The 112122-nt window shown below is 69.8% G+C and carries 111 protein-coding genes, 1 tRNA gene and 8 pseudogenes (1 of these 120 only partly in view); 73 read left to right on the top strand and 47 right to left on the bottom strand.

Going from position 1 to position 112122, the window contains the following annotated elements; genetic code table 11:
• Both M2271_RS28665 and M2271_RS28660 read right to left on the bottom strand, forming a co-directional pair.
• On the bottom strand, positions 1-740 hold the 5' portion of the coding sequence (locus tag M2271_RS28665) for a YafY family protein (RefSeq protein WP_280890240.1). It extends 343 nt beyond the left edge of the window; the window shows 740 of its 1083 coding nt (coding positions 1-740); it begins with the start codon at positions 738-740; its stop codon lies off the left edge, out of view.
• A gap of 248 nt (positions 741-988) precedes the next feature.
• Positions 989-1270, bottom strand: a complete 282-nt coding sequence (locus M2271_RS28660; RefSeq protein WP_280890239.1) for a hypothetical protein — start codon at positions 1268-1270, stop codon at positions 989-991.
• Between M2271_RS28660 and M2271_RS28655 the strand changes: the two genes are divergently transcribed.
• From M2271_RS28655 to M2271_RS28625, 7 genes are all read left to right on the top strand, one after another.
• Positions 1256-1768, top strand: coding sequence for a TetR-like C-terminal domain-containing protein (locus M2271_RS28655; protein WP_280890238.1), 513 nt, complete (start codon positions 1256-1258; stop codon positions 1766-1768). The genes M2271_RS28660 and M2271_RS28655 overlap by 15 nt on opposite strands.
• Positions 1769-1980: 212 nt before the next feature.
• The gene (locus M2271_RS28650) at positions 1981-3450 is read left to right on the top strand and encodes an MFS transporter (RefSeq protein WP_280890277.1); all 1470 of its coding nucleotides are present in this window, start codon (positions 1981-1983) and stop codon (positions 3448-3450) included.
• Positions 3451-3852: 402 nt separating this feature from the next.
• A complete protein-coding gene (locus M2271_RS28645; protein ID WP_280890237.1) occupies positions 3853-4614 on the top strand; it encodes a DeoR/GlpR family DNA-binding transcription regulator in 762 nt (253 codons plus the stop codon).
• Complete coding sequence (gene pfkB / locus M2271_RS28640; protein ID WP_280890236.1) at positions 4611-5558, top strand: 1-phosphofructokinase; 948 nt, start codon at positions 4611-4613, stop codon at positions 5556-5558. The genes M2271_RS28645 and pfkB overlap by 4 nt, the downstream gene beginning before the upstream one ends.
• Positions 5555-6025, top strand: coding sequence for a hypothetical protein (locus M2271_RS28635; protein WP_280890235.1), 471 nt, complete (start codon positions 5555-5557; stop codon positions 6023-6025). The genes pfkB and M2271_RS28635 overlap by 4 nt, the downstream gene beginning before the upstream one ends.
• Entirely contained in the window at positions 6022-8133 is a 2112-nt protein-coding gene (locus tag M2271_RS28630; RefSeq protein WP_280890234.1) for a fructose-specific PTS transporter subunit EIIC, read from the top strand. Before M2271_RS28635 ends, M2271_RS28630 begins: the two co-directional genes overlap by 4 nt.
• A 132-nt stretch (positions 8134-8265) precedes the next feature.
• Positions 8266-8517: a hypothetical protein gene (locus tag M2271_RS28625; protein ID WP_280890233.1), complete on the top strand. Its 252-nt coding sequence runs from the start codon at positions 8266-8268 to the stop codon at positions 8515-8517.
• A 182-nt stretch (positions 8518-8699) separates the two neighbouring features.
• On the opposite strand, the gene M2271_RS28620 is transcribed toward M2271_RS28625, so the two are convergent.
• The 4 genes and pseudogenes from M2271_RS28620 to M2271_RS28605 all read right to left on the bottom strand — a co-directional run.
• Positions 8700-9446 (bottom strand): DUF6227 family protein, encoded by a 747-nt coding sequence (locus tag M2271_RS28620; RefSeq protein WP_280890232.1) that lies wholly within the window; start codon positions 9444-9446, stop codon positions 8700-8702.
• Between the two features lie 186 nt (positions 9447-9632).
• The gene (locus tag M2271_RS28615; RefSeq protein ID WP_280890231.1) at positions 9633-10868 is read right to left on the bottom strand and encodes an Ig-like domain-containing protein; all 1236 of its coding nucleotides are present in this window, start codon (positions 10866-10868) and stop codon (positions 9633-9635) included.
• 276 nt (positions 10869-11144) lie between these two features.
• Positions 11145-12251: a P1 family peptidase gene (locus M2271_RS28610; RefSeq protein ID WP_280890230.1), complete on the bottom strand. Its 1107-nt coding sequence runs from the start codon at positions 12249-12251 to the stop codon at positions 11145-11147.
• A 59-nt stretch (positions 12252-12310) separates the two neighbouring features.
• Positions 12311-12844: pseudogene (locus tag M2271_RS28605) on the bottom strand (low temperature requirement protein A); the annotation flags it as partial.
• 80 nt (positions 12845-12924) lie between these two features.
• Between M2271_RS28605 and M2271_RS28600 the strand changes: the two are divergent.
• On the top strand, positions 12925-13101 hold the full coding sequence (locus tag M2271_RS28600) for a hypothetical protein (RefSeq protein ID WP_280890229.1): 177 nt from the start codon (positions 12925-12927) through the stop codon (positions 13099-13101).
• Positions 13102-13129: 28 nt separating this feature from the next.
• Here the strand turns inward: M2271_RS28600 and mscL are convergent, their stop codons facing one another.
• The 6 genes from mscL to M2271_RS28570 all read right to left on the bottom strand — a co-directional run bounded on the left by mscL (position 13130) and on the right by M2271_RS28570 (position 19137).
• Positions 13130-13606 (bottom strand): large conductance mechanosensitive channel protein MscL, encoded by a 477-nt coding sequence (mscL, locus tag M2271_RS28595; RefSeq protein ID WP_280890228.1) that lies wholly within the window; start codon positions 13604-13606, stop codon positions 13130-13132.
• Between the two features lie 138 nt (positions 13607-13744).
• Complete coding sequence (locus M2271_RS28590; RefSeq protein ID WP_280890227.1) at positions 13745-14395, bottom strand: hypothetical protein; 651 nt, start codon at positions 14393-14395, stop codon at positions 13745-13747.
• Positions 14396-14599: 204 nt separating this feature from the next.
• Positions 14600-15442 carry an S-methyl-5'-thioadenosine phosphorylase gene (locus M2271_RS28585; RefSeq protein ID WP_280890226.1) on the bottom strand — a complete coding sequence of 281 codons (843 nt, stop codon included), beginning with the start codon at positions 15440-15442 and terminating at the stop codon, positions 14600-14602.
• 171 nt (positions 15443-15613) lie between these two features.
• On the bottom strand, positions 15614-15970 hold the full coding sequence (locus tag M2271_RS28580) for an FmdB family zinc ribbon protein (RefSeq protein WP_280890225.1): 357 nt from the start codon (positions 15968-15970) through the stop codon (positions 15614-15616).
• Positions 15971-16038: 68 nt separating this feature from the next.
• Positions 16039-17262 (bottom strand): MFS transporter, encoded by a 1224-nt coding sequence (locus M2271_RS28575; protein ID WP_280890276.1) that lies wholly within the window; start codon positions 17260-17262, stop codon positions 16039-16041.
• A 369-nt stretch (positions 17263-17631) separates the two neighbouring features.
• A complete protein-coding gene (locus tag M2271_RS28570) occupies positions 17632-19137 on the bottom strand; it encodes a potassium/proton antiporter (protein WP_280890275.1) in 1506 nt (501 codons plus the stop codon).
• Between the two features lie 269 nt (positions 19138-19406).
• Between M2271_RS28570 and M2271_RS28565 the strand changes: the two genes are divergently transcribed.
• Positions 19407-22253, top strand: coding sequence for a penicillin acylase family protein (locus M2271_RS28565; protein WP_280890224.1), 2847 nt, complete (start codon positions 19407-19409; stop codon positions 22251-22253).
• A gap of 133 nt (positions 22254-22386) precedes the next feature.
• Here the strand turns inward: M2271_RS28565 and M2271_RS28560 are convergent, their stop codons facing one another.
• Entirely contained in the window at positions 22387-22971 is a 585-nt protein-coding gene (locus tag M2271_RS28560; RefSeq protein WP_280890223.1) for a 5-formyltetrahydrofolate cyclo-ligase, read from the bottom strand.
• A gap of 131 nt (positions 22972-23102) precedes the next feature.
• Here M2271_RS28560 and galU point away from each other — a divergent pair, with 131 nt between their 5' ends.
• The 7 genes from galU (at position 23103) to M2271_RS28525 (ending at position 28819) form a co-directional block, all read left to right on the top strand.
• Positions 23103-24005 carry a UTP--glucose-1-phosphate uridylyltransferase GalU gene (gene galU, locus M2271_RS28555; protein ID WP_280890222.1) on the top strand — a complete coding sequence of 301 codons (903 nt, stop codon included), beginning with the start codon at positions 23103-23105 and terminating at the stop codon, positions 24003-24005.
• A gap of 5 nt (positions 24006-24010) precedes the next feature.
• Positions 24011-25327, top strand: a complete 1317-nt coding sequence (gene glp, locus M2271_RS28550; RefSeq protein WP_280890221.1) for a gephyrin-like molybdotransferase Glp — start codon at positions 24011-24013, stop codon at positions 25325-25327.
• Positions 25328-25414: 87 nt separating this feature from the next.
• Positions 25415-25927, top strand: a complete 513-nt coding sequence (gene moaC / locus M2271_RS28545) for a cyclic pyranopterin monophosphate synthase MoaC (RefSeq protein WP_280890220.1) — start codon at positions 25415-25417, stop codon at positions 25925-25927.
• Entirely contained in the window at positions 25924-26430 is a 507-nt protein-coding gene (locus M2271_RS28540; protein WP_280890219.1) for a MogA/MoaB family molybdenum cofactor biosynthesis protein, read from the top strand. The genes moaC and M2271_RS28540 overlap by 4 nt, the downstream gene beginning before the upstream one ends.
• Positions 26427-27065, top strand: coding sequence for a GNAT family protein (locus M2271_RS28535; protein ID WP_280890274.1), 639 nt, complete (start codon positions 26427-26429; stop codon positions 27063-27065). Before M2271_RS28540 ends, M2271_RS28535 begins: the two co-directional genes overlap by 4 nt.
• Positions 27066-27357: 292 nt before the next feature.
• On the top strand, positions 27358-28647 hold the full coding sequence (gene glpR / locus M2271_RS28530; RefSeq protein ID WP_280890218.1) for a gephyrin-like molybdotransferase receptor GlpR: 1290 nt from the start codon (positions 27358-27360) through the stop codon (positions 28645-28647).
• Between the two features lie 98 nt (positions 28648-28745).
• A tRNA-Ala gene (locus M2271_RS28525) sits at positions 28746-28819 on the top strand.
• A gap of 51 nt (positions 28820-28870) precedes the next feature.
• Here the strand turns inward: M2271_RS28525 and M2271_RS28520 are convergent.
• The gene (locus tag M2271_RS28520; protein WP_280890217.1) at positions 28871-30850 is read right to left on the bottom strand and encodes a hypothetical protein; all 1980 of its coding nucleotides are present in this window, start codon (positions 30848-30850) and stop codon (positions 28871-28873) included.
• Positions 30851-30937: 87 nt separating this feature from the next.
• On the opposite strand from M2271_RS28520, the gene M2271_RS28515 reads away from it, so the two are divergent.
• The gene (locus M2271_RS28515) at positions 30938-31237 is read left to right on the top strand and encodes an XRE family transcriptional regulator (RefSeq protein WP_280890216.1); all 300 of its coding nucleotides are present in this window, start codon (positions 30938-30940) and stop codon (positions 31235-31237) included.
• A 219-nt stretch (positions 31238-31456) separates the two neighbouring features.
• Here M2271_RS28515 and M2271_RS28510 read toward each other — a convergent pair whose 3' ends face one another.
• Positions 31457-32104 (bottom strand): hypothetical protein, encoded by a 648-nt coding sequence (locus M2271_RS28510; protein ID WP_280890215.1) that lies wholly within the window; start codon positions 32102-32104, stop codon positions 31457-31459.
• A gap of 407 nt (positions 32105-32511) precedes the next feature.
• Between M2271_RS28510 and M2271_RS28505 the strand changes: the two genes are divergently transcribed.
• The 3 genes from M2271_RS28505 (at position 32512) to M2271_RS28495 (ending at position 35034) form a co-directional block, all read left to right on the top strand.
• Positions 32512-33801, top strand: coding sequence for an MFS transporter (locus tag M2271_RS28505; RefSeq protein ID WP_280890214.1), 1290 nt, complete (start codon positions 32512-32514; stop codon positions 33799-33801).
• Complete coding sequence (locus M2271_RS28500) at positions 33737-34171, top strand: HEXXH motif-containing putative peptide modification protein (RefSeq protein ID WP_280890213.1); 435 nt, start codon at positions 33737-33739, stop codon at positions 34169-34171. The genes M2271_RS28505 and M2271_RS28500 overlap by 65 nt, the downstream gene beginning before the upstream one ends.
• Positions 34172-34464: 293 nt before the next feature.
• Positions 34465-35034 carry an HEXXH motif-containing putative peptide modification protein gene (locus M2271_RS28495; RefSeq protein WP_280890212.1) on the top strand — a complete coding sequence of 190 codons (570 nt, stop codon included), beginning with the start codon at positions 34465-34467 and terminating at the stop codon, positions 35032-35034.
• Between the two features lie 358 nt (positions 35035-35392).
• Here the strand turns inward: M2271_RS28495 and M2271_RS28490 are convergent, their stop codons facing one another.
• Positions 35393-35800 (bottom strand): hypothetical protein, encoded by a 408-nt coding sequence (locus M2271_RS28490; RefSeq protein ID WP_280890211.1) that lies wholly within the window; start codon positions 35798-35800, stop codon positions 35393-35395.
• A gap of 382 nt (positions 35801-36182) precedes the next feature.
• Between M2271_RS28490 and M2271_RS28485 the strand changes: the two genes are divergently transcribed.
• Both M2271_RS28485 and M2271_RS28480 read left to right on the top strand, forming a co-directional pair.
• Positions 36183-36656, top strand: a complete 474-nt coding sequence (locus M2271_RS28485; RefSeq protein ID WP_280890210.1) for a hypothetical protein — start codon at positions 36183-36185, stop codon at positions 36654-36656.
• Positions 36653-37113, top strand: a pseudogene (locus tag M2271_RS28480) (GNAT family protein). Before M2271_RS28485 ends, M2271_RS28480 begins: the two are co-directional and overlap by 4 nt.
• 436 nt (positions 37114-37549) lie before the next feature.
• On the opposite strand, the gene M2271_RS28475 reads toward M2271_RS28480, so the two are convergent.
• Positions 37550-38185, bottom strand: a complete 636-nt coding sequence (locus tag M2271_RS28475) for a TetR/AcrR family transcriptional regulator (RefSeq protein WP_280890209.1) — start codon at positions 38183-38185, stop codon at positions 37550-37552.
• Positions 38186-38270: 85 nt separating this feature from the next.
• On the opposite strand from M2271_RS28475, the gene M2271_RS28470 reads away from it, so the two are divergent.
• The 4 genes and pseudogenes from M2271_RS28470 to M2271_RS28455 all read left to right on the top strand — a co-directional run.
• A complete protein-coding gene (locus tag M2271_RS28470) occupies positions 38271-38687 on the top strand; it encodes a nuclear transport factor 2 family protein (protein ID WP_280890208.1) in 417 nt (138 codons plus the stop codon).
• A 172-nt stretch (positions 38688-38859) separates the two neighbouring features.
• Positions 38860-39846 carry a histidine kinase gene (locus tag M2271_RS28465; RefSeq protein ID WP_280890207.1) on the top strand — a complete coding sequence of 329 codons (987 nt, stop codon included), beginning with the start codon at positions 38860-38862 and terminating at the stop codon, positions 39844-39846.
• Positions 39843-39983 (top strand): hypothetical protein, encoded by a 141-nt coding sequence (locus M2271_RS28460; protein WP_280890279.1) that lies wholly within the window; start codon positions 39843-39845, stop codon positions 39981-39983. The genes M2271_RS28465 and M2271_RS28460 overlap by 4 nt, the downstream gene beginning before the upstream one ends.
• Positions 39926-40081 (top strand): annotated as a pseudogene (locus M2271_RS28455) (helix-turn-helix transcriptional regulator); the annotation flags it as partial. The gene M2271_RS28460 and the pseudogene M2271_RS28455, both read left to right, overlap by 58 nt.
• On the opposite strand, the gene M2271_RS28450 reads toward M2271_RS28455, so the two are convergent.
• Entirely contained in the window at positions 40065-40316 is a 252-nt protein-coding gene (locus tag M2271_RS28450) for a hypothetical protein (RefSeq protein WP_280890206.1), read from the bottom strand. The pseudogene M2271_RS28455 and the gene M2271_RS28450 sit on opposite strands and share 17 nt — an antisense overlap.
• A gap of 371 nt (positions 40317-40687) precedes the next feature.
• On the opposite strand from M2271_RS28450, the pseudogene M2271_RS28445 reads away from it, so the two are divergent.
• Together M2271_RS28445 and M2271_RS28440 are read left to right on the top strand one after the other, a co-directional pair.
• Positions 40688-40855: pseudogene (locus M2271_RS28445) on the top strand (response regulator); the annotation flags it as partial.
• A gap of 65 nt (positions 40856-40920) precedes the next feature.
• A pseudogene (locus M2271_RS28440) lies at positions 40921-41043 on the top strand (DNA-binding response regulator); the annotation flags it as partial.
• A gap of 8 nt (positions 41044-41051) precedes the next feature.
• On the opposite strand, the gene M2271_RS28435 reads toward M2271_RS28440, so the two are convergent.
• A complete protein-coding gene (locus tag M2271_RS28435; RefSeq protein WP_280890205.1) occupies positions 41052-41543 on the bottom strand; it encodes a GNAT family N-acetyltransferase in 492 nt (163 codons plus the stop codon).
• 77 nt (positions 41544-41620) lie between these two features.
• On the opposite strand from M2271_RS28435, the gene M2271_RS28430 reads away from it, so the two are divergent.
• On the top strand, positions 41621-42424 hold the full coding sequence (locus M2271_RS28430) for an exodeoxyribonuclease III (protein WP_280890204.1): 804 nt from the start codon (positions 41621-41623) through the stop codon (positions 42422-42424).
• A gap of 114 nt (positions 42425-42538) precedes the next feature.
• On the opposite strand, the gene M2271_RS28425 is transcribed toward M2271_RS28430, so the two are convergent.
• Complete coding sequence (locus M2271_RS28425) at positions 42539-43159, bottom strand: MerR family transcriptional regulator (RefSeq protein ID WP_280890273.1); 621 nt, start codon at positions 43157-43159, stop codon at positions 42539-42541.
• A 166-nt stretch (positions 43160-43325) separates the two neighbouring features.
• On the opposite strand from M2271_RS28425, the gene M2271_RS28420 reads away from it, so the two are divergent.
• The 6 genes from M2271_RS28420 (at position 43326) to M2271_RS28395 (ending at position 49738) form a co-directional block, all read left to right on the top strand.
• Entirely contained in the window at positions 43326-44888 is a 1563-nt protein-coding gene (locus M2271_RS28420; protein ID WP_280890203.1) for an NAD(P)/FAD-dependent oxidoreductase, read from the top strand.
• Entirely contained in the window at positions 44885-45040 is a 156-nt protein-coding gene (locus tag M2271_RS28415; RefSeq protein ID WP_280890202.1) for a hypothetical protein, read from the top strand. Before M2271_RS28420 ends, M2271_RS28415 begins: the two co-directional genes overlap by 4 nt.
• Positions 45037-45921 carry an SDR family oxidoreductase gene (locus M2271_RS28410; RefSeq protein WP_280890201.1) on the top strand — a complete coding sequence of 295 codons (885 nt, stop codon included), beginning with the start codon at positions 45037-45039 and terminating at the stop codon, positions 45919-45921. The genes M2271_RS28415 and M2271_RS28410 overlap by 4 nt, the downstream gene beginning before the upstream one ends.
• 89 nt (positions 45922-46010) lie before the next feature.
• Positions 46011-46313 (top strand): hypothetical protein, encoded by a 303-nt coding sequence (locus M2271_RS28405; RefSeq protein ID WP_280890200.1) that lies wholly within the window; start codon positions 46011-46013, stop codon positions 46311-46313.
• Between the two features lie 361 nt (positions 46314-46674).
• Positions 46675-47277: a TetR/AcrR family transcriptional regulator gene (locus M2271_RS28400; protein ID WP_280890199.1), complete on the top strand. Its 603-nt coding sequence runs from the start codon at positions 46675-46677 to the stop codon at positions 47275-47277.
• A 175-nt stretch (positions 47278-47452) separates the two neighbouring features.
• A complete protein-coding gene (locus tag M2271_RS28395) occupies positions 47453-49738 on the top strand; it encodes an MMPL family transporter (RefSeq protein ID WP_280890198.1) in 2286 nt (761 codons plus the stop codon).
• A gap of 156 nt (positions 49739-49894) precedes the next feature.
• Here M2271_RS28395 and M2271_RS28390 read toward each other — a convergent pair whose 3' ends face one another.
• Complete coding sequence (locus M2271_RS28390) at positions 49895-50353, bottom strand: MarR family transcriptional regulator (protein ID WP_280890197.1); 459 nt, start codon at positions 50351-50353, stop codon at positions 49895-49897.
• Positions 50354-50944: 591 nt separating this feature from the next.
• Between M2271_RS28390 and M2271_RS28385 the strand changes: the two genes are divergently transcribed.
• Together M2271_RS28385 and M2271_RS28380 are read left to right on the top strand one after the other, a co-directional pair.
• Positions 50945-51769 (top strand): alpha/beta hydrolase, encoded by an 825-nt coding sequence (locus M2271_RS28385; RefSeq protein ID WP_280890196.1) that lies wholly within the window; start codon positions 50945-50947, stop codon positions 51767-51769.
• 203 nt (positions 51770-51972) lie between these two features.
• Positions 51973-52248: a DUF1876 domain-containing protein gene (locus M2271_RS28380; protein WP_280890195.1), complete on the top strand. Its 276-nt coding sequence runs from the start codon at positions 51973-51975 to the stop codon at positions 52246-52248.
• On the opposite strand, the gene M2271_RS28375 is transcribed toward M2271_RS28380, so the two are convergent.
• The 4 genes from M2271_RS28375 to M2271_RS28360 all read right to left on the bottom strand — a co-directional run bounded on the left by M2271_RS28375 (position 52238) and on the right by M2271_RS28360 (position 56280).
• On the bottom strand, positions 52238-53494 hold the full coding sequence (locus M2271_RS28375) for a serine hydrolase domain-containing protein (protein WP_280890272.1): 1257 nt from the start codon (positions 53492-53494) through the stop codon (positions 52238-52240). The two genes, M2271_RS28380 and M2271_RS28375, sit on opposite strands and share 11 nt — an antisense overlap.
• Positions 53495-53688: 194 nt before the next feature.
• A complete protein-coding gene (locus M2271_RS28370; RefSeq protein ID WP_280890271.1) occupies positions 53689-54438 on the bottom strand; it encodes an ABC transporter ATP-binding protein in 750 nt (249 codons plus the stop codon).
• A 26-nt stretch (positions 54439-54464) separates the two neighbouring features.
• Positions 54465-55226, bottom strand: a complete 762-nt coding sequence (gene cbiQ, locus M2271_RS28365; protein WP_280890194.1) for a cobalt ECF transporter T component CbiQ — start codon at positions 55224-55226, stop codon at positions 54465-54467.
• 1 nt (position 55227) lies between these two features.
• Positions 55228-56280 carry an energy-coupling factor ABC transporter permease gene (locus M2271_RS28360; protein ID WP_280890193.1) on the bottom strand — a complete coding sequence of 351 codons (1053 nt, stop codon included), beginning with the start codon at positions 56278-56280 and terminating at the stop codon, positions 55228-55230.
• Between the two features lie 261 nt (positions 56281-56541).
• Between M2271_RS28360 and M2271_RS28355 the strand changes: the two genes are divergently transcribed.
• Positions 56542-56952: an SsgA family sporulation/cell division regulator gene (locus tag M2271_RS28355; RefSeq protein ID WP_280890192.1), complete on the top strand. Its 411-nt coding sequence runs from the start codon at positions 56542-56544 to the stop codon at positions 56950-56952.
• A 135-nt stretch (positions 56953-57087) separates the two neighbouring features.
• On the opposite strand, the gene M2271_RS28350 is transcribed toward M2271_RS28355, so the two are convergent.
• The 4 genes from M2271_RS28350 to M2271_RS28335 all read right to left on the bottom strand — a co-directional run bounded on the left by M2271_RS28350 (position 57088) and on the right by M2271_RS28335 (position 62008).
• Positions 57088-58860, bottom strand: coding sequence for a penicillin-binding transpeptidase domain-containing protein (locus M2271_RS28350; protein ID WP_280890191.1), 1773 nt, complete (start codon positions 58858-58860; stop codon positions 57088-57090).
• A 111-nt stretch (positions 58861-58971) separates the two neighbouring features.
• Complete coding sequence (locus M2271_RS28345) at positions 58972-60600, bottom strand: penicillin-binding transpeptidase domain-containing protein (protein ID WP_280890190.1); 1629 nt, start codon at positions 60598-60600, stop codon at positions 58972-58974.
• Positions 60601-60965: 365 nt separating this feature from the next.
• Positions 60966-61154 carry a DUF397 domain-containing protein gene (locus tag M2271_RS28340; RefSeq protein ID WP_280890189.1) on the bottom strand — a complete coding sequence of 63 codons (189 nt, stop codon included), beginning with the start codon at positions 61152-61154 and terminating at the stop codon, positions 60966-60968.
• Complete coding sequence (locus M2271_RS28335; RefSeq protein WP_280890188.1) at positions 61151-62008, bottom strand: helix-turn-helix transcriptional regulator; 858 nt, start codon at positions 62006-62008, stop codon at positions 61151-61153. Before M2271_RS28335 ends, M2271_RS28340 begins: the two co-directional genes overlap by 4 nt.
• A gap of 126 nt (positions 62009-62134) precedes the next feature.
• On the opposite strand from M2271_RS28335, the gene M2271_RS28330 reads away from it, so the two are divergent.
• Positions 62135-62578, top strand: a complete 444-nt coding sequence (locus M2271_RS28330) for an ATP-binding protein (RefSeq protein ID WP_280890187.1) — start codon at positions 62135-62137, stop codon at positions 62576-62578.
• A 158-nt stretch (positions 62579-62736) separates the two neighbouring features.
• On the opposite strand, the gene M2271_RS28325 is transcribed toward M2271_RS28330, so the two are convergent.
• The gene (locus M2271_RS28325) at positions 62737-63147 is read right to left on the bottom strand and encodes a hypothetical protein (RefSeq protein WP_280890186.1); all 411 of its coding nucleotides are present in this window, start codon (positions 63145-63147) and stop codon (positions 62737-62739) included.
• Between the two features lie 95 nt (positions 63148-63242).
• On the opposite strand from M2271_RS28325, the gene M2271_RS28320 reads away from it, so the two are divergent.
• Positions 63243-64106, top strand: coding sequence for a class I SAM-dependent methyltransferase (locus M2271_RS28320; protein WP_280890185.1), 864 nt, complete (start codon positions 63243-63245; stop codon positions 64104-64106).
• Here M2271_RS28320 and M2271_RS28315 read toward each other — a convergent pair whose 3' ends face one another.
• Positions 64107-65849: a phospholipid carrier-dependent glycosyltransferase gene (locus M2271_RS28315; RefSeq protein WP_280890184.1), complete on the bottom strand. Its 1743-nt coding sequence runs from the start codon at positions 65847-65849 to the stop codon at positions 64107-64109. It lies immediately after the preceding gene.
• Between the two features lie 63 nt (positions 65850-65912).
• On the opposite strand from M2271_RS28315, the gene rsmI reads away from it, so the two are divergent.
• The 11 genes and pseudogenes from rsmI to M2271_RS28260 all read left to right on the top strand — a co-directional run.
• Entirely contained in the window at positions 65913-66830 is a 918-nt protein-coding gene (gene rsmI, locus M2271_RS28310) for a 16S rRNA (cytidine(1402)-2'-O)-methyltransferase (protein ID WP_280890183.1), read from the top strand.
• Positions 66831-67074: 244 nt separating this feature from the next.
• Complete coding sequence (locus tag M2271_RS28305) at positions 67075-67485, top strand: hypothetical protein (RefSeq protein WP_280890182.1); 411 nt, start codon at positions 67075-67077, stop codon at positions 67483-67485.
• A gap of 95 nt (positions 67486-67580) precedes the next feature.
• On the top strand, positions 67581-68489 hold the full coding sequence (locus M2271_RS28300; RefSeq protein ID WP_280890270.1) for a TatD family hydrolase: 909 nt from the start codon (positions 67581-67583) through the stop codon (positions 68487-68489).
• A gap of 165 nt (positions 68490-68654) precedes the next feature.
• Positions 68655-70103, top strand: a complete 1449-nt coding sequence (locus M2271_RS28295; RefSeq protein WP_280890181.1) for a resuscitation-promoting factor — start codon at positions 68655-68657, stop codon at positions 70101-70103.
• Between the two features lie 147 nt (positions 70104-70250).
• Positions 70251-71288, top strand: a complete 1038-nt coding sequence (rsmA, locus tag M2271_RS28290) for a 16S rRNA (adenine(1518)-N(6)/adenine(1519)-N(6))-dimethyltransferase RsmA (protein WP_280890180.1) — start codon at positions 70251-70253, stop codon at positions 71286-71288.
• Complete coding sequence (locus M2271_RS28285) at positions 71285-72205, top strand: 4-(cytidine 5'-diphospho)-2-C-methyl-D-erythritol kinase (RefSeq protein WP_280890179.1); 921 nt, start codon at positions 71285-71287, stop codon at positions 72203-72205. The genes rsmA and M2271_RS28285 overlap by 4 nt, the downstream gene beginning before the upstream one ends.
• Positions 72206-72448: 243 nt before the next feature.
• On the top strand, positions 72449-74257 hold the full coding sequence (locus tag M2271_RS28280; protein ID WP_280890178.1) for an ABC-F family ATP-binding cassette domain-containing protein: 1809 nt from the start codon (positions 72449-72451) through the stop codon (positions 74255-74257).
• 186 nt (positions 74258-74443) lie between these two features.
• Complete coding sequence (locus tag M2271_RS28275; protein ID WP_280890177.1) at positions 74444-76336, top strand: PQQ-binding-like beta-propeller repeat protein; 1893 nt, start codon at positions 74444-74446, stop codon at positions 76334-76336.
• A 76-nt stretch (positions 76337-76412) separates the two neighbouring features.
• The gene (locus M2271_RS28270) at positions 76413-78134 is read left to right on the top strand and encodes a PQQ-binding-like beta-propeller repeat protein (protein WP_280890176.1); all 1722 of its coding nucleotides are present in this window, start codon (positions 76413-76415) and stop codon (positions 78132-78134) included.
• 293 nt (positions 78135-78427) lie between these two features.
• Complete coding sequence (locus M2271_RS28265; RefSeq protein WP_280890175.1) at positions 78428-79141, top strand: response regulator transcription factor; 714 nt, start codon at positions 78428-78430, stop codon at positions 79139-79141.
• Between the two features lie 12 nt (positions 79142-79153).
• A pseudogene (locus M2271_RS28260) lies at positions 79154-79408 on the top strand (DUF4440 domain-containing protein); the annotation flags it as partial.
• A 652-nt stretch (positions 79409-80060) separates the two neighbouring features.
• On the opposite strand, the pseudogene M2271_RS28255 reads toward M2271_RS28260, so the two are convergent.
• Positions 80061-80288 (bottom strand): annotated as a pseudogene (locus M2271_RS28255) (helix-turn-helix domain-containing protein); the annotation flags it as partial.
• A gap of 170 nt (positions 80289-80458) precedes the next feature.
• Here M2271_RS28255 and M2271_RS28250 point away from each other — a divergent pair.
• Positions 80459-81418, top strand: a complete 960-nt coding sequence (locus tag M2271_RS28250; RefSeq protein WP_280890174.1) for a chlorophyllase — start codon at positions 80459-80461, stop codon at positions 81416-81418.
• Positions 81419-81616: 198 nt separating this feature from the next.
• On the opposite strand, the gene M2271_RS28245 is transcribed toward M2271_RS28250, so the two are convergent.
• Positions 81617-81991 (bottom strand): MerR family transcriptional regulator, encoded by a 375-nt coding sequence (locus tag M2271_RS28245; RefSeq protein WP_280890173.1) that lies wholly within the window; start codon positions 81989-81991, stop codon positions 81617-81619.
• Between the two features lie 67 nt (positions 81992-82058).
• Here M2271_RS28245 and M2271_RS28240 point away from each other — a divergent pair, with 67 nt between their 5' ends.
• On the top strand, positions 82059-82394 hold the full coding sequence (locus M2271_RS28240; protein ID WP_280890172.1) for an EthD domain-containing protein: 336 nt from the start codon (positions 82059-82061) through the stop codon (positions 82392-82394).
• A gap of 304 nt (positions 82395-82698) precedes the next feature.
• Here M2271_RS28240 and M2271_RS28235 read toward each other — a convergent pair whose 3' ends face one another.
• Positions 82699-82908, bottom strand: coding sequence for a DUF397 domain-containing protein (locus M2271_RS28235; protein WP_280890269.1), 210 nt, complete (start codon positions 82906-82908; stop codon positions 82699-82701).
• A 155-nt stretch (positions 82909-83063) separates the two neighbouring features.
• Between M2271_RS28235 and M2271_RS28230 the strand changes: the two genes are divergently transcribed.
• The 3 genes from M2271_RS28230 to M2271_RS28220 are packed head-to-tail and all read left to right on the top strand — an operon-like array spanning position 83064 to position 84281.
• Complete coding sequence (locus M2271_RS28230) at positions 83064-83228, top strand: hypothetical protein (RefSeq protein WP_280890171.1); 165 nt, start codon at positions 83064-83066, stop codon at positions 83226-83228.
• On the top strand, positions 83185-83556 hold the full coding sequence (locus M2271_RS28225) for a hypothetical protein (RefSeq protein ID WP_280890170.1): 372 nt from the start codon (positions 83185-83187) through the stop codon (positions 83554-83556). The genes M2271_RS28230 and M2271_RS28225 overlap by 44 nt, the downstream gene beginning before the upstream one ends.
• Positions 83451-84281 carry an ISAs1 family transposase gene (locus M2271_RS28220; RefSeq protein WP_280890268.1) on the top strand — a complete coding sequence of 277 codons (831 nt, stop codon included), beginning with the start codon at positions 83451-83453 and terminating at the stop codon, positions 84279-84281. The genes M2271_RS28225 and M2271_RS28220 overlap by 106 nt, the downstream gene beginning before the upstream one ends.
• Here M2271_RS28220 and M2271_RS28215 read toward each other — a convergent pair whose 3' ends face one another.
• Positions 84282-85286, bottom strand: a complete 1005-nt coding sequence (locus tag M2271_RS28215) for a helix-turn-helix domain-containing protein (RefSeq protein ID WP_280890169.1) — start codon at positions 85284-85286, stop codon at positions 84282-84284.
• 127 nt (positions 85287-85413) lie between these two features.
• Between M2271_RS28215 and M2271_RS28210 the strand changes: the two genes are divergently transcribed.
• The 3 genes from M2271_RS28210 to M2271_RS28200 all read left to right on the top strand — a co-directional run bounded on the left by M2271_RS28210 (position 85414) and on the right by M2271_RS28200 (position 87256).
• Positions 85414-86379 carry an NADP-dependent oxidoreductase gene (locus M2271_RS28210; RefSeq protein WP_280890267.1) on the top strand — a complete coding sequence of 322 codons (966 nt, stop codon included), beginning with the start codon at positions 85414-85416 and terminating at the stop codon, positions 86377-86379.
• A 30-nt stretch (positions 86380-86409) separates the two neighbouring features.
• The gene (locus M2271_RS28205) at positions 86410-86730 is read left to right on the top strand and encodes an NIPSNAP family protein (RefSeq protein WP_280890168.1); all 321 of its coding nucleotides are present in this window, start codon (positions 86410-86412) and stop codon (positions 86728-86730) included.
• Positions 86731-86809: 79 nt separating this feature from the next.
• Positions 86810-87256, top strand: coding sequence for a heme-binding protein (locus M2271_RS28200; protein ID WP_280890167.1), 447 nt, complete (start codon positions 86810-86812; stop codon positions 87254-87256).
• Positions 87257-87874: 618 nt separating this feature from the next.
• On the opposite strand, the gene M2271_RS28195 is transcribed toward M2271_RS28200, so the two are convergent.
• Positions 87875-88408 (bottom strand): DUF5753 domain-containing protein, encoded by a 534-nt coding sequence (locus M2271_RS28195; protein ID WP_280890166.1) that lies wholly within the window; start codon positions 88406-88408, stop codon positions 87875-87877.
• On the opposite strand from M2271_RS28195, the gene M2271_RS28190 reads away from it, so the two are divergent.
• Positions 88409-88639, top strand: coding sequence for a hypothetical protein (locus M2271_RS28190; protein WP_280890165.1), 231 nt, complete (start codon positions 88409-88411; stop codon positions 88637-88639). It abuts the gene before it with no gap.
• A gap of 213 nt (positions 88640-88852) precedes the next feature.
• On the opposite strand, the gene M2271_RS28185 is transcribed toward M2271_RS28190, so the two are convergent.
• The gene (locus M2271_RS28185; protein WP_280890163.1) at positions 88853-89275 is read right to left on the bottom strand and encodes a hypothetical protein; all 423 of its coding nucleotides are present in this window, start codon (positions 89273-89275) and stop codon (positions 88853-88855) included.
• A 305-nt stretch (positions 89276-89580) separates the two neighbouring features.
• Here M2271_RS28185 and galT point away from each other — a divergent pair, with 305 nt between their 5' ends.
• The 9 genes and pseudogenes from galT to M2271_RS28140 all read left to right on the top strand — a co-directional run.
• Positions 89581-90666, top strand: a complete 1086-nt coding sequence (gene galT, locus M2271_RS28180) for a galactose-1-phosphate uridylyltransferase (RefSeq protein ID WP_280890162.1) — start codon at positions 89581-89583, stop codon at positions 90664-90666.
• A complete protein-coding gene (gene galE / locus M2271_RS28175; RefSeq protein WP_280890161.1) occupies positions 90663-91628 on the top strand; it encodes a UDP-glucose 4-epimerase GalE in 966 nt (321 codons plus the stop codon). Before galT ends, galE begins: the two co-directional genes overlap by 4 nt.
• A gap of 105 nt (positions 91629-91733) precedes the next feature.
• Positions 91734-92897 (top strand): galactokinase, encoded by a 1164-nt coding sequence (gene galK / locus M2271_RS28170; protein WP_280890160.1) that lies wholly within the window; start codon positions 91734-91736, stop codon positions 92895-92897.
• Between the two features lie 279 nt (positions 92898-93176).
• The gene (locus M2271_RS28165) at positions 93177-94391 is read left to right on the top strand and encodes an ATP-binding protein (RefSeq protein WP_280890159.1); all 1215 of its coding nucleotides are present in this window, start codon (positions 93177-93179) and stop codon (positions 94389-94391) included.
• On the top strand, positions 94388-94792 hold the full coding sequence (locus M2271_RS28160; RefSeq protein WP_280890158.1) for a roadblock/LC7 domain-containing protein: 405 nt from the start codon (positions 94388-94390) through the stop codon (positions 94790-94792). Before M2271_RS28165 ends, M2271_RS28160 begins: the two co-directional genes overlap by 4 nt.
• Complete coding sequence (locus tag M2271_RS28155; RefSeq protein ID WP_280890157.1) at positions 94789-95163, top strand: DUF742 domain-containing protein; 375 nt, start codon at positions 94789-94791, stop codon at positions 95161-95163. Before M2271_RS28160 ends, M2271_RS28155 begins: the two co-directional genes overlap by 4 nt.
• Positions 95138-95749: an ATP/GTP-binding protein gene (locus M2271_RS28150; RefSeq protein WP_280890155.1), complete on the top strand. Its 612-nt coding sequence runs from the start codon at positions 95138-95140 to the stop codon at positions 95747-95749. Before M2271_RS28155 ends, M2271_RS28150 begins: the two co-directional genes overlap by 26 nt.
• Positions 95750-95851: 102 nt before the next feature.
• On the top strand, positions 95852-97159 hold the full coding sequence (locus tag M2271_RS28145) for a cytochrome P450 (protein ID WP_280890266.1): 1308 nt from the start codon (positions 95852-95854) through the stop codon (positions 97157-97159).
• 313 nt (positions 97160-97472) lie between these two features.
• A pseudogene (locus tag M2271_RS28140) lies at positions 97473-97874 on the top strand (enoyl-CoA hydratase-related protein); the annotation flags it as partial.
• A 186-nt stretch (positions 97875-98060) separates the two neighbouring features.
• Here M2271_RS28140 and M2271_RS28135 read toward each other — a convergent pair.
• Positions 98061-98516 carry an N-acetyltransferase gene (locus tag M2271_RS28135; RefSeq protein ID WP_280890153.1) on the bottom strand — a complete coding sequence of 152 codons (456 nt, stop codon included), beginning with the start codon at positions 98514-98516 and terminating at the stop codon, positions 98061-98063.
• 261 nt (positions 98517-98777) lie between these two features.
• Here M2271_RS28135 and M2271_RS28130 point away from each other — a divergent pair, with 261 nt between their 5' ends.
• Positions 98778-99545, top strand: coding sequence for a response regulator transcription factor (locus M2271_RS28130; RefSeq protein ID WP_280890152.1), 768 nt, complete (start codon positions 98778-98780; stop codon positions 99543-99545).
• Here M2271_RS28130 and M2271_RS28125 read toward each other — a convergent pair.
• Positions 99504-100001: a MarR family transcriptional regulator gene (locus tag M2271_RS28125; protein ID WP_280890150.1), complete on the bottom strand. Its 498-nt coding sequence runs from the start codon at positions 99999-100001 to the stop codon at positions 99504-99506. The two genes, M2271_RS28130 and M2271_RS28125, sit on opposite strands and share 42 nt — an antisense overlap.
• 147 nt (positions 100002-100148) lie before the next feature.
• On the opposite strand from M2271_RS28125, the gene M2271_RS28120 reads away from it, so the two are divergent.
• On the top strand, positions 100149-100961 hold the full coding sequence (locus tag M2271_RS28120) for a trans-aconitate 2-methyltransferase (protein ID WP_280890148.1): 813 nt from the start codon (positions 100149-100151) through the stop codon (positions 100959-100961).
• 96 nt (positions 100962-101057) lie between these two features.
• On the opposite strand, the gene M2271_RS28115 is transcribed toward M2271_RS28120, so the two are convergent.
• The 3 genes from M2271_RS28115 to M2271_RS28105 all read right to left on the bottom strand — a co-directional run bounded on the left by M2271_RS28115 (position 101058) and on the right by M2271_RS28105 (position 103430).
• A complete protein-coding gene (locus M2271_RS28115) occupies positions 101058-101660 on the bottom strand; it encodes a Uma2 family endonuclease (protein ID WP_280890265.1) in 603 nt (200 codons plus the stop codon).
• 85 nt (positions 101661-101745) lie between these two features.
• Positions 101746-102423: a TetR/AcrR family transcriptional regulator gene (locus M2271_RS28110; RefSeq protein ID WP_280890147.1), complete on the bottom strand. Its 678-nt coding sequence runs from the start codon at positions 102421-102423 to the stop codon at positions 101746-101748.
• Complete coding sequence (locus tag M2271_RS28105; protein ID WP_280890146.1) at positions 102420-103430, bottom strand: fatty acid desaturase; 1011 nt, start codon at positions 103428-103430, stop codon at positions 102420-102422. Before M2271_RS28105 ends, M2271_RS28110 begins: the two co-directional genes overlap by 4 nt.
• A gap of 290 nt (positions 103431-103720) precedes the next feature.
• On the opposite strand from M2271_RS28105, the gene ppc reads away from it, so the two are divergent.
• On the top strand, positions 103721-106474 hold the full coding sequence (gene ppc / locus M2271_RS28100; protein ID WP_280890145.1) for a phosphoenolpyruvate carboxylase: 2754 nt from the start codon (positions 103721-103723) through the stop codon (positions 106472-106474).
• Positions 106475-106651: 177 nt separating this feature from the next.
• Here the strand turns inward: ppc and M2271_RS28095 are convergent, their stop codons facing one another.
• From M2271_RS28095 to glmU, 5 genes are all read right to left on the bottom strand, one after another.
• Positions 106652-107155, bottom strand: coding sequence for a hypothetical protein (locus M2271_RS28095; RefSeq protein ID WP_280890144.1), 504 nt, complete (start codon positions 107153-107155; stop codon positions 106652-106654).
• 53 nt (positions 107156-107208) lie between these two features.
• Positions 107209-107811, bottom strand: coding sequence for an aminoacyl-tRNA hydrolase (pth, locus tag M2271_RS28090; protein WP_280890143.1), 603 nt, complete (start codon positions 107809-107811; stop codon positions 107209-107211).
• A 69-nt stretch (positions 107812-107880) separates the two neighbouring features.
• Entirely contained in the window at positions 107881-108474 is a 594-nt protein-coding gene (locus M2271_RS28085; RefSeq protein ID WP_280890142.1) for a 50S ribosomal protein L25/general stress protein Ctc, read from the bottom strand.
• 266 nt (positions 108475-108740) lie between these two features.
• On the bottom strand, positions 108741-109721 hold the full coding sequence (locus tag M2271_RS28080; protein ID WP_280890141.1) for a ribose-phosphate diphosphokinase: 981 nt from the start codon (positions 109719-109721) through the stop codon (positions 108741-108743).
• 132 nt (positions 109722-109853) lie between these two features.
• The gene (gene glmU / locus M2271_RS28075) at positions 109854-111305 is read right to left on the bottom strand and encodes a bifunctional UDP-N-acetylglucosamine diphosphorylase/glucosamine-1-phosphate N-acetyltransferase GlmU (protein ID WP_280890140.1); all 1452 of its coding nucleotides are present in this window, start codon (positions 111303-111305) and stop codon (positions 109854-109856) included.
• 149 nt (positions 111306-111454) lie between these two features.
• Here glmU and M2271_RS28070 point away from each other — a divergent pair.
• Positions 111455-112122: IS701 family transposase (locus M2271_RS28070; protein ID WP_280890139.1), on the top strand; the 668-nt coding region annotated here is incomplete at its 3' end.

Here is a 112122-nt window from a genome sequence, read left to right as displayed (position 1 = left end):
AACGTGACCGTGAAGTCGTACGTCTCCTGCCGGCCGCCGTACATCGACCGGCGGAGGTATTCCGCCGCGCTCCCGGTCGGCAACTCCCGCGGAGCGAACCGCGCCCCGGTCGCGAAGGGCGCGCTCACCCGGTCGACGCGGAACGTACGCCAGTCGCCGCGATCGAGGTCGTACGCCACGAGGTACCACCGCCGCCCGGTCGACACCAGCCGGCACGGTTCGACCATGCGCCGCGACTCGACCCCGTCCCGCGCCCGGTAGGCGAACCGCAGCCGCTCCTGCCCGGCCACCGTGGAGGCCATCACGATCAGCGTCTCGGGCGCGATGCTCGCCCCGTCCCCGCTGGTCAGCGGCGTGGTCGCGGCCTGGAGGGTGGAGATGCGGTGGCGCAGCCGGGAGGGCAGGACCTGTTCCAGCTTGGCCAGCGCCCGTACGGACGCCTCGTCCACGCCCTCCAGCGCGTGCCCGGCGCCGGCCCGCAGCCCGACCGCGATCGCCACGGCCTCCTCGTCGTCGAGGACGAGCGGCGGCATCGCCTTCCCTGCGACAAGCCGGTACCCGCCGTCCGCCCCCTTGGTCGCCTGTACGGGATAGCCCAGTTCCCGGAGCCGGTCGATGTCCCGTCGGACCGTACGGCGGGACACCCCGAGTCGCTCGGAGAGCTCTCCGCCGGGCCATTCGCGGGGCGTCTGCAGGAGGGAGAGGAGTTGGAGGAGCCGGGCCGGAGTGTCCGTCGTCATGAGTGTTCCGCTGTCATGAGTGTTCCGTCGTCATGAGTTCGAGGATGCCGCAGAACCAGTGTGACCACGGCGCTCGTGGTGGTGGTGGTGGTGGTGGTGGTGGTGGTGGTGACGAGCCAGTGGGCGCCGGGCGGGGGCGGCTTGGGATCTGGGCCGAAGCCGCCCCCGCGCCTCGGGATCGGAACCGGAACCGGAACCGGAGAGTTGTCAGCGGCCGTCGGCGGGCAGCGCGAACACCACGTTGTTCGTCAGCCGCTGTAGGCGGGCGTGACTGCCTTCGGGTAGTGGCGGCGCAGGTTGGCGGTGAGGATGCGGTCGAGCGTGCGGTCGGGCAGTATCCGGGTCAGGCGGGTGATCAGGGCGGCATCCCGACCGACGGTGTAGCGGGTGCGCGGTCTGCGGGTCGTCACGGCCTTCGCGATGACCCGGGCGGCGGCGTCGGCGGTCAGGCCCGATGCGGTGCCCGAGGTCATCAGCGTGTTGGTCGCCGTGACCAGGCCGCCGTAGCGTTCGTCATGCTCCGGGGTCATCTGGGCGACCAGGTGCGCGCCCTGCGGGCCGACCCGGCCCTGTCGGCCTCCGAGAAGCTGTGCGGCACCCTCCGCGCCCTCATCGGCGTCGGCCGGGACCAGCCGCACCTGTACCAGATGTTGTTCAGGCCGCGTCGACGCGGTCCCGGACGGCGCGGTGAAGGGCTCGATCGCGTCCGGCTTCAGCTCCAGCTCTGCGGACCGGAGGGCGACCCGGCCGCAGCCGACCGCGCGGCCGAACGTTTCCAGGACGAGTTCCTGCCCGTCGTCGCCGCCCTCGTGGGGGAGCAGGACGCACGGCACTACGGCGCCCTGCTGCTCACCAGCGCCCACGGCATCGCGGGCATGGAACTCAGCGGCCACCTCGACACGGACAAGTGGCACATCACCGCCGACGAGCTCGTCGACACCCTCGTTCGCATGGTCGCGGATGCCGGGGACGCGACAGAGCAACGCCCGCGCCTGTCCGATAGGGAAGTAGGACATGGCCTGACCTAATGAGGTCATAGCTTGACGACATGACCTCCACCGACACCCTCGTGGACAGCCCGGCTCCTGACCCTGACCCGGACTCTGACCTGGCCTCGGACTCTGACCTGGCCTCGGACCCTGACCTGGCCTCGGACCCTGACCTGGCCTCGGACTCTGACCCGGCCTCGGGTCCGACCCCGGCGGCCGACCGGCGACGCTGGTTCGCCCTCGCCATCGTGATGACCGCGGCCTTCATGGACCTCGTCGACGTCACGATCGTCAATATCGCCATCCCGTCCATCCAGAAGGACGCGGGCGCCTCCGTCAGTCAGATCCAGTGGATAACGGCCGGCTACGCGCTCGCCTTCGCCGCCGGTCTGATCACCGGCGGACGTCTCGGTGACATCCACGGCCGCAAACGGCTGTTCCTGATCGGTATCGGCGGCTTCACGATCGCCTCCGCGCTGTGCGGCTTCGCCGCGAACCCGGAGATGCTGGTCGCCTCCCGCATCCTGCAGGGCGGCATGGCGGCGCTGATGGTGCCGCAGGTCCTGTCGATCGTGCACGCCACCTTCCCGGCGCACGAACGCGGCAAGGTGTTCGGTCTCTTCGGGGCGATCGTCGGCCTGGGCGCCGTCTCCGGCCCGCTGCTCGGCGCGCTGCTGACCGAGTGGAACCTGTTCGGACTGGAATGGCGGCCGATCTTCCTCATCAACCTGCCGGTCGGTGTCGCGGGCCTCATCCTCGGCCGTCGCTTCATCACCGAGTCGAAGGCGCCGAAGGCGCTGAAACTGGACCTCGTCGGCGTCGCCCTCGTCATCCTCGGCCTGCTGATGCTGCTCTACCCGCTCACCCGCGGCCGCGAGCTGGACTGGCCGCTGTGGGGGTACGTCTCGATGGCCGGCGCGTTCGGCGTCTTCGGTGCGCTGGTGGCGTACGAGAAGCGCAAGGCGGCGCGCGACGGCTCCCCGCTGATCGAACTGTCGCTGTTCAAGGTGAAGAGCTTCGCCGCCGGCATCGCCGTGCAGACCGTCTTCGGTGTCGGACTGGGCATCTTCTTCCTGGTGTGGACCCTGTACATGCAGACGGGCCTGGGCTGGAGCCCGCTGAAGGCCGGGCTGACAGGCGTCCCGTTCTCGATCGCCGTGTCGACGGCGGCCGGTCTGTCGGTCCAGAAGCTGGTCCCGCGCTTCGGGCGCAAGGTGCTGCAGGCAGGCGCGCTGCTGATGGGGACGGGCGTACTGCTCTACATCTGGGAGTCCGAGCACTACGGCCTCGGTATCGCGTCCTGGCAGATGGCCCTGCCGCTGGTCGTGATGGGCGTGGGGATGGGGCTGATCGTCGCGCCGCTGACGGACGCGGTGCTCTCGGACGTGCCGCGCGAGCACTCCGGTTCGGCGTCGGGTCTCATCAACACCGTGCAGCAGATGGGTAACGCGCTGGGGCTCGGTCTGGTGTCGGTCGTCTACTTCGGCGAGATCGGCGACGGACTGCTGCCCGCCCAGGTGGGCCCGGCCTTCGTCGACGCCTTCTCGCACGCGCTGGGCTGGGTGGCCGCCGTGATGGGCGTGATCTTCCTGCTGATGTTCGCCCTGCCGAAGCGGCCGGCGCAGCATGTGGAAGGGGACGAGGCGAGCCTTGCGGAGGCGGAGGCGGAGGCGGAGGCGGAGGCGGAGGCGGAGGTGAAGAAGCCCGAGCTCGTGGGCTGAGGCGCGGGTGGGCCGGGTTCGTGGGTGGGCTGCGGGTGGGCCGGGTTCGTGGGTGGGCTGGTTCGGGGCTGAGCTGCGGGTGGGCTGGGGCGGGGGTGGGCTGGTTCGGGGCTGAGCTGCGGGTGGCCCTGAGTCGTGGGAGGCATGGGCTCATGTCCGAGCCGCGGGAGGCCCGGGCTCGCGTCCTGAGCCGCGGGCGGCCCTGAGCCGCGGGAGGCCGGGGCTCTGTCCTGAGCCCCGGATGGGAAGGGCCCGGCGCCGGAAACGGTGCCGGGTCTTTCGTATCCGCCCGGAAGTCCGTTCATGCCCGAATGACGTCCGAACCTGTTTACTTTCCGGAAATCCGGGCGTAGCGTCCCTGACGAAACCACAAGTTCGGGCACAGGTCGGAGGCGAACGGACATGTACGCACCGGAGCGGCAGCAGGAGATCCTCCGGCTCGCCCGGGACGGCGGCCGAGTGGATGTCGTGTCGCTGGCGGAGGAGTTCCAGGTCACGGCGGAGACGATCCGCCGGGACCTGAAGTCCCTCGACCGCGCCGGCCTCCTGCGCCGGGTGCACGGCGGCGCCATCCCGGCCGGCCGCCTCGACTTCGAGCCGGACCTCGCCGAGCGCGAGACGACGGCGGCCGACGAGAAGGACCGCATCGCCAAGGCCGCCCTCGCCGAGCTGCCGACCGAGGGCACGATGGTCCTCGACGCCGGAACGACGGTCGCCCGCCTGGCCGCCGCCATTCCGCTCGAGGTATCGCTCACCGTCGTCACGCACAGCCTGCCGATCGCGGCCCGCCTCGCGGACCACCCCGGCATCCAGCTCCACCTCGTCGGGGGGCGTGTACGGCACCGTACGCGCGCCGCCGTGGACGCGTGGGCGCTGCGGGCGTACGGCGAGATCCGCGCCGATGTCCTCTTCGTGGCGGCCAACGGCTTCTCCGCCGAGCATGGCCTGACCACCCCCGACCTCGCGGAGGCCGCGGTGAAGCGGGCGGCGATGGCCGCGGCCCGCCGTGTGGTGCTGCTCGCCGACTCCGCCAAGCACGGCCAGGAGCACTTCGCCCGCTTCGGCGGCCTGAGCGACGTGGACCTGCTGATCACTGACAGCGGGCTGAGCCCCGAAGACGCCACCGCGATCGAGCGCGGCGGCACGGAGGTAGTGCGCGCATGATCCTCACCGTCACCCCGAACCCGTCCCTGGACCGCACCTACGAGGTTCCCTCGCTGGACCGTGGCGAGGTCATCCGCGCCACCGGCGAGCGCATGGACCCGGGCGGCAAGGGCGTGAACGTCTCACGCGCGGTCTCGGCCGCCGGACAGCGCACGGTCGCGGTACTGCCCCTGGGTGGTGCGCCGGGCGCACTCGTCGCCGACCTGCTCGACGCGCAGGGCATCGAGGTCGCGCCGGTACCGGTCGCCGGAGCCACCCGCTCGAACATCGCGCTCGCGGAGTCCAACGGTGTCCTCACGAAGATCAACGCGCCGGGTCCCGAACTGTCGCTGGAGGAGCAGGAGTTGCTCCTGGAAACGGTCCGCGCGCAGTCGGGCGACGCGGACTGGATCGCCTGCTGCGGAAGCCTGCCACGGGGGCTCGCGCCGTCCTGGTACGCGGCGCTCGTCGCCCGGGCGCACGCCGCGGGCAAGCGCATCGCGCTGGACACCTCGGGGCCCGCGCTCCTGGAGGCGTTGCGCGAGCGGCCCGACGTGGTGAAGCCCAACGCCGAGGAGCTCGCGCAAGCCGTCGGGCGCCCCCTGTCCACGGTGGGCGACGCGGTGAAGGCGGCCGAGGAGTTGCGCGAGATGGGCGCGCGCGCCGTACTCGCGAGCCTGGGCGCCGACGGGCAACTGCTCGTGGACGGCGCGGGCTCCTGGTTCGGCAGCGCCCGCGTGGACGTCGTACGCAGCAATGTGGGCGCCGGTGACTCCTCCCTCGCCGGTTTCCTGATCGCCGGCGGCAGCGGCCCGGAAGCCCTGGCCTCCGCGGTCGCCCACGGCGCGGCGGCCGTCCAACTGCCCGGCAGCGTGATGCCGACACCGGCCGACCTGGACCCGGCAGCGGTGACGGTCACGGCCGAGGTGCCGGTGGATCGTGTACTGACGGAGCCCATCTCATGAATCCTCGTACGACCCCCAAAACGGCGATCACCACGACAGCGGCGACGTCGGCGGTCACCACGACAGCTGCGATCACCACGGCGCCTCGCCCGACGGCGACGACCGCCAGGGCCATCACGGCCACGGCGGCCATCCCGACGGCGACGGCGACAGCCGCCACGGCCACGACGGCCATCAGGACCGCCACGGCCGCCACAGTCATCACGCCCGCCGCGCCCGCCGCGCTCCTCTCGGAACCGGTCCTGGAGCGGCGAGGCTCCCTGTTACTCGCCGCCGACGACGGGCAGCAGGTCCACCCGAACCGCCCTGCCGCCCTGGGGAGGCGAGGTTTCCCCGGCCCCGCCTTCACCGACACAGATGTCCCCCGATCGCCCCATCCCGCAACGGCACACTGCACCCCCGTCCCCACCCCCGTCCCCGCCCACCCCACTCCCCGGGCGATACGCGTGCGAAGGAACCCGCGATGAGCGAGATGATCACCGCGGACCTGGTCGATCTCGACCTGTCCGCCGACAGCAAGGAAGCGGCGGCGCGTGCCCTCGCCGAGCGCATGGTGGCCCTGGGCCGGGTGACCGACCTGGGGGGCTTCCTCGCCGACGTGGCCGCCCGTGAGGCGCAGATGCCGACCGGCCTCGACGGCGGCATCGGCATCCCGCACTGCCGTAGCGAGCATGTCACCGAGCCGACGCTCGCCTTCGGGCGCAGCGCCTCCGGTGTCGACTTCGGCGCCGCGGACGGCCCCGCCGACCTGATCTTCCTGATCGCCGCGCCGGCCGGCGCGGACGACGCCCACCTGACGATCCTGTCCTCACTGGCCCGCCAGCTGATGAACGCCGAGTTCACCGCCGCGCTGCGCTCGGTGGACGACGCGACCGCCGCGGCCGCGCTGATCCGCGGGGAGAAGCCCTCCGCCGCGGCCGGTTCCGAAGACTCCGTGGCGGCGCCGGCGGCGGCCTCCGCCGGCGCCGCCACGGGTACCGACGACGCGAAGGACGCCGGGAACGCCAAGGCCGCCAAGGCCGCCAAGGCCGCCAAGGACACCCAGGGCGCCGACGCTTCCTCGGAGCGTCCCTTCCGTATCGTCGCCGTCACCTCCTGCCCGACCGGTATCGCCCACACGTACATGGCGGCCGAGTCACTGGAGAACGCCGGCCGTGAGGCGGGCGTGGAACTCCTCGTGGAGACGCAGGGCTCCGCAGGCTTCACCCGGCTCGACCCGGCGGTCATCGCGGCGGCGGACGGCGTGATCTTCGCCCACGACGTGCCCGTACGGGACAAGGACCGCTTCGCCGGGAAGCCGACCGTCGACGTCGGCGTGAAGGCCGGCATCAACCGCCCCGGCGAGCTGATCACCGAGGTGCGCGGGAAGGCCCAGCGCGGCGAGGTCACCGCGGGCTCCGTCCCCGGCACCCCCGTCGAGCGCTCCGGCGACTCCACCGAGGGCTACGGCGCCAAGCTCCGCACGTGGCTGATGTCCGGCGTCAGCTACATGGTCCCGTTCGTCGCGGCGGGCGGTCTGCTGATCGCCCTCGGGTTCGCGATCGGCGGCTACAAGATCAACAGCGCCCCGTCGGTCATGGACCACTTCGTGTGGACCCAGGCGGACAGCTGGGGCGCCCTGCTCTTCCAGATCGGCGGCGTCGCCTTCGGCTTCCTCGTCCCGGTACTGGCCGGCTACATCGCGTACGGCATGGCGGACCGCCCCGGTCTCGTGCCCGGCTTCGTCGGCGGCGCGATCTCACTCACCATCAACGCCGGCTTCCTCGGCGGTCTGGCGGCCGGTCTGATCGCCGGTGGCGTGGTGATGGCCATCCAGAAGGTCGGCATCCCGGCGGCGCTGCGCGGCATCATGCCGGTGGTGGTGATCCCGCTGATCTCCTCGGCGATCGTCGGGTTCCTGATGTTCGTGGTGATCGGCAAGCCCATCGCGTCCGCGCAGAAGGGCATGACCGACTGGCTCAACGGCCTCACCGGCAGCAACGCCGTCCTGCTGGGCCTGCTGCTCGGTCTGATGATGTGCTTCGACCTCGGCGGCCCGGTCAACAAGGTCGCGTACACCTTCGCCACTGCCGGTATCGCCGTCGCGAGCCCCAGCGACTCCGCGATGAAGATCATGGCGGCCGTGATGGCGGCCGGTATGGTCCCGCCGCTGGCCATGGCGCTGGCGACGACCGTGCGCGGCAAGCTCTTCACCGAGACCGAGCGCGAGAACGGCAAGGCCGCCTGGGTGCTGGGCGCCTCCTTCATCTCGGAAGGCGCGATCCCGTTCGCCGCGGCCGACCCGCTACGGGTCATCCCGTCCTCGATGGTCGGCGGCGCGGTCACCGGCGCCCTGTCGATGGCCTTCGGCGCCACGCTGCGCGCCCCGCACGGCGGCATCTTCGTGGTTCCGCTGATCGGCAACCCGTTCCTCTACCTGGTCGCCATCGCGGCCGGCGTCTGCGTCACGACCGCGCTGGTCGTCGTACTGAAGAGCTTGCGCAAGCCGGCACCGGGCACCGCGCCCGTCTCCGCGTCCGCGGAGGAGGGCACCGCCGTGGCGGCGGCCGAGCCGAAGCAGCCGGTCGCGGCATAAGCGGCATGACCATGAGGGCGCCTCAGGACACGCAGTCTGGCCCCTTTGGAACACTGTGAGGTGTTCACGGCACATGCGAGATACATCACGGTCCGGGACTTCGGCCCCGGACCGTGGTGTCTACTGGAACGCATGCCTGAGCACGTCTCGGTCTACCAACTCCTTGGTATGACTTTCCTCGTCCTGGTGACCGTCGCCTGGGGGATCGGTCTGGCCGTGATGCTCCGCCGCGGTCGCACCGACGCCGCCCGCCGACGCGCGCTGACCCTGCCCGCGCTGCCGCACCAGCGTCAGGTCGGCCCGCACCGGGAGTCCGTCGAGCTGACCCCGGCCGAGCAGGACGAGTTCGCGGGCCTGGTACGACGCCTCAGCACCGGCCCCTGACCACACCGGGCAGAGCCTGTGCGCCCCGCGCACCCCGAACCCGCATCTCGTGCGTCGCGCAGGCTGCGCACCTCGGCTGCCAACAGCCCGTTCGCAGCCTGCGCGCCCAGCCCGTCCGCAGCCTGTGCGCCCCCGGGTCGGCAGGCTGTGCGCCCGCCCGCAGGCAAGCCGGGTGTCCCGCCTCAGGAGAGCTGTGCCGCCCGCCGCTCCATCGCGTCCCTGGCCCGGTCCTCGCTCAGGTACACCTCGCACATGTGCCGGCCGTCGGGTGTGGCCGTGTGCTCGACCTCCCAGAGGGAGACCTCCTCGCCGTCGCGCAGCAGGAACGCGTGCTCGTAGAGCGAGAAACACAGCCCGGCGCGGCCCGTCCGGCCCAGGCGCCCGAAGGCCTGGATGATCTGGTGGGCGCATGCCGTGGCCAGCAGGGTGGCCGTGTCCGTGCCCGGCCGGTCCGCGTTCTCCGCCCGGCGCAGCAGCCGACGCGCGTGGTCCGCCGAGTTGTCCGACACATACGCGTGGCGCGGCAAGCTGACCGGCGAGAGTTGGACCGTCACCGGCAGCTCGAAGTCCGGGGCGTCCGGCGGCAGCGGAAGCCGCGCGGTGGCGGTGCGCAGCTCCTCCTGGTCGACATACACCTCGTGCTGCGGGACGCCGTCCGGGGCGGTGTTGTGGACGAGCTCCCACAGGGTGAGCGCCGAACCGTCGACCAGCAGCCAGGTGTGCCGGTACGTCTCGCGGTGCAGCCCCGCGCTGTGGTGCGCGGAGTGCAGCGAACTGTCGTGCGCCAGCGCGCAGTCCAGCCGCGCCATCGTCTCGTCGGGCAGCTCGAAGGAGTTCAGGGCACGGCCGAGGAGCCGCGCGAGGTGCTCCTCCGGAGACTCGGGCGACTCGGGTGGTTCGTACGCTGCCCTCTCGTACGGAACGCTCAAGGTTTCTCCCGGCGTTGCTGCATGTCACCTTGTGGGTGCATACCGTAGCCCCTCGGTCGGACATCATGTCCGCGAACCGAGGAAACGTATGCCGGGAAAACGCCCGGTCCGCGGGGAAAGTTCCCACGAGAACGGATGATTCGTCAAAAATCGCCGGTCAGCGGCTGCTTGCGGTTCGGGCCGGGATCAGGTGGCGCTGCCCGCGATCCACTCGCTCCATGCCATGTTCCAGCCGTTGAGCCCGTTGTCGGGAGTCACCGTCTTGTCCGGGGAGTGCTTGACGATCACCACGTCCCCGAGGATCGAGCTGTCGTAGAACCACTTGGCCGTCGTGTCGCCCTGGGCGCCCCGTACGTCCTGCAGGCCCACGCAGCCGTGGCTGGTGCCCTCGCGGCCGAAGGGCGGGTTGGCCTTGTTGTACCAGTAGTTGCCGTGGATGAAGGTCCCCGAACTCGTCAGCCGCATCGCGTGCGGGACGTCCGGGATGTTGTACGCGTTGGCGAGGTCGACCGTCCTGCTGTCCATCCGGATCTGCGGGTACTTCTCGGAGATCACCATCTGTCCGTTGTACGTGGTGAACTCGGGGCTGCCCGCCGAGATCGGCACCTTCCTGAGGGTCCTGCCGTCCCGCACCACCGTCATGGTCTGCGCGTTCACATCGACCGTCGACACCTGTGAGCGCCCGATCGTGAAGGTGACGGTCTTCTTCTGCACCCCGATGACGCCGTTCGTGCTCTTGACCCCGTCCAGGTCGATCTTCATCGTGACTTTGGATCCGGCCTTCCAGTACTCCTCGGGCCGGAAGTCGAGCCGTTGCGCCCCGAACCAGTGCCCGACCACCTTCTGCCCGCCGCTGGAACTGACCGTGATGTGTGACTGAACGGCCTTCCTGTCGGTGATGGCCTTGTCGAAGGTGAACGACACCGGCATCCCGACGCCGACCGTCGTCCCGTTGTCGGGCGTGTACGTGCCGATGAAGCTGTTCGCCTTGGAGACGGTGGTGAACACGGAGTCCGCGGCGGTCGCCTTGCCCTTTGAGTCCTTCGCCGTCGCCGATATCTCGTACTTCGTCCCGCGCTCCAGCTGTTCCTTCGGCTTCCACCCGCCACCGCCCGCCGCCAACGTCCCGGTGACAGGCCGGCCCGTACCCGCGACCGTCATCTTCACCCCGGTCAGTGTGCCGTTCGTGACCTGCACACCGGTCGAGTTGATCGACGCACCGGTCGAACCGTTCTTCGCCGAGATGAGGATCTTCGCGGCGGACGTGCGGGGCGAGCCGTCACCGCCCTTGCCGTCGGTCCCGGTGTCCGCGCTTCCACCGCAGGCCGTCAGGGTCAGGGCGCCGACCGTCAGGACGGCACCTACCCCGAGCACACGCCGCGTTGTTGTGTCCGGCCTTGTCACGAGCTGCTCCCGGTTCATGTGGTGTGGGTGATCCGCTCCAGTGCGTGGAGAAAGAGGGGATCGAGGACGGGTCGGGTTCCCAGCGGCGGGGATGAACGCCTTCGCGTGACACAACCGGGACAATCGCCATACCCGGGCCGTCGGCCGTCGGCCGTCGGCCGTCGGTCGACGACCGCCCAGCGGCTTCCCTGTACTTCCCCGTGCACCTCGCGCTGCGCCTCCCTGTGCGGACTCCCCCTGGACTCCCCCTGGACTCCCCCTGGACTTCCCCTGGACTTCCCCGTGCAGGTCCCCCTATGCGTGCCCGTACAACTCCCCGTACGACGGCCACGCACCGCCCGGCCCGTCCACCGGTTCCGCCGCGCGGACGGCGTGGACGATGGCGCGGGTCACGGTGTCGGCCGCGGCCGCGAGGATCTCGTTGAGGGCGAGGGGGTTGTCGGTGACGTGCTGGTCCGTGACGTGCTGGTCCGTGACGTCAGGGTCGGTGACAGGGCTGCCGGGGCTGCCAGGGTCGGCGGGGCCGAGGGAGCGGGTGCCGGTGGCCAGGGCGAAGACCGTGTCGCCGTCGTGGAGGAGGTGCACTGGGCGTACGGCGCGGGCGATGCCGTCGTGAGCCGTGCCGGCCATTTTCTGGGCCTGGGCCTTCGACAGGTCCGCGTCGGTGGCGACCACCGCCAGGGTGGTGTTGAGTGGGGGCGGGGTGTTCCGCCCGGCGGCCTCGGTGAGGCGCCGGAGTGCGGCCTCATGGACATGTGGCTCCGGGTACGCCACGCGCCCCTGGAACAACTCCCCGTACAGCACGCCCGTTTCCGGGTGGGTCACCGCGCCCGCCGCGTTGGCCACCACCAGCGCGGCCACCGTGATACCCGAGCCGAGGACCGTACTCGCGGTGCCGACACCGCCCTTGAGCGGACCGACCGTGGCGCCCGCCCCCGCGCCCACGCACCCCTGCGGCACCCGCACGCCGGCCTCGCTCGCCGCGGCCGCCTCGACCGCGGCGCGTCCCGTGGCCGCGTCCGGCCTGGCCCGGAAGTCGCCGCCCCGCCCCAGGTCGAAGACACAGGCCGCGGGCACCACCGGGACGACGTGCGCCGGGTCCGCCCCGACCCGTACTCCGCGGCCCCGCTCCTCCAGCCAGGCCATCACCCCGGAGGCCGCGTCCAGCCCGTACGCGCTGCCGCCGGTCAGCACGATCGCGTCGACCTTCCGCACCAGGTTGCGCGGGTCGAGCGCGTCGGTCTCCTTGGTGCCGGGCCCGCCGCCGCGTACGTCGACGGCGGCCACGGCCCCGCCCTCCGGCGCGAGCACGACCGTGGTCCCGGTGAGCCAGCCCCCGCCGGTACGTGTGGCGTGTCCCACCCGGACACCGGCGACGTCCGTCAATGCGTCAACTGTCATGGGCCCCAGTCTTGTCCAGGCACCGGGGGCCGGTGCGCTCCCGCGCCCTTCAGCCGGGCTCAGACGGTTCGGGCCGCCTGCGACCCCACCCCGCTCTCCCACGAGGCCATGCGTGCCGTCAGCGTCGAACCGACCGCCACCGCCGGCGCCGACACGATGCCTGCCGCGAGCACCGCCCAGTCGCCGAGGAAGGTGCAGACGATCACCAGGAGTGCGGTGGTCGGCAGCACCAGTTGCTGAGTGATGCCCACCTTGAAGTGCCGTGCGTGCAGCGCCCACACGGTGAGCAGGTACAGCGCCGTCGGCAGGGTCACGGCCGCTGACGCGGCCAGCGTGGAGATGTGCGCTTTGCCGAGCGCCTGCTCCACCGCGACCTCCAGCCCGGCGCCGATCGCCGCCGCCGAGGCGAAGACCAGGTAGCGGCCGTATCCCCACTGGAACGCCTGCCCGCTGGTGCGCAGATGACCGTGGATAGGCACCACGAAGTAGATCCACCAGGCGGCGAAAATGATCAGCAGCCCACCCGCGGCGATCGGCAGCAGGTCGCCCAGCGCGTCGTTCTCGCCGATGCCCGACTTCACGGCGACCGTCGCCGGCACAGCAGATGCCCCACCGACATGCCTGTGCAGGGCTTCGCAAGCGAGGGTTCGCCTCCGGGCCGTACCCTGAACGCATGAGTACCGTCCCCGACTCCGAGCCGCGCGAGCCGAAGCCCGCGCTGATCTTCGACGACCCGCTGGACCGGCAGTCCTCGGACGACACGGACCGGGGATGGGGCGAGCTGCCCGGCAGCGACAGCGCGGCCGACCTGAAGCGCTTCCTCGATGAGAAGCCGCCCCACCACCTCTGAGCCCGCCGGGCGCCGCGGACCGCCCCCGCTACCGCTTCTCGTAGCCCGAACCGCGCTGCCGCTGCTGTGCGAGCAACGTGTCGCGGATCTCCTTCAGTACCTCCAGCTCGGTCAGCTCGATGACCTCGTGCGCACCCTCCTTCGCCTTCCTCCGGGCCTCCATGCGCGCCAGGTACTTCGACATGGGCAGAACCATCAGGAAGTAGACGACGGCCGCCGTGATCACGAAGGTGAGAGTGGCTCCGAGGACGGATCCCCACAGGATCCTGACACCGGTCACGTGGTCGCCCGTGCCCTTGCAGGGGTCCTTGAGGCATGAGTAGTAACTGTCGAGGTTCTGCGTACCGATCGCTCCGACCAGCGGGTTGATGATTCCCTTCACCAGGGAGTTGACGATGTTGGTGAAGGCCGCACCGATGACCACCGCAACGGCCAGATCGACGACGTTCCCGCGCATCAGGAAGGCCTTGAAGCCATGCCAGACGCTCGGCTTCTTCTCGCTCATTTAGGGGACTCTCCTCGCCTGCGCAGGGTGTGGAACAAACAGCTCCGCAACCTACGTCAGGTCGTGGCGACCCTGTCCAGTCGGGCGGCTTCAACGAGGGACTTGACGGGGAAGCGCGCGGAATACGGGTTGTCCGGCTCAGCACAGTGTCACGGCCAGCCGTGCCGTCGTGCTCGCGCCGGCGAGCCGTGCCGCAGTGGCACGCGGTACCGACAGCATCACCAACGCCCCTGCCCCGGCCGCGTCTTCCGGTGTGTCCAGCGCCTCCGGGAGCTTCGTCACCCGTGCCCCGCGCGCGACCACGCGAGCGTCGCCGCCCGTCGCCGTCTGCTCGGCGGCGATGACGTCCACCCGGTCACCGGGCCGCAGCAGTCGCACTGTGGCCCCGTCGGCGATCCGCACCGGTGCCGTCACAAGCTGGACGGCACGGCGTTCCCGAACCGGATCCGCCACGGGATGGCCCCGGGCCTGATCCGTCTCCCGGGGCCCCGCCGCCAGGACCGCGGCCGCCGTGACGACGAGACCGGCCGCCACCGCCCGCCTTCGATGTCGTACGAGTCGCTGCAGTTGATACCGCCCGCCGCGCACACGAACCGGTGCGAAGTGCGGGACCTCGCACGTCGGGGGAGCATCCAGACCTGGCGGGCGCGGGGAAACGGGAGAGGAGGAATGGGGAGCGGAGGAAAAGGGAGTGGAGGAAAGGGAGGAGGGAGACGGGGGCCCGGACGAAGACGGTGCGGGCGAGGAAGAGGGTGAGCGCGTGGGCCAGGGTGCGGGAGCGAAGGGCATGGGATACCACCTGTGACGAGGAATCGGCTTGCGATCCCACGATGCGGCTTCGCGCCGATTCCCGCTGAGGCCTGTGAGCTACTGGCGAGTTGTGGACAACTCCCTCACCCGAACGTGACGTTCCGCCTGCCCTCGCACGGCCTTGTATCGCTTTATATCCCTACGTATCCCTACGCATCCCCGCGTATCGGCCCCGTGTCGCCGCTACGGCAGCACGAACCCCGGATCCATTCCGCCCAGCGCGTTCATGCACAGGCAGTCCCGCTCCGCGGTCGAGGGCAGTGCGGCCACCGCGTCGAACAGCACACCCCGCAGCCGGTCCACGTTCGCCGCGAACACCCGCAACACCTCGTCGTGGGAGACGCCCTCGCCGGTCTCGGCGCCGGCGTCGAGATCGGTGACCAGGGTCAACGACGTGTAGCAGAGTTCCAGTTCACGGGCGAGAGGGGCCTCGGGGTGTCCGGTCATGCCGACCACCGACCAGCCCTGGGCCTGGTGCCACAACGATTCGGCACGGGTCGAGAAGCGCGGACCCTCGATCACGACCAGTGCGCCGCCGTCCACCGCCTCCCAGTCCCGCTCGTGGGCCGCCTTCAGCGCGGCCGCACGCCCGGCAGGGCAGTAGGGGTCGGCCAGGGACACATGCACCACGTTCGGCATCGTGCCGTCCGGCAGCGGGAGTCCGTCGAAGTACGTGCCCGGGCGGGACTTGGTCCGGTCGACCAGTTGGTCCGGCACGAGCAGGGTGCCCGGCCCGTACTCGGGGCGCAGGCCGCCCACCGCGCACGGGCCGAGGACCTGGCGCACGCCCACGGACCGCAGGGCCCACAGGTTGGCCCGGTAGTTGATGCGGTGCGGTGGGAGATGGTGGCCGCGTCCGTGTCGGGGCAGGAAGGCGACCCGCCGGCCGGCGACCTCGCCGAGGAAGAGGGAGTCGCTGGGCGGCCCGTAGGGGGTGTCCACCTGGAGCTCGGTCACGTCCTCGAGGAACGAGTAGAAACCGGAACCGCCGATCACGCCGATCTCTGCGTTCGCCTTGTTCGCCATGCCCGCACCCTAGTGCCGCGACAGGCAGTAGCCGCCGCAGATGCTGAAGACCCCGCCATCGGACAGACGGCCGCCATCGGACAGACGGCCGCCATCGGACAGACGGCCGCCGTCGCAGATGCCGAAGATCCTGCCGTCGGACAGACGGCAGGATCCCGTAAGAAGCGGTCCCTATGCGGCGGAGCTGCTGCTGGACGAGGTGCCGGTGCCCGACGACTTCGAGTCCGAGGACGTTGAGGACGCCGATGACGAGCTCGTCGAGCTCGTCGAGCTCGTCGAGCTCGACGGCTTGGCGTCGGACGTGGTCGTCGCCGGCTTCGGGGCCGACGCCGGCGAGCTGCTCGACGAGGAGCTGCGGCTGTCGTTGCGGTAGAAGCCGGAGCCCTTGAAGACGATGCCGACCGCGGAGAACACCTTCTTGAGGCGGCCCTGGCAGTTCGGGCATACGGTCAGGGCGTCATCGGTGAACTTCTGCACCGCCTCGAGGCCCTCGCCGCACTCGGTGCACTGGTACTGGTAGGTCGGCACTTGTCTTCCTCCTGGCACTCTCACTCGATGAGTGCTAACGACGATCTATATTGACGTATTCCCGAGCATCAGTCCACTGTCACCGGTGTGCGGTGTCCCACGCCACGTGCCACGGTCCGCTCGCGAGGCCGTGCCGCGAGCCGCGAACGCAGCGCCAGGAGGGTCGCCAGGGCGAGCAGCGTGCCGCCCATCGGCACCAGGAACCCGGCGCCGCCCCGGAAGCGGTCCTCCAGTTGCCCGGCGATCGTGACGGCCGCCGCCTGGCCGAGCCCGACCGCGCCGGTCAGCCAGGTGAAGGCCTCGGTGCGGGCGCCGGCCGGGACCAGGTCCTCGACCAAGGTGTAGCCGGTGATCAGGGACGGCGCGACACACATGCCGACGAGCAGACCCAGGCCGGCCAGGACGAGTACCGAGTGGGCGGCCCACAGGCCGGACGCGGTCAGCGCGAGGGCGGCGTACCCGACGAGCAGCCGCCGCCTCGGGGCCGCCTTCCAGGCGATGGCGCCGCAGACCAGGCCGGAGAGCATGTTGCCGGTGGCGAAGGTGCCGTAGAGGACACCGTTCAGGCCCGGTTCGCCGATCGACTCGGTGAACGCGGCCAGCGAGACCTGCATGCCGCCGAAGACGGAACCGATGCCGAGGAAGGCCACGATCAGGACGCGTACTCCGGGGATGCGCAGAGCGGAGGTGCGCTCCACGCGCGCGTGCCCGGCGCCGACGGCGACCGAGGGCTGAGTGCTCCTCCGGGCGGCGAACAGCAGACCGCCGAGCAGGGTCAGTGACGCCTCGGTGACCAGACCGGCGGCCGGGTCCACCGCGGTGCACAGCGCGGTGGCGAGCAGCGGTCCGATGACGAAGGTGAACTCGTCGGTGACCGACTCGAATGCCGCCGCGGTGGACATCAGGGGCGAGCCCTGGAGCTTCACCGCCCAGCGGGCGCGCACCATGGGCCCGATCTGGGGTGTGGAGGCGCCGGTGGGCACGGCCGCCGCGAGCAGTGCCCACAAAGGGGCGTGGGAGAGCGCGAGCGCTGTGAGGGCGAGACCGGACAGGGAGTGCGCCACAATGCCCGGAACCAGCACCGCACGCTGTCCGTAGCGGTCGGCGAGGCGGCCGCTCCAGGGTGCGAACAGGGCCATGGCGACACCGGTGACGGCCGCGGCGGCGCCCGCCGTCGCGTAGGAGCCGGTGGTGTGCCGCACCAGCAGCACGATGGAGACGGTGAGCATCGCGAAGGGCTGGCGTGCCGCGAAGCCGGGGAGCAGGAAACGCCAGGCGCCCGGGGTGCACAGAAGGTTCTTGTACCCCGGGCGATCACCCTGTTGGTCGGGAGTGACCGTGGATGCGGCGGCCCTGGCCTTTCTGCCGCCTGTTGACGCCCTCACCTGCGAGGCAGGTGATTCTGGTCCGCACCGTTGGGTGGTGCCACCGCGGGTTCCTGCTTCATCGGCCCTCGCCTTCCCTCGAGAGGGACTGGTCTTACGCGGGCCTCCACAGGCGTCACTTTCCGCCCGTCCGGCGGTAGGTCCGACGAACGTGCTGTCGGACAAGCTGAACTTACCGGTGATGGTCGGCTCCTGTGGGGCTGTTTGGGCACGAAAGCGCGCCTTCTCATCCCGAAGAGTGGCGAACCGGTCAACTGTACGATATGAAACGCGCCCTTAACGCCCGCCGCCGTTGCCGCTCGTGCCGAGCCATCCGGCCAGCTTGCCGCCGTGTCCGACCGCGCGCAGCCGCCGTTCCGCCGCGTCCCGGACGGGATCGGTGGCCACCACGAGCAGTTCGTCGCCGCGTCGCAGCACCGTCGCTGGCAGCGGAACGAACGATTTTCCATCCCGGACGACGAGGGTGACCGCGGCCCCGGTCGGCAGCCGCAGCTCGCCCACCTCGACGCCGTGCATCTTCGAGCCCTCGGGGATCGCGACGGACAGCAGATGCCCGCGCAGTCGCTCCAGGGGCGCCGACTCGATCCCGAGGTCGGCGGCCTCGGCGTCCGCGCCCAGCCTCAGTCTGCGCGCCAGCCAGGGCAGGGTGGGGCCCTGGATCAGGGTGTAGACGACGACCAGCACGAAGACGATGTTGAAGATGCGGCGGCTGGCCTCGACGCCCTGCACCATCGGGATGGTCGCCAGGATGATGGGCACCGCGCCGCGCAGCCCGGCCCAGGACATGAGGGCCTGCTCCTGCCAGGGCACCCGGAACGGCGTCAGGCACAGCACGATGCTCAGCGGGCGCGCCACCATCGTCAGCACCAGGCCGATGACGAGCGCCGGCCAGATGTCGTCGCCCAGTTCGTGCGGGGTGACCAGCAGACCGAGCAGGACGAACATGCCGATCTGGGCGATCCAGCCGAGTCCGTCGGCGAAACCGCGTGTGGCGGGCCAGTGTGGCAGCTTGGCGTTGCCCAGCATCATCGAGGCGAGATAGACCGCGAGGAAGCCGCTGCCGTGGGCCATCGCGCCCGCCGCGTAGGCCGTGACGGCGATCGCCATGACCGCGATCGGGTAGAGGCCGGAGGCGGGCAGGGCGACGTGTCTGAGGCCCCAGGAGCCCAGCCAGCCCACCGCGAGACCGATGGCGGCGCCGATGGCCAGCTCCAGGGCTATCTCCCCGAGCAGCACATACCAGTGGTCGACCGGACCGGCCGTGGAGAAGGCGACCACCAGGATGACCACCGGGGCGTCGTTGAAGCCGGACTCGGCCTCCAGCGTGCCCGTCACGCGCGCGGGGAGGGGAATCCTGCGCAGCACCGAGAAGACCGCCGCCGCGTCCGTCGAGGAGACGACCGCCCCGACGATCAGTGCCTGCCGCCACTCCAGCCCGATCAGGTAGTGCGCGGCCGCCGCTGTCACCCCGACGCTCACCGCGACCCCGCCCAGCGCCAGTACGGAGGCGGCGGGCAGGGCCGGCTTGATCTCCTTCCACTTCGTGCCCAGACCGCCCTCGGCCAGGATCACGACGAGGGCCGCGTATCCGATGACCTGGGTCAGTTCGGCGTTGTCGAAGCGGATGGCGCCGATGCCGTCCTGGCCCATGGCGACGCCGATCCCCAGGTAGACGAGCAGGCTGGGGAGCCCGCTGCGCGAGGAGATCCGGACCGCTGCCACGGCGACGAGCAGGACGAGCGAGCAGACGAGGAGGAGCTGGTTGAGATGGTGGACAGTCAGCGGCCGTTCCCTTCCCTGGCCCGCGGCGTCGCGCGCGCGGGCTCACGTACATCGGACACGAAGGCACATTGTTTCGCACCCAAGTACTTCGTTACCTTACCTAACTCTTGACGATTTCTTGACGCTCGGCAAGGCAAGATCGAACGTCCGTCCGGCCGGGTTCCCGACTCCGCGTCAAGTGGCACCGGGCCCTGCGCCTATGGTTGCTCCAGCGCTCAGTCAAAAGCACAGCCCGCCCTGCCGCTCGCGTGAGGACAGCAAGGACAGCGATGCCCCCCAACACCACCGCCTCATCGGGTCACAAGCCCGGCAAGTCCGGCAGGAAGAAGGGGCGCAAAGCCCGTCTGCTCGTATTCGTCCTGGTGCTGGCCATCGTCGGAGGCGTGGCCTACGGGGCGTACTGGTCCATCAGTACCGTCCGCGGGTCGTTCCCGCAGACCAAGGGTTCGACCACGCTGGACGGGCTGTCCGGGCCCGTGGACGTCAAGCGTGACGGCAACGGCATCCCGCAGATCTACGCGTCCTCCGACGCGGACCTGTTCATGGCGCAGGGTTACGTCCAGGCGCAGGACCGGTTCTACGAGATGGACGTGCGCCGCCACATGACCTCCGGGCGTCTCTCGGAGATGTTCGGCAGGGGCCAGGTCGACAACGACGAGTTCCTGCGCACCCTGGGCTGGGACCGGGTGGCGAAGCGGGAGTATGACAAGACGCTGTCGGCCTCCACGAAGAAGTACCTCCAGGCTTACGCCAAGGGGGTCAACGCCTACCTCCAGGGCAAGAGCGGCGAGGACATCTCCCTGGAGTACGCGGCGCTGGGCTTCACCAACGACTACAAGCCCGCGCAGTGGACCCCGGTCGACTCGGTCTCGTGGCTGAAGGCGATGGCCTGGGACCTGCGCGGCAACATGCAGGACGAGATCGACCGCGCCATGATGACCAGCCGTCTCGGCCCCAAGCAGATCGCCGACCTCTACCCGGAGTACCCCTACCGTCGTAACCAGGCGATAGTCCAGGACGGCGAGTACGACGAGCTGACGGGGACCTTCGACGGGGGCGACGACTCGTCGGGCGACGGCTCGTCCACCAGTGGCACGAGCGGCGTCTCCGGCACGGGCGTCTCCGGCACGAGCGGCGTTTCCGGTGCTGGCGGTACCGGTGGCACCACCGGAACGGGCGGCACCACCGGAACGGGCGGCACCGCCTTGGAGAGCCAGCTGTCGGCCCTCCAGGACGTCCTGGACGACGTTCCCACGGCCGTCGGCGTGAACGGCAACGGCATCGGCTCCAACTCCTGGGTGGTCGCCGGGAGGAACACCATCACGGGCAAGCCGCTGCTGGCCAACGACCCGCACCTGTCGGCCTCGCTGCCGTCCGTCTGGTACCAGATGGGCCTGCACTGCCGCACGGTCTCCGCCAAGTGCCAGTACGACGTCACCGGCTACACCTTCGCGGGCATGCCCGGCGTGGTCATCGGCCACAACCAGAACATCTCCTGGGGCATGACGAACTCCGGTGTCGACGTCACGGACCTCTACCTGGAGAAGCTCTCCGGCGACGGCTACCTGTACGACGGCAAGGTCAAGCCCTTCACCACGCGCGAGGAGACCATCAAGGTCGCCGGCGGATCGTCCAAGAAGATCGTCGTCCGGCAGACCGGCGACGGCATGCCCCTGCTGTCCGACCGCGACAAGGAGCTGGTGAAGGTCGGCAGGAAGGCGACCGTCGACACCTCCGCCCCCGACCGTGGCGACGGTTACGGCATCGCCCTGAGGTGGACCGCGCTGGACCCGGGCACCTCGATGGACGCCGTCTTCGCGATGGACAGGGCGACCGGCTGGAACGACTTCCGCGAGGCCGCCGCACTGTTCGACGTGCCGTCGCAGAACCTGGTCTACGCCGACACCGAGAACCACATCGGCTACACGCTGCCCGGAAAGATCCCCACGCGCGCGAAGGGCGACGACGGCTCCGTCCCGGCGCCCGGCTGGGACCCCAAGCACAAGTGGACCGGGTACATCAAGCCGGACCAGCTGCCGTACGAGTACGACCCGAAGCGCGGCTACATCGTCACCGCCAACCAGGCCGTCGTCGACAAGGACAAGTACCCCTACACGCTCACCACGGACTGGGGCTACGGCACCCGCAGCCAGCGGATCAGCGACCTGATCGAGCAGAAGATCAAGGGTGGCGGCAAGATCTCCACCGACGACATGCGGCAGATGCAGTTGGACAACAGCAGTGAGATCGCCAAGCTGCTCGTGCCCAAGCTGCTGAAGATCGACGTCGGCGACAAGGACGTCCGCGAGGCCCAGGAGCTGCTGGAGGGCTGGGACTACACCCAGGACGCCGACTCGGCGGCGGCCGCCTACTTCAACTCGGTCTGGCGCAACATCCTCAAGCTCGCCTTCGGCAACAAGCTGCCCAAGGAGCTGCGAGTCGAGGGCCAGTGCCTGTGGGTGGACCCGGTCAACACCACCGGCCCGGTCGACGACACCGGCAAGGTGCGTGAGTGCGGCGAGCGCGCCGCCGACCAGGCGCAGCCGGACGGCGGCGACCGCTGGTTCGAGGTGGTGCGCACGCTCATGGACGACGAGAACAGCGACTGGTGGAAGACGCCGAAGACACCGCGCTCGGGCACCACCCACCCCCTGGCCGACAACCGTGACGAACTGTTCAAGCGGGCCATGGTCGACGCCCGCTGGGAGCTGACCGCCAAGCTCGGCAAGGACATCGACACCTGGAGCTGGGGACGGCTGCACCGCCTGTTCCTGAAGAACCAGACCCTGGGCACCGACGGCCCCGGTTTCCTGCGGTACATGCTCAACCGCGGCCCCTGGAAGCTCAGCGGCGGCGAGGCGGCGGTCAACGCGACCGGCTGGAACGCCGCCGGCGGCTACGAGGTCGTGTGGGTGCCGTCCATGCGGATGGTGGTCAACCTCGCCGACCTCGACAAGTCGAAGTGGATCAACCTCACCGGCGCCTCCGGGCACGCCTACAGCGCCCACTACGTCGACCAGACGAGCAAGTGGGCCAACGGCGAGCTGCTGGAGTGGTCCTTCTCCGACAAGGCGGTCGACGACAGCACGAGCGACTCGCTGGTGCTGAAACCGTGAGCCGCTGACGCATGGCAGTGAACCGGCCCTCCACGCGCGCGTGGAGGGCCGGTTCATGTTCAGGAGGGCTCGTGTTCAGGAGGGCCGGTTCGTGTTCAGCGGGGTGGGGTTCGTGTCAGGCGGTCGGTTCTGTTCAGGCGGGCCGAGGGAAGCGGCGCACCCCCGACGGCGTGACCGCTGCCTGCACCGGCCGGTCGTGCGCCTCCGAGGGCACCCGCTCGACCACCTCGGAGTCGTACAGCAGCACCACCAGCGCGGGGTGGGCGCCCGCCCGCTCCAGGCGTGCGAGGACCCGGTCGTACGAGCCCCCGCCGCGGCCCAGCCGCATCCCGCGCGCGTCGACCGCCAGCCCGGGCAGCAGTACGACGTCGGCGGCGGTCACCGCGTCCGGGCCCAGGCGCTCGCCGACCGGCTCGAAGAGGGCCGTCTTTCCGCCGTGGCGGACCCGCGCGAGGGAGCCCTCACCGGCGTAAGCGCCCCAGTCGAGGTCGTTGTCGGGCAGGAGCGCCGGGAGCAGGACCTGCACACCCCGCGCGCACAGCGCGTCCAGCAGCGCGCGCGTGCCGGGTTCGCTCCCTACGGAGACGTACGCCGCCACCGTGCGCGCACGCGCCAGTTCGGGCAGCTCCCGTGCCCGCCCGGCCAGTGCAGTGGCCGCTTCCCGCACGTCATCGGCTGTCAACCTGTTCCTCACCGTGAGGAACTCTCGCCGCAACATGCGCTTGTCAGGCTCGTCCGGACGTCCGACGGGACTCAAAGGTCGCACCCGTACCTTTCAATACGCTCATATGAGAGCCAATTAACCGGAGCCACAGATTGCTCTCAAAGGCACCGGATAAGGTTGCGGCCATGACTCAGTCGCACCCTCGGATCAGCAAGGCTGTCATTCCCGCAGCTGGTCTCGGCACCCGGTTCCTGCCGGCCACCAAGGCCACTCCCAAGGAGATGCTGCCGGTCGTCGACAAGCCGGCGATCCAGTACGTGGTCGAGGAGGCCGTGTCCGCCGGTCTCGATGACGTCCTCATGATCACGGGACGCAACAAGCGCCCCCTGGAGGACCACTTCGACCGCAACTACGAGCTGGAATCGGCCCTTCAGAAGAAGGGCGACGCGAGTCGGCTCGCCAAGGTGCAGGAGTCCAGCGACCTCGCGACCATGCACTACGTCCGCCAGGGCGACCCCAGGGGCCTCGGCCACGCCGTCCTGTGCGCCGCCCCGCACGTGGGCCACGAGCCCTTCGCCGTCCTCCTCGGCGACGACCTGATCGACCCGCGCGACCCGCTGCTCCAGCGGATGGTCGAGGTCCAGGAACAGCGCGGCGGCAGCGTCATCGCGCTCATGGAGGTCGCGCCCGAGCAGATCCACCTCTACGGCTCCGCGGCCGTGGAGCCCACCGAGGACGGCGACGTCGTCAAGGTCACCGGCCTGGTCGAGAAGCCCGACCCGACGGACGCCCCCTCGAATTACGCGGTGATCGGCCGCTACGTCCTCGACCCGCACATCTTCGACATACTCCGCAAGACCGAGCCCGGCCGCGGCAACGAGATCCAGCTCACCGACGCCCTCCAGCAGCTCGCGGAGGACGAGAAGGTCGGCGGCCCGGTGCACGGCGTCGTCTTCAAGGGCCGCCGCTATGACACCGGCGACCGAGGCGACTACCTGCGTGCCATTGTCAGACTCGCATGCGAACGTGAAGACCTGGGCCCGGACTTCCGGGCCTGGCTTCGCAGTTACGTAGCCGAGGAGATGTAGCAACGTTGAGCAGCGCCGCGCCCCACAGCACCGGCCCCGACCACCTGTGGTCGGTGGACGAGCACCTGGAGGACATCCTCGCGACCGTCCGCCCCCTCGAACCCATCGAGCTGCAGCTCCTCGACGCCCAGGGCTGTGTCCTTGTCGAGGACGTCACGGTGCCGGTGTCCCTGCCGCCGTTCGACAACAGCTCCATGGACGGGTACGCCGTGCGGGTCGCGGATGTCGCGGGCGCGAGCGAGGAGTACCCCGCCGTCCTCGACGTGGTCGGGGACGTCGCGGCAGGCCAGGCCGGCCTGCTCCACGTCGGCCCCGGCCAGGCCGCCCGGATCATGACCGGCGCCCCGCTGCCGCCCGGGGCCGAGACCGTGGTCCCGGTCGAGTGGACCGACGGCGGGCTCGGTGAGGGACCGGTGAGCGGAATGCGCGCCCGCGCCCTGGCGCCGGAGGGCGCCGAGGGGCAGGTGCACGTGTACCGGCCGGCCGAGGCACGCGCGCATGTGCGCGCCCAGGGCAGCGACGTGAAGGCCGGCGACCGCGCCCTGGAGGCGGGCACGATCCTCGGCCCGCCGCAGATCGGCCTGCTCGCCGCCATCGGGCGCGGCACCGTCCGCGTGCGCCCGCGCCCGCGCGTGGTCGTCATGTCCACCGGCAGCGAACTCGTCCAGCCCGGCGAGGAACTCGGCAGCGGCCAGATCCACGACTCCAACAGCTTCGCCCTCACCGCGGCCGCCCGCGACGCCGGCGCGATCGCCTACCGGGTGGGCGCCGTCGCCGACGACGCCGAGACCCTCCGCTCCACCATCGAGGACCAGCTGGTCCGAGCCGACCTCATGGTCACCACGGGCGGGGTGAGCGTCGGGGCGTACGACGTCGTCAAGGAGGCGCTGTCGTACGTCGGCGACGAGGACGGCAGCGGCATCGAGTTCCGCAAGCTCGCCATGCAGCCCGGAAAGCCCCAGGGCTTCGGCACCATCGGCCCGGACCACACTCCGCTGCTCGCGCTCCCGGGCAATCCCGTGTCGTCGTACGTCTCCTTCGAGCTGTTCGTCCGCCCCGCGATCCGCACCCTCATGGGTCTCGACGACGTCCACCGGCCCCTCACCCGCGCGAAGCTGACCGCGGACAAGGCGCTGACCTCGCCGAAGGGCCGTCGGCAGTTCCTGCGCGGGACGTACGCCGACGGCTCCGTGAGCCCGGTCGGCGGCGCCGGATCCCATCTGGTCGCGGCCCTCGCGCACGCGGACGCGCTGATCGTCGTCCCCGAGGACGTGGAGTCCGTGGAGCCCGGCGCCGAGGTCGAGGTCGTCCTGCTCGGCTGAGCGCTCCTGGTTGGCGGTAGCGTGTCGCGCACGACAAGCTCGCGCGACACACCGCGCCGGGCCCCCCGACCGGGAGCGCCACACCGCATGACTGAGCCTTCCCGGGGGCAGACCCCCGGACCCCCTGTGCAGGACCGACTGACCCACATCGACGAGGCGGGCGCGGCCCGCATGGTCGACGTGTCCGGGAAGGACGTGACCGCGCGCACCGCTCGCGCCAGCGGCCGTGTCCTGGTCTCGCCCCGCGTGGTCGAGCTGCTGCGCGGCGAAGGGGTCCCCAAGGGTGACGCCCTGGCCACCGCGCGGATCGCGGGCATCATGGGCGCCAAACGCACCCCGGATCTGATCCCGCTGTGTCACCCGTTGTCGGTGTCCGGTGTGAAACTGGACCTGAGGGTCGCGGACGACGCCGTGGAGATCCTGGCCACGGTGAAGACGACGGACCGTACGGGCGTCGAGATGGAGGCGCTCACCGCGGTCTCCGTCGCCGCTCTCACCGTGATCGACATGATCAAGGCGGTCGACAAGGGAGCGGTCATCACGGACGTACGGGTCGAGGAGAAGACGGGCGGCAAGTCGGGCGCCTGGAGCCGGGCATGACGTATCGCGCTCTGGTGGTCACTGCCTCCAACCGGGCCGCCTCCGGGGTCTACGAGGACAAGGGCGGCCCGATGGTCGCCGACGGCCTCAAGGGCTTCGGCTTCGCCGTCGACGGGCCGCAGGTCGTGCCGGACGGAGCGCCCGTGGAGGCCGCCCTGCGCGCCGGGGTGGACGCCGGGTACGACGTGATCGTCACCACCGGCGGCACCGGCATCTCGCCCACCGACCGCACCCCCGAGGCGACCCGCGAGGTGATCGACCACGAGGTCCCGGGCATCGCGGAGGCGATCAGGGCGTTCGGACGGGAGAAGGTGCCGACGGCGGCGCTCTCCCGGGGCCTGGCCGGGGTGGCGGGGCGGACACTGATCGTCAATCTGCCGGGCTCCTCCGGCGGGGTGAAGGACGGACTGGCCGTCCTGGAGCCCCTGTTGGCGCACGCCGTCGACCAGATCCGCGGCGGCGACCACCCGAGACCCGACATCGGCCGTGGGGGTGCGAGCTGAACAGCGTGTCCTGGCCCGCCGTACTGGCGGACGGCGACGTCGTCCTGAGGCCGATAAAGATGCGCGACCAGCGGGCCTGGCGCGAGGTCAACCGGCGCAACCGGGACTGGCTGCGGCCCTGGGAGGCGACCATTCCGCCGCCCACGCCCAGTGGGCCGATCGCGCACCGGCCGACCTACCGGCAGATGGTCAGACATCTGCGGGCCGAGGCGAACGCCGGACGGATGCTGCCGTTCGTCATCGAGTACCAGGGGCGACTGGTCGGACAACTGACGGTCGCGGGGATCACCTGGGGCTCGATGTGTTCGGGGCACATCGGTTACTGGGTGGACGAATCGGTGGCCGGCCGCGGTGTCATGCCGACCTCCGTGGCGCTCGTCGTGGACCACTGTTTCCGCGCCGTCGGTCTGCACCGCATCGAGGTCTGCATTCGCCCTGAGAACGGGCCGAGCCGCCGGGTGGTGGAGAAACTCGGATTCCGCGACGAGGGGCTGCGCCCGCGCTATCTCCACATCGACGGCGCCTGGCGCGACCACCTCGTGTTCGCGCTCACCGCGGAAGAGGCGCCCGACGGTTTGCTCAGGCGCTGGCAGCGGGCACGCTCCAGGAGCACGCCGCACGACAATCCCGCATAACGCGCTGCGTGAGGTGATGTGACGCGCTGCGTGAGGTGATGTGACGCGCTGCGTGAGGTGATGTGACGCGCTGCGTGTGGCGAGGTAACGCGCCGCGTGTGACCATGACCCCGGAAATTGAATATGTGTTCGAAAATGATCGGTGGATGACCGCCTCGGAGCATTGAATTCACGGCTCCGGCGGTCCGCTGATCGCATCGGTCACAAAAAAAGCTCGAAACATCAGCCAGATCGTGCGACACACCGCGCAATTGGCAGATGGCCTCATGCAAACCCCTCTACCGTGTGAGGCGTGAGCAGCAGCGGCCTCATCTACGCAGTCATTGTCGGGGCCTGGGCCGCCTACTTGGTGCCGATGTGGCTCCGTAGGCAGGACGAGCTGAACGAGGCCCGTCCGACGGAACGCTTCAGCACAGCCATCCGGTTGTTGTCCGGACGGGCGGGGATGGAGCGCCGGTACGCCAAGGACCTGCGGGCGCGCTCCACCGAGGAGGGGGAGTCCGGCGCCGTCGACACGGACGCCGTCACCGACTCGGTGGACGTCCGCGCCTTCGCCATGCCTCCGACCGACCCGCAGGCACGGGCGGCGGTCCAGGAGCAGAGCCCGGGACGGGCGGAACCGGGACGGGCGGAACCGGGACGGGCGGAACCGGAGCGGGAACCGGCGCGCGAGCCTGTCCGTGAGGGGGCGGCGCGTGGGCCGGGCCGCGAGTCCGGGCGTGAGGACGCGGGCGGCTCCGCGCGGAGAGCAGGGGCCGGGACGGCAGCGCAGCGGGCGCAGGCCGCCCGGCGCGCGGTCTCCGCGGAGGCGGCCGCGGCGCGCGCCCGGCGTATGAAGGTCCTCGCGCGCCGTCGGCGTACGACGGTCATGCTGTTCCTCGCCTTCACGCTGGGCGCGATCGTCGCCGCGGTCGGAGGGCTCGCGTTCCTGTGGGCGCCCGGCGTGCCCGCCATACTGCTCAGCGCGTACATCGCCCACCTGCGCTCCAAGGAGCGCCGGCGCTTCGCCTACCAGATGGACCGGCGGATGGCCGAGGCCGCCGCGCAGCGGCTGCGTGAGCGCGCCCGCCAGCCGCGCCGACGAGCCTCCGTGGACGCGGGCGTCGCCTTCGAGGAGCCGGACGAGAGCCCCGAGACGGCGACCGACCCCGGGCTGTCGGCGCTCGCCGCGGACCGGCGCGCGCTCGTCGAGCAGACCGACCACGCCGAGTGGGTCGACCAGCAGCGGGAACGGCAACAGCGCCCCGGACACGGGGACAGTTGGGACCCGGTACCGGTGCCGCTGCCGACGTACGTGACCGCCCCGGTCGCCCCGCGGGCCACCTCCGACGTGGACCTGGGGGCGCCCGACGCGTGGAGCTCCGCGCGGTCCAGCGCCGTCACGCCCGAGCAGGAGGCGGAGCCCGTAGCACCTGACGGGGGATCGGAGGAGCCGCCCGACGACGCGGAGGGCAAGCCCGCGGCCGGCGGCCGTACCGACGCCCGTCGCGCCGCCTCCGCCCGCCGCGCCCGCGAACGCGGCCGCACTCCGCTCTTCGACCAGTACGAGGACGGCGACCGCCCCCGCGCCGCCAACGAGTGACGTACGGCTGACATACGGCTGACGTACCGCGGCCTTGACCAGCCCGGAACGGATTTCCAAGCACCCTGACGGGGATGCTAGAGTTTCACTCGTTGCAAGGGCCTGTGGCGCAGTCTGGTAGCGCACCTCGTTCGCATCGAGGGGGTCTGGGGTTCAAATCCCCACAGGTCCACGCACGGCCGTTCTTGAGTTCGCTCGAGGTCGGTTGACGAGATCCCGGCGATCATGATGATCGCGCGGGATCTTCGTCGTTTCCGGGGTCTGTTCGATGGTGTTCGGGGTGATGGACGTCGGTGGTCAACGGCTTTGGCGGTGTCGCTGTCCGGTCGGGCCCTGTTGAGCGCATGACGGTCGGCCCCGGGGTGCCGGGGCTGGCGGTGGTCGTGTGTTGTTCTTCTGGTTCAGAGACCTGTGGTGGTGGCGGTGGCCGTCCGGTCTGTGCCGTCGGGCCGGTCTCTGGCCGACACCGAGCCGGTGGCTGGGGATCGATGTGTTCGAAGTCGGTGTCGGTGAGGTGGGTGCCGGTGCGCTGGTAGAGCCAGGCTTCGAGGATGTCGAGGTTGCCGACGGTGACCATGAGGGCGACGAGGAGGGTCTGGGCGACCTGGCCTCGTGCCGGGCGGTGTTTCGGGTTGCCGATGTCGAGTTCGTCGCTCTTGAGGCGTCCGTGGATCCCCTTGTTGTGGGACCGGATGGGCTTGTAAGCGGCGATCCAGTCGTCGGACAGGTAGTGGCTGTCCTGCCGGAACTTGGCGGTCTTGAGGTCGCCGGAGGCGTCTGCGGGCACGGTGATGTCGGATTTGCCGCAGACGGCGGGCAGTTCGTCCGCCGGCGGGTGGGTGAGCCATTCGTCTGCGGGAAGCTGGATGGTCGGCCGGGCGGCCGGATGGGCTGCGCGTTTGCGGCTGTCGGCAAAATTGATCACCGCAGTGGGCGGGCCCGGAGTACGGGGTGTGCGGGGTCGGAGCCGGTCGCGGCGGGCGCAGTTCACCGACGGGGATGGTCCGGCGGCGGGGCAGTGCAGGCGGATGGCGCCGCGGGCGTCGGGTCCTTGTTTGGTTTTGAGGAAGTACGGTCCCCGGGCGGCGATGTGGTCAGTGAGCTGCTGGTTGTCCCTGATCTCCCGTACGGCCTTGTCGCCCAGGCCCTGGGTGGCGTGCGCCAGTGTGGTGGGCGTGCAGGGGCAGGCGAGGGAGCCGTCGATGAGCAGGGCGCCCTGCCAGCTGCCCTGTTCACCACGATCGTTGACCTTGTAGTCCAGTGCCAGGCGGTAGCCGAGGCGGCGTACGGGGATCTGGAAATTCTCGGGAGCGTATCCGGTGTAGGCGCGGTCGGCCGCGCAGGTGCCCACCGGCAGGCCGAGGCTGCCGAGTTCCTCCAGGGCGAGGACGGCGTTGCGGCCGGTGCGGACGGTGGGGGTGTCCAGGATCAGGCCGACGCACATCTGTGGGTAGGCCGTCGGCTTGCCTGCGGGCTCGCCAGGGCGGCGGCGGTGCGCGGCGACGGCGAACGTGGCGCTGCAGCCGAAGGTGCCTTCGTCGGAGCCCCCGCTGAAGTGCCAGCCCGCGGTGATCTCCACCGAGGCGGTCTGGGACCGTTCGCTGGCGTGGCGGGCGAGGACCGGGATGGGGGTGGCGTCCACGCCGACGTCTCCGCGCCAGCCACGCAGAAGGCCCCGGGAGTCGGCAGATCGAACCGGGGCCAGGACCAGCTGGTTGGCCAACTGCTGGAGCCGTTCGGCGGCTTGTCGGCCGGAGGGGACGTTCCAGGCGTCGGCGTAGGCGTCGGCGATCTCCTGGGGCAGACGCGAGCGACGGTCGCAGCGGGCGGGGTCGAGGACGGTGGTGATGCGGTCGAAGCCCCGGTAGAGGCGTCGGCTCGCGGCAGCTTCCCGAGTGCGACGCAGCCAGGTCCGGCAGGTCTGCACGGTCGAGCCCTCCAGGCCCGGGCAGCTCGACAGTACGAACGCGTCGATCGTCTCCGTCCGCAGCCACACCCCTGGATCGCGCGGCAGTCCGCCGCTGTCGGCCCACACCGCCAGCCGCCCGACGGCATACAGAAGCCGCCGCACCTCGTAGCAGGTGGCCGGGGCGGTAGCCGCCACCGTCGCCCGTACCTGGTCGGCGACCGGCGCCCACTGCCGGTGCGGCAGCCTCGGGCGGTAGTCACGGATCCGGCCGGAGATCTCCGAGTTCAACGTCACGGCCCAAGCCCACCGGCTGGTCAAGCAGCCAGTGAAGGGGTTGAAGCCGATCTTCACGGAAAGGAGTGCATCTGCATGGTCGGAGGCATGAACCGCCGAAGGCCGCCGCGCGAGCTTGCCCGCGATCCGGAAGCCTGGCCCCACGCCCAGCTCACCGACCCCAGTGCCGTCGTCGTTCAGTCCATCGCGCGTACTCTCGCCGACGCTCTGGCGATCCAGAAGCGGAGCCTGCGGCAGACCTCCGCCGGCTCCGGGGGCAACCGGCAGGCCATCGCCGACCTGCTCGCCGGCCGATGCTGGCCCGACGTCGCCACCGTCGCCCGCCTGGAGAACTTCCTTGCCGTGCCGCTGTATCCGACCTGCGGCGGAACGCATCCCGACCACTGAAAACCGGCCTTTCCGCTCCCGGGCACCAGTGGCTTGCGGGAACGACGAAATAGGCCACGCACCCCCCGGGGCGAGCACGGTTGCTCTAACCTCGGGAGAGTGCGTGAGCCACTACGAAGGGGTCCACGTCGAAGGTTCCGAAGAGGCTCCAATCTCAACGGAACCCGTCCCCTCCTCCCCGCAACGGGAGGAGGGGACAGTTTTGGGATGGCGGTGTCGTCAGGCGGCCCCTTTCAACCCGATCTCATCAACGGACCCGGACCGCGCTGCCTGCCCGGCCTCGGAGGTCCGCACGATCGCGAACACGGCGGTCTTCACCTCGGCGATCCGTCCGTGCCCGGCAAGCCGCTTGCAGGTCGCGCGGATCGTCTCCACCGCCGCAGTCCCGGCCTTGCCCTCCGTCGGGCGTCCCAGGGCAGCGGTGAGATCCCTGACGTGCATCTGCTTCCCGGACGTGGCCAGCAACTGCTCGATGGCCTGCATCACCTCGCCGGACTTCGCCCCAGCCCTCTGCTTCGGCCGCGCGTTCTTCATGCCGGCCTGCCGACGTCCCTGCGGGGACGCCGCCGTCTCAGCTGCCGAAGCAGGGGAGTCGTCGTGCGAGCGCACGGTGTCGCTCCCGGCCGTCTCCGAAGCGGCTTCCGGTTCCTCGGCGGCGCTCGGCGCCTCAGCGAGGATCTCGTCGAGAGCACCGGCGAGCTGATCACGGGTGGTCTGGGTCTTCAGCAAATCATCTTGGACAGCCGCGAGTTCGGCAGCCAGCTCACGCTGGCGCTCCTGTAGACGGTTGGCCTTGCGGGCGTAGAAGTCCACGGCCGCACGCACCCCTGACGCCGCAGCAGCCTCATCCGTTTCAGCGAAATCCATCCGCCCTCCCCAGCCAGACGACACCTCAGGCGCATCGCCAGACATCGTAGGCAACGCCAGACGTCCCCAGACAGCCAAACGGCCAACCACGTCTGGCAGTTGGCCAGACAGCTGGCCGCCGCACGACACGGCCTCGCACCCGCGTCTGACGACGACTATCGCCGCCAGACGTACCGAACAGGCGCAGCGGCACCGACGTTGACTCCGGGCTGCAAGGGCTCCTCGACGCACATTTCGTCGTCTCTGGTAGCGAACGGCAACATCACCACTACGATGCCTCTCATGCATCACCTCTGTGACTGACCAGCGATCGCTCCGTGACCCTCCGCAGGCCACGGAGCACACACGACGTCATTCCGTCGTTCGTTCCGGCCATCTTTCGGGACGTCACACTGCTGGAGTCACTGGTGTTCCTAGCTCGACGCCGCCCTCACGGAAGTCTCGTCGCGCTCCTGCGTGACAACGCCGACTTCCGACGCCTCTTCTGCGCTTCCGCTCTCAGCCTGACCGGCGACTGGTTCACTTTCGTCGCCCTGAGTAGCTTCGTCTACCGCCACACGGGTTCGCCGGGATGGACAGCACTGCTGTTCGCCGTCAACTCCCTGCCCGGGGTCGTGCTGCTGCCGCTGATCGGACCCCTCACCGACCGGTTCGACCGGCAACGCCTGCGCATCGCGTGTGACCTGGGCGCGATCATCCCGGTCGTCGGCCTGCTGGTCGCCTTCCACATCCAGTCCGTCCCTCTGGCCCTCGGGTGCCTGGCAGGACTGTCCATCGCCGCAGCGATCGCGAGTCCCATCCCCGAGGCCGCACTGCCGAACCTCGTCACTGCCCGAGAGCTTCCACTGGCACAGACCGCTTTGGGAAGCCTGTACTCGGCGGGCCTCCTTGTGGGAGCCGGTCTGGGAGGCGTGGTCTCCGCGGCATGGGGCTCCTCGGTCACTCTCGTCATCGACGGGGCAACCTTCGCCGCCTCCGCACTCCTTATGATGAGGATCAGGCAGCCGCTCTCCAAGACGATCGCGAATCGCCGGATCCGGATGCGGGCCGATACCGCCGAACTCTGGACCTTCGTACGGACCACCCCGGTGGTCTCCGCCTTTCTCTGGCTGACCGTGGGACTGCGCCTCTGCTACGGCATGGTCGGCCTGCTGCCTGTTTACGCCCTCGACCGCTTCCACGTCGGTGACGCCGGCGTCGGGGCCCTGTATCTGGCACAAGGACTCGGCGCAGTAGTGGGTCCCTTCCTTGGCCGACGACTCGTCGCCGGGTCGATGCGCCGCAGACTGCACGCGGCCGGTGCTGCCCTGGCGCTCTTCGGGTCCGGCTATCTTGCCCTGGCGCAGGTCACAGCCCTCGGTCCCGGCATGGCCGCCGCCCTGGTCGGCCACATCGGAGTGGGTGCCTGCGCCATCCTCGCGGTCAACGGCCTTCAGCTCGCGACACCCGACCACATCCGCGGCCGGGTCATGGTCCTCGTCTTCGGCCTCTCCTCCGCTTTCCAAGGCGTGTCGTCTCTCGCGGTGGCACCTTTGGCCGCCTCCATCGGCATGCCCGACACCACCCGACTGCTCGCTGTGCTTGCCATCGTCTGCGCAGCCGTCTGGACGGTCGGTGTAACACGCACGGGGAATGCGCGAAAGCGCGTCGAACCGGATCTGGGCGATCGAGGACCTGATCGAGGCGTATGTGCATGAACTCACGCACACGCTCGTCATGCTCGACGAGCGCCGGTTCACCCACTACCCGCACTACGATGAACTGGAACGCGAAGAGAATCTCGTGAACTCTGCGATCAGGAACGAGAAACGCTCACTCTTCGCCTCCGTGCACAGTGTCTTCGTGGCGAGCGAACTTCTTCAGCTGCGAGAGGCCCATCACGGCCACCGGCTGGAGTTTCACATACACCCGCCATCGCGGAACATGCGCGAAAAGTCGCTCGCGGCTCTCGAATCTATTCTCGCCCTCCCGAACATCGATCGCCTTGCCAGTTCCCGGCTCCGGGAACTGCTCGAAACAACAGGAAAGCAGCTGGACACCCTTCGTCCTGGCGCGCTGGGCTCCTGACCGAGAGAAGGTGGAAAATGTTTTTTCTCCGAGGTCCCGAAGAAGGGCTCCAGGACGTCGTCACACTCTCCGCTCCCTACCTCGACCGGCGCAGCGTTTCGCTTCCCGCGGTCAAGGCCGCCTACCAGACGTACCTTGCCGTTCAACAGCCCAAGGTTCCAGCGAAGACCGTGGAACACACTGAATTCGTCCGCGATGCGTCATGGCGGACGGAGCTGAGTGGCTGGTTCCGCAACCCTGACGCACCTGACGCGGCAGGAGTACCGAAAGACTCTTCGGCAGTAGAACGGGCCATGGACCGAGTCGAAGAAGGGTTCCGCATCCTGTGCGGGAGCGAACCCGAACTCGCCCCGCTGTTCGATCTGGTAGTCAATCAGGTATTCGTCATGACGCTCCCACAGGAGCCGGGCAGCGGTTCCTCCTTCGACGGAGTCGGGCTCGTCTACGTCAACCCTCTGCCCGACTGGAGCACGCAGGACGTCATCGAATGCCTGGTCCACGAGTTCGCCCACACCCTCCTATACCTGGATGCCCTGCGACACACTCACCACCCTGACTACCGCCTGCTCGACATGCCGGAAAACGAGGCGGAAACCGCGATCACCGGGCGCCGTCGTTCGATCTTCTTCGCGTTCCAGAGCTTCCTCATCGCAGCCGAGATCCTCACCGTCCGACACCGCCATCCCGAAATCTGCCCCGGCGTAGGCATACACGGGTCCACTCCCGAGATCCTGGCCACCGCGAAGAGGACGTACGACCGCTGCATGGCGCATCCCAACCTCGACGCTCTCGCGACGCCTCGACTCAAGGCCCTTCTCAGCGACGCTCGCACCCGCATGCGGGAGATCGAGCAGAGCATGTAGCGGAACCCCGGGGCGTTGCCCGTTTGCACTCGCCGTGGGCGACCTCATGTGAAGCCGACGGGGAACGATCTTCGACGTCACGGGGAACGATCTTCGGGGCCTCTTGTAGCCGCACGTCAGCCCCTCTCGTGAACACCCCACGCACCAGCTGTTCTTGAGTTCGCTCAGGAAGAGTTCACGAGATCCCGTCCGATCTGATTGATCGGGCGGGATCTTGGCGTTTCCGGGTCCTGTTCGAGGAGATGTCCGAACAAGGCTGGCGCCGGGGGTTGGTTGCTTGGCGGTCGTCAGCCTGAAGTTCGGGGTGGTTCGGGGCCGTCGGCGGGCGTGCTTGATGTCGGCCTGTGGTGCTGGGGTCTCAGGTGGTCGTGCGGGTTTCCGGTCTTGTGGGTGGGGGCATCCCGGCCGCGTCGGGCGGTTGGGGTGCCGGTCCGGTGAGCGCGGCGGTTTCGTGAGTGGTAGCGGTCGTCTCGGTGCCGGTGGTCTGTTGCCAGCTGAGGAGGATGTGCAGGTTGATGCTGCAGATCATCAGCGCGAGCAGGATGGTCTGGGCGACCCGGCCGTGGGCGAGTCGTTTCGTGGGGTCGGAGATGTCGATGCCGTGACTTTTCGCCCTGCCGTTGAGGCCTTCGATATTCGCTCGCTCGGGTCGGTAGGCGTCCTGCCAGGTGGGGTGGAGGTAGTGCCGGTCCTGGCGGAACTTGTCGAGTTTGCCGAGGTCGCCGGGCCGGATGGTGATGGTGGGCTTCTGGCAGATGCGTGGCAATTCGTTCGCGGGGAGGGGCCGCAGGCGTTCGCCCGGGGGATCGGGACGGTGGGTTTCGCCGCGGTGTGTGCGGCGGTGGCCCGCTTGTTGGTGAGGTCGACGACGGCCGGCTGTGGTGCCGGGAGGTGGTGGGTCTGGTTGAAGCGGGGGCAGGACACGGCGGGCGAGGGCCCGGCGGCCGGGCACTGGAGGCGGATCGCGCCCCGCTCGTCCGGGGACTCTTTGAGCTTGAGGAAGTACGGTTCGCGGGCGGCGATCCGCTGGTGGAACTCGGTGTTGTCGTCGATGTCGCGTACGGCTTTGTCGTCGAGCCCGCTGGTCGCGTGGGCCAGAGCGGTCGGCATGGCGGGGCGGACGAGGGATCCGTCGAGGAGGAGGGCCCGTGGTGGGTGCCCTGGACGCCCCGGTGCTGCTGCTTGTAGTCGAGGACTATCTGGTAGCCGAGGCGGCGGGCCGGTTGCGCGAAGTGTTCGGTGATCTGGTCGGTGTAGGCGCGGTCGGCCGCCAGCAGCCCGGCCGGGAAACCGAACGGGACGAGCCGGGTCAGGGAGTGGACCGCGTTCGGGCCGGTGCGCTTGCCCGGGGTGTCCAGGACGAGGCCGAGCGCGAGTTGCGGATGGCGGCTGACGCGCCGGCCCGCCTGCGGGTGTCCGGCGGGGTGGCGGCGGCTGGCCGCGACCAGCAGGGTGGCGGAGTGCCCGAAGATCCCTTCGTCGGAGCCTCCGCAGTAGTGCCAGCCCGCGGTGAGTTCGACGGAGGCGAGGCCACGTCGTTCGCGGGCGGGTGGTGCGCGGCCTTCGAACCGTTCGCCGAGGACCGGGCTGTCGGTGCCTGGGGCCAGACTCGCTGGGCATGACCAACGACGCGCGGCTCAGAGATGTCGAGCAAGCCGACCTGGAACTGTTCCTCGAATACGAACACGACGCGGAGGCGGTCCGGCGGTCGAAGTTCCCCCCCGGAACAGGGAGGCATTCATGGCCCACTGGGCCACGAAGGTGCTCGGGGATCCCACCGTCCTTGTGCAGACCGTCACCGTGGACGGCGAACCGGCGGGGAACGTCGTGGCCTGGTGGGACCGGCGCCGGCGCTTCATCGGCTGCTGGTTCGGCCCCCAGTACTGGGGCCGGGGCATCGGCACCGAAGCACTGACGATGTTCCTGGAGAAGGAAACGGCCCGCCCGCTCTTCGCGGACCCCTTCACCGGGAACACCGGCTCGGTACGGCTGCTGGAGAGATGCGGCTTCCAACCCGCCGGGACGCTACGACACGGCGAGTACGAGCACATCCTGCTCGTACTCAACGAGGACTGCTGACGACTACACCCGCTGCTCTGCCGAAGGTTCCCCATCTGCGGTGCTGGCTTATCGGCGGTCGGTGGCTCGCGGGTCCCAGTGCTCGCGAAGGTGATCCAGCAGGTGTCGCGGGCGGTGTCCGCGAGGTACCAGATGCGGCCGCCGCCGGTCACCTCGATCTGCCATTGCTCGCAGGTCTGTCCACGGTGAGTACCGTGCCCCAGATTGCCCTTCAGCTGGTGGTGTCGGGGCGTCTCCGCGGTTGGCCTGGGATTAGTGCGCATGGTGATCCAGGCGCGGTAGGTGTTCTCGCGGGCCTGTCCGATGCCCGATGCCCGATGCCCGATGTCCGGGAACGCGGCGACTCTTCAGAGGCGGGGGAGGATACTCCCCCGCAACTGGAACATGACGGCTCGTCGATTCCCGCTGGCCATCGGCGGGCAGACGACACGGGAACCTACAGGGGCTTCACCGATGCCGGTGGGGCAGGGGAGCGGCCGGCTTCCTGGCCGCCCACGGGTTCGGTCGGCGGGGGTGTGGCCAGGCTTTGGAAGCACGGGCGCAGCAGGTCGATGATCTGCTCGGGTGAGGCGTCCGCGAGGTGCGTGAGGCGCAGCAGGTACCGCTCGGCGATCACGCCGTGGACGATCGCGCTGAGCAGGCTCGCGCGCAGGTCGGCGTCGGGTGTCGGTATCGCCTCGGTGAGTTGGTTGAGCTGAGGCTCCCCGGCGGCCCGGTAACGATCGGCGGCGTCGGCGTTCGTGAGTATCGAGCGCAGAACCGCCAGGGAGGCCGTCGGCTCGCCGGTCAGGCGCCTGCCCAGCGACGTGAGCAGCGCCTCGGCCACCTCGCCCGAGCCGCCGCCGGGCAACTCGTCGGCGGGAACCTCGGTGGCACGGGCGAAGAGCAGGTCCTTGCTGCCGAAGTAGTGCATGACCAGACCGGCGTCGACACCGGCGGCCGACGCCACGGCACGGATGGTGGTCCGGTCGTAGCCGAGTTCGGCGAAGATCTGGCGGGCCGCGGCGAGAATGCGCTCCTCGCTCTGGCGGCGCTGCTGTGCCCTGGTAGGGCGGGCGCTCGGTTCGGTCACGTGTTCATTCTACGACCGTTGACCGGATGCCCACTTTCGTTCTACGCTCGTTCAATCAACGAGCGTTCAACGAAAGGGAGTGGTCATGACTGCCACGTCACGCGAAGTCGTCGAGCAGGTCCTGCGCGCGGGCTGCGAGATGGACACCGAAACGTTCGTAAGCCTGATCGCCCCGGACGGCTACGTCGAGTGGCCGTACCGACCGGCGGGCATGCCTGGCCGCCTGGAGGGCCGCGAACAGATCCGCGCGTTCCTGACCGCCCAGGCCAAGGGCCTCGTCAGGTTCGACGAGTACCGCAACACGGTGATCCACGAGACCACCGACCCAGAGGTGGTGATCGTCGAGTACGACGCCCACGGCACCGTGATCCCCACAGGTGCACCCTTGCACCAAACCATCATCGCCGTACTCCGGATCAAGGACAGCCTGGTCGTCTCGTACCGCGACTACCTCAACCCACTGGTACTGGCTGAAACCCTGGCAAGCGTCGGCAACGCCTAGTGCCGGGAGGGGCACTAGCACCCGTCTTACGCGTTGCGGAGGCTCTGCGGTGCAAAGTGCTCGACCTCGCCGAAGGGGACCTGATCAATCCCGGGCAGACGTCGGGCTGGCACGCCTTCCAACAGTTCCGTGACCGTGTGATCGGATCCGCGCAGTGATACCGCCCGGCCGGATGATCACGTCCAATGAAGGCGACGGGGATTCCCAACCCCTGTGGCTCAGCGACGAGCCGACCGCAGCCTCGGAGGCGTACGGGCTCGCCGAACCGGCCGCGCTGCTGTGGCTGTTGTTGCTCGTCCCCCTGCGCGGGCGGCGCGGGTGGGTGGTGTGGGTGACCCCTCCGGTGCTGTGGGCGGGCATCGTACTGCGGCCGTTGGCGGTCGCGGTGCGGGAGAACAGCGTCATCGTGGCCCTGTTCCTCGCTGTGGGGTCGACGGCGGTTCTGGGTGGCGGCGTCGCCTGGCGGCTGGTCATGGCTGACCGGCGGCGGGCGGCGACGCTGCGCCTTGAACAGCGGGCCGAGTTCGCCCGCGATCTGCACGACTTCGTCACCCACCACGTGACTGGGATCGTGGTGCAGGCGCAGGGCGCTCTGGCGATCGCGAAGCGGCGACCGGAGTTGGTGCCACCGGCCCTGGAGCGGATCGAACGGGCCGGATCGGAGGCACTGACGTCCATGCGGCAGATGGTCGGGATGCTGCGGGACGCCGACGGGGAACCGGTCCTCGCGCCGCTGGCCGGGATGGCGGAGGTGCGCTCGCTCGTCGAGGGATTCTCGGCGGTCGGCGGCGCGCGGGCCCGGCTCGAACTGGAGGGTCCGTTCGACGACCTGCCGGTGGAGGTGACCACCACCGCCCACCGGGTGGTGTTGGAGGCGCTGACCAACGTACGCAAACATGCCCAGGGCTGCACCGAGGTGCGGGTGCACGCGGTCCGGTTCGGGGACGGCGTCACGGTGCGGGTCAGTGACGACGGCAGGCAACTCCACCGCTCCGGCGGCGGGTTCGGGCTGCCAGGGCTGGCCGAACGGGTGAACCTGGTCGGCGGCGGCATGCGGACGGGCCCGGCCGCGGGCGGTGGTTGGAGCGTCGAGGCCACCTTCCCGGCGGCTCCGGTCCCCGCCCCGCCCGCCGGCGTCCCGGGCGGAGGGACCCGTTGACCATTCGGGTGCTGATCGCCGACGACCAGGCCATGGTCCGCGCCGGATTCGCGATGATCCTGGCCGCCGAGGACGACATCGAGGGCGTACCAACGCGGAGATCGCCGCCGAGCTGTCCATCACGGTGGGCACGGTGAAGACCCACCCGGGGAACGTGCAGGCCAAGCTGGACGCCCGGAACCGGGTGGAGATCGCCGCCTGGGCCTGGGAGACCGGCCTCATCGGCCAGGAGTGACCGCCCCGGCGGCTGCCTCTCCGCCGACGTCCCCGGCACCCTTCCCGTCTCCTCGTGGCGTCGATGTTCTCTTCCAGGGCAGCCCGGGTGGGAAACGATCACCCACCAACTGGGAAGCGATCACCGGAAGCCCCCAACCCGGCAGGCCAGGGGGACTCGTGAACCCCCCCCAGCTCTTCTTGTCCGGGGACCGTTCGCCCGGCACCGCCCGACCGTTCGCGGTGGACAGGGACACCTCGGTGATCGTGCCCCCTTCGACCGTGACCCGGCCGCCGACGGTGACCGGACATGCTCCTGCCCGTCGGCGGCGTGCAGTTCCAACCGGGGCCCTGTCGCCGCCCCGGCGGCCTGCACCGGTGTCTTCGCCGGCTCCCCGGCGGGGTCCTTCGCGTCCGACGCCCCGGTGCCGCAGCCGGCCAGCAGGCACACCGAGACGGACAGCAGTGCCAGGGCAGACCGGGCCGGGCCGGTGCGATGTATGGATTCTCCGCTGTGCATGGGGCCAGCGTGGAGTGCGGATATCAGGAAGTGGTCAGTGTGTGGGAAGAACCGCACGAGGGCCGTGCACCGTGCTGACGACGCCTCAGCACACCTAGGGTCACCTGCGTGTGCGCATACATTCTGGTCGCGGAGGACGACGCCATGCAGGCCGAGTTGATCCGCCGGCTCCTGGTCAAGGAAGGCCATACGGCCGTCGTCGTCTCCGACGGACGGGCCGCTCTCGACGAGGCCCGTAACCACCGGCCCGACCTGGTGATCCTCGATGTGATGCTGCTGGTCGGTGTCGGGGGATCCAGGCAACCCGTGCGACCAGGCGCCGCGGCAGTACGGCAGGAACCCTGGTGGTGTCGGAGGCTGCCGTCGGCAAGCACATCGGGAGCATCCTGACCAAGCTGGATCTGCCGCCGGCGGACGACGTCCACCGGCGGGTGCTCGCGGTCCTGGCTTACCTCGGGAGCTGAGCTTCAGCTCAGGAGCTGAGCGGTTGGAGCCGTTTGGCGAAGCACCGGCTCCCCTCGTGGAAGCGGTAGTAGCCGAACTTCGCGCACGGCTCGTAACCGCTGGACGTGTAGAGGGCGATGGCCTCGGGCTGTTCGGTGCCGGTCTCCAGGACCATGCGGATCCGGCCGGCCGCACGGGCGTCCTCCTCCAACGCCGCCAGCATCCGGCGGGCGAGGCCCCGGCCGCGCAGTTGCGCGTTGACGTACATCCGCTTGAGCTCGGCGTCCCCGTCCAGGTTGCCCTCGCCGTTGGCGTCCTGTGCCCGCCATCCGCCGCTGGCCACGGGGGCGCCCGTCTCGTCGTAAGCGATCAGGTACACGCCGTTCGGCGGCTTGAAGTCCTCCGGTGCCAGCTCGGTGGCGTCACCGCCGTCGCCGTAGCGGACGTGGTACTCGGCCTGGACCTCGTCGTTGAGCTTGACGGCGTCGGGGTGATTGAAGGGGACGTGACGAATATCCATGCTTCCTGCCATATAGTGACCCACCCGCCTCTCATTCCAAGGCGGGACCCGGTCCAGTGTGCCGGTATCGTGCCGGGGTGCTCACTGTGACCTCCGCAAACGTGAATGGCTTGCGTGCCGCCGCGAAGAAGGGCTTCGTGGAGTGGCTCGCCGGAACCTCGGCCGACGTGCTCTGTCTCCAGGAGGTGCGCGCCGAGCCGCAGCAGCTGCCCGAGCAGGTCCGCACCCCTGATGGTTGGCACGTCGTGCACGCGCCCGCCGCCGCCAAGGGCCGCGCCGGCGTCTCCCTCTACAGCCGCCGGGAGCCCGACCGGGTCCGGATCGGCTTCGGCTCGGCGGAGTTCGACACCAGCGGCCGCTACGTCGAAGTCGACCTGCCCGGTGTCACGGTCGCCTCCCTCTACCTGCCCTCCGGCGAGGTCGGCACGGTGCGCCAGGACGAGAAGGTCCGCTTCATGGGCGAGTTCCTGGCCCATCTGAAGACCCTGCGCGAGCGCGCCGCCGCCGACGGCCGCGAGGTCCTCGTCTGCGGCGACTGGAACATCGCTCACCAGCAGGCCGACCTGAAGAACTGGCGCGCCAACCAGAAGAACTCCGGTTTCCTGCCGGAGGAGCGGGAGTGGCTGACCCGGGTCCTCGAACCGGCGGAGGGCGGTTACGTCGACGTCGTGCGGGCGCTGCATCCGGAGGGGGAGGGGCCGTACACGTGGTGGTCTTATCGGGGGCGGGCTTTCGACAACGACTCAGGGTGGCGGATCGACCTGGCTGTGGCGACTCCCGGACTTGCCCGCACAGCGGTCAAGGCGTTCGTGGAGCGGGCCGCCAGCCATGACGAACGGTGGTCGGACCATGCTCCCGTGACGGTCGTTTTCGACAGGTGACCCAGGTCGTGTGGGCGCGCTGACGCGGAGAACGCCCTGGGTGGATCGATGGAGCGGCTATGGGCCGATGGAACGGCTATGGGTCGATGGAGCGGCTACAGATCGATGGAGCGGCTATGAACGCTTCCGCAGCCGCCGGTCCAACGCCAACGACAGTTCCGCCTCCACCACACTCCGCGCCAGCGGGCGCAGCCGCCGGAGATTCTCCTCGGGGCCGTGGCGGAGGATCAGGTCGGTGAAGAGGGCGGCGAGGGCGTCGGCGTGTTCGCGGACGCGGGCTCCCGCGGCCAAGACCTCGGCGAGCGGGATGCCCTCCTGGATCAGGGTGGAGGAGACGTCCAGGAGGCGGCGGCTGATGTGGACGATCTCGTCGCCGTCGGTACCGAGGTAGCCGAGTTCCAGGGCGGCGGCGAGGTTCTCGGGGGTCACCTGGCCCTCGAAGCGGGCGGCGAGTTCCTCGGGGGTGAGGTGGACCGGCTCCTCCTCGGTGGGGGTGTCGACACCGAGGAGGTCGGCGACGTCGCGGCCGTGGTCGAGGGCCTCCACCAGGTCGGCGATGCCGTTCAGGGTGTGGCCGCGTTCCAGCAGCGCGGAGATGGTGCGCAGCCGGGCCAGGTGGCCCTCGTCGTACCAGGCGATACGGCCCTCGCGGCGCGGTGGGTGGATCAGCTTGCGCTCGCGGTAGAACCGCAGGGTGCGCACCGTGATCCCGGCCTGATCGGCCAGCTCCTCCATGCGGTACTCGCGCTTCTCGCGCTTCTCTGCCACGCCCGAACCCTATGTCGTACTCCCGGTAACTTTCGTGGCCCGCCCTCTACCCCCGCAGCGCGGAGCTGCCCTACTCTCGCCATTGTGCCAGTGTTCACTGGCGTGGTTCGGTGCAACGCGTGGAGGCTTCGGGATGGCCGAGCACGAGGACGAGTACGAACGCAGGAAAGAGCACCGACACGAGCACCGACGCGAGTACCGACACGAGCACGTGCGGGTCGCGGTGGTCGGGTCCGGATTCGGTGGGCTGGGGGCCGCCGTACGACTGCGGCGGGAGGGCGTCACCGACTTCGTCGTGCTGGAGCGGGCCGGCAGCGTCGGAGGCGCCTGGCGGGACAACACCTACCCGGGGTGCGCCTGTGACGTGCCGTCCCATCTGTACTCGTTCTCGTTCGCGCCCCACCCGGACTGGCCGCGCACCTTCTCCGGGCAGGAGCACATCCGCGCCTACCTGGAGCACGTGGCGGACGTCTTCCGGCTCCGGCCGCACATCCGCTTCGACTCCGAGGTGAAGAGGATGGCGTGGGACGCCGAAAAGCTCCGCTGGGACATCGAGACCAGCAGCGGCAACCTCTCCGCCGACGTCGTGGTCTCCGCCACCGGGCCGCTGGCCGACCCGAAGATCCCCCAGATCCCGGGGCTGAAGAGCTTCCCCGGCAAGGTCTTCCACTCCGCCCGCTGGGACCACGACTACGACCTGCGCGGCAAGCGGGTCGCCATGGTCGGCACGGGCGCCTCCGCGATCCAGATCGTGCCGGCCGTCCAGCCCCTTGCCGAGCGGCTCACCCTCTTCCAGCGCACCCCGCCGTGGGTGCTGCCCCGGGTCGACCGGGCGATCAGCGGCGCCGAACGCGCACTGCACCGGGCGCTGCCCTTCACCACGCAGGCCCGGCGCGGACTGCTGTGGGGGATCCGGGAGTTGCAGGTCCAGGCGTTCACCAAGCACCCCGACGAACTCGGCCTGGTCGAGCAGGTGGCCAAGCTCAACATGGCCCGGTACATCAAGGACCCGGCCCTGCGCGCCGAACTCACGCCCGACTACCGCATCGGCTGCAAGCGGATCCTGCTGTCCAGCGATTACTACCCGGCACTCGCCCGGCCGAATGTGGACGTCGTCGCGAGCGGGCTGAGCGAGATCCGCGGCTCGACCCTCGTCGCCGCCGACGGCGCCGAGGCCGAGGTCGACGCGATCGTCTTCGGCACCGGCTTCCATGTGACGGACACGCCGATCGCCGACCGGGTCGTGGGCGCGGACGGGCGGACGCTCGCCGAGTCCTGGAAGGACGGAATGGAGGCCCTGCGCGGGACCTCGGCGGCCGGATTCCCCAACTGGCTGACCGTCATCGGGCCCAACTCCGGCCTCGCGAACTCCTCGATGATCCTGGTCATCGAGTCCCAGCTGAACTACCTGGCCGACTTCGTACGGCAGTTGAACGTCCTCGGCGGCCGGGTCGCCCTCGACGCCCGCCCCCGCGCCGTGCGCGCCTGGAACCACCGGGTGCAGGAGCGCATGAAGCGCACGGTGTGGAACACCGGCGGCTGTACCAGCTGGTACATGGACGCGAACGGCCGCAACACCACCATCTGGCCCGGCACCACGACCGAGTTCCGGCGCGCGACACGGCGGGTGGATCTGGGGGAGTACGACGTCCTGCGGGTGCCCGCGGTGAAGAAGCGGGCGGAGGCCGGCGTATGAGCTGCCTCGCGCACGTCCCGTCCGGTGCCTACACCCCGGCCGCCCCTCCACTCGTCACCACATACGCGCAGATCAACGGCACATACGCGCAGATCAACGGCACATACGCGGAGATGAACGTCGCATACGCCCGGATCAAGGAGGGTGCATGACCAGGGTGAGCTTTGAGGGGCAGGTCGCGGTCGTCACCGGGGCCGCGCGGGGTGTCGGGGAGTTGCTGGCCCGCAAGTTGTCCGCGCGCGGGGCCACGGTGGCGCTGGTCGGGCTGGAGCCGGACGCGCTCGAGAAAGTCGCCCGGCGGCTGCACGGCGACAGCGGTCACTGGTACGCCGACGTCACCGACCACGAGGCGATGACCCGGGTCGCCCACGAGGTCGAGGAACGGTTCGGGAAGGTCGACATCGTGGTCGCCAACGCGGGTGTCGCCACCGGCGGCCCCTTCGTCGACTCCGATCCCGTGGTCTGGCGGCGGGTGATCGAGGTCAACCTGATCGGGTCGGCGGTGACCGCCCGGGCCTTCCTGCCGGTGCTGATGGAGAGCCGGGGCTATCTGCTCCAGATCGCCTCCCTCGCCGCGATCACCCCGGCACCGATGATGACCGCGTACTGCGCGTCCAAGGCGGGCGTAGAGGCGTACGCGCACAGTCTGCGGGCCGAGGTCGGCTACAGGGGAGTGCGGATCGGGGTCGGGTATCTGTCGTGGACCGACACGGGCATGGTGCGCGGGGCCGACCAGGACGACGTGATCCGGGAGTTGCGGCAGCGGCTGCCGTGGCCGGCCGACAAGACGTATCCGCTGGGGCCGGCGGTGGACCGGCTCGTGGCCGGGATCGAGCGGCGGTCGAGCCATGTCTACGGGCAGTGGTGGCTGCGCGGCATGCAGGGGGTGCGCGGCTACCTGCCCGGGATCGTCGGAACCGTCGGCCAGCGGGAGATGCGACGGTTCGGGACCCGGCTGGAAGGGATCAGGTCCGGGCTCGTCGGCGCAGGTGGGACGGCCGACGAGGAGGCCCGTGCTACGCACCGTAGTTGATCGACATGCGCACGGTGACGGCCCATGTGAATCTGGTCGAGGCCCCACCTGGTGGCCCAACCCCCCACTCACTACGGGAGTGAACCCACATGGGTATGAAGGACCAGTTCCAGGAGAAGTCCGAGCAGTCGCAGGAGCAGGCCAAGCAGAAGGCCCAGCAGACCCGCGGGAAGGCTCAGCAGCGCGGGCAGCAGGGCCGGGAGCGCAACCGGCCGAGCGAACCCGCGCGTGACCGCAACCGGCCGAGCGCCCCCGCGCGGGACGGCAACCGGCCGGGCGACCCCATGCGGGACCGCGGCCGGCCGGGCGACCCCATGCGTGACGAGGGGAACGAGCGGATGCGCCACGAGCGCGAGGAGCAGGACCGCCTCGACCTGGACTACGACGTCTGACGCTGCGGTTGGCTCCGGCCTGTGAGCGCGGGGCGCCCTTCTGCGGAGGGCGCCCCGTGTTTTATGTTGTTCTTGTTGTTCTTGTTCTTGTTGTTGTTCTTGTTGGGAGCTTGTCGCGCGGTTCCCCGCGCCGCCGGGGGAGTTGGCCTCGTCTCTCGGTCATGAACGCGGGGGAGTCTGGGAGTTGACCCGTCCGGGATCTGCCGGAATCCCAGCCGATCTCAGCCGATCCGAGCCGATCCCAGCCAATCCCAGGCAGGGTGACACGCAACACGAACGAAACAGTTTCGTTTCGCTCGATGGTGCGCTACATTCGTCATGTACGAAACCGTGTCGTCCGGAGCCTGGGAAGGCGAGAGTAATGACTGAGGTCGCAACGGCGCGTCGCAGTCGGATCACGCCCGAGCGCGAGGCCGAGTTGTACGGTGCCGTGCTCGAGCTGCTCCGGGAAGTCGGCTACGACGCGCTCACCATGGACGCCGTGGCCACCCGTACGCGATCCAGCAAGGCGACGCTCTACCGCCAGTGGGGCGGCAAGCCCGAGCTGGTGGCGAAGGCGGTCCGGCACAGCAAGCCGGGCCCTTCCCTCTCGGAGATCGACACGGGGTCGCTCAAGGGCGACCTGCACGCCCTCACGCGGCGCTCGGACGACTGCCAGATGGAACAGAACTCCGCGCTGATGCGGGGTCTGGCCATGGCGGTCCATTGCAATCCGGACCTCCTGAAAGCGTTTCAAGAACACATCATCGAGCCGGAGTTGGTGGAGTTCCACCGTGTGTTGCAACGGGCGGTCGACCGTGGCGAGGTCCGCGCGGACAACCCGGCGGCCCAGTTCATGATGCACATGATGATCGGAGCGTTCGCCGCCCGTACGCTGCTCGACGAGCGGCCGCCCACGCAGGCGTTCCTGCTGTCGTACATCGACGCCGTGGTCCTCCCCGCACTCGGCGCGCACGCCACCTGAGACCTCCCACCACCTGAGACCCTCCTCTCCCTGCAGTTACCACCTGAGACCCTCCCCTCCCCGTAGTTACCACCTGACGTCACCGCTCAAGTCGTCGGGACGATCACCCCTGCCACCCACCGGGTTGATCACCCCTTCCCGTACCTCACAACGACCTGACCGGGAGTACGCCTTCGTGGCCACGTTCCTCTACAGACTCGGCCGGCTCGCCTTCCGGCGACGGCATGTCGTCGCCCTGATATGGGTGGCTCTGCTGACGCTCGCGGGCATCGGCGCGGCCAACGCCCCCGCCGCCGGAACCACCTCTTTCTCCATCCCCGGCATCGAAGCGCAGAAAGCCTTCGACCTGCTGGAACAGCGTTTCCCCGGAGCCAGCGCCGACGGCGCGACCGGACGCATCGTCTTCAAGGCGCCCGACGGCCAGAAGGTGACGGACGCCGAGAACAAGGCGACCGTCGCGAAGACCGTCAAGGAGCTCGGCGACGGTTCCGAAGTCGTCTCCGTCGCCGACCCGTTCACGACGAACGCCGTGAGCAAGGACGGAACGGTCGCCTACACGTCGGTGAAGTACGACACCACCGGCATGGAGCTGAAGGACACGACCAGGGACGCCCTCGAGAAGGCCGCGGACGACGCGCGCGCCACCGGGCTGACCGTCGATGTCGGAGGTGACGCCCTGCAGGCCGGGGCCGAGCCGGGCGCGGCCGGCGAGGTCGTCGGTCTCGCCCTCGCCGCGGTCGTCCTCGTCATCACCCTGGGCTCGCTGGTCGCGGCCGGACTGCCGTTGCTGACGGCGATCATCGGCGTCGGTATCGGCGTCGCCTCCATCACCGCCCTCGCCAAGGCACTCGACCTCGGCGACACCACGTCCACGCTCGCCTTGATGATCGGCCTCGCGGTCGGCATCGACTACGCGCTGTTCATCGTCTCCCGCTACCGCAGCGAGCTGGCCGAAGGCCGTGATCGCGAGGAGGCGGTCGGCCGCGCCACCGGCACCGCCGGCTCGGCGGTGGTCTTCGCGGGCCTCACGGTCGTGATCGCGCTGGCGGGTCTCGCGGTCGTCAACGTCCCGATGCTGACCAAGATGGGCCTCGCGGCTGCCGGCACGGTCGTGGTCGCCGTCCTGATCGCGCTCACCATGATCCCGGCGCTGCTCGGGTACGCGGGCAGGAAGGTCCGGGCGACGGGCGAGAAGCGCACGCCGCGCGGCGGCGACACGTCCGAGGCCTCCGAGAACTCCGAGAACTCCGAGAACTCCGAGCACTCCGAGAACTCCCGGAAGCAGCAGGCCAAGCCCGGCCTGGGCGCCCGCTGGGCGAGCTTCGTCATCCGCCGTCCGGCCGCCGTGCTGCTGCTCGGCGTGGTCGGTCTGGGAACGATCGCCCTCCCGGCCTCCCAGCTGGAACTGGGCCTCCCCGACGACGGCTCGCAGTCGACGTCCACCACCCAGCGCCGGGCGTACGACCTGCTGTCGGAGGGCTTCGGCCCCGGCTTCAACGGTCCCCTGATGATCGTGGTCGACGCCAAGGACAGCGACGACCCCAAGGCCGCGGCCACCACGGTGACCGACGGGATCAGGGGCCTGAAGGACGTCGCGACGGTGACCCCGGCCATGTTCAACAAGGCCGGCGACACCGCGACGATCACCGTGATCCCGGGCTCCAAGCCGTCCTCGACGCAGACCGAGGACCTGGTCCACGCCATCCGTGACCAGGGCCATGGCGTCGAGGCGGACACGGGCGCGAAGGTGCTGGTCACCGGCGCCACCGCGATGAACATCGACTTCTCCCAGAAGCTCAACGACGCGCTGATCCCGTACCTGGGTCTCGTGGTCGGTCTCGCCTTCCTGCTCCTGATCGCGGTCTTCCGCTCCGTCCTGGTCCCGCTGAAGGCGGCCCTCGGCTTCCTGCTCAGCGTGCTCGCCGCCCTCGGTGCCGTGGTCGCGGTCTTCCAGTGGGGCTGGCTGGCCGGCCTGATCGGCGTCGAGGAGACCGGCCCGATCATGTCGATGATGCCGATCTTCATGGTGGGCGTGGTCTTCGGACTCGCGATGGACTACGAGGTGTTCCTCGTGACCCGCATGCGGGAGGCGTACGTCCACGGGGAGACGCCCGCCCAGGCCGTGGTGACCGGCTTCCGGCACAGTGCCCGGGTGGTGGCCGCCGCCGCGATCATCATGATGGCCGTCTTCGGCGGCTTCATCACCGCAAGCGAGGCCATGATCAAGACGATCGGCTTCAGCCTCGCGATCGCCGTCTTCTTCGACGCGTTCGTCGTCCGCATGGCGATCGTCCCGGCGGTGCTCGCGCTGCTCGGCCACAAGGCCTGGTGGCTGCCGAAGTGGCTGGACCGCGCCCTGCCGAACGTGGACGTCGAGGGCGAGGGTCTGCGGACGGCGGACGACCTCAAGAAGGCCGGCGAGGTGGATCCGGACGAGGACCGGGAGCTGGTACGCGCCTGACGCGTCCGAAGCGTCCGAAGCGTCCGACGCGTCCGAAGCGTCTGAAGCGTTGACGCATCTGACGCATCTGACGCGTCCGACGCCTCTGGCTTCCGCTGCTTGACCAGCCGGTGAGGGCTCCGTGGGGACGGGGCGTCCTCACCGGCTTTCCTCGTCTCAGCCCAGTGGGGTGTCGAGGAGTTGGGTGAGGGTGCGCTTGAAGTCCTCGGTCCGCCGGTCGTCCAGCCCGCCCAGCGGGGTCAGCAGCTGATCGAGGAGCACCTGTACGGCGGCGACGGCGGGCCGCACGGCCGCCTTCCCCTCGTCGGTGAGCGCCAGACGTACCACCCGGGTGTCCTCGGTATCCCGGGTACGCCCGACCAGCCCGGCCGCCTCCAGGGCACGCGCCAGCTTCGACACGTACAGCGCCTCAAGTCCCGTGTGGTCGGCCAGCTCCCGCTGACTGGGCTGCCCACCTGACGCCTCCATCCCGCTCAGGGAGGCCAGCAGCACGTACTGGGCGTGGGTCAGGTTCAGGGGCGCCAGGGCTTGGTCCACGGCGGTGCGCCACTTGTTGGCCAGGCGCCAGACGAGGTAGCCGGGGGTGGGGGAGAGGGCCTTCGGTGCGTCACTCACGATGGGTACAGTACATGGCTACTGTCTTCAGCTCGGCCCAGACCGTCGTGCGCGGGTGCGGGCCGGGGGTGACGCCCCAACGGTCGGCGAGGGCGTCCACGAGGAGCGTGGACTTTCCTGAACGCTTCCGCGGCTGATGTGGCGGGGAACAGTGTCCTGGCCATGGGATGCACCTGAGTCTCAGCGTCCGTATCGTCGAAACCCTCCGTATCGTCGAAACCCTCCGTATCGTCGAAACCTTCCGTATCGTCAAAACCCTCCGGAACGTCCAAACAGAGGTTGGGGTCGAGTTCCATGGGTTGCACCCTTTCCCGTTCGGTCGGCGGTACGAGTCGGCAGAGGCTGATCCTCTGAACACGACGCCCGGTAGGACCGGCGCACACCTGGAAGGGCTGCTTCCTTCCGGCCCAGAAGGTCACGCGGGCCAGGGCTGACGTCGTACGGGAGACCACGGGGTACGCGATCGGGTGCGGGCCCCTTCCGGCACCGACCTGACGTGGGTGTGCCAGGACTGCGTGCGTCCTGCCACTTCGCACGGCGTCCTTCCAGGCCACACATTCCCAGCACGGACCAATTATTAGGAGACATGACATGTCGTACATCACCAGCCCCGACGGCGCGCAGATCTACTACAAGGACTGGGGCAAGGGCCAGCCGGTCGTCCTGAGCCACGGGTGGCCGCTGAACTCCGACTCGTGGGAGGCGCAGATGCTCTTCCTGGCCGAGAACGGGTTCCGCGTCATCGCCCACGATCGCCGTGGCCACGGCCGCTCCACGCAGACGTGGGACGGCAACGAGATGGACACCTACGCCGACGACCTGGCGGCCCTGATCGACGCCCTGGACCTGAACGGCGTCAGCCTGGTCGGCTTCTCCACCGGGGGCGGCGAGGTCGCGCACTACATCGGACGGCACGGTAGCGCGAAGGTCGCCAAGGCGGTGCTGGTCTCCTCGGTGCCGCCGTTCATGCTCAAGACGCCCGACAACCCCGGCGGGGTGGACATCGAGGTGTTCGACGGTCTGCGGGCCGGGTCGCTGGCCGACCGGTCCCAGCTCTACAAGGACCTGGCCGCCGGACCGTTCTTCGGCAACAACCGTGACGGCCAGTCGGCCTCCCAGGGCATGCAGGACGCGTTCTGGCGCCAGGGCATGCAGGCGGGCCACCGCAACGCCTACGAAAGCATCGCCGCGTTCTCGGCGACGGACTTCCGTGCCGACCTGGCCAAGTTCGACGTGCCGACCCTGGTGATCCACGGCGACGACGACCAGGTGGTGCCGTTCGAGGTCGGCGGAAAGGCATCCGCGGCCCTGATCGCCGGCGCCCAGCTCAAGGTCTACCCCGGCGCCCCCCACGGCATCACCGACACCCACAAGGACCAGCTCAACGCCGACCTCCTTGAGTTCCTCAAGGGCTGACAGCCACCAGCAGGACCCCAGGCCACCCCTCTGTGGGCCGTTTCCGCTGAGCCACTTCACCGGTCCGTTCCGTCGAGCTGTTCCACCGAGCCGTTCCCGGGAGCGGCCGTGGGCCGGAGTGGTGCTTCGGAGTGGTAACCGGAGTGCTGCGTAGCCCGTCGTGGAGGAGCACCCTGGAAGCAGGGGTTCCGGAGGTGATCGTCATGATGCACACCACTGTGGGATGGCACATCGAGCTGGAGTTCCAGGAGGATGATCAGCACACCCGGGCGGCCGCGATGGTGCGGCTGCCCGACGGCACCGAAGTACGGACGCACGGGCACGCCAGCCGCCACCACGCCGACCCGAACCAGCCGAGGGTGGGGGAGGAGGTCGCCGCGGCCCGCGCTCTGAACGAACTCGCGATGCAGTTGCTGACCAAGGCGCACGACGAGATCGACCAGGCGTCCGGACGGACTTCGCACACGATCAACGTGTGAGCTGCTCCAGCGCGGTACGCACCGCCCTGACCAGCGCCTGCGCCCGCGGATCCGCTGTCACGGTCTTGCGGAAACCGTTCGTGACATAGCCGAGGGCGATGCCGGTCTCCGGGTCGGCGAAACCGAGCGTGCCGCCCCGGCCCGGGTGGCCGAACGAGCCCGGGCCGAGCAGCGGCGAGGCGCTGCCGCGCAGCATGTAGCCGAGGCCGAAGCGGGTGTTCACCACCAGGACCCGGTCCGGACCCGCCGATTCCTCGGCGCGGGCCGCCTCGACCGTGGCCGGCTCGAACAGCCGTATCGGCTCGAACAGCCGTATGTTGTCGGCCTCGCGGATCCCGTCGGCCTCGCGGATCCCGTCGGGCTCACCAACGCCCTTGACCTCGCCGATCAGGGCCGCGTAGAAGCGGGCCAGTCCGTCGGCCGTGGCGATGCCGTTGGCCGCGGGCAGGGCCACCGCGCGGTACGCCGGGTCGTTCTGGTCGGGGAAGGGCGTGATCGCGGCGAACGCCCGGCGGGTGAGGGAGTCCGGGTCGTCGTAGGCCGCGGTGACCGCACGCTTCGGGCGGACCCGCAGGCCGGAACCTGGGGCGGGCTCGCGGGCGTCGTCCAGAGGGCCGACCCGGCCCGCCCGGCCCGCCGTCTCCTCCGCCGGCGGCAGCCCCAGCCACAGATCCAGGCCGAGCGGCCCGGCGATCTCGGCCGCGATCCACTCGCCGGCGTCCTGCCCCGTCACCCGCCGCACCAGTTCGTCGAGCATCCAGCCGTACGTCAGTGCGTGGTAGCCGTGGCCCGTGCCGGGCTCCCAGACGGGCGCCTGGGCGGCGACCGCTTCGGGGCCCCGGTACGGATCCAGGGCCTGTTCCGGCGTGATCGGCCGGTCGAGCAGCGGCAGCCCGGCCCGGTGGTTCAGCACCTGCCGCACCAGCACCCGGTCCTTGCCGTGCGCCTTGAACTCCGGCCAGTACTCGCCCACCGGCGCGTCCAGGTCCAGCTCCCCGCGCTGGTGCAGCAGCAGCGGTACGGCGGCGGCGACGCCCTTGGTCGCCGAGCGGATCACCTGGGCGGTGCCGCGCTGCCAGGGCTCGGTCCCGTCGACGTCCTTGGTACCGCCCCACAGATCGACGACCCTGCGTCCGTCCCGGTACACGGCGACCGCCGCGCCCCGGTCCCCGAGAGCCTCGAAGTTCCGCACGAACGCGTCCCTGACCGGCTCGAAGCCGTCGGCCACGCTGCCGTTCACGTCCACGCCGACGTCCACCTCGGTACTCCCGTCCGATCACCTGCGACGCATCTGCGACTCATCTGCGAGTCACGTACGACTCACCCACGCCACGAGGCGCAACAAGCCGCGGTCGCCTGCGATTCCTCTGCCTCTTCGATTCCTCGGAACAGTCACGCCCACGTTCACGCCCACGTTCACGCCGCCGTTCACACCGACGGTCACGCGCCCATCGTCACCGACCGCGGGTCGAATCCGAACGGCAGCTCCAGCCGGTGGGCCCGCATCAGCGCGTCGTCGGAGAGGAGCTCGCCGGTCCTGCCGTCGGCCGCGACGGTGCCCTCGCTCAGGATCAGGGCGCGGGAGCACAGCTCCAGGGCGTACGGCAGGTCGTGCGTGACCATCAGGACGGTCACGTCCAGCGAGCGCAGGATGTCGGCGAGTTCGCGGCGGGAGGCCGGGTCGAGGTTGGAGGACGGCTCGTCCAGGACGAGGATCTCCGGTTCCATCGCGAGGACCGTCGCCACGGCCACCCGGCGCCGCTGCCCGAAGGAGAGATGGTGCGGGGGCCGGGCCTTGAACTCCGCCATGCCGACCCGCTCCAGCGCCCGGTCGACCCGCTGCTCCAGCTCCGGCCCCCGCAGCCCGGCCGCCGCCGGTCCGAAGGCCACGTCCTCGCGCACGGTCGGCATGAAGAGCTGGTCGTCGGGGTCCTGGAAGACGATGCCGACCTTGCGCCGGATCTCCGCCATGTGCTGCTTGCCGACGGGCAGCCCGGCGACCGTCACCGTGCCGGTGCCGCCGCTCAGGATGCCGTTGAGGTGCAGCACCAGGGTCGTCTTGCCGGCGCCGTTCGGGCCGAGCAGCGCGACCCGCTCGCCCCGGGCGATGGTGAAGTCCACGCCGAACAGCGCCTGGTGGCCGTCGGGGTAGGCGAAGGCGAGGCCCGAGACCTCCAGGGAGGCGGTCATGAGGGAATCAGTCACGGGGGAAGCAGTCACAGAGCCCATCCCAGCACGCAGACGACGAGGGCGACGAACGGGAGGGTGAGGGCGTACGACCACTGCGCCCGGGACGCGGTCACCTCGTCGATCACCGGCATGGACCCGGCGTACCCCCGGCTGACCATGGCCAGGTGGACCCGCTCTCCGCGCTCGTAGGAGCGGATGAACAGCGCGCCCGCCGATTTCGCGAGGACGCCCCAGTGCTTCACACCCCGGGCCTCGAAGCCCCGGGACTCCCGGGCGATCCGCATCCGCCGCATCTCGTCGGTGATGACATCGCCGTACCGGATCATGAAGGACGCGATCTGCACGAGCAGCGGCGGGAGCTTCAACCGCTGGAGCCCCAGCAGGAGTTCGCGCAGTTCGGTGGTGGACGCGAGGAGCACGGAGGCGGCGACGCCGAGGGTGCCCTTGGCGAGTACGTTCCAGGCGCCCCACAGGCCGTTCACGCTCAGCGAGAGCCCCAGTACCTCGACCCGCTCGCCCTCCGCCACGAACGGCATCAGCACCGCGAAGGCGACGAACGGGACCTCGATCAGCAGCCGCTTGAGCAGGAAGCCGCCGGGGACGCGGGCCGCCCGGGCGACGCAGGCCAGCAGTACGGCGTACAGGCCGAACGCCCACATCGCCTCCCGCGGGGTCGAGACCACGACCACCACGAAGGCGAAGGTCGCCGAGAGCTTCGCGTGCGGCGGCAGGGCGTGCACCGGCGAGTGCCCGTGCCGGTAGAGCTTGTGCGCGTGCCCGGCCCCCACGTCAGACGCCCGTGCTGACGGGAGAGGTGGCGGAGGTGTCGTTCGTACGACGCCTGCGCACCGCCCAGAACACCGTGCTGCCCGCGACGACCGTGACGCCGACGCCGATCACGCCCGCGAGGCCGCTGGAGAGGCGGGCGTCCTCGATGTCCCTGACGCCGTAGTCGGCGAGCGGGGAGTCGGCGGTCGCGTGCTCCTTCGTCCGCTGGTCGATGCCCTTGTCGGCGGCGACCTTCTCCAGGCCGTCGGGGTGGGAGGAGGCGTAGAAGCTGACGAATCCGGCCAGCACGAGGGAGGCCGCCAGGCCCGTGATCCACACCTTGCGGTGCGAACGGGCGGCGACGGGGACCGGCTGAGCGTCCGGTACGTCGACGAGTTCGCCGTTCACCCGCAGCTTCAGCTTCTGCTGGAGGCCCCGGGCGCCGTACACCAGGTCCGGGCGTACGGCGATGACGGCGCCGACGGTCAGCGCGGTGATCGCGGCCTCGCCGATGCCGATCAGGACGTGCACACCGATCATCGCGGTGGCGACCTTGCCGATGGCGACCTCCGTGGTCCCGCCGACCGCGTACAGGAGGGTGAAGGCGAGGGCCGCGGCCGGCACCGAGAGCAGGGCGGCGACGAAGGAGGCGACCGTCACCGACCGGCGCGTGCGGGGCAGGACCTTCACCAGGCCGCGGAAGACGGCGTACGCGACGACCGTCGTGACGATCGCCATGTCGGTGACGTTCACGCCGAGCGCGGTCAGGCCGCCGTCCGCGAAGAGGATGCTCTGCATCAGCAGGACGACGGAGACACACAGGACCCCGGTGTAAGGGCCGACGAGGATCGCGGCGAGCCCGCCGCCGAGGAGATGTCCGCTGGTCCCCGCCGCGACGGGGAAGTTGAGCATCTGCACGGCGAAGATGAACGCGGCCACCAGGCCGGCCAGTGGCGCGGTGCGTTCGTCGAGTTCGCGGCGGGCGCCGCGCAGGCTCACGGCGACGGCGCCGGCGGCGACGACTCCGGTCGCGGCGGATACGGGCGCGTTGATGAATCCGTCAGGCACATGCACGGGTCGATGATAGTGGCTTGTTGCGAATAGTTCGCAAGAGCGTGGAGGAACGAAGAGGGAAGGGAGGGGGGACGGGAGGGGGGACGGGAGGAGTGAAGGGAGGAGGAAGGGGAAGGGGCGGAAGAGCAGCGCAAAACGTCCCGTCGACGTGAGGAACAGCATCTTCGCCCTCGCGGGCGGGATCCCGGAAATGTGCGACGCTGGAAGCCCAGAGGCCGCAGGACTTCCGTACAGGTTACGCAGCGCGAGAGGGTCGTCACGATGTCCGTAGTCGAACAGTACGCGCGAGCTCACATCGTCACGGACGCCGACCTCCCCCAAGAGGGAGACGAGGCCGTTCCGGTCGTCCTGCGCTACGACCCCGCGAACGACCCGGGTTCGGTACGGATCCGCCTGCCCGATTCCCCCGAGTGGACCTTCTCGCGCTCGCTCCTCGAACAGGGTCTGCGCGTCCCGGCCGGCAGCGGAGAGGTCCGCGTGTGGCCGTGCGGGCGCGTGCAGGCCGTGGTCGAGTTCCACTCCGCCGAGGGCGTCTGTGTGGTGCAGTTCGAGACGAAGGCCCTGCTCAGGTTCCTGCGCCGGACGTACATGGCCACGCCGGTGGGAACGCGGGAGACGTCCGCGGGAACGCACGAGACCTCGGCGGACTCCCGGGAGACCTCGGTGGGATAGCGGGAGTCCTCGGCGGGACTCCCCGGAGACCTCGGTGGGACAGCGGTGGACGTCGGCGGGATCCCAGGAGACCGCCATGGGGCCCCGGGAGACCTCGGCGGGCCCCGGGAGACCTCGGTGGGCCCCGGGGTGGAGTCAGCCCCCCATCTTCAGCAGTGACGCCACGATCGGCCCCGCCGTGTCACCGCCGTGGCCGCCCTGCTGGACCACGCCGGCGGACGCGAGGTCGCCCCGGTAGGCGGTGAACCACCCGTTCGGCTTCTTCTGGCCGTCGACTTCCGCCGACCCGGTCTTCGCGCCGACGTTGCCGGTGACCCCGGACATCGCCTCGGCCGCCGTGCCGGAGGACGCCGTGTACGACATCAGGTCGCGCAGCTTCGACAGCGTGTCCGAGGACATCGTGCGGGAGGCGGAGGCGAGCTTGCGGTTGTCGGCCGTCGGGGACACCAGGTAGGGCTGTTTGAAGGTGCCCGACTCGATGGTCGCCGACACCGACGCCATGTTCAGCGGGTTCATCCGGACCGCGCCCTGACCGATCAGCGACGCCGCCTTCTGGGCCGCGGTCTGCACCGGCACCGAACCGTCGAAGGTCGGCACCCCGATGGCCCAGTTGTTCATGGACAGGCCGAACACCTGCTGGGCCTGCTGCGTCAGGTCGTCGTTGTCCAGCTTCGGGGCCTGGCTGATGAAGGCGGTGTTGCAGGAGCGGGCGAAGCTCGCCTTGAAGGTGCCGCCCTTGATCTCGAACTTGTCGTCGTTCTGGAACTTCCAGCCGCCGTACGTGAAGTACTTCGGGCAGGGGTGCTTTTTGTCCGGCGAGGCCAGTTTCTTCTCGATCAGCAGCGAGGAGGTGATGACCTTCATCGTGGAGCCGGGCGCGAGGGAGCCCTGGAAGGCGGTGTTGAAGCCGCGGGAGGCGTTCGCGGCGGCCAGGATCTCGCCGGTCGAGGGCCGCAGCACCACGACCGACGACCGTGCCTTCTTGGCGACCTGCCGTTCCGCAGCCGCCTGGAGCGTCGGGTTCAGGGTCGTCTTCACCGTGCCCGGCGTGCCCTTGCTGAGCTCCAGCAGTGTCTTGTCGGACGCCTTCGACGCATTCGACGAAGACGAATTCGACCCGTTCGACGACTTCGACGACTTCGACGACTTCGACGACTTCGCGGACGGGTCGCGGACCACCCTGAGCTCGACGCCCGCCTTGCCGCCCGCCGTCTTGCCGTACTTCTCGCGCAGCCCGTCCAGGACCGGGCCCAGCGACGGGTACCTGGCGGTGGTGATCTCGCCGCCGTCCCGGTCGACCGCCTTGATCGGCGGGGTTCCGGACTCGCCGGTGACGAGGATGTCGCCGTCCTGGAGGTCGGGGTGGACGACCGAGGAGCGCCAGTCGACCCGCGGCTTCCCGTCGGTGGTGTCACGGACGACGGTGAGCGCGCTCTCGTACGTCAGCGGCTTCTCGGTGCCCTTGTACGACACCGTGGCCTTCACGGAGAAGGGAACCTTGGCGCCGGTGCGGGTGCCCGCGGTGACGGTGAGGTCCTTGAGGTGGGCGTTCTTGGCGTTGCCGGTGAGCAGGGTGGTGGCCGCCGCGGTGTCGTTCGTGACGGCGGCGGCCTGCGGGACCCTGCCCTGTTGCCAGGCGGTGAGGAACGTCCGGGCCGTGGTGGTGACCTCGGTCGCCGACAGCGGGCCGCTCGGGATGGCCTTGGCCTTCTGGTCGGCGCTCGAGGACGTCGACTGTGTCCGGTCGTCGGCCGCCTCCCCGCCGCCGAACAGCGCGTAGGCGCCGAAGCCGACGCCGCCGACGACCACGGCGATCAGCCCGCCGACCACGGCGGGCTTGGTCGTCCGTCTCTCGGTCGTCCGTCTCTCGGTCGTCCGTCGCTCGGCGACGCGCCTTCTGTTACCCACAGCCTTCGTTCCTCCGCGAAATCCCCAGGGTCATCTCGGGGCCCTGGCGGCCCAGCCCTCATCCACGACAACGACGGCCCCAGCCTAGAGTCCCGTCCGGCGTGGGTGGTCTCAGCCGGCAGCTCGTAGCACAGCTGCGACAATCGGACCGGCCGCGTCGCCGCCGTGACCGCCCTCCTCCGTCATGGCCGCCGCTGCCACGTCGTTGCGGAATCCGGTGAACCAACTGTTGGACACGGTCTGTCCGTCGACCTCGGCGGAACCGGTCTTCGCGCCGATGTCCCCGCCGAGCCCGGCCATCGCCTGCGCGGCGGTGCCCTGGGTCGCGGTCAGCCGCATCATCTGCTTGAGCTGGGACGTGGTGGCGGGCGGCAGGCCCTTGGCGGTGGCCAGTTGGCGGTCGTCGAGCTCGGGCGGGACCAGGTAGGGCTGGCGGAAGGCGCCGGTGATGGCGGTGGCCGTCACGGAGGCCATGTTCAGCGGGTTCAGCTGGACCTGGCCCTGGCCTATCGCGCCCGCCGCGCGGTCCGGGCCGCTGACGGCGGGGACCTTGCCGTCGACGGAGGCGACGCCGGTCTTCCAGTCCATGCCGAGCCCGAACCGGGTCCGGGCCTCCGTGGCCAGCGACTCGTCGGTGAGCGGCTCCTCGTCCATCAGCTTGATGAAGGCCGTGTTGCAGGACCGCATGAAGCTGTTGGCGAGCGTGGCGTTCTCGTTGGGCTGCATGCCCTTGAGGTTCTTGAAGGTCTGGCCCTGCCACATGGCGTCGTTCGTGCAGGGCGCGGGGCCGTTCATCGAGGTCACCCCGTTGTCGATGAGCATGGCCGCAGTGATGATCTTCATGGTGGAGCCGGGCGCGGCCGTGCCCTGGAAGGCCGCGTTGAAGGCGTCCTCGCGGTGGTTGGCCACCGCCAGTACCTCACCGGTGCTGGGTTTGACGGCGACGAGCGACGAGTTGGCGTACTGCTCGACCGCCGTCTCGGCCGCGGCCTGCGCGCTCGCGCTGAGCGTGGTCCGCAGCTTGCCCGGCTCGCCCTTGGCGAGGGTCAGCAGCGGGGTGTCCGCGGCGTCCTCGTCGGCGTGCCGGATCACCAGTTCGATGCCGGGGGTGCCGCCGGCCTTGTCGCCGTACTTGGCGCGCAGGGTGTCCAGGATCGGGCCGAGGGAGGGGTACTTCGCCTTCGTCAGCACGGTGCCGTCGCGGTCCACGGCCTCGATCGGCGGGTTCGCCGCCTCACCGGTGACGAGGGTGTCGTCCCGCCCCAGCTCGGGGTGGATCACCGAGGGCTGCCAGTCGACCAGGGGCCGCCCGGTGCTGACCCCGCGCACGACGGTCAGCTCGCTCTTGTACGCCAGCGGCTTGGACTTCCCGTCGTAGGCCACCTTCGCCGTCACCGCGTAGGGCACGGTGGCGCCGGACGCCCTACCGGGGGTGATCCGCACGTCGCTGACGTGGGCGCTCTGGCTGTACGCCGTCAGCAGCGGCCCGGCCGCCGCGGCGTTGTTCGTGTACCCCGCCGCACTCGCCGCCTGCCCCTTCTCCCAGGCCGCCAAGAACTTGGCGGACGTCTTCTCGACCTCGTCCGCGCTGGGCGGCCCGCTCTTGACGGGCGCGGGCCCCGCGCTACCGGTGTTCTCCCCGTTCAACGCGGACACGAAGTTGTACGCCCCGTACCCGCCCCCACCCACCATCACGACGAACACACCACCGATGACGGCGGCCTTGACCCCCCTGCCCATAGGGCGTTCCCCTCCCCGTAGCGTCCCCGTAGCGCCTTCCCCGCATCTTCTGAACGCGTTCAGAAAGGCGCGCTTCCCCGCACTCTATGCGCATGGTGTGACACCAGGTGAGAGATTTTTCCGACTGTCAGACCCAGGTATCCAGCCACATGTAGTTCGTCATCAGGCTGGTCATGTCATGTCATGTCATGTCACGGCCTGGCCTGGGTGCGGCAGTGGCGCGGGGGCGTAAGGCTGCCGTCTCGACGAAGGCGAGCGCCTCGGAGCAGTCCGCCCTCGACGTCGAGCAGCCGGAACGTGGCAGTCGTGGCAGTAGGGCTGCCGGAGTCCAGAATTTCGGCAGCCCTACGGACGTTGGGCGGGTGTCAGACTCGGGCGTCAGCCGCGTAGGCGACGAACTTCGACCAAGCGGTGGGAGAGAGGGCAAGGTCTTCGCCCTCCTTCTGCTTGGAATCGCGGATGTGGACGGCTCCGGCCATGGCGACCTCAACACAGTTGTCGCCCTGTGTCCCGCTGTAGCTGCTCTTGAACCAAGTCAGCTCGGTGGTGCTCATAGCGCTCCTCGCATCTCCTTCAACAGGCCCACGGTCGCCTCGTGGCTGAGGGCCTGCGAGCGCATCTTGCCATAGCGCTGAAGGAGGGCGCTGGTGTCTTGCGGGCTGGCGATCAGGGCACTTCCCTGCTGGCCCTCGAAGTAGCCGAACCACTGGTTCTCCGGAGACTCCGCCAGGTACATGGGGCCGTCGAGACCAGCGTGATCGTCCTGGCGCAGAGGCATGATCTGAAGCTGGACGTTGCGGAGTTCGGCCTGCTTGAGCAAGTAGTCGATGAGGATGCCGGTGACTTCGTCTCCGCCCGTCCGGCGTTCAAGCAGAGCCTGCTCGATGATGAAGCTGAAGGCCACGTTCTGCTTCTCGGACAGGAGACGCTGGCGTTCGAGCCGCGCTTCGACCTGCCGTTCAAGTTGTTCATCAGTCAGCGGAGGCAAGCTGCTGAGGAAGACCGCCCGTGCGTAAGCCTCCGGCTGCAACAACCCAGGAATCGCACGGCACTCATACGCGTACAGCGAGATCGCCTCCTCCTCGATCCCCGCCCACTGTACGAACCATGACGCCAGCCCCTGCCTCCGCGTCAGATGCCGTGCCGCCGCCTTGAGAACCCTCGGGGCCTCAAGAGCCGTCCCCGCCCGATCGATGAACCTCACCGACGGGAACCGCTTCCCCTGTTCCAGCTTGGCCACCGCATGCACCGAGTACCGCACCAGCGGCGCGAACTCCTCCTGGGTCAGGCCCGCTTCCTCACGCAACGCTTTCAGGACCGCGCCGAAGCTCTTGAGGCCGTCCGACACTTGCGGTTCACAGCTCGCGACGCCGTCCGACAGGCCCGGCCCACCTCCCACGTACGTCATTGAGACATCAACTCATCCAGGGTCACGGACTGTCACCCACCCTGTCCACTCGGTGAACCCACCCAGTCGCGGCTGTACCAGTGTCGTGCCTGTTGAGCCGCCCTCTCTCCCGTGACGCTGGACCGCATGACCGCACCTCAGGCCCAACCAGGCGTCACCGTACGTATGTTCTTCCAGCAGCTCAGCGCGACCCGGCGCGGCGCCCGCCTCGCCCGTCACCTCGCCACGTACCAACTCGACGTCTGGGGCATTCCGTTCGGATCGGACGTCTCCGACAACGTGGCCCTCGTCGTGGCCGAGCTGGCTTCCAATGCCGTACTCCACGCACGCGTACCGGGCCGTGACTTCGCCCTCCGCCTTGAGCACCGTACAGACGCACTCCGCATCGAGGTCGCGGACGCCCGGGGCGACCGCCACGTCGCCGCACAGCTGCCCGCGGCCGGCGCCACAGACCCGACCACCGACCACGGCCGTGGCCTCGTCATCGTCGACGTGCTCGCCTCCCGTTGGGGCGTCAACGACCGCCCTGGACCCGGCAAGGTCGTCTGGGCCGATATCGACATCCCCTGAGTCCGACATCCCCTGAGCTCGACTCCGACACGTAACAACTGCGGGTGGGTGATCTCTCGGGCAGGGGTGCCGGCCCGGTCGGAGTCAAGCCGATGCCCGCCTGTCCGAGGACAGGCGGCCGAGCTGCCCTGGTGCAGCGGCGGTGTGACGGCAGACGCTCAAAAGCCTCGGAGAACCCCGTCGTCCTCAACGGCAGAAGCGAACTCCTTGAAGTCCATGTTCGATATCGCCAGGTTGTTCTCGACGCTCCACAGCCACTCCGCCACGACCCGGAAGCGTTGCCCACGTTCCGCCCGCAGACCTATGACCAGGAGCGGCAGCTCCTCAGAGGCCAGGGCCTGCTTGTCCGCCAGGATGAGGAGCGGGTGCTCGTACTCGGCCGACAGCAGACCTATCGCGTCCTCGGGCAGCACGTCCGCGAATCGCCTGTCGTCGACGAGTTCGACGTTCGCCAGGAAGTCGTCCTCGTTCGGAGTGGACAACGCCGCCCGGAGGGCATCCCACGCGGCGTCACTGGAAAAGTCAGTACGTACCACCAGCGCGTCCACGCTGAAAGGAAGCTGAGTCATGCACGGACGGTACCGCTGCTGCGCAGGTGAACCTTCCCGGTCGGGGCACCAGTTGGGCTCCGTGAGCTTGGCGGCCATCGCGCTAGGCTGCTGAGATGACTGAGGGGCAGGGGCGGGTACAGCCGTCCGGAGTGTGGGCCACGGCGGTCGGGGTGGCCCGGGTACGGGCCCGGGAGACCGCGCGGGAGAACGCCTTGTTCCATGACCCGCTGGCGCTGGCCTTCGCCACCGCCGGCGGGCTCGGGCCGGACTCGGCCCCGCCGCCGAGCGGGGACGAGGCCTCCCGGCGGCGCCGGCTGGGCGTGGCGTTCTCCATCATCATCAGGACCAAGTTCCTCGACGACCTGCTGGAGCAGGCCTCCGCGGCCGGCGTCCGGCAGGTCGTGCTGCTCGGCGCGGGCATGGACAGCCGGGCCTTCCGGATGGACTGGCCCGAGGGCACCCGGCTGTTCGAGGTCGACACCGCCGAGCCGCTGGACTTCAAGGCCTCGGTGCTGCGCCAGGAGCGGGCCGTCCCGCGCTGCACCCGGATCACCGTCCCGGTGGATCTGCGCGAGGACTGGCCCGCTGCGTTGGCCGCCGCCGGGCACGACCCCGCGCTGCCGACGGTGTGGATCGCCGAAGGGCTGCTGATCTACCTGCCCGAGGACGCGGTGGAGCTGCTGCTGACCCGGATCGGCGCCGGCTCCGCACCCGGCAGCCGGATGGGGCTGACCCTGGGCTCGCGCGGGGTGATCGACCGCTTCGGCGCGGACGCCGGACCGGGATCGGCCGCGTCCATGTGGGTCTCGGAGATGCCCGACGACCCGGTCGGCTGGCTGGCCGGGCACGGGTGGGAGGCCGAGGGCCACACCCTGCGCGAGCGCGCCGCCGCCTACGGCCGCCCGATCAGCACCCCGCCCCGGCGGGAGGAACGGCCCGGCGGCCTGATCTCGGCCGTACGCCGACCGAACGGCTAGCTAGACCCAGGTATCCAGCCACATCCGCGACCGCCACTGGTCGATCGGGATCGTGGTGCCCGTGTAGATCGGCCAGAAGTAGATGAAGTTCCAGGCGATCAGCAGGACCAGGATGCCCGCGCCCGTGGCGCCCACGACGCGGCGGGTGTCGGTGGAGCCCGGGGGGCCGATGATCGCGCCGAGGAGCATGGTGACGGCCAGGCAGAGGAACGGGACGAAGACGATCGTGTAGAAGAAGAAGATCGTGCGGTCCTGGTAGAGGAACCAGGGAAGGTAGCCGGCCGCGATACCGCAGGCGATCGCGCCCGCGCGCCAGTCGCGGCGGAAGAACCAGCGCCACAGCACGTACAGGATCGCGAAGCAGGCCGTCCACCACAGCAGGGGCGTGCCGAGGGCGAGGACCTCACGGGCGCACTTCTCGCCCGCGTCGAGGGGGCAGCCGTCCTTGCCGGGCGCGGGGGACTCGTAGAAGTACGAGACCGGGCGGCCGGTGACGAGCCAGCTCCACGGGTTGGACTGGTACGTGTGCGGCGAGGAGAGGTTGATGTTGAAGTCGTAGACCTCGTGCTCGTAGTGCCACAGGCTGAGCCACCAGTCCGGGAAGAGCCAGGACCAGCTGCTGCTCCTGCCGTTGGCGGTCGCCCAGTTGCGGTAGTAGCCGCCGCTGCCGTTCGCGGGGGAGAGGATCCAGCCCAGCCAGGACAGGATGTACGTGGCGATCGCGACCGGGACGGTGGCGAGGAACGCCAGTCCGAGGTCCCGCCTGAGCACCGCCGCGTACGGGCGGCCCGCGCCCGCGACCTTGCGGGTGCCGACGTCCCACAGCACCGCCAGCACGCAGAAGGCGGCCAGCACGTAGAAGCCGTTCCACTTGGTGCCGATCGCCAGGCCCAGCAGCAGGCCCGCCAGCCAGCGCCAGGGGCGCCACCCGAAGCGGAGGGTCTCCGCGATGTGCGCGTCGGGGCGGGCCCGGCCGTGCGCGTCCACCGGGAGCGCGGCGGCGAGTTTCTCACGGGTCTTGTCGCGGTCGATGACCAGACAGCCGAACGCGGCCAGCACGAAGAACATCAGCACGCCGTCGAGCAGCGAGGTGCGGGCCATCACGAACGCCAGGCCGTCCACCGCCATCAGCGCGCCGGCCAGGCAGCCGAGGAAGGTCGAGCGGAAGATCCGGCGCCCGATCCGGCACAGCAGCAGGATCGACAGGGTGCCGAGCAGCGCGGTCATGAACCGCCAGCCGAACGGGTTGAACCCGAACATCAGCTCGCCGAGCCCGATGACGTACTTGCCGACCGGCGGGTGCACGACGTACGCCGCGCCCGTCGGCACCGGCACGTTCCCGTTGCTCGACAGGATCAGGTCGTTGACTTTCTTGTCCCAGTTGACCTCGAAGCCGCGGTGGACGAGCGCCCACGCGTCCTTCGCGTAGTACGTCTCGTCGAATATCACCGCCTTCGGGCTGCCCAGGTGGTAGAAGCGCATGATGCCCGCGAACAGCGTCACCAGCAGCGGACCGCCCCAGCCGGACCAGCGGGTCAGCCGCTCGGCGAACGGCCCGGGCGCCCCCGGGATCCGCCACAGCCGCGGGCTGGGCTGTACGTACGGCGGCACCAGACGGTCGCGTACGTCGCTGCTGGGCCCCGCCGTGTATCCGAAACGGCGCAGTCGCTGCTGCCACGACGGCCGTTGGTCCTGGGGGGCCTGGTCCTGCCGGGTGTCCGTGGAGGACGCGGTACTGGTCACCGCGCCATCGTAGGGAACCGTGCCGTGTGCGTCCTGCCTCTCCGCCCCTGCGAGGATGGAAACGTGACAGTTACGCCCGGAACCCTGGTCCTCGCCGGCACTCCCATCGGTGACGTCTCCGACGCTCCGCCCCGGCTCGCGGAGGAGCTGGCCGGTGCCGACGTCGTCGCCGCCGAGGACACCCGGCGGCTGCGTCGTCTGACGCAGGCGCTCGGGGTGACGCCCAAGGGGAGGGTCGTCTCGTACTTCGAGGGCAACGAGGCCGCCCGGACGCCTGAGCTGGTCGAGGAACTGGTGGGCGGCGCGCGGGTGCTGCTGGTGACCGACGCGGGGATGCCGTCCGTGTCCGATCCCGGGTACCGGCTGGTCGCGGCGGCCGTGGAGAAGGACATCCGGGTCACCGCCGTACCGGGGCCGTCCGCGGTGCTCACCGCACTCGCGCTGTCCGGGCTGCCGGTCGACCGGTTCTGCTTCGAGGGGTTCCTGCCGCGCAAGGCCGGCGAGCGGCTGTCCCGGCTGCGGGAGGTCGCGGGCGAGCGCCGCACGCTCGTCTACTTCGAGGCCCCGCACCGGCTCGACGACACCCTCGCCGCGATGGCGGAGGTGTTCGGCGCCGACCGGCGGGCCGCTGTCTGCCGCGAGCTGACCAAGACGTACGAGGAGGTCAGGCGCGGTGGGCTGGGTGAGCTGGCCGCGTGGGCCGCGGAGGGCGTACGGGGCGAGATCACCGTCGTCGTAGAGGGCGCCCCGGAGAAGGGGGCCGAGGGACTCGACGCCGCGGAACTCGTGCGGCGGGTGCGGGTGCGCGAGGAGGCGGGGGAGCGGCGCAAGGAGGCGATCGCCGCGGTGGCCGCCGACGCGGGGCTGCCCAAACGGGAGGTGTTCGACGCGGTGGTGGCGGCGAAGAACGCGGCATCCGGGGCAGTATCGGGGGCGGTATCCGGGGCGGTATCCGGGAAGGGCCCTGCTGGCCCTTCCTGAGATGCGTACAAGGGGGCGCGCAGGGCTCCTGAGCAGGGCGTATCTCCTCTGAGCGTGCGCCCCATGGGTGCGCAAAGCACCCTCCCGGCAAAGCAAAGCCAGGAGGGGTCGACGGGGCGGTTTGGCAAGGAACGCCTAAATCGGATCCAACACTCGACAGGCCTGGTGCGTTCGGGCCGGTGGAGGCGTCCACTGAGGAAAGGGACACACCCGTCCCTCGATCCAGCGGACCACAGGAGCTGGCATGAGTGAGATCGCCGTCGTGCACGAGTCGTATTCCTTCGCCTGCATGCGCTGCGGGCACGGGTGGGAGCAGTCGTACGTGATAGAGCACCACGTGGACGCCGACGGCCGGGAGTTCGTGCAGTACGTGGTGAACGATCAGGTCGTGCCCTCGCCGCTCTCCCGGCCGGCCTGCTCGAACTGCGACAACCACGTCATACGGATCATGCGGCCGGGGCGGGTCGCGTCGGCCCGTGACGCCGCGCACCGGCCGCAGCCCACACCGCCCGCCGGACCGGTGGAGGTTCCGACGGCTGGGAGCGACAGCGGGGCCGGGGGCGCGGCCGGGGTGGGGGCCGAGGGCGGGCAGAAGGAAGTCCACCACTGGCATCTGTCCGACTTCCTGCACTCGTTCCAGCGCAAGGCGAGCTGACCCGCTCCGGCACCGGCGACGGTATGCCCCTTTCGTAGGATCGGGGCATGCCTTCGCCTTCGAACGCCCCCTCCGGCACGTCCGGCACGTCCGATATGCCCGATAACCGCGACAAGAACGCCGCCCCGCCTCTCCCGGAGCCCCTGCGGGTACCGGTCGCCGACTCCCACACCCACCTCGACATGCAGGCGGGAACCGTGGAGGAGGCGCTCGCGAAGGCCGCGTCGGTCGGGGTGGCGACGGTCGTCCAGGTGGGCTGTGACGTACGGGGCTCGCAGTGGGCGGCCGAGACGGCGGCGCGGTACGACGCCGTCCACGCGACCGTCGCCCTGCACCCCAACGAGGCCCCCCGGATCGTCCACGGCGACCCTGGGGGCACCTCCCAGCCCCCTGGGGCTGGGGGAGGATGGTCCCGGCAGGACGCGCGCACACCGGGCGGGGACGCGGGACTCGACGCGGCGCTGGCCGAGATCGACCGGCTGGCCGGGCTGGAGCAGGTCAAAGGCGTCGGCGAGACGGGCCTCGACTACTTCCGGACCGGGCCCGAGGGCAAAGAGGCGCAGGAGCGGTCCTTCCGCGCCCACATCGAGATCGCCAAGCGGCACGGCAAGGCCCTGGTCATCCACGACCGTGACGCCCACGCCGACGTGCTGCGCGTGCTGAAGGAGGAGGGTGCCCCCGAACGCACCGTCTTCCACTGCTACTCCGGGGACGCCGAGATGGCGGAGATCTGCGCCGGCGCCGGGTACTTCATGTCCTTCGCCGGCAATGTCACCTTCAAGAACGCCCAGAACCTGCGGGACGCCGTCGCCGTGGCCCCGCTGGAGCTGCTGTTGGTGGAGACCGACGCGCCCTTCCTGACGCCGGTGCCGTACCGCGGACGGCCCAACGCCCCGTATCTCGTTCCGGTCACCGTGCGCGCCATGGCGGCCGTGCGGAGCATCGAGGAGGACGCGCTGGCGTCGGCACTCGCCGCCAACACGGCACGCGCGTTCGACTACTGACCCGTTACCGCTCCGTGATCGACCGACCCGAACGCCACTCTGGGTAGCCACGTCGCTTTGGAGGGTGACGGTAGCTCCGCTAGGTTCTGGGTGCCCGATCCGGACCCGACGCTGCTGGGGCGTCCGGACCCCTCTGGACCCCTCCGGCCCCTGGAGCGTGTCGGCGTGAGCAACGCGCATTACCAGACGTTCGAGACGGACGAGACGGACGAGACGTACGGCACGGAGCCTCCCCCCGGGCCCCGCACCGACCTGCGTATCACCGAGACGCAGGCCTACGACGCGTACGTGACGGCGACGGCGTACGGCACACCGGCCCCGTACGAGGACACGTACCGGCCCGCCTACGAGGACACGTACCGGCCCGCCTACGAGGTGGCGCAGGCGGCCGGACCCGAGTTGCCGCGGCAGGGCGTGCCCGAGGTGCCCACGCCCGTCGCGCGCGCCCGAGTGGGCGGGAGGGCGAGGCAGGCGGGCGGGCGGGCCGAGGGCCGGCGCCGGGCGCGGTCTGCCGAGCGCACCGACAGCACCATGCGCCGACTGCTGCCGCAGGCGCTGGTCGTCGCCTTCCTCGCCGGCGGCACCACCGCGTTCGTCGCCAAGGACAAGGCGATCGAGCTGAACGTCGACGGCGCACCGCGCACCCTGCACACCTTCGCGGACGACGTCACCGAACTGCTCGCCGAGGAGGGCGTGCGGGTCGGGGCGCACGACGTGATCGCACCCGCTCCCGGCGAGGCGCTCGCCAGCGGCGGCGAGGTCGCGGTGCACTACGGCCGTCCCGTACGCCTCACCCTGGACGGTCAGCGGCGCGAGATCTGGACGACGGCGCACACCGTGGAGGGGGCGCTGCGACAGCTGGGAGTGCGTGCGGAGGGCGCGTACCTGTCCACCTCACGCTCCCAGCGCATCGGACGCGCGGGGATCGCGCTGGACGTGCGCACCGAGCGTTCCGTGACCGTCATGGCGGACGGCCGGGCCCGCACGATCCGCACCAACGCGGCGACCGTGCGCCAGGCAGTCGAGGAGGCCGGGATCACCCTGCGGGGACAGGACACGATGTCCGTGACGCCGGAGAGTTTCCCGCGCGACGGGCAGACCGTCACCGTGCTGCGGATCACCGGCGGCGAGGAGATCCAGGAGGAGTCGATCCCGTTCGTGGTGGAACGGACCGAGGACCCCGGGCTGTTCCGCGGCACCGAGGTGGTCGATCGGGCCGGGCAGCCGGGGCTGCGGCGGATCACGTACTCCGTGCGGATCGTCAACGGCGTCCGGCAGAAGCCGCGGTGGACGGGGACGGAACTGGTGCGGGAGCCGCAGGCGCAGGTGGTGAAGGTGGGGACGAAGCCGCTGCCCCCGCCCGTGCGGGGAGCGGACCGGCTCGACTGGCAGGCGCTGGCGGAGTGCGAGTCCGGTGGGGAGCCGGAAGCGGTCGATGCGTCGGGGACGTACGGCGGGCTGTACCAGTTCGACACGCAGACCTGGCAGAGCCTCGGAGGGAAGGGGCGGCCGCAGGACGCGTCGGGGGAGGAGCAGACGGTCCGGGCGAAGAAGCTCTATGCGCGGCAGGGGGCGAGCCCTTGGCCGCATTGCGGGGAGCGGTTGCAGGGTTGAGCGGCCCGCTGCGGGCAGTCGTACCGCTGCCGCTGCCGCTGCCGCTGCCGCTGCCGCTGCCGCTGCTGCGCCCGGCCCTCGCCCGGCCCGAGTGCCGGGTGAGCCGGTCGGTGAATCACGTCAACTGCACCCCCGTACCCTTGTCCCGTGAGCAGCAGCCCCGTCCCCGATGCCCTTCTCGGTCCCGCCGACATCCGTGAACTCGCAAGTGCCCTCGGTGTGCGCCCCACCAAGCAGCGCGGTCAGAACTTCGTGATCGACGCCAACACGGTCCGCCGTATCGTCCGTACCGCCGGCGTCCGGGCCGACGACGTGGTGGTGGAGGTCGGTCCGGGACTCGGCTCGCTCACCCTCGCGTTGCTGGAGGCAGCCGACCGGGTCACCGCCGTCGAGATCGACGACGTGCTGGCCGGCGCGCTGCCCGCGACGATCGCGGCGCGGATGCCGCGGCGGGCGGACCGGTTCGCGCTGGTGCACTCCGACGCGATGCTGGTGACCGAGCTGCCGGGCCCGGCCCCGACCGCGCTGGTGGCGAACCTGCCGTACAACGTGGCCGTACCGGTCCTGCTGCACATGCTCGAATGCTTCCCGAGCATCGAGCGCACCCTCGTGATGGTCCAGGCGGAGGTCGCCGACCGGCTCGCTGCCGCGCCGGGTTCGAGGGTGTACGGCGTTCCGTCGGTCAAGGCCAACTGGTACGCCGAGGTCAGGCGGGCCGGGTCCATCGGCCGCACCGTGTTCTGGCCCGCGCCGAACGTCGACAGTGGGCTGGTCTCGCTGGTGCGGCGGGCCGAGCCGGTCAAGACCACGGCGTCCAGGCGTGAGGTGTTCGCTGTCGTGGACGCCGCCTTCGCCCAGCGCCGCAAGACCCTGCGGGCCGCCCTCGCCGGCTGGGCCGGATCCGCGGCGGCGGCCGAGACGGCCCTGGTCGCCGCCGGTGTCTCGCCTCAGGCGCGGGGCGAGGCCCTGACGGTCGAGGAGTTCGCGCGGATCGCCGAGTCCCGCGTCGCCGAGTCCCGCGTCGACGAGTCCCGCGTCGACGAGTCCCGCGTCGACGAGTCCCGCGTCGACGAGTCCCGCGTCGACGAGTCCCGCGTCGACGAGTCCCGCGCCGCCGAGAACCGCGCCACCGAGAACCGCCTCGACGAGACCCCCGTCGCCCAGCATGAGGAGCCCGGTCAGTGAGCGTCACCGTACGCGTCCCCGCCAAGGTCAATGTCCAGCTCGCGGTGGGTGCCGCGAGGCCCGACGGGTTCCACGACCTGGCCAACGTCTTCCTCGCGGTCGGCCTCCACGACGAGGTGACCGTGACCCCGGCCGACGCGCTGCGCGTCACCTGCGCGGGGCCGGACGCCGACCAGGTGCCCCTGGACCGTACGAATCTGGCGGCGCGGGCGGCGATCGCGCTCGCCGAGCGCCGTGGCCTGGAAGCCGCCGTCCACATCCACATCGCCAAGGACATCCCGGTGGCCGGCGGGATGGCGGGCGGCAGCGCGGACGGCGCGGGGGCACTGCTGGCCTGCGACACGCTGTGGGGCACGAACGCCTCCCGCGAGGAACTCCTCGACATCTGCGCCGAGTTGGGCAGTGACGTGCCGTTCAGCCTGGTCGGCGGGGCGGCGCTCGGCACCGGGCGTGGGGAGCAGCTGCGCACGCTCGACGTCGGCGGGACCTTCCACTGGGTGTTCGCGATGGCGGGCCGCGGGCTGTCGACGCCGGCCGTGTTCCGTGAGTTCGACCGGCTGACGGAGGGCCGGGACGTGCCCGAGCCGATCGCCTCCCGGGAACTGCTCGACGCCCTCGCCAAGGGCGACCCCGACGCGCTCGCCGCCGCCGTCTCCAACGACCTCCAGCCCGCCGCCCTGTCCCTGTTCCCGGAGCTTGCCGACACCCTCGCGGCCGGCCGGGCCGCCGGTGCCCTCGCCGCGCTGGTCTCCGGCTCGGGCCCGACCACGGCGTTCCTCGCCCGGGAGGCCGAGTCGGCGGCGAAGGTGGCTGAGGCCCTGCGGGCGTCGGGCACCTGCCGGACGGTGCGTACGGCGTCCGGGCCGACGCCCGGTGCGACGGTGGTGGCGGGGACGGCTGGGGCGGCGGGGGCCTGAGCGCCGGCTGGGGCGGCGGGGGCCTGAGCGCCGGCTGGGGCGGCGGGGGCCTGAGCGCCGGCTGACCTGACCGGCCCCGGCCTGCTGACCTCCCTCGCCCAGGCCTGCTGACCTCCCTGCCGGTCGGCTGCCCCCTCTCCCGGCCGGCAGGCCCCTCTCCGCCGACAGGGGAGCGGGCCGGAGATGTCGGCCTGCCCCGGCGATTACCCTGAAGGGTCGAGCGTCCCCCCTGTCAGGAGAGAAATGGCCGTCAATCTGGTCAATGTCGAGAACGTCAGCAAGGTGTACGGCACTCGTGCCCTCCTCGACGGCGTGTCCCTCGGCGTCTCCGAGGGGGACCGGATCGGTGTGGTCGGACGCAACGGCGACGGCAAGACCACCCTGATCCGGATGCTCGCCAAGCTGGAGGACTCCGACACCGGCCGCGTCACGCACTCCGGCGGACTGCGCCTCGGCGTGCTCACGCAGCACGACTCCCTCGACCCGGCCGCCACCGTCCGGCACGAGGTCATCCGGGACCTCGCCGACCACGAGTGGGCCGGAAACGCGAAGATCAGGGACGTACTCACCGGGTTGTTCGGGGGGCTGGACCTGCCGGGCTTCCCGCAGGGGCTCGACACCGTCATCGGGCCGCTGTCCGGCGGGGAGCGCCGCCGGATCGCCCTCGCCAAGCTGCTCATCGACGATCAGGACCTGATCGTCCTCGACGAGCCCACCAACCACCTCGACGTCGAGGGCATCTCCTGGCTGGCCAAGCACCTGCGCGAGCGCCGCTCCGCGCTCGTCTGCGTGACCCACGACCGGTGGTTCCTCGACCAGGTCTGCACCCGCATGTGGGACGTCCAGCGCGGTGACGTCCACGAGTACGACGGCGGCTACTCCGACTATGTCTTCGCGCGCGCCGAGCGTGAGCGGATCGCCGCCACCGAGGAGACCAAGCGGCAGAACCTGGTCCGCAAGGAGCTGGCGTGGCTGCGGCGCGGTGCCCCGGCCCGTACGTCCAAGCCGCGCTTCCGTATCGAGGCCGCCAACGAGCTCATCGCGGACGTGCCGCCGCCCCGGGACAGCAGCGAGCTGATGAAGTTCGCCTCCTCGCGGCTCGGGAAGACCGTCTTCGACCTGAAGGACGTCACCGTCCAGGCCGGCCCCAAGGTGCTGCTCAAGCACGTGACCTGGCAGCTCGGGCCCGGCGACCGGATCGGCCTGGTCGGGGTGAACGGCGCCGGGAAGACCTCCCTGCTGCGGGCCATGGCCGAGGCGTCGTGGACCGACGGCGAGACACAGCCCGCGGGCGGCCGTGTCTCCGTGGGCAGGACGGTCAAACTCGCCTATCTCTCCCAGGAGGTCGCCGAACTCGCCCCGAACCTGCGGGTGCTGGAGGCCGTGCAGCAGGTGCGGGAGCGGGTCGACCTCGGCAAGGGGCGCGAGATGACCGCCGGGCAGCTGTGCGAGACGTTCGGGTTCACCAAGGAGAAGCAGTGGACGCCGGTGGGGGACCTGTCGGGTGGTGAGCGGCGCCGGCTCCAACTGCTGCGTCTCCTCATGGACGAGCCCAACGTCCTCTTCCTCGACGAGCCCACCAACGACCTCGACATCGAGACGCTGACCCAGCTGGAGGACGTGCTCGACGGCTGGCCCGGCTCGATGATCGTCATCTCCCACGACCGGTTCTTCGTCGAGCGGACCACCGACCGCGTCTTCGCCCTGCTCGGCGACGCCTCGCTGCGGATGCTGCCGCGCGGGATCGACGAGTACCTGGAGCGGCGCCGGCGGATGGAGGAGGCGGCCGCCGCGTCGGCTCCGGCGCCGGTCGCCGACAAGGCCGTACCGGAGAAGAGCTCCGCCGACCAGCGGGCCGCCAAGAAGGAACTCCAGAAGATCGAGCGGCAGTTGGACAAGATCTCCGAGAAGGAGACCACACTGCACGGGCGGATCGCGGACAACTCCACCGACTTCGCGAAGGTGGCCGAACTCGACACCGAGCTGCGGGACTTGGCCGGTGAGCGGGAAGAGCTGGAGCTGCGCTGGCTGGAACTCGCCGACGACGCGTGAGTGAAGGCGCGTAACGAGGTCATCACGGGCCGGTTCTCCCTTGGATACAGAGGGTGAACCGGCCCGGTGCGTTGTCGGTCCCAAGTGATACAAAGAGCCGTCTGAGATCTTTCTGCATACGACTCTGAGCCGTTACGTATCTCAGGGCGTGGCTAAAAATCAGTGATGGAACGGGGGAACGCGCTGATGACGCAGCCGCCCAACGAGCCGCCGCACGGCGGTTTCGGAGCGCCGCAGGACCAACCGCAACAGCCGCAACAACCACAGCAGCCGCCGCAGGCGCCACAGCCCCAGGCAGCGCCGCAAGAGGCAGCACCGCCGCAGGGCGGTGGCTTCGGGGCGCCGCAGGCTCCGCCGCCTCCGCAGGGCCCGCCGTCCGGTGCCCCGCAGCCCGGTTACGGCTATCCGCAGCAGCCGCCCGCCGCCCCGCAGCCGGGTCCCTACGCCCAGCCGGGTCCGTACGCCCAGCCGGGTCCGTACGGTGCGCCCCAGCCCGGTCCCTACGGGCAACCCGGTCCCTACGGCCAACTCGGCGGGCCCCACGGGCAACCGCAGCAGTCGGGTCCGTACGCCCAGCCGCAGGGGTACGGCTATCCGCCGCAACCCCCGTTCCCGGGCACGCCCGGCACCCCGCCGCCCGGTTCCGGCAGCCGTCTCAAGGGGAAGACCGCCCTCGTCGTCGGGGCGGCCGTGGCCGCGCTGCTGGTCATCGGCGGGACCGTGTTCGCGGTCACCGGGAGCAGTGGTGGTGACGACGACAAGAAGCCGGTCGCCGAGAAGAGCGACGACCCCAAGCCCACCGCGAGCGACTCCCCGGTCAACCCGGGGGACGGCAGCGGTGCCGGCGGCGCGGACTCGGAGAACCTCAACGAGGGCCGGCAGGCCGGAGAGGCGAAGGTGCTCTGGTACAAGGAGGGTCCCGACGCGCCCGCCGACGGCGCCGACGCCCCCGGTATGTGGATCACCGACAAGACCGCGGTCAAGGCGGTGTACAAGCAACTCGTCGCCTACAACGTCGGGGACGGCGCGCCGACCTGGGACCCGGTCACCTTCCCGCAGAAGATCTGCGGGGTCACCCCGCAGAAGACGTCCGACGACAAGATCGTCGTCGCGTACATGAACGGCACCAGCGACCGTGCCAAGTGCAACCTGCTCCAGCAGATCGACCTGAACACGGGGCAGAAGGGCTGGACCGGCGAGGTCGGGGACGGTGCGCTGTTCGACAGCACCCTGCAGATCGAACTGACCGTCAGCGGCAACACCCTGATGGTCGGCCGCTCGCAGTCCGGTACGGCGTACGACGTCCGCACCGGCAAGAAGCTGTTCGACAAGAAGAGGTACGGCAGCGCCTGCTTCCCGGGCGGGTTCGCGGGCGGCGCCCGGCTGATCGCGGTCGCGTCCTGCGCCGCCGCCCAGGCGAACGAGCACGACGAGGTCCAGGAGTTGGATCCCGTGACCGGCAAGGTCAAGTGGACCCAGAAGTTCGACAAGGGCTGGACGGTCTCGCGGGTCTACTCCGTCGACCCGTTGATCGTCTACAGCACCAACGAGGACAAGAAGGCGTGGAACATCTCCACGCTCACCCCCGCCGGTACGTTCCGCTCCCAGGTCCGCATCGACGAGAGCTTCGCCCCTGGCTGCGGCCTGGCCATCCTCGCGCGTGACCTCCAGGGCTGCGAGGGCGTGGCCGCCGACGCGAACACCCTGTACCTGCCCACCGAGGCGACCAGCGGGCCGAACGAGATCGTCGCGGTCGACCTCTCCACCGGCAAGGAGAAGTGGCGCGTCAAGTCGCCGGCGGACGAGTCGATGCTCCCGGTCAAGGTCGAGGGCGGCAAGCTCATCGCGTATGTGGAGCCGTCGTACAACGCGGGCGGCCGGATCGTGTCGATCGCGACGGGCGGCAGCGGGCACACGCCGGCCAAGCTGCTGCAGAACCCACAGGGCACCGCGCAGATCGAGAGCGGCTTCTTCTCGAAGGACATCGACTGGGTCGACGGGAGGTTCTACCTCTCGACCACGCGGCTGTCCGGCAGTGACGACGCGAAGGAGAAGTTGATGCTCGCCTACGGCAAGTGACTCCCTCCCCCTCTTCCCTTCCGCTCCCCCTCCCCCTCCCCCCTGTCGTCGTCCCCGCCATCGAGGTACTCACGTCATGACCCAGCCGCCGCCCCCTCCGCCACCCAACGAGCCTCCGCAGCAAGGGGGGTTCGGCCCGCCGCAGGACCAGCCGCAGGGTCAGCCGCCGGCCGGTTACGGCTATCCGCAGGCACCCCCCGGTTACGGCTACCCCGGGCAGGCGCCGAATCCGTACGGTCAGCAGCCCGGTTACGGCTACCCGCAGGCGAACGCGCCGCTGCAGCCGCAGCCCGGGCAGCCCGGGCAGCCCGGGCAGCCCGGGCAGGGTGGCGGGCGGAAGATCAACGCGCAGCTGGCGATCATCGTCTCGGCCGTCGTGGCGATCGCGCTGATCATCGGCGGCGGTGTCTGGTACGCGTCCTCCTCCGGCAAGGACGACGACAAGAAGGACACGACGAGCACCAGCGGCGGCACCGGCGGTGAGGACGACAAGGGCGGCACCGGTGGCGCGGGGGGCGCCGATGGCACGTCGGGCAAGAGCGCGGAGAAGGTGCCCGCCGACCCCGCCTCCCACATCCTCTTCCAGGTGCCGCAGCCCAAGGTCGACAAGGACACCTCGGTCTCCGTCTCCGGCTCCTGGCTCACGGACAAGGTGTACGCCAAGAGCGGCGTCGCCAAGATCGTCGGTTACGACCCCGACAAGGGCACCGAGCAGTGGACGATCAAGCTCCCCGGCCCGGTGTGTCAGGCCGGCCGCCACACCACCGCGAACAACCTCACGGCCGTCGTGTACCAGCCCGACATGCCGACGAAGACCCACACCAGCGCGTGCACCCAGGTCGCCGCGATCGACCTCGACGCGGGCAAGAAGCTGTGGACGAAGACGGCCACAGCCGGTGACCAGACGATCAGTTTCGACAACGTCACCGTCAGCGCGAGCACCGTCGCCGCGGGCGGCACCAGCGGCGGCGCCGCCTGGGACCTCTCCTCCGGCAAGGCGCTGTGGGCCCCCAAGACGACCGACACCTGCTACGACGCGGGCTACGGCGGCGGCGAGAAGCTGGTCGCGGTCCGCAAGTGCGGTGCGTACGGACAGCGCGAGCTGCACATCCAGACCATCGACCCGAAGTCCGGAAAGGTGATCTCCGAGTACCGGATGGCGCAGGGCATCGAGTACGCCGGCGTGGTGTCCACCAGCCCGCTGGTCGTGGCCGCCGATGTCGGTGACTCCGGAGGCGGGAACGGCTTCTCGGACCTCTTCTCCATCGACAACAAGACCGGCAAGCTGCGTACCCGTATCTCCGCGCCGAGCGACGACTACGCGGCCGACTGCCCCATCACCGAGGTCGAGGCGTGCCGCCAGATCGCCGTCGGCAACGACCGGATCTACCTGCCGACCGCAGAGCACGACGGCAGCGGCGGCGGCCTCAGCCAGACCAACGAGATCATCGCGATCGACCTCGCCACCGGAAAGCAGACCGGTCAGCGGGCCGACGCGGGCGAGGACTACACGATCACGCCCTTGCGGATGGACGGCCGCAACATCCTCGCGTACAAGCGCCCGCCGTACGACAAGGGCGGTCAGATCGTCAGCATCGACGGGGGCACCTTCAAGGAGACGAAGCTGCTGGAGAACCCGGCGAAGAAGTCGGCGCGGGACGCGGAGGCCAGCATGTCGCCGGACTACTCCGAGGTCCAGTACTCGCAGGGGCGTCTGTACATGTCCGCGGTGTTCGCGAGTGATCCGGGGAGCTCGGACGAGAAGAGGTATCTGGCCTTGGCGTTCGGCGCGAGCTGAACCCCGCCGGTTGCCTCGTCGTCGCGTCGCGGATACGGCCCCGCCCCTGCTCAGGGGTGGGGCCGTTCGCGTACCGCTCATCACCCTCGAATGCGGGAAAAGCGAGAAATTCCGTCGATCAGGGGCACTTCTCACCGGTTGGGGAAGCGCAACGTCGAACAAGCGTGTAGCTTCCGGGGGCAATGGAGGGCGGAGAGCCGGGGGGCTCCTGTCCGCGCGGACCAGTGGGCATCCATAGTGGGCAGCCATAGGGCGACCACAGAGATCCATTGGGGGGACTGGGGGGTTGCTCGATGGGAGTGCGGCTCATGGTGGTCGACGACCACCGACTGCTCGCCGAGGCGCTGGCCTCGGCGTTGAAGCTGCGGGGGCACCGGGTGCTCGCCGCGGCGGCGCCCGCCGCGGGGGCGGCGGAGCTCGTGATCACGCGGGCCCCGGAGGTGTGCCTGCTGGGGACGGCCACGCCGGCCGAGCCGGGGATGTTCGATCCGGTGGTGAGGATCAAGCGGGAGCGGCCACAGGTGGCCGTACTGGTGCTGGGGCCGGTCCCGAATCCGCGCGGGATCGCGGCAGCGTTCGCCGCCGGGGCGTCCGGCTACGTACGGCACGACGAGCGCATCGAAGGCGTCGAGCGCGCCATCATGAAGGCTCGGGCGGGGGAGACGGCGGTGGCGCCGCAGTTGTTGCAGGGGGCCTTCAGCGAGCTGCTGAACCCCGTGGCCCAGCCGGACGACGAGGGCCAGCGGCTGTTGCAGATGCTGACACCCCGGGAGGTCGAGGTGTTGGTGCGGGTGGCCGACGGCGAGGACACCCGGCTGATCGCGGCGGGGATGGGGATCGCACCGTCCACCGCGCGGACGCATGTCCAGCGGGTGCTGATGAAGCTGGGCGTGGGGTCGAGGCTGGAGGCGGCGGCGCTGGCGGCGCGGACGGGGTTGCTGGATCGGGCGGGGGCGGTGTCGGGCTCGTTGCCGGGGGCGGGCTCGGGGGCGGGGCCGGAGTCCTAGCGGACGCCCCGGGGGGTGCGATGGACGTACACGGAGATGCTGGCCGAGCTGTCCGAGCTGGGCGGTGCGGCAGAAGACGGTCCGCGCTATGAACCCTCAAACTTCACCGGCGTTCTGCTGGCCCCCGGACTGGTGCATCTCACCTACGAGACCACGTTTGACGGAAACCGGGCACGGCGGAGTTCAGTCTGGCGCAAGCAGGGCACAGCCGGGTCATGGCAGATGTACTACCACCAGGCAACACCCATCCCGCCCGACGGCATGTAATTGCGCATCTCGGGTGATGATCGTTCGTTGTCACCTGCGCGGCAATACCGGCCATCGCCCAGCGTCCTCGTCTGCTTTCGCCCGTCGGGACCTCCCCCCGGTTGGTGTGGGCGGCCTTGGGTGAGTATCGGCCGCGAGCGGCGCGTCGGCGGGCATCGCGGATGATGAACCACTCAGCGAACGGTCGGATGATCTCTGTGTGTGCGGTCGGCAGGTTCTGAGCGGCGTCGCGGAACCACAGCTCCAGCTGGACGAGATTCTCCTGTCGCGTCGGCAAGATCTCGGCGTGGACAAGCAGTTCACGGACGTATCGCGTGGCCGGCTCCTGCGGCACGTCATTGAGACGTTCATGCGTGATCTCAGCCTGGCTTGCCGCGAGCGCGGCCAGGAGGTGGGCACTCGGGCTTCGGCGGAGCCATGCCATGACGGACCTGGGTCGTGGCGCCGCGGTGAGAGCTTGGGCAAGCGGTACGAGTACCTCGGTGACCTGCCCGTTCTGGTCGGCGAGGAGCTCGTGGACGCGGTCGCTGGCAACGCAGCGTGTGCAGCATCCGTCCGTGCTGATGTCCGCCGGCGAGCCGCAGCGGCGGCAGGTGAAGTCGATGGCGACGCCGCAGCCTGGGCCGCAGGTTCCGAGGCCGTCGTCGCCGCGGACGAGATCCGCCCGGGTCGGGAAGCGGCGGTACATCGTGGCCATCCCGACGCCCGCTCTGGCTGCGATCTGGCGGATCGGCGCGTCGACGCCGGAGGTGACGAACACCTCGGCGGCGGCGGTGAGCACCCGTCTGCCGGTTGCGCTGGGCACCGTCTGCCGGTTGCGCTGGGCGTCGGCCCGCTTGCTTCGGGCCGGCGGCTCCCCGGCGGGGCCATCGGAGGGCATCACGTTCTCCTTCGACACCGCTTGACAAAGCGGAACGACGATCCGGATCATAGATGGAACGACGTTCCGTTTCGGCTTGGCTGAAGCGGGACGCTCTCCACCGCCTTGTCCGTCGCCGGTCGCACGAGACCGGCGGGCGGCAGGGCACACAGAAGGGGAACCAGCACATCGTGAACGCGTCCACCGCCACCGCCAACACCTCGGGCGCGCCCGTCCCGGTCCTGTCCTTCAGTCCGGTGGTGCTGTCCGTACCCGGACGTCCCGTGGACCTTGAGGTACGCGTCACCGCACCCGAGACCGGAACCGACCTGCCCGTCATCCTGCTCTCCCACGGCCAGGGCCCCTCGAACAACCTCTCCTCGCTGAACGGCTACGCACCGCTCGTCAACTTCTGGGCGGCACAGGGGTTCGCGGTCATCCAGCCCACCCACCTCACCTCCAGGACTCTGAGCCACCTGGTCGCCGACGCCCCCGGGGCACCCTTCTTCTGGCGATCGCGCGCCGAGGACATGACTCACCTCCTCGACCGGCTCGACGTGATCGAGAAGGCCGTGCCGCTGCTCGCCGGCCGGATCGACCACACCAAGGTCGCCGTCGCCGGACACTCCTTCGGCGGCTTCACCTCCAGCCTCCTGCTCGGCGCCCGGGTCACCGACCCCGACACCGGGGAGGAAGTGAGCCTCATCGAGCCCCGCATAAAGGCGGGTGTGCTGCTGGCCTCGCCCGGCCGGGGCGACGTCCTCAACGGGCCCATGGCTGACGCGCTGCCCGTCTTCGGGACCATCGACTTCTCCACGATGACCACGCCCACGCTGGTCGTCGCCGGTGACGAGGACGACTCCCGGCACTTCACGGACATGGGACCGGACTGGCACGCGGACCCCTACACCCTCGGCGTCGGCCCCAAGGCCCTGCTCACCCTGTTCGGAGCGGGGCACGCACTCGGCGGGATCCCCGGATACGACGTCGCCGAGACCACGGACGAGAGCCCCGAGCGCGTCGCCGCCGTCGGCCGGCTCACCGCGGCCTACCTCCGCGCCGAACTCCACCCCGGCGACACCACCTGGCAGACCGCGTGCGACGCGCTGGCGACCGGCCCCAACCCGGTGGGACGAGTCGAATCCAAGTAAGCCGTCCTCCCCCGGGTGGCCCGAGCCATCGTCATTCGTCCGGGCGACGTCCTCGTCACGCATCGCGCGCCTTTCGGCGCGGAACCCGGCAACCGGGCGTCGACCTGCCGGGTCGTCCACCGCAGGACAGATTTGTCGAGAAGGTTCTGATTCCGCACTACACCCGAGGTCCGCACGCTGATTCAAACGCCGCCCAGTTCACGCCTCGTCGTCCGCCGACCGTGTCAGGTACGCGTGGTTGTCCTCGATGAGGTGGTCCAGCGCGTCCCTGGCGGCGGCGAGGCCGTCGATGTTCCCGGACAGCCGGGCCCGCTCGCGGCCCATGACCTCCAGTGCCTGCCGCGCCCTGTCCTCGCTCGGCTCGGTCATGCAGGGCACCATCTCGACGATGGTGCCGCTGGACATACCCGCCGCCAGGAACGCCTGCACCAGGCGCACCCGCTGGACGTGCTCGTCCTCGTAGTGGCGCTGTCCGCTGGGTGAGCGGGAGCTGACGAGCAGGCCCTGCTCCTCGTAGTAGCGCAGCGACCGGCGGCTGGCTCCCGTCCGGGCGGACAGTTCACCGATCCGCATGCCGAACTCCTCCCATTCTCCTGGCTCACTTGCCCCTGACATCGATGTGAGCTTTTAGGTTAGCTCCATGCTGAAGCTCATCTTCATGATCAACCGCGTCGAGGGAATGTCGTACGAGCGTTTCGTCGAGCACCATCGGGATCGGCACGCGCCGCTGTTCACCTCCATCCCGGAGGCGGAGCGCTACGTGCGCAAGTACAGCGTGTCCCACCCGGTCCCCGCCGAGAACTACCCGCCCCGGGCCTACGACGGCCTGACGGAAATCTGGTTCGAGGACTGGGAGGACCACGACGCCTTCTTCGCCTCCGACAACTACCGGACGCTGGTCAACCCCGACGAAGCACGCTTCATCGACATGGACTCGGTGGCCGTGATGGTCACCGAGGAGAAGGAGGTCATCTGACGGACCGACTCGACGGGCGGATACGAACTCATCTCTTGCGGCCGGCCCGCGTGCACGTTGATGTCCACGCCCGCCACATCGTTGACGTCCCCGGCCCAGGGCGCATCAGTCAACGGCACACTCAAACCCACGATCAGATGCTCCGAACGAAACGGCCTAGGTCGTGTCTCCCAACTCCGGTAGGACATGGGGGCTTCGCTTCCGGACCCTCCGGTGTAGGAGGACTTGAACCAGCGGCGGTCTTCGCCGGCGGCTTTCTGAGCCAGTGCCATCATCGCTCCTAGGCTGGCCGCCGTGTCGGCCGCTACGACAGCATGGTGCCGCGTCGGCCTTTCGCCATACCGTCGACGAACGCCGCGAAGGCGCCGGTCGAGACGGTGAGCGCGTCCCCCTGGGGGATCTTCGAATCCCGTACAGCCACTTGGTTTCGGAGATCGGCCACTTCGACGCACTCGTTGCCTTCGCCGCCGCTGTGGCTGCTCTTGAACCACGTCGCAGCTGTCGGCTGGGCCAGGGCGGTTGCAAGTTCCGGGGCCGTGCGGTTGGTCGGGTTGTGACCGGTTGGGGTTCATAGCAGAGCAGGCACGGGCTTTGTGATCATTGTGGTGTCTAAGTCAGATGATCATGAGGTGGCCCGTGCCTGCTGCTGCATGCTCTCCCCTACCTGCCGTGCTGTTGAAACTGGGGCCGCTGGACCCCGGCCGGATCGCCGACCTGCGCCCCTACTTCGCCTCGGTGCCCGACCCGCGCGCGGCGGGGCCGGTGGTACTCACTCACGGCGATCCTGCTGGTGTGCGCCTGCGCGGCCGTCTCGGGAGCGAGGAGCATCGATGAACTCGCCGAGTGGGGTCAGCGTGCTTCGAACGCACTCCTGACAGTGATCGGGATCCGCCGCCACCTGCTCGGATGGCGGCGCTCTCCGGCGCCGGCCACGATCGGCGTGTGCTGGGGGCTGTTGACGGTGACGCCCTGGACCGGGCGGTCGGCGCCTACCTCGCCGACCGGCACCGCGCCGCCACCGACCCCGCCCCGACCCGGTCGCCCTCCGCGTCCGGGCTGTCGCGCGCGATCGCTGTCGACGGCAAAGCACTCAAGGGATCAGCCCGTCTTACCGCGACGCGCCGGCATCTGCTCTCCGCGGTCACTCACGGCACCGTCGTGACCCTCGCCCAGGTGGAGGTCGGCGCGAAGACGAACGAAACCACACACTTCCGGCCGCTCCTGGCACCGCTGGATCTGACCGGCACAGTCGTCACCTTCGACGCCCTGCACTCGGTCAAGGCGAACATCTCCTGGCTGGTCGAGACCAAGAAGGCCCACTACATCGCCGTGATCAAGACCAACCAGCCCACCGCCCACGCCCAACTCGCCGCTCTGCCCTGGCAGTCCATCGCAGTCCAGCACACCGCCTCCGGGGCCGGACACGGACGCCGCGAGTCCCGCTCGATCAAGACCTGCGGGATCGCCGACGAACTCGGCGGAATCGCCTTTCCCCACGCCCGCCTGGCCATCCGCGTCCACCGCCGCCGCAAGCAGACCGGCCGGCGTGAGACCCGTGAGAGTGTCTACGCCGTCACCAGCCTCGACGCCCACCAAGCCGGGCCCGCCGACCTGGCCGCCGCGATTCGCGGGCACTGGGGAGTGGAGAACTCCTCGCACCACATCAGGGATGTCACCTTCGCCGAGGACGCCTCCACCGTCCACGCCAAGACCGCACCACGGGCCATGGCAACCCTCCGCAACCTCGCCATCGGCGTGCTGAAAACCCTCGGAGCCGACAACATCGCCAAGACCACCCGGGCGATCCGCGACGAGCCCCAACGAGCACTCCCCATCCTGGGCATCACCAACACGGATGGAAGGCCCCGCGGGTCCGCAACGCGCTGATCACGCAGACCGCTCACATCCCGGCCCAGACGCCGGCATAGGCTCCGGTGCATTGTGGGCGCGACGGTAGGCCAGTGGTGACAGGCCCAGGTGCGTGTGGAAGTGCTTGCGCAGGGCGACGGGGTCGCCGAAGCCGGAGGCGGTGGCGATCCGTGCGACGGTCAGGTCGGTGGATTCCAGCAGTAGGCGCGCGTGCGCCAGCCGTCGTTGTGCCAGCCACTTCAGTGGGCTGCTGCCCACCTCGCTGCGGAAGCGCCGGGTGAAGGTGCGCACGCTCATGTGCGCGTGCCGGGCCATGTCCTCCAGTGTGATCGGCTCGGCCAGCCGGTCCAGCGCCCACTGGCGGGTCGCCGAGGTGGAGCGGTCGGTGTCCTGCGGTACCGGGTGCTCGATGAACTGCGCCTGGCCACCCTCGCGCCATGGCGCCACCACGCAGCGCCGCGCGGCGGCCGAGGCCACCGCCGCTCCGTGGTCCAGACGGACCAGGTGCAGGCACAGGTCGATGCCGGCGGCTCCGCCGGCGGACGTCAGGATGCGTCCGTTGTCGACGAACAGCACGTCCGGATCGACCTCGATGTCGGGGAATAGCCGCGCCAGTTCGTCGCACAGCGTCCAGTGTGTGGTGGCCCGGCCGCCGTCCAGCAGACCGGCCGCCGCGAGCAGGAAGGCCGAGGTGCACAGGCTGACGATGCGGGTCCGCGGCCCGATCCGGTCCAGCGCCGCGGCGAGTTCCCCGGGAAGCGCGCCGGTCGCGAGCAGGTCCTCGCCGGGCTCCTGAGTGGCGAGGACGACGGTGTCCGCGCTCTCCAGCACCGACTCGTCGTGGTCGACGACGATCCGGTAGTCCTCGTGCGTGCGCACCGGCCGGCCGCCGAGGGAGAAGGTGACGACGGAGTACAGATGAGTCCCGTCCGGCTTACGGGCCTCGTTGAACACCCGGGCCGGGATGCCCAGATCCAGCGGCAGGACTCCGTCGAGGGCGAGAACAGCGACACGATGCGACATGGCTGGAATCGTACGACAGGTGGCCCTCCGGCCACTCACCCGCCTTGGTAAGCACACGCCACTCTTCCTTCAGCGGGGACGCGGTCCCCGCTGAAGGAAGAGCAAGACAGACATGAGCGAGGACACCATGAGCGAGGACACCATGCGGGCAGTCACCATCAGCGAGTTCGGCGGAGCGGAGGTGCTGACCGTCGAGGAGGTCGCGCGCCCCGAGCCGCTGCCGACCGAGGTGCTGGTGCGGGTGCACGCCGCCGGGATCAACCCGGTGGACTGGAAGACCCGCGAGGGTCAGGGAATGGCGGGGCTGCAGACGCTCCCGCTGATCCTCGGCTGGGACGTCTCCGGCGTCGTCGAGAAGGTCGGCTTCGGCGTCACCACCCTGAAGGTCGGCGACGAGGTGTACGGCATGCCGTGGTTCCCGCGCGCCGCCGGCGGCTACGCCGAGTACGTGACCGCACCGGCCCGCCAGTGGGCCCGCAAGCCGGCCACCCTTGACCACGCGCACGCGGCCGCCGTGCCGCTGGCGGCGCTGACCGCCTGGCAGACCGTGGTCGACACCGCCCACGTCCAGGCCGGTCAGCGCGTCCTGATCACGGCCGCCGCCGGCGGAGTGGGCCACTTCGCGGTCCAGTTCGCCCGGCACTTGGGCGCCCACGTGATCGCCACCGCCAGCGCCGCCCGCCACCCCTGGCTCAAGGAACTCGGCGCCGACGAGGCCATCGACTACACCACCACGCGCTTCGAGGACGTCGTCAAGGACGTCGACGTCGTCATCGACCTGGTGGGCGACGCCCACGACAACACGAGCACCCGCTCGCTGAAGGTCCTGCGCCCGGGCGGCCTGCTGGTCGCCGTACCGTCCGGTGTCTCCCCGGACCTGACGCGGGCCGCCGAGGCGGCCGACGTGCGCCTCACTGCGTACCTGGTCGAGCCGGACGGTCCCGCGCTGACCGCGATCGCAGGCCTGATCGACGCCGGTGAGGTCGCCGTCGAGGTGGAGGAGACCTTCCCGTTGGAGCAGGTCGGCACGGCCCAGGCCCACGTCCAGGCCGGCCGCACCCGCGGCAAGGTCGTCCTCACCGTGACCGACTGACCAACCCTGCAAACAGTTAGGAGCAGCACGGTGTACTACGAGATCCGCCGCTACCGGGCGCAGCCCGGGCGCCGCGAGGAGTGGGTGCGCTACATGGAGGACGTGGTCATCCCGTTCCAGGCCTCGTTGGGCATGGACGTAACCGCCTCCTTCGTCGACGCCGAGGACGAGGACGGCTACGTGTGGATTCGCCGGTTCGAGGACGAGGCCCAGAGCGAGGCCCTGTACGCGGCCGTGTACGAGCACGACCGCTGGAAGAACGAGATCGGTCCGGTCGTCTACGGCCTGCTGATCCCCGAGAAGTCCGTCGTCACCCGTGTGGTCCCCACCCTGGCCTCACCCCTGCGATGACCCGGCTCACGGCCGCTTCATCCGCCGCCGCACAGCGCAGCAGAGCAACAGCAACAGCAACAGCAACAAAGGAACCATCATGAGCATCGAGACACTCCAGAAGTCGGCCCCCGCCTCGTCCATCACCCAGGCCGCCGCAGGCGCACTCATCGCGGCGGTACACGCCGCGGCTGCCCGGATCGGCTTCACGGCGTCCATCGCCGTCACCGACCAGGGCGGACATCTGAAGGCATTCGACCGCGCCGACGACGCGCCCTTTCTCACCACCGAGGTCGCCCTCGACAAGGCCTGGACCGCGGCCTCCTTCCGTATCCCCACCCACACGTGGAACGACTTGCTCGCCAACCCGCAGATCGCGCCGCTGGGCGGCCACCCTCGTGTGATGGCCGTCGGCGGCGGCTACCCGATCATCGAGAACGGCCAGTACGTCGGAGGGCTGGGGATATCCGGTGGCACCTACGACCAGGACCAGCAGGCCGCCGAGGAGGCCCTCGCCGCCCTCGGGTTCGAGCTGCCCGGTCTCTGACCGGCCACGGCGGGTCGGCCCGTGGCTGACGGGCGCCAGGCCAAGCCACAGACCGACATGTGCGCCGTCATTGATGGCTGCAGCCATTGCCCTGATCAGCCGGCCCCGCGGCAGGCTGCGTCCTGACGTCGCGCGGCCGCCGGCCGCGGTGGCTCAGCGGGTGGAGAGGGACGCCGGGCGCCCCGCGTCCGTACGCCCGCCCGCCCGCCGCGCCGAGGGCGAGCAGGGCGCCCCGGGTGGTGGTGACGGCCGCACAGTTGTGGGCGGCGTAGGTGATGAGACCCGTGAGAGTGTCTACGCCGTCACCAGCCTCGACAACCACCAAGATTCGCGGGCACTGGGGAGTGGAGAACTCCTCGCACTACATCAGGTATGTCACCTTCGCCGAGGACGCCTCCACCGTCCACGCCGGGACCGCGCCACGGGTCATGGCAACCCCTCCGCAACCTCGCCATCGGTGTGCTGAAAACCCTCGGAGCCGACAACATCGCCAAGACCACCCGGGCGATCCGCGACGAGCCCCAACGAGCACTCCCCATCCTGGGCATCACCAACGATCCGGACACCTACGGAACTTGATCAAGCCCTGCGGCTGGGCCGGGCGAGTCGCTATGTCGGTCATGAGGACAGCTCCTGTCGTGCTCTGGCGATCAGCCGTGAGGAGGCAGTGGTGTCGGCAGCCTGCGAACGAAGGTAGTCGAACGTCAACTTATAGGCACCCACGTCCTCCGCGTCATCGAGGTACAAGCCGCGGCGACGCATCTCGATGTAGACAACCGCCATCGAGTTGAGGGGCTCCCGTTCGTCGTCCCGCCAGAGGATCACGAAGTGTCCGGCTCCCGCGGCGTGCGCCCCGGCGCTGAACGGCAGGACCTGGATGTCAATGTGCGGGCTCTGGGCCACGTCGTGAAGGTACTTGAGCTGCCCCACCATGATCTCCGTGTCTCCAACAGTCCTGCGCAGCACTGCTTCGTCAAGGACCGCCCACAAATGCAGAGCCGGGTCTCGCTCCAGGATGCCCTGGCGCTGAATCCGTGCTTCCACCATCCGCTCGATGTCCTCGGTCGGGCTTCGCACTTCACGTGCTTGATGGATAGCGAGGGCGTATTCGCGGGTCTGAAGCAGTCCGGGAAGAACTGTGTTCGCGAACACGTGCTCGTACGCAGCCTCGTTCTGGAAGGAAACGAGGGGTTCAAGCCACTCCGGCACCGCACTGTTGCCGGGCCGGAGAGCGAGCACGGCCGTGGCCTGCTGATCACCGACGTGCTCGCCGCGCGCTGGGGAACCCAGCCGAGCGGAAGCGGTCTGACCGGTCTGACCGGTCAGACCGTCTGGGCGGAGATCCTCGCCGACGCTCCGGGGGGAGGGGGTGCCGTCCGGTGACCGTTGCCGTCACCCCGTCACCCCGTCATCGCAAAGGCACGGGGCTACCACGACAGGACCGCCACTCGGCTGGTCACCGAGGCTGGCGGGACCTGGAGCCCATACGCCCCCGGCGGCCGCACGCGGTGACACTGGCCCCCACCTCGCAGTCGACCATGCAACACCTCGTTGTGTCGGCCCGCCGTCAGCGACGGGCTGCGGAGCGACGCCAGGTCAGCCGCCGTCGAGGCCGCGGAACGTACCCGATGCGTCCGCGGCGTCGGCGAACTCGGCGAAGTCCATGTTGCCGATGGCCAGATTGGCGGAGATCTCGGCGTACCAGTCTGGCGGCACCCGGAACGTCCGACCGGGTTCGTCGTAGAGGTCGACGGCCAAGAGGGGATGCTCATCGTCCGTCGTGGTGATCGTGTCCGCGAGGAACAGGTAGCAGATTTTGTCATCGTCGTCAGCGGCTGCAACAGCGTCGACCAGCGCTTGGACACTCACGCCGTTGAACGAGTGATCGCTGACGTACGTCGCATGGCGGTCCTCGTCCGAGCCGTCGATCGCGGCTCGCACTGCCTCCCATGCCGCAGCGCTGCTGAAGTCTGTACGCAGCACGAGCGAGGTCAGATCCTCAGGTTCGGGCAGGTTCATGCAGGCGATCTTCCCACGGAGCCTGACAGGCCGAGGTCTGGTCCCTATGTCCTGCCGGCGTTCCGCCGCGGCCATGAGTGCACGGGCCGGCCTGCGACTCACCGTGTTCGGTGAAGCAGACGGGTCCGCGAATACGCGACACCTCACCATGCGAGCCCACCAGTCCCACGGCCGTCGTCGCCCGCGGGTTCGAACGCCCCGGGTGACGCTTTTGGGTTGATGGCGATATTGACGCGGATGGTGGGTTGTGTTTCAATGTGTTTGGTTCTGTTTGATGATTGAGTGGCTCGAATAGGGAGTCCGCAGTGAAGAAGACCTCGACCCGGCTGGCGGACGGTCGCGAGCTCATCTACTACGACCTGCGGGACGATCTCGTCCGGGACGCGGTCGACCGGCGGCCGCTCGAGCGGACCGTCACCACGTCCGAGGTGCGGCGGGACCCGCTGCTCGGGGACTCGGTCGCCATCGCCTCACACCGGCAGGGGCGGATTTATCACCCACCGGCCGACGAGTGTCCGCTGTGCCCCTCGCAGGGTGAGCGGCTGAGCGAGATCCCGGACTCGTCGTACGACGTCGCGGTCTTCGAGAACCGTTTCCCCTCGCTGGCCGGCGACTCCGGCCGGTGTGAGGTCGTCTGCTTCACCTCCGACCACAACGCGTCCTTCGCCGACCTCACGGAGGAGCAGGCGCGGCTGGTCCTGGAGGCGTGGACCGACCGGACGTCGGAGCTGTCGCATCTGCCCTCGGTCGAGCAGGTGTTCTGTTTCGAGAACCGGGGTGCCGAGATCGGTGTGACGCTGGGTCACCCGCACGGGCAGATCTACGCCTACCCGTTCACCACCCCGCGCACCGCGCTGATGCTGCGGTCGGTCGCGGCCCACAAGGAGGCGACCGGTGGGGAGAACCTCTTCGACGCCGTCCTGGAGCAGGAACTCGCCGGTGAGCGGGTCGTCCTGGAGACCGAGCACTGGGCCGCCTTCGTGCCGTACTCCGCGCACTGGCCGTACGAGGTGCACCTGTACCCGAAGCGCCGGGTGCCCGATCTGCTCGGCCTCGACGAGGACGCGCGCGCCGAGTTCCCCAAGGTCTATCTGGAGCTCCTGCGGCGCTTCGACCGGATCTTCGACGGTCCTCATGGGGAGAAGGAAGGGGCGGGTGAGCCTCTGACGCCCTACATCTCCGCCTGGCACCAGGCGCCGTTCGGCGCGCTGGAGGAGTTCGAGGGCGTCAGCCGTGACGACTTCGCGCTGCACCTGGAGCTTTTCACCATTCGCCGCACGTCCGGCAAGCTGAAGTTCCTCGCGGGCTCCGAATCCGGCATGAACGTGTTCATCAACGACATCCGGCCTGAGGCCGCGGCACAGCGACTGCGGGAGGTAGCGAGTTCATGAGCGGTAAGTACCTGGTCACGGGCGGTGCGGGGTACGTCGGCAGCGTGGTCGCCCAGCATCTGCTGGAAGCGGGGCACGAGGTCGTCGTCCTCGACAACCTCTCCACCGGCTTCCGCGAGGGAGTGCCGGCCGGCGCCTCCTTCGTGGAGGGCGACATCCGTGACGCCGGCAAGTGGCTGGACCCCACCTTCGACGGCGTGCTGCACTTCGCCGCGTTCTCCCAGGTCGGCGAGTCGGTCGTGAAGCCCGAGAAGTACTGGGACAACAACGTCGGCGGCACCATGGCGCTGCTCGGTGCCATGCGTGAGGCGGGTGTGCGCAGGCTGGTCTTCTCCTCGACGGCCGCCACCTACGGCGAGCCGGCCGAGGTGCCGATCGTGGAGTCGGCGCCGACGCGGCCCACCAATCCGTACGGCGCCTCGAAGCTCGCCGTCGACCACATGATCACCGGCGAAGCCGCGGCGCACGGGCTGGCTGCCGTGTCGTTGCGGTACTTCAACGTGGCGGGCGCCTATGGCGACTGCGGCGAGCGGCATGATCCCGAGTCGCATCTGATCCCGCTGGTTCTCCAGGTCGCGCAGGGCCGACGGGACGCGATCTCCGTCTTCGGCGACGACTATCCGACGCCGGACGGCACCTGCGTGCGCGACTACATCCACGTCGCCGACCTGGCCGAGGCGCACCTGCTGGCGGTCGAGGCCGCCACCCCGGGCGAGCACCTGATCTGCAACCTCGGCAACGGCAACGGCTTCTCCGTCCGCGAGGTCATCGAGACCGTCCGCCGGGTCACCGGCCACCCGATCCCCGAGGTGGTGGCCCCCCGCCGGGGCGGCGACCCGGCGGTCCTGGTGGCGTCGGCCGCGGCCGCGCGCGAGAAGCTGGGCTGGAACCCGTCCCGTGCGGACCTCGCGGGGATCGTCGCGGACGCGTGGGACTTCGCGCAGCGGCGCGGCGACCAGTAGAGATCAGTGGCGAACGGTCGCGATCAGTGGCGATCGGTGGCGACCACTGGCGACCGGTCGCGACCAGTAACACCTAGTACGTACGGAAAGGTCAGGGCCAGGGCAATGAGTGAGGCTGTCGCAGGGGCTGTCGCCCAGCGGTTCGTGGAGCTGTACGGGGCCGGTCCGCAGGGGGTGTGGGCGGCGCCGGGCCGGGTCAACCTCATCGGCGAGCACACCGACTACAACGACGGCTTCGTGATGCCGTTCGCCCTCCCGCACATCGCCGTAGCGGCGGTGTCCCGGCGCGACGACGGCGTACTGCGGCTGCACTCCGCGGACATCGACGCCGGCGTCGTGGAGCTGCGGCTGGACGACCTGACCCCCGAGTCGGACCGCGCGTGGACGGCGTACCCGGCGGGCGTGGTCTGGGCGCTGCGCGAGGCGGGACACCCGGTCACCGGCGCGGACATCCACCTGTCCTCCTCGGTGCCGTCCGGCGCGGGTCTGTCCTCGTCGGCGGCGCTGGAGGTGGTGGTGGCCCTGGCGCTGAACGACCTGTACGAACTCGGGCTCAAGCGCTGGCAGTTGGCCCGGCTGTGTCAGCGCGCGGAGAACGTGTACGTGGGTGCCCCGACCGGGATCATGGACCAGACGGCGTCCGCGTGCTGCGAGGCGGGCCACGCCCTGTTCCTCGACACCCGTGACCTGTCCCAGAAGCAGATCCCCTTCGACCTGGCCGCCGAGGGTATGCGGCTGCTGGTCGTCGACACCCGGGTCAAGCACGCCCACAGCGACGGCGAGTACGGCAAGCGCCGGGCCGGCTGTGAGCGGGGCGCGGCCATGCTGGGCGTGGACGCCCTGCGGGACGTGCCCTACGCGGAGCTGGACGCGGCGCTGGCGCGGCTCGGGGACGAGGAGGAGGTGCGCCGCCTGGTGCGCCACATCGTCACCGAGGACGAGCGGGTCGAGCGGGTGGTGGCGCTGTTGGAGGCCGGTGACACCCGGGCGATCGGTCCGGTGCTGGTGGCGGGGCACGCCTCGCTGCGCGACGACTTCCGTATCTCCTGCCCGGAGCTGGACCTGGTCGTCGACACGGCCCTGGCCGCCGGTGCGCTCGGTGCCCGGATGACCGGCGGCGGCTTCGGCGGGTCGGCGATCGTCCTCGCGGAGGACGCCGACGTCGACGCCATCACCAAGGCGGTCCAGGAGGCCTTCGCCGCCGCCGACTTCACCGCGCCGCGCGTGTTCGAGGCGGTGCCCTCGGCGGGAGCGCGCCGGCTGAGCTGAGCCTTGGAGGACCCCGTCGGCCCCGTGCTCCTGAGGGAGCGCGGGGCCGACATTTGTTCAAGGGAGTTAAGGAGCGTCGACGGCGGGAAGTCTTTGTGAAGGTCGCCAAGTGGGCTGTGGGGTAAGCCTGTTGACACTGTCTCTACTGATACGATCAACGGACTTTTCAGCAGGCTGACGGCGCGTCATGAACGCGTACGGGGGACAGTCTCCAAAGCCCATCGTGAAGGAGTGGCTGTTGCTCTGGCCCCCGGCACGAGGCGACTTGAAGAGAGTCTCATGACGTCATTAATCCAGGATCCGTTGTTGTGGATCCTGCTCATCGTGGTCATCGCTGCGGCCTTCGCAGTGATGCGCGCGCGGAGAACCAACATGGCTCTCCGCCGTAACAACGACAACCTTCAGAGCAATCTGGTGGCCGTACAGGGCCAGCTCCGCCAGGTGCAGACGGGCTACGAAACCCTCAGCGCCCGGCACGTGGAGGACCTCTCCGAGGTCCGGCTGGACGCGGAGTCGGCCACCAAGTCCGTCCTCAAGTCGGCGATGGGCACCCTGCAGTCCCTCGCCGAGGAACAGCAGGTGCTCCTGGACAACCTGCAGAAGGAGTACGGCGACGACACCGGCGTGCTGGCCGACCTGATGCAGGTCGACCACACCAGCAGCCAGTTCAGCCGCCGTACCAAGGGCATCTCCGTACTCTGCGGCGGCTGGCTCGGACGGCGCGACGAAAACGCCTCCGTGTACGACGTGGCCCGCAGCGCCCAGGGCCGGATCAAGGACTTCAACCGGGTCCGGGTCAACGCCCAGGTCAGCATCTCCCTCACCGGCAAGGCCGTCGAACCGGTCGCCGTCGTCCTCGCCGAACTCCTGGACAACGCGACCAAGTACAGCGCGCCCCAGTCCCCGGTGGAGATCAACATCCTGGCCGTGCCGTCCGGGGTGTGCCTGGTGGTCGACGACGCCGGTGTGGGCATGAGCCAGGAGACCAAGGCCCGTGCCGCGGCCCTGCTGTTGTCCGACAGCGCCGTCGACATCACCGGCCTCGGCGACCCGCCCAAGTTCGGCTTCGCCGTCTGCGGCATGCTCGCCGCCCGCTACGGATTCTCGGTGTCCGTCGATTCGGTCTCCCCCTACGGCGGAGTGCGCGCCGTGATCCGTGTACCGGAGGGCCTCTTGACCACTGACGCGCCCCGGCCTGCCGCCTCGCAGGACGACCGTGTGGTCGAGGACCAGCGGCCCGAGCGGCCCCGTGCCGCGGTGCCCGCCTCCGGCCCGACGCTGGTCGTCGGCACCACGCCGGGCGGTCTGCCCCGGCGCAGACGGCGCAACAGGACCGTCTCGGTGGTTCCCCGGCTCGACGGGGCGGCGCCCGCCCCGTCGGACTCCGACGGGGAGAACACCAACGAAGTGACGGCGTCACGTATCGGTGCGTTCGCCCGCGGAACGCACCTCGGCCGGGTCTCGAACAACACGGAAGGAACCCAGAACCAGTGAATCCCGACCTGTCGTGGGTGCTGAACGGCGTGCTCGAGGTGCGCGGGGCCCGCCATGCGATCCTCGTCTCCGCCGACGGCCTGCTGATGCAGCGTTCGGACCACATCAGCCGTGACGAGGCGGAGAAGAACGCGGCCGCGATGAGTTCCATCCAGTCCCTGTGCCGGGCCGTGGCCGGCTTCGTGGGCGGGGGAGGACAGCGGCTCTGGAAGCAGACGCTCGTCGAGTTCGACGGCGGATGGATCTTCCTCGTCGCCGCGGGCAGCGGCGCCTACCTCGCCGTGTCGGCGGCCCTGGACGTCGACATGGAAGCCATGTCCTTCCGGATGCAGAAGACCGTGAGCGCGCTGCGCGAGGCGATGAGCGCGGCGCCGCGACTGAACGCCGGTGCCGACGCATGACCGGTCCCGACGAGGAAGCCCCGGTCACCAGCGACTTCGTCCGTTCCTACGTCATCACCGGCGGGCGCCGGCTGCCCTCGGCGAACGACCTGGCGCTGCACACCCTGGTCACCCTGGCCCCCGACCGTGAACTGCCGTTGGGGGCCGGCCCCGAGGTGCGGGCCATCTGGGAGCTGTGCGGGGGCGGACACCTGTCCGTGGCCGAGGTGGCCGGGCATCTGTCGCTGCCGGTGGGTGTGGCCCGGCTGCTGCTGACGGATTTATTCGAACAGGGGCACCTCCTGCGGCGCTCCGAACCCGCTCGCGCCCAGCTCGCTGACCGAGAGACACTCGAGAAGGTTCTGCATGGACTCGAAACCCTCATTGTCTGAGACGGCCGTGCCGAATGGGAACGGCACGATCTACGTCTCCGAAGCAGTGACCACCGCGGCGAAGATCCTGGTCGTGGGTCATTTCGCGGTGGGCAAGACCACCTTCATCGGCTCACTGTCGGAGATCACGCCGCTGCGCACCGAGGAGAAGATGACGCAGGCGTCCGTGCAGGTGGACGACCTGCGGGGCGTACCGGACAAGGTGACCACCACCGTGGCCCTGGACTTCGGGCGCCTGACCCTGGCCGACGAACTCGTGCTCTACCTGTTCGGCACGCCCGGGCAGCAGCGCTTCATGCAGCTGTGGGAGGACATGGCCCGCGGCGCGCTTGGCGCGCTGCTGCTGGTCGACCCCGCCCGGCTGGAGGAGACGTTCCCCGTCATCGACCTGATCGACGAGTACGAGCTCGAGTACGCCATCGCCGTCAACAGCTTCGACGCCCAGCACTTCGACGAGGCGGAGATCCGCGAGGCCCTCGACCTGCTGCCCGACACCCCTGTCGTCTACTGCGACGCCCGCGACCAGCGGTCGTCCGCGAACGCGTTGATCTCCCTGGTCCGTCACCTGCTCGATCGCGCGGCCTGATCCACTCCCCAGGCCTGGGCCGCGAGGCCCAGGCCCACAAAGGACTCCCCCGTGGACACTCACCACTCGCCCGCCGCCGCCTCCGCCGGCGCCAGATGCCCCATGTCCGACGGCACCTTCACCGCCGACCCGCAGCAGATCTACGAGTACGTCCGGGCCCACGGCCCCGCCGGACCCGTGGAACTCGCGCCGGGCGTGGACGCCACCCTCGTCGTCGAACACGAGATGGCCCTCAGGGTGCTCCAGAACCCCACCCTCTTCGCCCGCGACTCCCGCCGCTGGAAGGCCCTGAACGAGGGCCGTGTCCCCCTCGACAGCCCCATCCTGCCGATGATGGTCTACCGGCCCAACTGCCTGTTCACCGACGGCGCCGTCCACCTCAGGCTGCGCCAGGCCATCACCGCGAGCTTCGACCGACTCAACACCACCCGGCTGCGCCGGGACGTCGAGCCGATCGCCGACTTCCTCATCGACCAGTTCAGCGAACGCGGCCGCGCCGACCTGATCAACGAGTACGCCAAGATGCTGCCGCTGCTGCTGTTCAACAAGCTCTTCGGCTGCCCGGCCGACATCGGCGACACCCTGACCGCCTCGCTGTCGGCCCTCTTCGACGGCATCGACGTACAGCGCGCCAACGAGGAGCTCACCGCCAGCCTGATGAAGCTGGTCTCCGTCAAGCGCCGCCGGCCCGGCGACGACATGACCTCCTGGCTCGTCCAGCACCCCGCGGGCCTCACCGACGAGGAGCTGAAGGACGAACTCGTCGTGCTGATGGGCGCCGGCTTCGAGCCGCAGCGCAACCTCATCGGCCACGCCCTGCAGCTGCTCCTGTCGGAGGAGGGCTCGGGCGGCTCCGGCATGCAGATCGAGGAGGCCGTCGACCACGTCCTGTGGAACAACCCGCCCCTCGCCAACTACGCCACGCACTTCCCCGTGCAGGACGTCGACCTCGGCGGGGTGATCGTCGAGGCGAACTCGCCGGTCGTGATCAGCTTCGCCGGTGCCAACAGCGACCCCGCCCTCAGGGAGGCCCGCGAGAACCGCAACAAGGGCGCGCACCTGGCGTGGGGAGCGGGTCCGCACGCCTGCCCGGCCAAGGACCCGGCGCTGGTCATCACGATCACCGCGATCGAGCGGCTCCTCAACGCGCTGCCCGATCTCGCCCTGACCGTGGCGGACAAGGACCTGCAGTGGCGTCCGGGACCGTTCCAGCACGCTCTGGCGACGCTGCCCGTGCGGTTCAGCCCGACCCCGGCCACCCGCATGGTGTCGGCACGGCAGACCGCGGCGCCCCTGCCCGCGGCCGAACAGCCCAGCACACCGGCGGCCGGTGCCGAGCCGGCGCAGCAGGGAGCGTCGACGCCGAAGAGGGGCTTCTGGAGCACCCTGGTCGACCTCTTCCGCGTCTGACGCGCCGCCGACCGAGCGCGCCCCAGCACAGATCCGGAATACCGTATGTGACAGGAGCAACACACAGGGGTGCATGATGCCGGAGAGGGGAAGGGTAGGTTCCGCTGGTAACGGTAACGCCCGGCTTGAAGGAGCTTCGCGTGACCGCTGTTGGCCACTTAGACGGCACCACCACCGACCGTCGGGCCGTCATCTCCCTTCTCCGGCGCCTGCGTTCCCCCGAGGGGCAAGAGCAACCCCTGGCCCGTGTGGGAGCAACTGCGCGCTCTGGGCGACGTCCTTGCCGCTCCATGGGGGGCTACCTGGTCACCGGTGTGATCTGCGCGTCGGCAGTCAGGACGCGAGCTTCCGGCTGCCGGAACTCGCCCTCGGACTGCCCACGGCCTGGGCCGGGATCCTGCCCCGTCTGATCAACGAGGTCGGCATCGCGCGCGCCCGTGAACTCGTCCTCACGGGCCGTGCCGTCGACGCTCAAGAGGCCCTGGCCCACTCGCTCCTGCACAAAGTCGTGCCCGCCGAGGAGATCGACGCGGCCGTAGCCGCCTGGGCCAACCCCATCGTCCGCCGACCACCCGCCGCACTGCGTGTCACCAAAACACTGCTCAACTCCTACAGCGCCGCCCCACCGCCGGCCGACACCTCGGTCCTCGAAGCCGAACTGATGGCGGCGGTCGTGGCCGAGACACACCACGGAGGCGTCACGCCCCGCCTCTGACCAACGGCGCGTGTGCCGGGACCGACCAGGCACACGCACCCGGACGAGCGACAGCACGCTCCGGCGTGCGCCATCCGGACCCGCTCACAGCAACGCGCCGCCTTTACGGTGGGCAGGGCGCCCAGCTCCGCTTCGGACCGGCCCCTTCCGGCTGGAACGCGGGATCCGGCTGGACCGCGGGAGAGGTCACGTCAGGCGCTTGACCAGCGTGTACTCCGTGATCCCTGGCGGATAACCGGGGATCACGCCCACCACCTCGTAGCCCTGCTTCTGGTAGAACGCCGGCGCCTGGAAGTCCCAGGTCTCCAGGCGTACGGCCGCACAGCCCCGCTCCCGGCGGGCCAGCCGTTCCGCCCGGGAGAGCAGCCGGGAGCCGAGGCCCGCGCCCCGGTGCCGTTCGTCGACCCACAGATACGTCACGTGCAGCCAGGTCGCCCAGGTGTGCCCGACCAGCCCGCCGGCCAGGGCGCCCGTGCCGTCCAGGGCCCAGACGTGAAGGGGAACCTCGCGTGCGCCGGGAGTGGAGCGCAGGGCCCGCAGGACGGGCGAGACGGCGGTGTTCGTCTCCCGCAGCCGATTCCGGAGCAGATCGCGCCGTTCCTTGTCGACTTCTGTCTCGATACGAAACATGCGGCTCACCATAAACGTGTCGGACAGTCAGTTCTGCAAACTACTTTCCGCTCCTGCCCCCCGCCCGTACTCTGATGCACAGCATCGGTGGGGGCCGGTGCTGATCAGGGGGCGAGACAGTCGGGTACGACGCCCGACGTGGGGGTAGCGGTTTCTGCACGGCGGCGGCCGTGCGGTGGTGGCATCCTCAGGCGTCGTACCCGCGCTCCGTCGACGTTCTCCGGCCTTTTGAGGTATCCCCTGCTCTTCAGGAGCATGGGGAAGGGGGGTTACGTGGTTCGCATCCGAGTCCTGGTCGTCGACGACCACCGCATCTTCGCCGAGTCGCTCGCCGCCGCCCTGGCCGCCGAGCCCGACGTGGACGTCTCCGCGGCGGGCAGCGGCCCGGCCGCGGTGCGCAGTCTGGAACGCGCGGCAGCCGAGGGGCGCCGCTTCGACGTGCTGCTCGTCGACGCCGACCTGGGCGCCACCGTGCCGGGCGTACGGCCCGCGGTGCCGGTCAAGGAGGTGGGCGAGGACGGCCTCGTCGACGGTATCTCGCTGGTGGCCGGGGTGCGCTCCGCACAGCCCGGCGTACGGAGCGTCGTACTCGCCGAGAAGGACGACCCCCGGCGGGCCGCGCTCGCCCTGCAGGCCGGCGCCTTTGGCTGGGTCGCCAAGGACTGCTCGCTGTCCCGGCTGCTCACGGTCATCCGGGGAGTGCTGCGCGAGGAGACGCATCTGCCGCCCGCGCTGCTCACCGGCGTGCTGCGGGAGCTGACGGCCGCGCGCAAGCACCGCACCGACAGCGAACGGCTGGTGGAGTCGCTGACCCCGCGCGAGCGGGAGGTGTTGCGCTGCATGGTTGCCGGCCTCGGCCGCAAGGCGGTCGCCGAGCGGCTGTTCCTCTCCCCGCACACCGTCCGCACCCATATGCAGAACGTGCTGGGCAAACTCGGCGTCCACTCCACCCTGGCCGCCGTCGCCCTGGCCCGGCGGGCGGGCGTGGGGCCCGTGGACCTAGCCGGGGATGTTGTCGAACGGGGCGGTCAGCTGGCGTAGCAGCCCCGCCAGTTCACCGCGCTGGGCGCGGGAGAGCTCCGCGAGGATCGCGCGTTCCTGGTCCAGCAGCCCGGCCAGGGCCTGGTCCGCGCGGTCCTGGCCCTCCTCCGTGAGGCGCACCAGCACACCGCGCCGGTCGCTCGGGTCGGGCAGCCGCTCCACCAGGCTCTTCTTCGCCAGCCGGTCGATGCGGTTGGTCATCGTGCCCGAGGTGACCAGGGTCTGCGTCAGCAGCTGCCCCGGCGAGAGCTGATACGGCGTTCCCGCGCGCCGGAGCGCGGTCAGCACGTCGAACTCCCAGGGCTCCAGCGCGTGCTCGGCGAAGGCGAGCCGACGTGCCCGGTCCAGGTGCCGGGCCAGTCTGCTCACCCGGCTGAGCACCTCCAGCGGCTCCACGTCGAGGTCCGGGCGCTCCCGGCGCCACGCTGCGACCAGCCGATCGACCTCGTCCTCCATGACGATCAGTGTAGTGGTTGTGTCGATGTGGAGTCTCTTGTCGTCGAGCCTCTCGTTATCGAACTTCTTTACATCGAATCTCTTGACGTCGAGAGAGGGTGGGATCAGGGTGGACCCCGTAGTCGACGATCACGACGAGGAGGCTTCATGCCCGCCCCCACCTGGAACCCCGCCCAGTACCTGCGTCACGCCGGCCACCGCGCCCGCCCCTTCACCGACCTCCTCGCCCGCGTCCCCGACCTGCCCGCCGACCCGCCCCGCATCGCCGACCTCGGCTGCGGCCCCGGCAACGCCACCGCCCTGCTCGCCGCCCGCTGGCCCACGGCCCGCGTCACCGGGTACGACAACTCGCCCGAGATGCTCGACCAGGCCACCGCCGAGCACGAGGGCCCCACCCCGGGCGGCGGCCGCCTCGACTTCGCCCACGCCGACGTACGGACCTGGACGCCCGCGGGGACCTGCGACCTGATCGTCAGCAACGCCACGCTGCAGTGGGTTCCCGGCCACGTGGAACGCTTCGCCGACTGGACGGCCGGCCTGACGCCCGGTGGCACCCTCGCCTTCCAGGTGCCCGGGAACTTCGACTCCCCGAGCCATGTGCTGATGCGCGACCTCGCCCACTCCGCCCGCTGGAAAACCCGCCTGGCCGACACCCTCCGCCATGACCTCGCCGTCCACACCCCGCGGTTCTACCTGGAGAAGCTGGCCGGCCTCGGCTGCGAGGTGGACGCGTGGGAGACGACGTACATCCATCTCCTGACCGGCGAGGACCCGGTCCTGGACTGGGTGAAGGGCACCGGTCTGCGCCCTGTCCTCACCGCACTCGCCGACGACCCGGAAGCACGGGAGGCGTTCGTCGCCGAGTACCGGGCGGCCCTGCGCGAGGCGTACCCCACCGGCCCCCACGGCACGCCGTACCCGTTCCGCCGCATCTTCGCGGTGGCGCGCAAGGACGGCTGACGATCACGGCCGTCGAGCGTGCGCGGTAACCGGCTGGGGTTCCGGAGCCGGTCGCTGTCGAGCGTGCGCGGCAACGGGCTGGGGTTCCGGAGCGGGTCACAGCTCTCTGAGGGCGTCCAGCGTGATGTCGAGATCGAGGTCGTAGGGGACGCCGAGCTTGAGTCGGTCGTGGTGGATGCCGGTCAGCGCGTACGTCTTCGACAGCGGGTCGAGCTCGTACACCCGCACCACGGGGTGCTGGTTCTCTCCGGCCATCTCCACCAGCCAGAAGTGGGGAATACCCGCGGCGGCGTACTTGCGGGGTTTGGTGTCCCGGTCGCGGGCCTCGGAGTCCGGGGAGACGACCTCCACGGCGAGCAGTACGTCGGCGGCCTCGAACCGGGTCTGCTCCAGGCCGGTGACGGCCTCAGCCCGGATGACGCACACGTCGGGCTCGGGGCCGTTGCGGCGGTCCAGGGCGACGGTCATCTCACGAAGGACCTTCAGTTGCCCGGGGACCGTGCCACGCAGGCCGGTCACCAGAAGGTCGATCATGCGGCTGTGGAAAATCCGCTGCGGACTCACGAAGACAAGGCTCCCGTCGATCAGCTCGGTGTGCGGCGGGAGGTCAGGCAGCGTGAACAGGTCGTCCACGGTGTACCCGTCCTGCGGCGGCACCGGCCAGCGGCAGCCGTGCTTGGCGGTCGGCTCGGCGGTCATGGTTCCTCCCATGGACGGGATTCTCGGCCTGCGGAACCACAGTAGCGGGCGGAATGCGCAGGCGTCATCACAAAGAGTGACTGCGTCAGCTTTTCCGGCGCCCTATCAAGTGCGGCTTCGCCTCCATGCCGTCCAGCCCGTGCCACGCCAGGTTCACCAGATGGGCGGCGACCTCGGACTTCTTCGGGCGGCGCACGTCCAGCCACCACTGGCCGGTCAGAGCGACCATGCCGACCAGGGCCTGGGCGTACAGGGGGGCCAGCTTGGGGTCGAAGCCGCGGCTCTTGAACTCGCGGCCCAAAATGTCCTCCACCTGGGTGGCGATGTCCGAGATCAGCGAGGCGAAGGACCCCGTCGACTGGGGGATGGGGGAGTCACGGACCAGGATGCGGAAACCGTCCGTGTACTCCTCGATGTAGTCCAGCAGCGCGAACGCCGCCTGTTCGCACAGTTCACGCGGGTGACCGGCGGTGAGGGAACTCGTCACCATGTCCAGCAGGCGCCGCATCTCACGGTCCACCACCACCGCGTACAGGCCCTCCTTGCCGCCGAAGTGCTCGTACACCATCGGCTTGGACACCCCGGCCTTCGCCGCGATCTCCTCCACCGACGTGCCCTCGAAACCCTTCGCCGCGAACAGGGTGCGACCGATCTCCAGCAACTGCTGGCGGCGCTCGGCACCGGTCATCCGGGTGCGACGCGCACGCCGCGGCTTGTCATTGCTCGGGGTGCTGCTGGAGTCGGTCGCCACGCAGTCAATCATGCCGCTTCGGCGGTCTCCTTCTGACGCTCGGAGTCCTCCTCGCCCGTCTTCCGACGGGAATCGATACGCGAGCGTGACGGCCAGCGCACGTCATACGCCCACCCGAGCAACTCGAACCAGCGGATGAGCCGGGCCGAGGAGTCCAGCTGCCCCCGCTCCACCCCGTGCCGCGCCGACGTCGGGTCGGCGTGGTGCAGGTTGTGCCAGGACTCGCCGCAGGACAGGACCGCCAGCCACCACACGTTGCCCGACCGGTCCCGCGACTTGAACGGGCGCTTGCCCACCGCGTGACAGATCGAGTTGATCGACCAGGTCACGTGATGCAGCAGGGCCACCCGCACCAGCGAACCCCAGAAGAAGCCGGTGAACGCGCCCCACCAGGACATCGTCACCAGACCGCCGATCAGCGGCGGCAGCGCCAGCGAGACGACCGTCAACGCGAGGAACTGGCGCGAGATCGCCCGGATCGCCCCGTCCTTGATCAGATCCGGCGCGTACTTCTCCTGCGAGGTCTGCTCCTCATCGAACATCCATGCGATGTGGGCCCACCACAGGCCCTTCATCAGCGCCGGAACCGTCTCGCCGAACCGCCACGGCGAGTGCGGGTCACCCTCGGCGTCGGAGAACTTGTGGTGCCTGCGATGGTCGGCCACCCACCGCACCACCGGCCCCTCGACCGCCATCGACCCCATGATCGCGAGCGCGATCCGCAAGGGCCGCTTGGCCTTGAAGGAACCGTGGGTGAAGTAACGGTGGAAACCGATCGTGATGCCGTGGCAGCCCAGGTAGTAGAAGAAGACCAGCAGGCCGAGATCCAGCCAGCTCACCCCCCAGCCCCACGCCAACGGCACCGCCGCCAGCACCGCGAGGAACGGGACGACGATGAAGAACAGCAGCGCGATCTGCTCGATCGAACGCTTCTGCTCGCCACCCAGGGTGGCGGTGGATGTGCGGGGGTCGTCGGTCGCCTTCGGAGAGTCTTCGATCACGTCGGAGCTTGAGGTCATGCGCGTCCCTGTCGGGTCTTGGAAGGAGGCAGATGCCGAGGAGCGGACACCGCACATACTCCCTACGGTTCCGTAACCTACGGCATCGTAAGTATGGCAGCGCGGCGTCCGGCGGCAAGAGCCCGACAGCCTGCGCGTCCGTGTGGACACCTATCCTTATGTCGGTCGGACAGCGCGGTCCGCTCTGAGTACTTCCCGGCCGTCCGGCCCCGTAAGCGGCACGCCGCCGCCAGAGGCCGCCGTCCGGGTTCCCTCCCGGACGAGCTTCAACACTGCAAGGAGCCGCACCTGTGAGCAGTGCCGACGACCTGACCACCAGCACCACGTCGACCAGCAGCGCGCTGCGCGCCGACATCAGGCGCTTGGGCGACCTCCTCGGCGAGACCCTCGTCCGCCAGGAGGGTCCCGAACTGCTCGAACTCGTCGAGAAGGTCCGCCGCCTCACCCGCGAGGACGGGGAAGCCGCCGCCGAACTCCTGCGCGGCACCGAACTGCAGACCGCCGCCAAGCTGGTCCGCGCCTTCTCCACCTACTTCCACCTCGCCAACGTCACCGAGCAAGTCCACCGCGGCCGCGAACTGCGCGCCCAGCGCGCCGCCGAGGGCAGCCTCCTGGCCCGCACGGCCGACCGCCTCAAGGACGCCGACCCCGAGCACCTGCGCCAGACGGTCGCCAACCTGAACGTACGCCCGGTGTTCACGGCCCACCCCACGGAAGCCGCACGCCGCTCGGTGCTCAACAAGCTCCGCCGCATCGCCGCACTCCTGGAAACCCCCGTCATCCCGGCCGACCGCCGCCGCTACGACACCCGCCTGGCCGAGAACATCGACCTCGTCTGGCAGACCGACGAACTGCGCGTCGTCCGCCCCGAACCCGCCGACGAGGCCCGCAACGCCATCTACTACCTCGACGAACTCCACGCCGGAGCCGTCGGCGACGTCCTCGAGGACCTCACCGCCGAACTGGAACGCGTCGGCGTCAAGCTCCCCGACGACACCCGCCCCCTCACCTTCGGCACCTGGATCGGCGGCGACCGCGACGGCAACCCCAACGTCACCCCCCAGGTCACCTGGGACGTCCTCATCCTCCAGCACGAACACGGCATCAACGACGCCCTGGAGATGATCGACGAGCTGCGCGGCTTCCTCTCCAACTCCATCCGCTACACCGGCGCCACCGACGAACTCCTCGACTCCCTCGGCACCGACCTGGAGCGCCTCCCCGAGATCAGCCCCCGCTACAAGCGACTCAACGCCGAGGAGCCCTACCGCCTCAAGGCCACCTGCATCCGGCAGAAGCTGGAGAACACCAAGCAGCGCCTGGCCAAGGGCACCCCGCACGAGCCCGGCCGCGACTACCTCGGCACCGGCCAGCTGATCCACGACCTCGCCCTGATCCAGACCTCGCTCAGGGAACACCGCGGCGCCCTCTTCGCCGACGGCCGCATGGACCGTACGATCCGCACCCTGTCCGCGTTCGGCCTCCAGCTCGCCACCATGGACGTACGCGAACACGCCGACGCCCACCACCACGCCCTCGGCCAGCTGTTCGACCGCCTCGGCGAGGAATCCTGGCGGTACGCCGACATGCCCCGCGACTACCGCGGCAAGCTCCTCGCCAAGGAACTGCGCTCCCGCCGCCCCCTCGCCCCCACCCCGGCACCCGTCGACGCGGCCGGCGAGAAGACCCTCGGCGTCTTCGAGACCGTCAAGAAGGCCCTGGAGGTCTTCGGACCCGAGGTCATCGAGTCGTACATCATCTCCATGTGCCAGGGCGCCGACGACGTCTTCGCCGCGGCCGTACTCGCCCGCGAAGCCGGCCTCGTCGACCTGCACGCCGGCTGGGCGAAGATCGGCATAGTGCCGCTCCTGGAGACCACCGACGAGCTCAAGGCCGCCGACACCATCCTCGAGGACATGCTCTCCGACCCGTCCTACCGGCGCCTCGTCGCGTTGCGCGGGGACGTCCAGGAGGTCATGCTCGGCTACTCCGACTCGTCCAAGTTCGGCGGCATCACCACCAGCCAGTGGGAGATCCACCGCGCCCAGCGACGCCTGCGAGACGTCGCCCACCGCTACGGCGTACGGCTGCGCCTCTTCCACGGCCGCGGCGGCACCGTCGGCCGCGGCGGCGGCCCCTCCCACGACGCGATCCTCGCCCAGCCCTGGGGCACCCTGGAGGGCGAGATCAAGGTCACCGAACAGGGCGAGGTCATCTCCGACAAGTACCTCGTGCCGTCCCTGGCCCGGCAGAACCTCGAACTCACGGTCGCCGCCACCCTCCAGGCCTCCGCCCTGCACACCGCCCCCCGCCAGTCCGAGGAAGCGCTGGCCCGCTGGGACGCCGCCATGGACCTCGTCTCCGACGCCGCCCACGCCGCCTACCGCAGGCTCGTCGAGGACCCCGACCTGCCCGCGTACTTCTTCGCCTCCACCCCCGTCGACCAGCTCGCCGACCTGCACCTCGGCTCGCGGCCCTCCCGCCGCCCCGACTCCGGCGCCGGACTCGACGGACTGCGCGCCATCCCCTGGGTCTTCGGCTGGACCCAGTCCCGGCAGATCGTCCCCGGCTGGTTCGGCGTGGGATCAGGACTGAAGGCGCTGCGCGAGAGCGGCCTGCGGCAGGAAGGTGACACCGTGCTCGACGAGATGCACGAACAGTGGCACTTCTTCCGCAACTTCATCTCCAACGTCGAGATGACCCTCGCCAAGACCGACCTGCGGATCGCCCAGCACTACGTCGACACCCTCGTCCCGGACGACCTCAAGCACGTCTTCGACACCATCAGGGCCGAACACGAACTCACCGTGCGCGAAGTGCTCAAGGTGACCGGCGAGAGCGACCTGCTGGACGCCACCCCCGTCCTCCAGCAGACCGTCAGCATCCGCGACGCCTACCTGGACCCGATCTCCTACCTCCAGGTCACCCTCCTCAAGCGCCAGCGTGACGCGGCCGCCGCGGGCGAGGCCCCCGACCCGCTGCTGTCCCGCGCGCTCCTGCTCACCGTCAACGGCGTGGCCGCGGGCCTGCGCAACACCGGCTGACGGCCCCGTACTTACGACGGGCGGTGCCTCCGAGCCTCGTACGGGCTCGGGGGCGCCTTTGTGCGCGATCAGATTCCTGAGCGATCAGGCCTGACGGTGGCTTCGCCGACGCACCGGCCGACGCACCGAACGGCCCCCGTGGGACCTCAGATCACCACGAGCGGCCACTGCCGGACCTCAGATCACCACGAACGCCGCCGTGAGCAGCGCGACCCCCGACCCTGCCATCACCCACGCCACCCGCGTCCGCCGCAGCCCGCCCGCGACCACCACCGACGCCAGCAACAGCGCCCCGCCCATCGGCACCCAGGAGTACAGCACCCCGGCCGGACCCGAGCGCACCGCGTGGTCACTGCCGGGCTTCACGATCACGTCGTACGTCAGCCCCTTGCGCACCGCGACCGTGTCCTCGATGACCACACGCTCCCGGGCCGCCGAACCGGTCGACACCGGCGTGTAGGGCCCCGTGCAGGTCCCCTCGCCGCACCGCGTCACCCGGACCGTGCCGTGCTCCCGCCCCTTGGTGAGCATCACGTGCTGAGCGCTGCCCCAGGACGCCCACACACCCGCGATCAGGATCAGCATCGCGACCGTACCCATCGCCGCGAGCCGCCCGAACCGCAGCGCGAGGACCGAGGCACGGCGGGAGGGGGAGGCGGTGACAGGCATGGCGGGGATCATTGGCCATGCCGGGACGGACAGTCAACTCGGACGTGCCCGATCCACCGGACACGTCACGAGTTGTACGTGCCCTGCGCCCGCTCCAGCCCCTCGATGACGAGCGCCTCCACCGCATCCGCCGCCCGGTCCACGAAGTAGTCCAACTCCCTGCGCTCCGCCGACGAGAAGTCCTTCAACACGAAATCCGCCACCTGCATACGACCCGGCGGCCGCCCGATCCCGAACCGCACCCGGTGATACTCCGCACCCATCACCTTCGTCATCGACTTCAACCCGTTGTGCCCGTTGTCCCCGCCCCCGAGCTTCAACCGCAGTGTCCCGAAATCGATGTCCAGCTCGTCATGAACCGCCACGACATGCGCCAACGGCACTTTGTAGAAATCCCTGAGCGAGTTCACCGGCCCACCCGACAGATTCATGTAGGACATCGGCTTCGCCAGCACCACCCGCCGGTTCCCCGGCCCCGGCGGCCCGATCCGCCCCTCCACGACCTGCGCCTGCGCCCTGCCCGCCCGCTTGAACCGGCCCTTCATACGCTCCGCGAGCAGATCGGCCACCATGAAACCGACGTTGTGCCGGTTAGCCGCGTACTCGGACCCCGGGTTGCCCAGTCCCACGATCAGCCAGGGCACGTTGGCATCGGTCGTCACGTCCATGTCTCCTTGATACGCGCCAGCCGCTGCCCCCGGAGGGAACAGCGGCTGACGAAACGACGACGGTGAGGATCAGGCCTCGGCGGACGCGTCGCCCTCGGCCTCCTCGCCGGCGGCCTCCTCGGCCTGCGCGGCCAGAACCTGCAGGACGACGGTGTCGCCCTCGACACCCAGCTTCGTGCCCGACGGCAGCGGGATGTCCTTGGCGAGAATGGAGTCACCGGCCGTCAGACCCTGGATGGAGACCGTGACGGACTCCGGGATGTGCGTGGCCTCGGCCTCGACCGGAAGCGTGTTCAGCACGTGCTCCAGAAGGAAGGCACCGGGCGCCAGGTCACCCTCGGTGTGCACGTAGATCTCGACGTTGACCTTCTCGCCACGCGTGACCAGCTGCAGGTCGACGTGCTCCAGGTAGCCCTTGATCGGGTCACGCTGCACGGACTTCGGGATCGCCAGCTCGTTCGACGTGCCGTCGATGTCCAGCGCGATCAGGACGTTCGGCGTACGCAGCGCCAGAAGCAGCTCGTGGCCCGGAAGCGTCAGGTGCAGCGGGTCGGAACCGTGACCGTACAGAACACCGGGAACCTTGCTGTCACGACGGATACGCCGGGCGGCACCCTTGCCGAACTCCGAGCGGGTCGTGGCGGCGATCTTGACCTCGGACATGTGGATCACTCCTCGTAGAACCAGGAACGGATGTGGTCACCCGGCCACGAACGGCCTGCTACGAAGAGCGCGTCGATAACGGACAGCCATACCCACAGGTACGGCCTCCCTCGCCGAGCAACTTTCGCAGTCTACTCGGAGCAGGAGGCCGCACCCAAAACGATCTTCAGGCCGCACTCGAACGATCTTTCCCGGAGGATCTTTCCTGAGGATCTTCTGACGGGTCTTCCCGGCAGATCTTCCCGGCAGATCTTCCCGGGAAATTCCTACTGCTCGTCGAACAGGCTCGTCACCGAACCGTCCTCGAACACCTCACGCACCGCACTCGCGATCGTCGGCGCGATCGACAACACCGTGATCTTGTCCAGATCGGCACTCAGCTCACCCGGCGTCGGCAACGAGTTCGTGAACACGAACTCACTCACCCGGGAGTTCTTCAACCGATCCGCCGCCGGACCCGACAGCACGCCATGCGTCGCCGTCACGATCACATCCTCCGCACCATGCGCGAACAACGCGTCCGCAGCGGCGCAGATCGTCCCACCGGTGTCGATCATGTCGTCCACCAGGACACACACGCGACCCTTGACCTCACCCACGACCTCGTGGACGGTCACCTGGTTCGCCACATCCTTGTCCCGACGCTTGTGCACGATCGCCAGCGGCGCACCCAGCCGATCACACCAACGATCCGCGACCCGCACCCGCCCCGCGTCCGGAGACACGACCGTCAGCTTGTCCTTCTCCACCTTCCTGCCCACGTAGTCCGCCAGCAGCGGCAACGCGAACAGATGATCCACCGGACCGTCGAAGAAACCCTGGATCTGATCCGTGTGCAGATCCACGGTCAGAATGCGGTGAGCACCCGCCGTCTTCATCAGATCCGCCACCAGACGCGCGGAGATCGGTTCACGCCCACGGTGCTTCTTGTCCTGCCGGGCGTAACCGTAGAACGGCACGATCACCGTGATGGAACGAGCCGACGCACGCTTCAGCGCGTCGATCATGATCAACTGTTCCATGATCCACTGATTGATCGGAGCCGTATGGCTCTGAATGACAAAGCAGTCCGCACCACGCGCCGACTCCTGGTAACGGACGTAAATCTCCCCGTTCGCGAAGTCGAAGGCCTTCGTCGGGACAACCCCGACACCCAACTGCTCGGCGACCTCCTTGGCAAGCTCGGGGTGGGCGCGGCCGGAGAAGAACATCATCTTCTTCTCGCCGGTCGTCTTGATCCCGGTCACAGCACTGTCTCCTCAGAGGTTCTCAGCGGGGCACCGAACGCCGTCTCAGCTGGCTGCGAGAAGCGGTCTCAGCAGGTGGGGTGCAGGTATGCACCTATCACGGTACGCCGTGTCCGGCGCACACGTTTCCGGTCACCCCTCGCCATCCTCCCGACGAGACGCCACCTCGGCCGCCCTCGCCGCCGCACTCCCCGGACGCTTACGAGCCACCCAACCCTCGATATTCCGCTGCTGACCACGGGCCACAGCCAGCGAACCGGGCGGCACATCCTTCGTGATCACAGAGCCCGCAGCGGTGTACGCACCATCCCCGACCGTGACAGGAGCCACAAACATGTTGTCCGAACCCGTACGACAGTGCGAACCCACCGTGGTGTGGTGCTTGTCCTGCCCGTCGTAGTTCACGAACACGCTCGCCGCACCGATGTTGGTGTACTCACCGATCGTCGCATCACCGACATACGACAGATGGGGAACCTTGGTCCCCTCCCCGATCGAAGCGTTCTTCGTCTCGACGTACGTCCCCACCTTCGACTTCGACCCGAGACGCGTCCCCGGCCGCAGATACGCATACGGCCCCACCGTCGCCTGCGGACCGACCTGAGCCCCGTCCGCCACCGTGTTGTCCACCCGCGCCCCCGCACCGACCAGGGTGTCCGTGAGCCGACAGTTCGGCCCCACCACCGACCCCTCACCCAGATGCGTCGACCCGTGCAACTGCGTCCCCGGATGCACCACCGCGTCCTGCTCGAACGTCACGCCCACATCGACCCACGTGGTGGCCGGATCGATCACGGTCACCCCGGCCAGCATCGCCTCGGACAGCAACCGGTCGTTGAAAAGCCGCCGCGCCTCCGAAAGCTGCACACGGTTGTTGATCCCGGCGATCTCACGATGGTCGCCGGCGACACACGCACCGACCCGATGCCCGGCCTCACGAAGGATCCCGAGGACATCGGTGAGGTACTCCTCACCCTGCGAGTTGTCCGTACGCACCTTGCCCAGAGCGTCCGCCAGGAGCCGCCCGTCGAACGCGAACACCCCCGAATTGATCTCCCGGATCGCCCGCTGCGCCTCCGAAGAGTCCTTGTGCTCGACGATCGCGGTCACCACCCCCGACTCTCCGTCCCGCACGATCCGCCCGTACCCGGTCGCATCCGGCACCTCGGCCGTCAGCACCGTGACCGCGTTGCCGTCGGCGGAGTGTGTGGCCGCGAGCTCCTGAAGCGTCCCACCGGTCAGCAGCGGAGTATCCCCACACACCACCACGACGGTCCCCTCGACCGCCCCGCCCCCCAGCTCATCCAGAGCCATCCGCACGGCATGCCCCGTACCGTTCTGCTGCGCCTGCACCGCCGTACGGACCTCGGCGTCGGTCCCGGCGAGATGAGCGGTGACCTTCTCGCGGGCGTGGCCCACGACCACGACCAGGTTCTCCGGCTGCAACTCACGGGCGGCGGCCAGCACATGGCCCACGAGGGAACGGCCACAGATCTCGTGCAGGACCTTCGGTATGGCCGACTTCATACGGGTGCCCTCACCCGCTGCGAGAACGACGACGGCTGCCGGGCGAATGGCGCTCACGGGGTTGCCCTTCGGCTTCTGGGGTGGTGGACATCCGCAGGATACCGGGGGGTTTCTTGGGGGGCATGAGAGTGGGCCCTGACTGTGCGGTCACTAGTAGGGCTCCGTTAGGTCTGTCTCGCGGTGCTGTTTAGGGGCATGTTGGGGGTATGGACGCACATGAAGTGAACCGTGCTCGGGCGAAGTTGGCGTTATTCGTAGCTGATGTGTTCGCGTCGGTGCCGCGCAAGGATCAGCGGGCGAAGGGTGACTGCTATCTGCGAGGGCTGATGCTGGACGGGCGGCGTAAGTCGATCCAGCCGATGGCGGAGCGGCTGCCGGACGGCAACGAGCAGAACCTGCAGCAGTTCGTGAACCAGTCGACGTGGGATCCGGTGCCGGTGCGGCGGCGGGTCGCGGAGCGAATGGTGCCGCTGATCGGCCCGGATGCCTGGGCGGTCGATGATGTGTCGTTCCCCAAGGACGGCCGGATGTCGGTGGCGGTCGCGCACCAGTACTGCGGGGCGCTGGGTAAGCAGGCCAACTGCCAGGTAGCGGTGAGCGTGCATGCGGTCTCCGACACCGCATCCTGTCCGCTGCAGTGGCGATTATTCGTGCCCGGGGAGTGGGCGGACGACCCGATACGTCGGCGCAAAACCGGGATTCCGCAGGAGGTCGGGCACCGGGAGAAGTGGCGTCTGGCATTGGACACCCTTGATGAGCTGGCCGGGTGGAGTCTGGTGCCGCCGGTGCTGGTGGCCGACGCCGGATACGGGCAGAACGCCGACTTCCGGACCGGCCTGAGCGAGCGCGGCATCGGCTACGTCGTCGCCATCCG

This window comes from Streptomyces sp. LBL, assembly GCF_029893585.1.
Taxonomy (GTDB): Bacteria; Actinomycetota; Actinomycetes; order Streptomycetales; family Streptomycetaceae; genus Streptomyces.
The sequence above is the reverse complement of the archived record's forward strand: the minus strand, read 5'-3'. Positions and strand labels throughout refer to the sequence as shown.

Coding starts and splice junctions, on each gene's coding strand:
- M2271_RS28655 (WP_280890238.1), top strand. CDS start 1,256: ATGCTCCGGGGTCATCTGGGCGACCAGGTGCGCGCCCTGCGGGCCGAC.
- M2271_RS28660 (WP_280890239.1), bottom strand. CDS start 1,270: ATGACCCCGGAGCATGACGAACGCTACGGCGGCCTGGTCACGGCGACC.
- M2271_RS28650 (WP_280890277.1), top strand. CDS start 1,981: ATGACCGCGGCCTTCATGGACCTCGTCGACGTCACGATCGTCAATATC.
- M2271_RS28645 (WP_280890237.1), top strand. CDS start 3,853: ATGTACGCACCGGAGCGGCAGCAGGAGATCCTCCGGCTCGCCCGGGAC.
- pfkB (WP_280890236.1), top strand. CDS start 4,611: ATGATCCTCACCGTCACCCCGAACCCGTCCCTGGACCGCACCTACGAG.
- M2271_RS28635 (WP_280890235.1), top strand. CDS start 5,555: ATGAATCCTCGTACGACCCCCAAAACGGCGATCACCACGACAGCGGCG.
- M2271_RS28630 (WP_280890234.1), top strand. CDS start 6,022: ATGAGCGAGATGATCACCGCGGACCTGGTCGATCTCGACCTGTCCGCC.
- M2271_RS28625 (WP_280890233.1), top strand. CDS start 8,266: ATGCCTGAGCACGTCTCGGTCTACCAACTCCTTGGTATGACTTTCCTC.
- M2271_RS28615 (WP_280890231.1), bottom strand. CDS start 10,868: ATGAACCGGGAGCAGCTCGTGACAAGGCCGGACACAACAACGCGGCGT.
- M2271_RS28610 (WP_280890230.1), bottom strand. CDS start 12,251: ATGACAGTTGACGCATTGACGGACGTCGCCGGTGTCCGGGTGGGACAC.
- M2271_RS28600 (WP_280890229.1), top strand. CDS start 12,925: ATGAGTACCGTCCCCGACTCCGAGCCGCGCGAGCCGAAGCCCGCGCTG.
- mscL (WP_280890228.1), bottom strand. CDS start 13,606: ATGAGCGAGAAGAAGCCGAGCGTCTGGCATGGCTTCAAGGCCTTCCTG.
- M2271_RS28590 (WP_280890227.1), bottom strand. CDS start 14,395: ATGCCCTTCGCTCCCGCACCCTGGCCCACGCGCTCACCCTCTTCCTCG.
- M2271_RS28585 (WP_280890226.1), bottom strand. CDS start 15,442: ATGGCGAACAAGGCGAACGCAGAGATCGGCGTGATCGGCGGTTCCGGT.
- M2271_RS28565 (WP_280890224.1), top strand. CDS start 19,407: ATGCCCCCCAACACCACCGCCTCATCGGGTCACAAGCCCGGCAAGTCC.
- M2271_RS28560 (WP_280890223.1), bottom strand. CDS start 22,971: ATGTTGCGGCGAGAGTTCCTCACGGTGAGGAACAGGTTGACAGCCGAT.
- galU (WP_280890222.1), top strand. CDS start 23,103: ATGACTCAGTCGCACCCTCGGATCAGCAAGGCTGTCATTCCCGCAGCT.
- moaC (WP_280890220.1), top strand. CDS start 25,415: ATGACTGAGCCTTCCCGGGGGCAGACCCCCGGACCCCCTGTGCAGGAC.
- M2271_RS28540 (WP_280890219.1), top strand. CDS start 25,924: ATGACGTATCGCGCTCTGGTGGTCACTGCCTCCAACCGGGCCGCCTCC.
- M2271_RS28515 (WP_280890216.1), top strand. CDS start 30,938: ATGAACCGCCGAAGGCCGCCGCGCGAGCTTGCCCGCGATCCGGAAGCC.
- M2271_RS28510 (WP_280890215.1), bottom strand. CDS start 32,104: ATGGATTTCGCTGAAACGGATGAGGCTGCTGCGGCGTCAGGGGTGCGT.
- M2271_RS28500 (WP_280890213.1), top strand. CDS start 33,737: ATGCGCGAAAGCGCGTCGAACCGGATCTGGGCGATCGAGGACCTGATC.
- M2271_RS28495 (WP_280890212.1), top strand. CDS start 34,465: ATGGACCGAGTCGAAGAAGGGTTCCGCATCCTGTGCGGGAGCGAACCC.
- M2271_RS28470 (WP_280890208.1), top strand. CDS start 38,271: ATGACTGCCACGTCACGCGAAGTCGTCGAGCAGGTCCTGCGCGCGGGC.
- M2271_RS28465 (WP_280890207.1), top strand. CDS start 38,860: ATGATCACGTCCAATGAAGGCGACGGGGATTCCCAACCCCTGTGGCTC.
- M2271_RS28435 (WP_280890205.1), bottom strand. CDS start 41,543: ATGGATATTCGTCACGTCCCCTTCAATCACCCCGACGCCGTCAAGCTC.
- M2271_RS28425 (WP_280890273.1), bottom strand. CDS start 43,159: ATGGAGGAGCTGGCCGATCAGGCCGGGATCACGGTGCGCACCCTGCGG.
- M2271_RS28420 (WP_280890203.1), top strand. CDS start 43,326: ATGGCCGAGCACGAGGACGAGTACGAACGCAGGAAAGAGCACCGACAC.
- M2271_RS28415 (WP_280890202.1), top strand. CDS start 44,885: ATGAGCTGCCTCGCGCACGTCCCGTCCGGTGCCTACACCCCGGCCGCC.
- M2271_RS28410 (WP_280890201.1), top strand. CDS start 45,037: ATGACCAGGGTGAGCTTTGAGGGGCAGGTCGCGGTCGTCACCGGGGCC.
- M2271_RS28405 (WP_280890200.1), top strand. CDS start 46,011: ATGGGTATGAAGGACCAGTTCCAGGAGAAGTCCGAGCAGTCGCAGGAG.
- M2271_RS28400 (WP_280890199.1), top strand. CDS start 46,675: ATGACTGAGGTCGCAACGGCGCGTCGCAGTCGGATCACGCCCGAGCGC.
- M2271_RS28385 (WP_280890196.1), top strand. CDS start 50,945: ATGTCGTACATCACCAGCCCCGACGGCGCGCAGATCTACTACAAGGAC.
- M2271_RS28380 (WP_280890195.1), top strand. CDS start 51,973: ATGATGCACACCACTGTGGGATGGCACATCGAGCTGGAGTTCCAGGAG.
- M2271_RS28370 (WP_280890271.1), bottom strand. CDS start 54,438: ATGACCGCCTCCCTGGAGGTCTCGGGCCTCGCCTTCGCCTACCCCGAC.
- M2271_RS28355 (WP_280890192.1), top strand. CDS start 56,542: ATGTCCGTAGTCGAACAGTACGCGCGAGCTCACATCGTCACGGACGCC.
- M2271_RS28345 (WP_280890190.1), bottom strand. CDS start 60,600: ATGGGCAGGGGGGTCAAGGCCGCCGTCATCGGTGGTGTGTTCGTCGTG.
- M2271_RS28340 (WP_280890189.1), bottom strand. CDS start 61,154: ATGAGCACCACCGAGCTGACTTGGTTCAAGAGCAGCTACAGCGGGACA.
- M2271_RS28335 (WP_280890188.1), bottom strand. CDS start 62,008: ATGACGTACGTGGGAGGTGGGCCGGGCCTGTCGGACGGCGTCGCGAGC.
- M2271_RS28330 (WP_280890187.1), top strand. CDS start 62,135: ATGACCGCACCTCAGGCCCAACCAGGCGTCACCGTACGTATGTTCTTC.
- M2271_RS28325 (WP_280890186.1), bottom strand. CDS start 63,147: ATGACTCAGCTTCCTTTCAGCGTGGACGCGCTGGTGGTACGTACTGAC.
- M2271_RS28320 (WP_280890185.1), top strand. CDS start 63,243: ATGACTGAGGGGCAGGGGCGGGTACAGCCGTCCGGAGTGTGGGCCACG.
- M2271_RS28305 (WP_280890182.1), top strand. CDS start 67,075: ATGAGTGAGATCGCCGTCGTGCACGAGTCGTATTCCTTCGCCTGCATG.
- M2271_RS28300 (WP_280890270.1), top strand. CDS start 67,581: ATGCCCGATAACCGCGACAAGAACGCCGCCCCGCCTCTCCCGGAGCCC.
- M2271_RS28280 (WP_280890178.1), top strand. CDS start 72,449: ATGGCCGTCAATCTGGTCAATGTCGAGAACGTCAGCAAGGTGTACGGC.
- M2271_RS28275 (WP_280890177.1), top strand. CDS start 74,444: ATGACGCAGCCGCCCAACGAGCCGCCGCACGGCGGTTTCGGAGCGCCG.
- M2271_RS28270 (WP_280890176.1), top strand. CDS start 76,413: ATGACCCAGCCGCCGCCCCCTCCGCCACCCAACGAGCCTCCGCAGCAA.
- M2271_RS28265 (WP_280890175.1), top strand. CDS start 78,428: ATGGGAGTGCGGCTCATGGTGGTCGACGACCACCGACTGCTCGCCGAG.
- M2271_RS28245 (WP_280890173.1), bottom strand. CDS start 81,991: ATGCGGATCGGTGAACTGTCCGCCCGGACGGGAGCCAGCCGCCGGTCG.
- M2271_RS28240 (WP_280890172.1), top strand. CDS start 82,059: ATGCTGAAGCTCATCTTCATGATCAACCGCGTCGAGGGAATGTCGTAC.
- M2271_RS28215 (WP_280890169.1), bottom strand. CDS start 85,286: ATGTCGCATCGTGTCGCTGTTCTCGCCCTCGACGGAGTCCTGCCGCTG.
- M2271_RS28210 (WP_280890267.1), top strand. CDS start 85,414: ATGAGCGAGGACACCATGCGGGCAGTCACCATCAGCGAGTTCGGCGGA.
- M2271_RS28200 (WP_280890167.1), top strand. CDS start 86,810: ATGAGCATCGAGACACTCCAGAAGTCGGCCCCCGCCTCGTCCATCACC.
- M2271_RS28185 (WP_280890163.1), bottom strand. CDS start 89,275: ATGAACCTGCCCGAACCTGAGGATCTGACCTCGCTCGTGCTGCGTACA.
- galE (WP_280890161.1), top strand. CDS start 90,663: ATGAGCGGTAAGTACCTGGTCACGGGCGGTGCGGGGTACGTCGGCAGC.
- galK (WP_280890160.1), top strand. CDS start 91,734: ATGAGTGAGGCTGTCGCAGGGGCTGTCGCCCAGCGGTTCGTGGAGCTG.
- M2271_RS28165 (WP_280890159.1), top strand. CDS start 93,177: ATGACGTCATTAATCCAGGATCCGTTGTTGTGGATCCTGCTCATCGTG.
- M2271_RS28155 (WP_280890157.1), top strand. CDS start 94,789: ATGACCGGTCCCGACGAGGAAGCCCCGGTCACCAGCGACTTCGTCCGT.
- M2271_RS28150 (WP_280890155.1), top strand. CDS start 95,138: ATGGACTCGAAACCCTCATTGTCTGAGACGGCCGTGCCGAATGGGAAC.
- M2271_RS28145 (WP_280890266.1), top strand. CDS start 95,852: ATGTCCGACGGCACCTTCACCGCCGACCCGCAGCAGATCTACGAGTAC.
- M2271_RS28135 (WP_280890153.1), bottom strand. CDS start 98,516: ATGGTGAGCCGCATGTTTCGTATCGAGACAGAAGTCGACAAGGAACGG.
- M2271_RS28125 (WP_280890150.1), bottom strand. CDS start 100,001: ATGGAGGACGAGGTCGATCGGCTGGTCGCAGCGTGGCGCCGGGAGCGC.
- M2271_RS28120 (WP_280890148.1), top strand. CDS start 100,149: ATGCCCGCCCCCACCTGGAACCCCGCCCAGTACCTGCGTCACGCCGGC.
- M2271_RS28115 (WP_280890265.1), bottom strand. CDS start 101,660: ATGACCGCCGAGCCGACCGCCAAGCACGGCTGCCGCTGGCCGGTGCCG.
- M2271_RS28110 (WP_280890147.1), bottom strand. CDS start 102,423: ATGATTGACTGCGTGGCGACCGACTCCAGCAGCACCCCGAGCAATGAC.
- M2271_RS28105 (WP_280890146.1), bottom strand. CDS start 103,430: ATGACCTCAAGCTCCGACGTGATCGAAGACTCTCCGAAGGCGACCGAC.
- M2271_RS28095 (WP_280890144.1), bottom strand. CDS start 107,155: ATGATCCCCGCCATGCCTGTCACCGCCTCCCCCTCCCGCCGTGCCTCG.
- pth (WP_280890143.1), bottom strand. CDS start 107,811: ATGGACGTGACGACCGATGCCAACGTGCCCTGGCTGATCGTGGGACTG.
- M2271_RS28085 (WP_280890142.1), bottom strand. CDS start 108,474: ATGTCCGAGGTCAAGATCGCCGCCACGACCCGCTCGGAGTTCGGCAAG.